This is a genomic window from Paenibacillus sp. R-74696, assembly GCF_055814915.1.
Window position 1 is genome coordinate 1 of record NZ_JBPULM010000034.1, and the last position, 115,343, is coordinate 115,343.

The following is a 115,343-nucleotide window of genomic DNA, read 5'->3' on the forward strand; positions in this document are numbered from 1 at the left end:
TACTTAATCCTTAATCCTTAATCCTTAATCTTTAGTCTTTAGTCATTAATATTTAATGTCTATTGCATGCCTCATCTCAGTTCTATAATGGAAGCCAACGAAGCTGACATTATATCCAACCTACGCGCTGGCAGTTATCGAAGCGGCAAAGCGGGGAGCTCTTTTTTAACAAGTAAGTCCTCCAAGCATACGAGGCATATTCGTTCTTTTTTTCAGATCGCCCTATTTTTCACACGTGTTCAACAATAGGGCTTCCCTGCACTTTCAAAATGGCTTGTATGCCAAGCAAACAGGCCATTTCCCTCTTTTCACCGCGTTACTTCCCGCTTTATTTCTCCCGTTACTTCTCACTTTACTGTGCATACTCCCCCGGCTTTTCTCCCTTAATGCACACCCGGAAAAATAGACAAGTTGGCGCGGCAAGCCAACGCTTGATATAATAGTAGAAAGTTGCTTGATTAGAATTTCGGAGATTTGGCGGAATTTACGGCTCTGATCATACGATAAACCTAGATTGCGAACGCCCGCGTTCGCTTACAAAAATAAAGGAGGGGCAACAGTGGCAAGCTATACCCCGATGATTATGCAATACCTAGCGATTAAAGAAGAAGCGAAGGATGCGTTTCTTTTTTTTCGTCTGGGCGATTTCTATGAAATGTTTTTTGAAGATGCGATTGCGGCCTCGCGAGAGCTTGAAATTACACTAACCGGAAGAGAAGGCGGCGGCACTGAAAAAATTCCAATGTGCGGCGTACCCTATCATTCTGCGCAAAACTATATCGCAAGACTCGTTGAAAAAGGGTACAAGGTTGCCATTTGCGAGCAGGTTGAGGATCCAGCTGCTGCCAAGGGCGTCGTACGACGTGAAATTGTTCAGGTCATTACACCGGGAACGGTCATGGAGTCGAAGGCACTCTCCGATAAAACGAATAATTTTATTTCAGCAGTTGCCCTATTAAATGGGAAAGTATCGATCTCCTCCTGCGACTTATCCACGGGAGAGCTGTACGTCACTTCGTTCCCGCTCCAGATGGAAGCGCTGATTGATGAAATTAACGTCTATCAGCCCGCTGAAATTGTTGGTGATGAGGAATTGCTCGGCAAGCTTCAAGCTTCAAATGCTTGGAATCGCCCAATATTGCTGACGAAGCGCGAGCTCGTGCCGGAGCAAAAGCTGCTCGACCAGTTCGGCAGGCAGGAGCTTGTACAGCTGAATGAAGCATGCTTGCGTGCCGTGAACCTGCTGATTGGCTATTTGGATGATACGCAAAAACGTTCACTCGGTCATGTTCGCGCAATCCGCAGCTATGAGCCGGGTCAATATATGATTCTAGATCATTATACCCGCCGAAACCTGGAGCTGACCGAGACCGTGCGCGACCGCTCGAAGAAAGGCTCGCTGCTCTGGCTGCTCGACCGCAGCCAAACCTCAATGGGTGCAAGGCTGATGCGCCGCTGGATCGACAAGCCTCTGCTTTCGCGCACCGCGATCGAAGCAAGGCTGGAGGCCGTTGATACTTTGTATCGGAATTTGATTTTGCGCGATGATATTCGCTCTGAGCTGCATGATATTTATGATCTGGAGCGTTTGGTCGGCAGAGTGGCGTTTGGCAGTGCCAATGGACGCGACATGAATGCCCTTAAAACGTCCATTCAGCGCGTTCCTCAGCTAGTCCAGCTATGTAGAGACTCGGGCTCGCAGCGGCTGGTGCAGCTGATTGACGGATTGGATGATTGCGCCGATTTGGCAGATATGATTGAGACGGTGGTCGTAGACGAGCCGCCAGTCTCGATTCGCGAAGGCGGACTTATTCGTGCTGGCTACGATGATTATTTGGACCAGCTTAAGGAAGCTAGCACTAATGGTAAAAAATGGCTCGCTGAGCTGGAGCGTGCGGAACGCGAAGCAACCGGCATTCGCTCGCTCAAAATCGGCTACAATAAAATATTCGGTTATTATCTTGAGGTTTCCAAAGCCAATCTCGCGATGCTGCCGGAAGGCCGCTATGAAAGAAAACAGACGCTTTCCAATGCTGAGCGATTCGTAACGCCTGAGCTGAAGGAGAAGGAACGTCTTATTCTTGAAGCTGAGGAGAAAATGGTCGATCTCGAATATGAACGTTTTCTGGAGCTGCGCGAGCATTTAGCAGGGCAGCTTCACCGTCTACAGCTCCTTGCCGAGGTCATAGCCGAGCTTGATGTGTATCAGGCATTTGCGACGGTCAGCGCAGAGCGCAGATTTACCCGCCCATCAATTACCGATTCGTTCGATATGGTTATTGAAGAAGGCAGGCACCCTGTTGTTGAGGCCGTTATGGAAAATGGGGCAGCGTTCATCGCTAATGCAACGCAGCTTCATAAAGAACATAACACGATGCTGCTTATTACGGGGCCGAATATGGCAGGCAAAAGCACCTACATGCGCCAAGTCGCATTGATTGGCATTATGGCGCAAATCGGCTGCTTTGTTCCGGCAAAATCGGCACAAATTCCACTGACTGACCGGATTTTCACGCGGATTGGCGCGGCGGACGACCTGATTGGCGGGCAAAGTACGTTCATGGTCGAGATGAAGGATATTCAAATTATGACCGAGAAGGCGACGGAGAACAGCCTTGTCATTATTGACGAGCTGGGACGCGGCACTTCTACGGGCGAAGGCATGGCCATTGCCCAAGCGGTTATTGAATATGTGCATCATCAAATTCGCTGTAAAGCGCTCGTATCGACCCATTTTCATGAGCTGTCGCATTTGGAGGATTCCTTGCCGCTGCTGACCAATGCTTGTATGGCGGTACAAGAAAGCGGCGATCATGTTACCTTTTTGCGTAAGCTGATACCTGGCGCAGCCGGAACGAGCTACGGCATTTATTGCGCGAAGCTGGCAGGCTTGCCAGAGTCCATTATTTCCCGCTCCTATGAGCTATTGGAAGTTTCGGAAGCAGTGGTTGAAACGAATGCGAGCAGCAAGGTGAGCACAGGTGCTGTTGCTAGTACAGAGAGTCCAACGGCTGAGCAGCAAGCTCCTTATGTTGAACCAGGCCAGGAACAATTGTATGAAGCTATACAGTCTGGTGCTGCTTTATCCAATGCAACTGAACATGCCTATAACAGCAATTCCTCCGAAACAGATCATTCGGCCACCCAAGCATCGAATGCTGGCGTACGTGAAACTGCTGCGGCCATCCAGCTGTCCATTTGGGATGAACCAGCTGCCGCGCAGGCTGATTCGGGCCGCCGTAAAGGAAATGCCAAATCCGAGCAGCTTGCTGATCAACTGCGCAAGCTTGACCTATATAATATGACGCCGATGCAGGCGATGCAGTGGCTGGGTGATATGAAACGCAAAATGAACGACTAGAAGCGGCAAGTCCGCGTGGGAAGGAGGAGCATACAAATGGGTAAAATTCTTGTGCTGGACGAGCAACTCGCGAATCAGATTGCCGCAGGCGAAGTGGTAGAAAGGCCTGCTTCTGTTATTAAGGAGCTGGTCGAAAATGCTGTCGATGCCGGCAGCTCCACAATCGACATCACAGTGGAAGAGGGCGGCTTGAACCTTATTCGTGTTATTGACAATGGCTCCGGCATTCCTGCCGAAGAAATTGAAACGGCATTCCAGCGCCATGCCACAAGCAAAATTGCCACGAGCAGCGACTTGTTCCGCATCGCAAGCCTAGGCTTTCGCGGCGAGGCGCTGCCAAGTATCGCGGCCGTTTCTCGGCTGGAATGTTTGTCTTCTACCGGACAGACCGGCTTAGGCCATAAGCTGTCCATCGAAGGCGGAACGATAACGGCCAGCATTCCGGCTGCTACGCCGCAAGGTACGGATATGACGGTGCGCGACTTGTTTTACAATACGCCTGCCCGGTTGAAATATATGAAGGCGGTGCAAACCGAGCTTGGACATATTTCAGATTATATTTACCGTATTGCGCTTGCGCATCCCGGCATCGCTTTTACACTTAAGCACAATGGCAATACGCTGCTGCGAACGCTTGGTACAGGCGACCGTCTGCAAGTAATCGCTGCTATTTACGGCTCGAATACGGCCAAGGCAATGATGGCGATACAAGGCGAAAGCCCGGATTATGAGCTGTTAGGCTATATTTCCAAGCCTGAGCTGACACGGTCGAATCGCAATGGCATAACCGTCATTGTGAATGGGCGGTATATTCGTAGCCATGCGGTTAATCAGGCGATGCTTCAGGCATATCATACGCTGCTGCCGATTAATCGTTTTCCGCTTGCGATTATTGAAATTGGCATGCATCCGAGCCTGCTTGATGTAAACGTACATCCTTCCAAAATGGAGGTTCGCTTCAGCAAGGAAGCAGAGCTGCGGACGCTCGTTGAGTCGGCTATACAGGCTGCACTTGGCAAGGAGCGTCACATTCCAGGCCCGGATTCTATACATAACCAGAAAAGGTCCGGTCCGGTATTCGTTCAGGGAGCCATGTCCTTTCATCGTCCGGAGTCCAAAGCACCGTCTTCACCAGCGGGAGGCAGCAAAGGGGACAAGACGATTGCGCAAGCCCCTTATTCCCCATTTGGACAAGGTGCTTCCAGAGAATTTGTGCCGAAGGATGCGGCGGAACGTTTGTACAAGCCTGCCCAGACTGGAAATGGTATGGCGCGCGAAGCAGGCGCAGCATGGGAGAACATTGTCTCTGAAGCAAAGCATCCCCATGGAGGTGTTACGGCGAATCGTTCGCCGTCGCAAAGCCAAGACGCTCCGCTTCCAGCCGAGCCTTCCTGGATTCGTCAAGACGCGGCTAGCATGGCTAGCTCGCAGACTGTCGCAGACGGAAACGAGCCCGGCAACGGATTGGAAGGCATAGGGGCAGCAACTGCCGATTTAAGCAGTGAAGCTGCTGCCTCTGTTCATACGGCCTCCTTGCCCGACATGAATCTTGGACAAGGCAGCCAAGCGCCAGCAGCTCCGGAGCAGCCTTCAGCAGCGAATGAAGCGGGTTTTCCCGAGCTGCATTGGATTGGCCAGCTGCATGGCACGTATATTGTGGCACAATCGGAGGAAGGACTGTATTTAATTGACCAGCATGCGGCGCATGAGCGAATCAATTATGAATATTATTATGCCAAGTTTGGCATGCCCGAGGCTGCAAGCCAGCAGCTGCTAGTGCCGCTTACGCTGGAGTTTACGCCGGGTGAGGCAGAGCAACTGCGCGGCATGCTGCCGTTATTTAATGAAGCGGGCGTCGAGCTTGAGCCATTTGGCTCCCAAACGTTTCTTGTTCGGGCCTATCCGCAGTGGCTGCCGGATGGCGAGGAGAAGGACATTATTGAAGAAATGGCGGATCTGCTGCTCTCCGAGCGCAAATCGATCAATATTGCCAAGCTGCGCGAGAAGGCTGCCATTATGTGTTCGTGCAAAGCATCGATTAAAGCCAATGACAGGCTTACGCGGGAAGAGGGCGAAGCGCTGCTCTCAAGGCTTGGAGCATGCCATCAACCGTATACCTGTCCGCATGGACGCCCGATAGTTGTGCATATGTCCACCTATCAGCTTGAAAAAATGTTTAAGCGGGTGATGTCATGATCGTAACGACCGCCGATCGTCCGTCTGAGGCGACGGTAGCCAAGGCGAGAAGAATTGCAGGTGAACTCTCTGTTCCTTATCGGGTGAGGGGGAGAATGACGCTGCGGCAAATCGGCGCCGAGATGGCCGAGATTCGCCTGTTTGTTGTGACGGATCGCGAAGTCAGGTATTATGAAGGACAGACGGATACGCCGTTATTTTTTCACCCTAGCATGGCTTTTGTAAGAGTCAAGCGGCTTCGAAGGGGAGAAACAGATCCGCTCATCATGCTCTCCCGCTGCGAGGAAGGCGATACAGTTGTAGATTGTACAGCTGGACTTGCCTCTGATTCTCTCGTATTCGCTTATGCGGCGGGCACATCCGGACAAGTTACCGCTATTGAAAGCGAGCAGGTGCTATGCGCCTTGGTGCGTGAAGGGCTTGCCGTCTATGAATCGGGGCTTGCTGATGTGGATGCGGCGATGCGCAGAATTCGCATGCTCAGCATGAACCATCTGGACTATTTGCGGCAGCTGCCGGATCAAAGCGTCGACGTTGTGTATTTTGACCCGATGTTCCGGCAGCCGATTCATGAGTCGAGCTCGATTCAGCCGCTGCGCCAATTGGTCAATGACAGCGCCTTGTCTTCCGAGGCAGTGGCCGAAGCGCTGCGAGTGGCGCGCAAAACCGTCGTGCTTAAGGAGCATCGCCATAGCGAGGAGTTTGCAAGACTCGGCTTTGAGCGGCGGCATTTACATTCTTCAAAAATTGCTTATGGAGTGATAGAGGTTGCCAGAACAAGAGAATAAGCGGGTAACCGCGCTGGGCAAAAAGCAGCCCTTGCTCGTATTAATTGGCCCTACGGCAGTAGGCAAAACCAATTTAAGCCTGGAGCTGGCCAAAGCTTGGCAGGCGGAAATCATCTCGGGCGATTCGATGCAGGTTTATCGCGGCATGGACATCGGAACAGCGAAGCTTCCTCTGGAAGAGCGCGAGGGCATCCCGCATCATTTAATTGATATTCGCGATCCGGATGACCCCTATTCGGTGGCAGACTTTCAGGCGGGCTGCGGAAGCAGCATTGAAGAGATTGCTGCTAAAGGGAAGCTGCCCTTCATCGTTGGCGGCACGGGCCTCTATGTGGAAGCCGTGTGCTATGGCTTTGAATTTTCAGAGAGCGGCTCTGATGAGGCCTTTCGCCAGGAGCAGGAGCAGTTCGCTTTAGCGCACGGCGCCGAGGCGCTGCATGCGAGGCTCGCGCTCATTGATCCAAAGTCCGCGGAGCGCCTGCATCCAAATGACCAAAGGCGCGTTATACGTGCGCTTGAAGTGTTTCATTTAACAGGCATCAAGCAATCTGAGCAGCTCGAGGGTCAGAAAAAAGAATCCCCGTACGAATTGTGTATCGTCGGGCTGACGATGGATCGGGCGGAGCTGTACCGCCGGATTGAGCTGAGAATTGACCAGATGCTGGAGCAGGGGCTGGTTGAGGAAGTGAAGGCGCTGCTTTCGCGCGGCGTTCCGCCTCATGCAGTAGCTATGCAGGGACTCGGCTATAAGGAAATAGCGTCATTTTTACGGGGAGAATGTACGCTTGAGGCTGCGGTAACTTTGCTTAAACGGGACACGAGACGCTTTGCCAAGCGCCAATTGTCATGGTTTCGTCACATGAAAGATATCGAATGGATCGATATGGGGGAAAATTTTCACAACAATTTACATCGGATTCATGGTATAATAGCAGGAAAGTTTCAAGTCCATCTTGAATATACTTCTATTCAATCATTAGTAGACGGAGGTAACGTCCAATGAACAAATCCATCAACATTCAAGATACGTTCTTGAACCAATTGCGTAAAGATAACATTCCTGTTACAGTTTTCCTGATGAACGGGTTCCAAATCCGGGGCGTTATTAAAGCGTTTGACAACTTCACCATTATTATTGACAGCGAAGGCCGTCAACAAATGGTGTACAAGCATGCCATTTCGACGTTTACTCCGCAGCGAAATGTATCTCTCATGCAGGACAACAGCAGCTCTGACTCGTAAGGCGCACGCCATTAGTGAAACTTTCTAATAGCGTTCTGCGTTTAACTAGATAGCGGAAGGAAAGGGCAGCCCGCTTTAACAGGGGTTGTCCTTTTCATTCCGGGGGTATAAATAAGAAGACAGACAGCTTCTAGGAAGAAGCGCAGGAGGGGAGTCACAATGGCTGATCGCAGGCAAAGAACACAACCTGAGAAGAAAACGAGACCTAAGAAGAAAAGAAGAATGTCGGGGAAAACGTGGTTTTTCCTGTTGTTTTTCACTGTAGTTATTGCTATCGTGTGCGGTATCATCGGGTATTCGCTTATTATTTTGAACGGTGAGCGAATGCTTAAGGAAAGAGCCGATATGATGGTTATGGGCGAAGCATCCATTGTTTACGATGCGAATGGAGATGAAATTTCGCGATTGTCCACAGCAGAAGAAAATCGTGAAATTGCCGAATATGATGAAATTCCGAAGGAAATGATGAATGCCCTTGTAGCGACGGAGGATCAGCGTTTTTACGAGCATGCTGGCATCGACTTTTTTGCGATTGGAAGGGCACTCGTCAAGGACATTATCGCTCGCAGCGCGGTTGAGGGCGGAAGTACGATTACTCAGCAGCTAGCTAAAAATATGTTTTTATCCTCGGATAAAACGTTGTTCCGGAAAGCGACGGAAGCATCCATTGCCGTAGCTTTGGAAAACAACAAGACGAAGGAAGAAATATTGACGCTTTATTTAAATCGGATTTACTTTGGCAAAGGGGTTTACGGTGTCAAGGGAGCTGCAAAATATTATTTCAACAGCGAGCTGAAGGACTTGAAGCTATGGCAAATGGCTACGCTTGCCGGAATGCCAAAAGCGCCAAGCCGCTACAATCCGGTAAATGATGCGGAAGGCTCCAAGGCGCGCCGCGGAGTTGTGCTTCAGTTGATGTATGATCAGGGCTACATTACGAAGGACGAAATGGATGAGGCGAAGGCCGTCGATTATGTGACTCCGCCTACAGTAGAACAAAGCAAGGACGAGCCTTATAAAGCGTTCGTTGACTACGCAGTAGAAGAAGCATTGAGAGTTATGCCGGATATGACCGAAACGGACCTGCGCATCGGCGGATACCGGATCTATACGACGCTCAATCCAACAGCGCAAACAGTCGTCGAAAAAGAATTTGCCGACGATTCCAACTTTGAGGAAAGCGTTGACGACAAGAAGGTTCAGGGAGCAATGGTCATTATCGACCATCGGGACGGGGCCATCCAGGCTATCGCAGGCGGCCGTGATTACGAACGCAAAGGCTTGAATCGCGTGGAATTGCCGCGGCAGCCGGGATCAGCGTTCAAGCCGATTACTTCTTACGGCCCGGCACTGGAAACCGGTCAATATTTTCCATGGACCGTTCTGAAAAATGATAAAACCTGCTTCGGCAACTATTGCCCTAAAGATTCAAGAGGCGCAACGCCGATTACGATGCAGGAGGCGGTTAAGCATTCCCGCAACTTGCCTGCCGTATGGACGCTGAATGAAATTGGCGTTAGCAACGGTGTGAAATTTGCGACAAAGCTTGGTTTTGAACTGAGCGACCAGGATCGCAATCTTGCGATTGCGCTCGGCGGATTGACGGAAGGTGTTACACCGCTGCAGATGGCGACGGCTTACAGTACTTTTGCCAACAGCGGCCAAACCGTTGATTCACATACGATTAGAGAAATTACGACGAGCAGCAATACGGCTGTCTATACTTACAAAGCTCCGTCAACTGAGCAAGTTATGAATGCTGATAGCGCTTGGTACATGACGGAAATGCTGCAGACGGTTGTCCAATCTGGCGGTACGGGAACTGGTGCGGCAATAGATCGCCCCGTCGCCGGCAAGACGGGTACGACACAGCATGGTATTCCAGGCTTTAACTCCAGCGCAAACCGTGACGCTTGGTTTGTAGGCTACACGCCGGAGTGGACTGCCGCCGTATGGATGGGGTACGATCGAACGGATGAGCAGCATGTGCTCAAGAAGAGCAGTGCCCAGTCGGCTGCCATGTTCTCCAAGGTAATGAAGCAGGCGATGGCAGACATGCCGAAGTCCAGCTTTAAGAAGCCGCAGGGCGTGAAAGAGCCAGTTAAAGATGTAGGTGCAGTAACGAATTTTAATGCTGTGTTTGTTCCAGAGCAAATGAAAGTTGCTTTGTCATGGCAAGGTGCAGCTAGCAGCAACATTTCGTATAAGGTTTATCGCAAAGCGATGGACCAAGCAGACTTCAGCTTGTTTGTTGATGCTGCTGGTACAACGGTTGATGATATGTCAGTAGCACCAGGCATGACGTATGACTATTATGTCGTAGCGATCGATGCGGAAAATAACCTGACTAGCAAGCAGTCCGAGACGATAACCGTACAAATTCCCGAAACGGTTATTGATGTTCCAGACGTCCCGATGGACTCCATTGATCCAGATGAAGGTGAAATTGAACTGCCATCCTTCAGTCCTGACAGCGGCATGACGCCAACCCCGACGCCGGGCACGGAGACGCCTCCGGTTGAAACCATTGACCCAGGGACAGTTAGTCCCGAGCCAACGGATAACCCTGCTAGCCCTCCGGTAGAGGAAGGCTGGCAAAATGGCGGCAATGCAGGTGGCGAGGACAATCCGGCGAACGCGACGCCGGATCCCGCCCAAGGGGATGGAACGACTAACGAAGCCGGGTAGCAAGCGGCAATACGTAAGGAGCTGGTTACAAGAATGAGCAGGAAACAGTGGACGGTATGCAGTGCTTTTCTAATGGCACTCCTCATAATGACATTGCTTGCCGGCTGTGGAGCGAAAGGGAGCTTGACCAGTCAAGGAACTACGGCGGAATCCGGCAATGCCGAGAAGGTGATGCGCTGGGAGCGCATGCCGGAGATGGAGCTGGATCTCAATAAATCGTATACCGCCGTATTTACAACGAATAAAGGGAATTTTACTGTGAAGCTGTACGCTAATGAAGCGCCTATAACGGTAAATAACTTTGTTTTTCTGGCGCGCCATGGCTTCTATGACGGTTTGACGTTTCATCGCATTATTGAATCATTTATGATTCAGGGCGGTGATCCGCAAGGCAATGGCGTTGGGACACCTGGCTATTCGATTCCGGACGAGCTGGACACGGAAATTAAATATGAGCCCGGTATAGTTGCAATGGCCAATGCTGGAAAGCCGAATACAGGCGGCAGCCAATTTTTCATTTGCACAGGCTCCGGCTCCGAGAATCTGAATCAGAACCCGAACTATTCGATTTTCGGAAAAGTCATAAGCGGCATGGATACGGTGGCTGATATAGCGAAGACGCCAGTTGACAATAATGAGCCGCTTGAAGATATCATTATTCAAAATATAGTCATCGAGGAAAAGTAGCTCTGCTATCGCCGTCCCGTCACCGGGGCGGCGATTTTGCAGTTTGGGAAAGGCGGAGCTTGGTTTATTTTTCAAGTCGGGTGGAGATGCGCGGCTGGTTATGGTAAGCTTTTTACAAAGCTATCCTTTACCATCGAAAGCCGTTGCTTCAGGGCTTATCTCAACGGAAAGGTACGTTCCGTATGAAACGAAAATTTTCTGACCGTGCGAACTGGCGTCGCATTTTGCGCAAGAGCTACTCTTGCATCACGCTGGACAATGATGAGTTCCGAGGCTTGGTAACCTTTTACCGCATTCACGAATTGCGTGAGCCGCTTTGGAAAGAGTACAACGGACGTCGGCTGTGTCTGGCCGATCGTGGCTATTTGTGGATGCAGCATTTTCCTCGTGGCGAGCATTTCGTCGTGACGACGATGTTTGATGACAAGGGCCGTGTTGTACAGTGGTACATTGACATTTGCAAGACTCAGGGACTGACGGATCAACAGGTTCCCTGGTTCGATGATCTGTTCCTTGATGTAGTTGTGCTGCCAAGCGGAGAAGTATTTCTGCTCGATGAGGATGAGCTTGAGGATGCGCTGCGTCAGGGCGATGTTACTGGCAAGGAGGCTGCTATGGCACGCAAGACAGCCGGCAGACTGCTTTCCAATATCCGCAATGGGCGTTTCCGTTATTTTACGCTAAGCTTGAAGCATCGCAAAAGCTTGGCGGAGAAGACAGGGGAGTTAAGCGAGTCATGAAGCAAATGCTAAGGACAGGGAGCAGCCGGCGCAAGCGGCGGACGAATAAGCGTCCGGGGCTGCTCCTGTTTCGTATGCTGGCATGGTGTACGGTTGCTGGGGTTTTCTGGTGTGGTTATGCGTTATGGGTCATTAACAGCTATGATGCTGCTAAAGAGAGCAAGAAAGCAGAGGTCGGTATTGTGCTCGGTGCCGCGCTTTGGGACAATGTGCCAAGTCCAGCACTTAAAGAGCGTCTAAACTTTGCGTATAAGCTATATGAGCAGGGCAAGGTGGACAAGCTCATTATGAGCGGCGGTCTTGATGCAGGAGGCGCAGTTGTCACAGAGGCGGCGGGAATGAAGACGTATTTGGTCGATAAAGGCATTCCAGAGGAGAAGGTGCTGCTGGAGGATCAATCGACAAGCACATATGAGAATCTGCTGTTTAGCAAAACCATTATGGAGCGCGAAGGTTTTGCGAGCGCTCTAATTATTACCCATCAATTTCATGCGCCTAGAGCATTTGAAATTGCGAAATTTTTGAACTACACATCGGTTGAGGCTGCTGGTACGCCTTCACAGGTGTTGAAGCCGTGGAATGCTGAGGGGCGTGAGGTTTTGGCATACACGAAATGGAAGCTTGATGCCCTGATGCTCTGGCTAGGCTGACCATATGACAGCTATAGTTATAAAATCTGTTAATAGGACCGTTTATGCCTGAATACACTTGTAAAGCGGAACAATGCCCAAGCAGCGAGGCTGCTGCTAGGGAGCGGTTTCTGCTTGAATGCAGCGCTATGTATTTGCGCTCATTCCTAACGACAAGTGCGAAGGATAGGTGATGCGTCAGATGAGCGGACATGTCAAATCGGGCACTAATAGCGGACCCAGGCCTTCAAGGCAAATTAACGTTATTCTCAGAAGCCATGAGACGTATGCAGTTGCAGCTTCTGCGCCCCTGATTGAAAGCGAGTCTCTATCAGCGGTGAAGCCTTTGCCTGCGAGCGACCATTTTGCTGAAATTCAGAAAGAGCTTGAGCCGATGGTCGGGATGGAAAATGTGAAAACGCTGATTTATGAAATTTATGCACTACTCTATATAAGCCGCATGAGGACGGAAGCAGGCCTTTTTGGCGGCTCGCATGTGTATCATATGATTTTCAAAGGCAATCCCGGCACTGGAAAAACGACGATCGCCCGCATCGTCGCCAAGCTGTTTCAGAAAATGGGCGTGCTGTCGAAGGGCCATCTGATTGAGGTGGAGCGTGCAGATCTTGTAGGCGAATACATTGGCCACACGGCGCAGAAAACGCGTGATTTGGTTCGCAAGGCCATGGGCGGCGTGCTGTTTGTCGATGAGGCTTACAGCCTTGCTAGAGGCGGGGAAAAGGATTTTGGCAAGGAAGCTATTGATACGCTTGTGAAGTGCATGGAGGATCGGCGCAATGACTTTGTGTTGATTCTAGCCGGCTATCCGGCCGAGATCGATCATTTCTTACTGACGAATCCCGGTTTGCCTTCGCGGTTCCCGATTCAGATTGATTTTCCTGACTATTCGGTGGACCAATTAATCCAGATTTCCGAGCTGATGTCCAAGGATCGTGATTATCATTTGGCTCAGCAGTCCATATTTAAGTTAAGGCAGCATTTAATGACGGAGAAGCAAAATGACATTTTTTCCTTCAGCAATGCAAGATACGTTAGAAACATATTGGAAAAGGCGATTCGCCATCAGGCGGTGCGGCTGCTAAATCATTATGCAAGCGGTGTACCGCCAAAGCAGGAGCTGATGACCATCAGGCCAGAGGACTTCAAATGGGAGCCGAAAGCTTGATAGGAGGCACAAAGAACGATTGAGAGGGTAAACATATGCGAGAAAAGACGCACGATACACAGACTGATATTCAGGATCGCGCTATATTGGTCACTTTGGTCACACAACAAATTAAACGCGGCTCCAGCGATCCGGAGCATTCACTTGAGGAACTGGTTAAGCTTGCCGAAACGGCAGGCGTTGAAGTGCTCACAACATTAACACAAAACCGTGAAAAGCCCGATACAAAATGGTTTATCGGCAAAGGCAAGGCAGAGGAGCTACGTCTGGTTGCCGACGAAATGGGTGCGACAACCGCTATTTTTGATCAAGAGCTTTCTGGGGCGCAGGTACGCAATCTCGAAGAGATGCTGGATGTGAAAATTGTAGACCGGACGCAGCTTATTTTGGATATTTTTGCCCAGCGTGCGGGAACGCGCGAGGGGAACATACAGGTTGAGCTGGCTCAGCTCAGTTACTTGCTGCCGCGCTTGTCGGGACACGGCAAAAACCTGTCGCGTCTTGGCGGCGGCATCGGTACACGCGGTCCCGGCGAGTCCAAGCTGGAGACAGATCGGCGCCATATTCGGGGGCGCATCACTGATCTTAAAGCTCAATTGGATGAAGTTGTTCGCCATCGGCATTTGTACCGCGAGCGCAGAAAGAAATCCGGCATCATTCAAGTTGCGCTGGTCGGCTATACGAATGCGGGTAAGTCGACGCTGCTCCGTCAGCTGACGGATGCCGACGTATACGTGGAGAATCAGCTGTTCGCCACGCTAGACCCAACTTCACGCACACTTGAGCTGCCTAACGGCCGAGAAGTAATTTTGACCGATACGGTTGGCTTTATTCAAAATCTTCCTCACGATCTCGTTGCCGCTTTCCGCGCGACGCTTGAGGAAGTGAACGAGGCGGACTTAGTGCTGCATGTCGTAGACAGCAGTTCGCCCATGCGTGATGAGCAAATGGCCGTTGTAGATCGCATTTTGAACGATCTCGGGGCAGCAGGCAAGCCTACGCTGACGATTTATAATAAAATCGATCTTTGCTCGCCTGAGGAAGCCTACACGCTTCGTTCTGGTGGAGATTCTCTGATCATCAACGCATACAAGGAAGCCGACTTGAAGCAGCTTTGCGATACGATTCAAGAAAAGCTTATGGGGGATACCGTTGTGTTTGCGCTGCCAGCCGCCAGAGGCGATTTAATTGCGCTTGCTTACCGCACGGGAGAAGTAATTGAGCAAGAAGTGGATGGCGAAGAGGGAGAACTGCTTCGTCTGACGATTCAGTTGAGCAAACAGGATTATGAAGTGAACGGGCACCGTCTGCATCCTTATATCGTCTAAGGATGCTTTGGAGCCGATCGACAAAAGGGAGAGACTACAGCAGCAATGAACGGAAATAGCGGAGTTGACAATGGACTGAATGGCAATGAAGAAGATTTGGTATGGAAACGGCTTGAGGAGCTTGCTGAGGAAGCAGAGGAGCTTGCAAGCGATCGGATGAAGGCGGTTGACCGCATTGCAGAACGAAATCAATGGAAGGTCATTCAGGCATTCCAGAAGCATCGAGTAAGCGATTATCATTTTAGCGGCTCAACTGGCTATGGCTATAATGACCGTGGGCGTGAAGTGCTTGATTTGGTATATGCCGATATTTTCGGTGCAGAGGCGGCGCTCGTTCGCCCTCATTTTGTGTCGGGAACACATACGATTAGCTGCGCCTTATTTGGGGTATTAAGACCAGGAGACGAACTTTTGTATGTGACGGGCACGCCATATGATACGCTGCATAAAGTCATCGGCAAGCCGGGCGATGGAAAGGGCTCCTTGCAGGATTTTGGCATCCAATACAATGAGGTGGCTCTGCTGGAAGACGGAGGACTTGACTGGACAGGAATTGAAGCAGCCATTACAGCGCAAACTAAAGTAATCGGCATTCAGCGCTCTCGCGGCTACAGCTGGCGTGCTTCTTTTACTGTGCAGCAAATTGGTGAAATAACGAGCCGCGTCAAGCAGATTAAGCCTGATGTGCTGGTGTTTGTGGACAATTGCTATGGTGAATTTACCGAGCTTTTGGAGCCGACCCAGGTTGGCGTTGATATAATGGCAGGTTCATTGATTAAAAATCCTGGAGGCGGTCTTGCCTCGACTGGCGGTTATATTGCCGGTACATATGCGGCAGTCGAGGCGGCGGCTTATCGCTTGACTGCTCCGGGCATTGGTGGCGAGGTAGGCGCCATGCTGGGGACGCTTCGTTCGATTTACCAAGGGCTGTTTCTAGCCCCTCACTTAGTGGGACAAGCAGTTAAAGGCAGCGTGCTCGCATCGGCTTTATTCACGCAGCTTGGATTTGATACGCAGCCTCACTGGGATACGCCGCGAACGGATTTAATTCAAGCTGTCAAATTTGGCAGCGCGGAGCATCTGATTGCTTTTGTACAGGGTATTCAACAGGCAGCGGCAGTTGACTCCCATGTTACACCAGAGCCATGGGACATGCCCGGATATGAACATCCTGTCATAATGGCGGCAGGAACGTTTATTCAAGGCGGAAGCCTTGAGTTATCTGCAGATGCGCCAATTCGCGAGCCTTATATCGCTTACATGCAGGGTGGGCTTACGTTTGCCCATGCGAAATACGGTATTTTGACGGCATTGAAGCGTCTTGTTGTTGAAGGATTAATTGTAATTAAACCTCACACAACTTGACACTTCCTTGGTAGGACGTTAAAATAGATGTAAATGAGCGACTGGAAGGTTGATGTGATATGGCTGACGAGATACGTAGAAATATGGCCTTATTTCCAATAGGCATTGTAATGAAGCTTACTGATTTAACAGCCCGCCAAATTCGTTATTACGAGCAGCATGATTTGATAGTACCGGCTAGGACGGCTGGGAACCAGCGATTGTTTTCTTTTAATGATGTAGAACGGCTGCTGGAAATTAAAGCTTTAATTGAAAAGGGCGTCAACATAGCTGGAATCAAGCAGGTTATGAATCCGGTTTCCAAAGAATCCGAAGATGCGACTATTGTTAGTGAGCAATCGGAGGTTACGCGTAAGGAACTGTCTGATGCCCAGCTTCACCGCATGCTCAAGCAGCAGCTATTGGAGAAACGGCCTGGTCAGGCCTCGCTTATACAGGGTCAGCTATCGCGTTTCTTGCACAAGCGCTAGGATGCAATCGTACCATTATAATCAAGCAAACAAGGGAGATGACTTTTAGTGAGCTATACTAAAGTGGATATCAAGAGAATTGCCGAGGAACAAAACGTAAGATTCATCCGCCTTCAATTTACAGATTTGCTGGGAACGATTAAAAACGTTGAAATTCCAATGAGCCAGTTGGATAAAGCGCTTGATAATAAAATGATGTTTGACGGCTCTTCCATCGAAGGTTATGTGCGTATTGAAGAATCTGACATGTACCTTTACCCTGATTTAGATACATGGGTTGTATTCCCATGGGTTGCACAAGATCGTGTAGCTCGTCTGATCTGTGATATTTATATGCCTGACGGCACACCGTTCGCAGGGGACCCGCGTGGTATTCTGAAACGTGCGCTGAAGGAAGCGGAAGAAATGGGTTATACGGCGATGAACGTAGGTCCTGAACCGGAATTTTTCCTGTTCAAAACCGATGAGCGCGGCGAGCCTACAATGGAACTGAATGACCAAGGCGGATATTTTGACCTTGCTCCTATGGATTTGGGCGAAAACTGTCGCCGTGAAATCGTATTGACGCTTGAGGAAATGGGCTTTGAAATCGAAGCATCTCACCACGAGGTTGCTCCAGGACAGCATGAAATTGATTTTAAATATGCAGATGCAATTAAAGCCGCTGACCAAATTCAAACGTTCAAGCTCGTTGTTAAAACGATTGCGAGAGAGCATGGCTTGCACGCTACATTTATGCCTAAGCCGCTGTTCGGCGTGAACGGATCGGGCATGCACTGTCACCAATCGCTGTTCCAAGGCAGCACCAACGTATTTTATGATGAGAGCGACAAGCTGGGCCTTAGCGCAACTGCTCGTTATTATATGGCAGGTATTTTGGAGCATGCTCGCGCAATGGCTGCTATTACGAATCCGACAATCAACTCGTACAAGCGTCTTGTACCCGGTTATGAAGCACCTTGCTATGTGGCATGGTCTGCAAGCAACCGTTCGCCAATGATCCGTATTCCGGCTTCAAGAGGACTGAGCACGCGCGTTGAAGTGCGTAACCCAGACCCTGCAGCTAATCCATATTTGGCACTAGCCGTTATGCTGAAAGCTGGCCTGGATGGCATCAAGAACAAAACGACTCTTCCAGCTCCAACAGACCGCAACATCTACATTATGACTGAGGAAGAGCGTATTGAATCCGGTGTGCCAAGCTTGCCGGTTGATCTTAAGGAAGCGTTGGACGAGCTGCTCCGCAGCGATGTTATCTGCAGTGCGCTCGGAGAGCACGCTTTGGCTCACTTCTACGAGCTGAAAGAAATTGAGTGGGACATGTACAAGACGCAAGTCCACCAGTGGGAAAGAGATCAATATTTGACATTGTTCTAGAAGGTGGAATCCCTTTGGACTCCCTGATTGTGAGACGGGGATCAAAACACCTTGAAAGATTAAGCAGCCAGTTGCCGGGAATCTTCCGGTGACTGGTTCTTTATTTCTATTCCATTGAGGCATTATCAGTGGGTATTTCCTGTAGGGAGATGCTTATGGTAATGCCTTTTCCCTTTACCGTAGATCGGCAGGTATGAGATATATTTATGCTAATATGATCACAACTATGGAGCTGTCTTTCGAGATGTATGAAATGATCGTGTACATTCGTAGAACATTAAAATTCTGTCTTGCCAACAGAGTTGGGTCATGCAATGATGAATGTATTAAAATTAAAAACCGAAATTCAAAATAAAATAAAAGATGGTGGCGCCATAAATGGAGACAGCGAGTTATCTGCTTTTTAGCATATTGGATGCAATTGCGATGGTTGTATTGATGATTAAATCGTACAGGCAGCCACTTGCAGCATATAAATGGAATATCCTTTTCATATGTGTTGGAGTCGCCTGTTGGTCATATGTCGTCCGGGTTGTTCTTGGCTTATCTCCCTACATAGATATATTTGGGCAATTTTTAATCTTTGCAGCGTTTTTTCGGTATTCTCTTAAAATCAGACTTGTTTATTCTGGTTTGATGGTAGCAGTAGGATATGCTGCCTATGTATGCATACAGTTTCCGATCTATTTTGCTGTGACTGCACTAGGTGTTAGCGATGTTGTTGCTCAAAATACGGGAGGCAACGGGGTTATTGCGATTCAATTTTTCACAGATGCCGCTTCGTTGATGGTCGGATGGCTACTATCATTGTTTAATTACGGATTTACTTTCATTGTCATTCCTCCGCATGACTTAAGCCGCAAGGAGAAGCTATTCACCGGAACGAATGGAATGCTTGCCGTATCCACATTGGCTGCAGTGGCAATAATCACGACATCCTTATATTTGACCGTTCATTACGATGCAGCCTTGTACGCGTACCCCTTGGTATTATTGATACTTGGCACCCTGTATTTCCTCTCTAGAAGGAGGGAATCAGAAGATGATAGAATTTATATCACAAAAAATGGCGCTATTTATAAAAAGGTTAGATCCTAAAGGCGACGTGTCTGTAGAAGTGATGGCATTTTCTTTGGGGAATCGGATTTGTTCTGCGACTATAATCGTAGTCACATTGATAATTGGAATTGCAACAGAATCTTTTATACCGTCATTAATCGGTCTAGTGGCTTTTTGGATACTTAGAAAGTTTACTGGTGGCTTTCATTTCAAGTCTCTTACAACGTGTGTGGTTGTCTCAACTTTTCTTTTATCTATTATTCCACATATTGTCTTAAGTGGCACGGTCATGATAATATTGATATTGTTGAGTTTAACGTTATTGATTTGCTGGAGTGGAGGCAGTGAAAGGAATTTACCTTTGTTGCTCATTTTGTCAAATATATTTTTTCAATCAGATGTTATTGCGTTAGCTTTCTTCGCTCAGATGGTATTGGTAATTATTCATCAAAGGGATGGAGGTGTTGAATATGATGCAAAAATTAGCGCGTAAAATTGCAGAGAAACTGCAAAAAGACGCTGAACGTTCCGTCGCAACTGGAAACCGGAAAGGGTTCATTGGGGCTCAACCAATCCCGAAAGAACTTCGTAAGTAGAGTGATTATCATATGGATCTAACGACTGAGATTTTAGGACAACGAATTTACGATGGGGAAATCGATGGAGAGCAATTTGATACATTCAAATTAGGTGAAGTTTTTTTTGTAGATATATTTCAGCCCAAAAAAAACTATCATATTCCGAGATTCCATACCACTAAGGGCCTTTTTACATTTATAACGACACTAGAAGCATGTAAACAAATATTTTTGCCACTGGGATTTGTTGCACTGGATGTTAACAACCTCGTGAACGTACAGCATATTATAGAGGTTACTAAAACATTTTACGCCATAACTGCGCATTTCGAAGGTGGTTACACAGCAAATGTAGCTAAGGGGAAATTGCCTTTAGTAGAACATTTACTAAAAAAGAGCTAAATCCAGAAATGGGTTAGCTCTTTTTTAATACACATTTTCATTATTATGTCAATAAAAATCGGCACTAGTATCGAACGTGTAAGTAATTCGACAAAAAACGACAAAAAATATAAGTATCCTGTGTTATATTAAAAATGTAAAACAGAGGGAAACGAATATCATTATAGAGACAGAGATATTAAGCAGCAATGATCGAGTTCCATGCAGCGGGGAGATAAAGCCGCATTATATCTCGTCTCACAGTTCAGCGAACGGGAACTAGTTTCACTTCGCTATACTGTTGAGTGCGGAATGCCGAGCTCTTCCTCGCTGGGTTCGATCAGATTCACAGCATCGAATGAATGTATGATGAAACAATAGCATAAGTAGTTCCCATAACCGAATGTAACTTCGGAGAAGGCTGACGCAAGCATTACTGATGTAGATATCAGTAGTACTCGCGTCAGCCTTTTTATATGTAGTTAGTTATTGATTCGACACTACTGATGGTGATGAAAAAAAGTTAAATGAAGTGAGTAGACTGAAGATTTTTATAGAATTTTTATAATTAGGTACAATTTCCTATTATGTTTGCCGATATAAGGTATATTATGTTGAGCGAAGGGGTTCTAAATATGGCAAAACGTAGAAGGAAGAAAGAGGAATTGGACCCGGTACAAGCATTTGTGCTGCTTCTTATGATGATATATGCAATTGTAGCAATATCCATCGCTCGCAAACGTAACGAACAGCTTAAACGCTCCGGTATCGCAGAAATAGATAAGATGGAGGGCCGACAGTTTGAGAAATATCTTGGACATCTTCTAGAGGCTCATGGCTACAGGGTAACAGTGACGCAGGCAGCAGGTGATTTCGGGGCAGATCTTGTTATAACAAAAGATGCACAAAGGGTGGTTGTTCAAGCTAAACGTTATAGTAAAAATGTTGGAATTAAGGCCGTTCAAGAAGCACAGGCTTCTATCGCACATTATTCGGCAAGTGAGGCATGGGTCATTTCCAATAGTGGATATACTGAAGCTGCAGTCACATTAGCCAAATCAAATGCGGTTCGGCTTATTGATCGAGCAGAGCTCATTGAAATGATTTTGAAGATCAAAGCCGATTCATCGATTCCAATACCACATGCCAACACAGAACAAAACAATACAGAGAAAATGATTATGAAGCAAATAAGAAAAGGTGTAGAATGTGCAAAATGTGGACAGCCATTAGTTCGTCGTAAAAGTGCACGTGGAGAGTTTTTGGGTTGTTCAAGTTTTCCTAAGTGTCGTCATACCGAAGCAGTCTGAGTAGGAAGATCGAGAGCTGGAAAAAATCCTCTGCCTAAATAAAAAAGCTGCATCCAGCCCGTTTCTTATACGGGCAAGGATGCAGCTTTCTTCATGTATGAAGAGTATGAAATATAAACGATTAATGGAAATCCCGGAACAAGCCAATGACTTTGCCTAAAATCGTAACATTCTTCAGGCGAATAGGTTCCATTGTTACGTTCTCAGGTTGGAGACGGATATGATCCTTCTCGCGGTAGAAGGTTTTGACCGTTGCTTCATCGTGCTCTGTCATAGCGACCACAATATCACCGTTAGTAGCGGTTTGCTGCTGGCGCACAATAACGTAGTCGCCGTTATGTATGCCTGCTTCAATCATGCTCTCTCCAATGACATTAAGAATGAATACATCATCATCACCTACATAATGGGAAGAGATTGGGAAATATTCTTCAATATTCTCGGTAGCGGTAATCGGCACACCTGCAGTAACTTTACCGACGATCGGTACATGGGTAACAGCAGGGCGTATAATTCCGTCGACATCTTCCTGGTCCAAAATCTCGATAGCACGTGGCTTAGTCGGATCGCGGCGGATAAGTCCTTTCTTCTCCAGACGGTCCAGATGACCATGTACGGTTGAGCTTGAAGCAAGTCCAACTGCTTCTCCAATTTCACGTACGGAAGGCGGATAACCCTTCTCGCGAACTTCGTTCTTTATAAATTCCAGAATCGACTGCTGGCGATTGGAAGCTTTGGACAACATGATCACTCCAGTTCACGCACTCCATGATGAGTGCGACAAGATTTTTGATTGAAACTTTGATTCAGGCACTGCATTCGAAGCGCAATATGAGTATTTATTTCTCAAATTATAACATGGAACCGCCGTTCGTACAAACATAAGTTCCTAAAAACAAAAGTTCGCATTGTATGTTGACCACAAACAAATGTTCGTGTTAATATCAAAACAGAACAAACGTTTGGGAGTGAGGGCAATGATCATTTATCCAGAATCCTATCAATCTATTTTTTCAGAGAAAGCGCCTGTTAAGGTGGCAAAGATGAAATCTCAAATCAACATGGCTGCAGTTAGCAACTACGCTTTGAAGTTGGCAGTGTGTTTGGCCCTGTTTATTGTATTGTTTTCTGGTTTTTTATTGGTGCGTACAGAAGCTTCAGTGAATCATGTTGCACCAGCGTCTGCTGGAGAGCAGACGGTAGTAGTCGCACAAGGCGATACATTATGGGAGATTGCACGTAAATATTCGGACAGTTCTGATGATATACGTTGGTCCGTCTTTCAAATACGGGAGCGCAACCAGCTGTCGTCACCAGATATATGGCCTGGGCAGAAGCTGGTCATTCCTTCGTCCTAGTGTCGTTAAGCAACATATCTCTATGGTATAGAATTGTATAGAACGGTGTCTGCTTGATAGAAATCATATAGCTGAACTTTGGAACTCAGAAAGTGCCAATACGCTATCTAAAATACAGAATAGATCGGAACAATGATAGCATTATCGTTGTACGATCTATTCTGTATTTAATTATACACCCATTTTCTTGAAATATAGGAAAGTATATGATTTTCTCATCCTTTCTCTATATTTCTCGGACTGAAACGCGCTGCGCCGCCAAAGGACGGCGACAGCCGTTTCACCTTGACAACAGCGTATTGGTAATGTCAAAGTAGAAAGAGTTTGGGAAAAGTACAGCAAGTGAGGTGAGCAACCAATGGAAGAGCTTATTGCAAGAATTAATGAATTATCCCGTAAAAATAAAACGATCGGTTTGACGCCCGAGGAACTGACGGAACGGGCTGAGCTGCGCAGTAAATATATGGAGCAGTTTAAAAGTAATTTTCGCCAGCAGCTTGATACGATTAAGTTCGTAGAAGATGAAGAGAATGAAGCGGAAGACGAGAAGCCACAGCATTAATCATCTTAATGGGAGAGGCGGGCTTTATTTATGAAATACCAATTGCTTGGACGTAGTGGACTGGCTGTTTCTGAACTTTGTCTTGGAACAATGACGTTTGGCAATACAACGAATGAACAGGATTCGCTTGAAATGATCAATCGTTTTGTGGAACGAGGCGGTAATTTTTTAGATACGGCTAACGTTTATGTAAGCGGACGCTCTGAAGAGATTGTTGGGAAAGCCATTAAAGGGCGTCGTTCGGAGATGGTCGTTGCGACGAAAGTTAGAATGACAACATCGCCTGATATTAATGGAGTAGGCTTGTCCCGCAAGCATATTATGGACGGCGTTGAAGCGAGCCTTAAGCGACTGCAAACCGACTACATTGACTTGTATCAGGTTCATGTATGGGATCATGCTACACCGATTGAAGAGACGCTGCGGACGCTCGATGACCTTGTCACATCAGGCAAGGTGCGTTATATCGGCTGCTCCAACTTTTTTGCGTGGCAGCTTATGAAATCCTTAGCTTGGAGCGATGCTAATCGTTATGTACGCTTTGTTTCGCTGCAGCCTCAATATAGCCTTGTCAGCCGTCAGATGGATCGCGAAATGATGTCGCTTTGTCTGGAAGAAAACGTGGGTGTTATACCATGGGCTCCGCTTGGTGGCGGTTTTCTGACGGGCAGGTATGATCGCACTGAGCCGACGGAGGGCAGATTGACTAGCAAAGTAGGCGAAAGCGCTTGGGCAAATCGGGCAAGTGAGCACAATTTTGCTGTTTTGGATGCTGTAGTAGCGGCTGCCAAGGAGCTTGATAAAACACCTGCTCAAGTTTCATTAAATTGGCTGCTGCAGAGGGAAGGCATTACGTCCCCAATCTTTGGAGCCAGTACGCTTGCACAATATGAGGATAATATGGGAGCTGTCGGCTGGTCGATGCCAGAAGAGGTATGGAATCGTCTGGACGATGTCAGTGCGCTTGCCGAAGACTATCCGAATCGTTTTATTGCAAAATTCAAACGCCCGTTTTAACAGAGTGCAGTGAAAGCTATAGATAAACAGTGTCAGTCTGCATCACTTGTCAAACTATATCGATAAAGCTTGATTTTGTGAGGCAGCAAATAAGGAGGAACGATTTTGTCACGTACATGGGAGCGCAAAGTGCGCCGAAATACGAATCAAATTAACAAAAATCGCAAAAAACAAGGCGGTCCGAGCTTTAAGCCTGCTGGACCCCAGTCAGATCGTTTTGTTGGCCGCAGCTATATTGCGCCGATTTTGCTCCTACTGTTTATTGCCATGTACGTTATTCTTGCACAAATGGACCCGCAATTTAAATTCGACACCTTGCTGGGTGTGACGATTGGCTGTTATGTATTTCTGGCAATTGTGTTTTTCCTGCGGCGCCCGTATATTACAATCGGTAAAAACTATGTTCAAACTCGCAAGCTGACCGGCGACAAGCGTCTAGGTGCAGAAGCGATCAAGACGATTCGCGTACAGCCTGGCTATGTGTCGATTGAACCGCAAAAAGGGTCGACGTGGGCTTTTTCACGAGCATTTCATCGGTATCCAACGGATGAAATCAGCGCGAAATTAGAGCAGTTTGCCAAAGAAAACGGCATAACATACGAACAAAAATAAATCGACCAGGAGAGTCTGTGAACAATGGCAAAGCTAGCGGTATTATTTGATTTGGATGACACGCTGCTATGGGATGACCGCAGTGTGCAAGAAGCATTTGATGCGACCTGTCAAGCAGGTGCGGAAGCAGCGGGCGTAGATGCGGTAGAGTTGGAGGAAGCTGTCCGCAAGGAGGCTCGCAGCCTATATGAATCGTATGAAACGTTCCCTTTTACGAAAATGATCGGAATTAATCCTTTCGAAGGCCTATGGGCCAACTTCCGTGAGGGAGAGCAGGAAGAGTTCAGAAAGCTGGAGCAGCTTGCACCAACTTATCGTCGTGAAGCATGGACGAAAGGACTTAAAGCACTTGGCGTTGACGATCAAGAGCTTGGTGCCAGACTGGCTGAGCAGTTTCCAGCAGAGCGTAGAGCGCGCCCGATCGTTTATGATGAAACGTTCCGACTGCTAGATGCGCTAAAGGGCAAATATAAGCTGCTGCTGCTGACGAACGGTTCTCCGGATTTGCAGCAGGAGAAGCTTACAGGCGTTCCACAGCTTGCTCCTTATTTTGATCACATCATTATTTCTGGCGCTTTCGGAGAAGGCAAGCCGGCAGCTTCGATTTTCCGCCATGCGCTGGAGAACCTGGGCATTGAACCGGAGCAGGGCGTTATGGTTGGGGACAAATTGACAACGGATATTCTGGGTGCTAATACGATTGGAATGGATTCGGTATGGATTAATCGCCATGGCGCTGTTCGCTCGGATGAAATTGTGCCTACATATGAAATCAAGCATTTAGAGGAATTGCTGCCGCTGCTGGGGTAATCGCATATACTCGCGCCATTGCTGCTGCATAAGCATAAAAAGAAGCCCCTTGGTCCATTGGAAATGGCTCAAGGGGCTTCTGCATATAATGACGAAAATCAATAATGATATAATCAAGCTTTTGAGAAAGCAGGGTCTTCGAACGGGTGGGCAATCCAGCCTTCTGTTTCAATAAACAGGCGAACAGCAACGATTTGGCGGTTGTCCATCAAAGTAAAGAAGTGAGGAATCGTTTCTGGAACCGAAATAACGTCTCCAGCTTCCAGCTCAACGTCGAAATAACCGACTTCTTCGCTGCCTTTAATAATAAAGATGCCGCGTCCGGCTGTAATTGCGCGTACTTCATCTTCCGTGTGCGTATGCACTTGCTCAAAACGTTTCAGAATATCATCAAGACCTGGTGTAGCGTCTGAAAGGGCAACGATATCCCATGTTTTGTAACCGCGACGCTGGGCAAGCTCACGAATTTCAACATCGTAAGTAGCGAGAATTTCCGCTTTCTCTTCATCGGATAATACAAATTTATCTTGCAGATGGCCTGGCAACTTGCTAGCATCCCAGTGTTCATAAAGGACTTCTTGGCTTTCCAAAAACGCGCGAACGTTCTGCTCGCCCGATATTCTTTCCTCAGTATTGCGAATTTTAATCTCAGCCATCACAATTCCCTCTTTTCCTATTGAAATTAAATGTTATATTAAATATATACTGATTATAATGCAAAATCAGTGGATTGTCGATTGCAATTGCTTTTCACATTGCGACGATTCTGTTAAACTGAACTTTAGTGATTTTCACAGGAAGGGTGCACAAAAATTGTCGAAACCAACCATACAAGAAATGATGCAAAAGCGGATATTGATTTTGGACGGCGCAATGGGAACGATGATTCAGCAGGCTGATCTTACCGAGGATGATTTTGGCGGCGAGGATATGGATGGCTGTAATGAAATACTCGTGTTGACGCGTCCTGATGTCATCCGTACTATACATGAACAATATTTAGAGGCAGGCACGGACATTTTGGAAACGAATACGTTCGGAGCTACAAGCGTCGTACTGGCTGAATACGATATACCTGAAAAGGCGCGCGAAATTAATCTTGCTGCGGCAAAAATTGCCCGTGAAGCGGCGGATAAATATTCGACACCTGAGCATCCGCGTTATGTGGCAGGGGCGCTTGGTCCGACGACGAAGACGCTTTCCGTAACAGGCGGGGTTACTTTTGAAGAGCTTGTAGACAGCTACTACGAGCAAGTTGTTGCGCTCATGGAGGCGGATGTAGATGCGCTGCTTCTGGAAACATCACAGGATACGCTTAATGTGAAAGCGGGCAGCATCGGCATTCGCAATGCATTTGAGACGATGGGACGCGAGCTTCCGATTATGATTTCGGGAACGATTGAGCCTATGGGAACGACGCTGGCCGGTCAAAGCATTGAATCCTTCTACATTTCGCTTGAGCATTTGAAGCCAATATCCATGGGGCTGAACTGTGCGACGGGCCCTGAGTTTATGCGTGACCATATTCGTACCTTAAGCGAAATTGCCAATTCGGCAGTCAGCTGTTATCCGAATGCAGGCCTGCCGGATGAGAACGGGAATTATCATGAGTCCCCGGAATCGCTGGCGAAAAAAATGTCTGCTTTTGCCGAGCAGGGCTGGCTGAACATTGCTGGCGGCTGCTGCGGTACGACGCCGGAACATATCCGCGCACTTGTCGAGACGATGGCGAAATATCCGCCGCGTACCAAATATGGTGAGCATCCTGCAGCGGTATCCGGCATTGATACCGTCTATATTGAGCCTGAAAACCGCCCGATTATGATTGGGGAGCGCACGAATATTTCCGGCTCGCGGAAGTTCAAGCGTCTCATTAAGGAAGAGAAGTTTGACGAAGCTTCGGAAATTGCCAGAGCGCAAGTAAAAGGCGGAGCCCATGTTATTGACATTAACTTGCAGGATACGGATATTGATGAAGCGTACGCCGTTCATAATTTTTTACCGCAAGTCGTCAAGAAGATTAAAGTGCCGCTCATGCTCGATTCAACCTACGATCATATTATCGAGCTGGGCCTCAAATATTCGCAAGGCAAAGCAATCATTAACTCCATTAACCTGGAGGATGGCGAAGCCAAGTTTGAAAAGATTCTTCCCCTTATCCATCAATATGGTGCAGCAGTCGTCATGATTTTAATTGATGAGCGCGGTCAGGCGGTTAGCCGAGAAGCGAAGCTCGAAGTAGCAGAGCGTTCTTATAATTTGCTAGTGGATAAATACGGAATGAATCCAGAGGATATTATTTTTGACCCGAATATGTTCCCGGTTGGCTCTGGCGACCCGCAATATATTGGCTCTGCAGTGGAGACGATTGAGGGTATTAAGCTAATCAAAGAAAAATATCCGCTAGCCAAAACTATTCTTGGTCTCAGCAACATTTCATTCGGTTTGCCGGATGCGGGCCGCGAGGTGCTTAACTCGGTTTATTTGTACCATTGCACAAAAGCGGGACTCGATTATGCGATTGTGAACACCGAGAAGCTGGAGCGATACGCTTCGATTCCTGAAGAGGAGCGCAGACTGGCGGAGGAATTGATTTTTAATACGACGGATGAGACGCTGGCTGCTTTCGTTGCTGCCTTCCGCGAGAAGAAAGTGGTCAAGAAGGAGAAGATCTCCAACCTGTCGCTCGAGGAAAGACTCGGTTCCTATGTCGTTGAAGGCACGAAGGAAGGGCTGCTTCCTGACCTGGATTTGGCGCTTGCCAAATATACGGCGCTGGAGGTCATTAATGGACCGCTCATGCGGGGGATGGAAGAGGTCGGCAGACTGTTTAATAATAATGAGCTGATTGTGGCAGAGGTACTGCAAAGCGCAGAGGTCATGAAAGCTTCGGTTGCTCATTTGGAGCAGTTTATGGAGAAGGATGAATCGTCCGTAAAAGGGAAAATTATATTGGCGACGGTAAAAGGCGATGTGCATGATATCGGCAAAAACCTCGTTGAGATTATTTTGTCCAACAACGGTTACAAAATTATAAATCTCGGCATTAAAGTACCGCCTGAGAAGCTTATAGAAGCTTACCGCAATGAGAAGGCAGATGCGATTGGCCTGTCGGGCTTGCTCGTTAAATCGGCGCAGCAGATGGTCATTACGGCTCAGGATATGCGCAGTGCAGGCATTGACGCGCCGATTCTTGTCGGTGGTGCGGCGTTGACCCGGAAATTTACGAAGACGCGGATTGGTCCGGAATATGACGGCTTGGTGCTGTACGCCAAGGATGCAATGGACGGGCTTGATATTGCCAATAAGCTGATGGATAAGAACCACCGTCAACGGATGGAAGATGAAATGGCCGAATACAAAGCATCGGGCGGCGAAGAAGAGGTTCAAAGTAAAGAGCTGCCAAAGCTTACCCGGATCGAGCGTTCGAAAATTTCTGTAGACGCTCCTGTGTACATTCCACCTGATTTGGATCGCCATATTTTGCGCGATGTTCCGCTGCCGCATATTATTCCTTATATCAATATGCAAATGCTGCTCGGTCATCATCTTGGTCTGAAGGGCAATGTGGAAAACCTGCTGAAGGAAAAGAACGAGAAGGCGGTTCATCTCAAAGAAACGGTTGACAACATTTTGCATGAAGGAACGACGAACGGGATTTTGAAGGCTAACGGCATGTACCGCTTCTTCCCGGCGCAGTCCTCAGGCAACGATATTATTATTTACGATGCTAAAGATCAGACGAAGGAAATCAAACGCTTCACCTTCCCGCGCCAGCAGGTAGAGCCATTCCTTTGTTTGGCTGATTTCCTGAAGCCGGTAGATAGCGGCATCATGGATTATGTTGGATTCCTCGTCGTAACGGCTGGCGAAGGTATTCGTGATTTGGCAGGGCAATGGAAGGATCAAGGCGACTACTTGCGTTCGCACGCGCTGCAATCGGTGGCGCTTGAGGTGGCTGAAGGGCTCGCTGAGCGCGTCCACCATATGATGCGGGATATTTGGGGCTACCCGGATCCGCATACGATGACGATGAAGCAGCGCCACGGCGCACGTTATCAAGGGATTCGCGTATCGTTTGGCTATCCGGCCTGTCCGGATCTGGAAGATCAAGGCCCATTGTTCGAGCTGATGAAGCCGGAGGATATTGGGGTTGAGTTGACAGAGGGCTTTATGATGGAGCCGGAAGCATCGGTATCTGCGATGGTATTTTCCCATCCGGAAGCGCAATATTTTAACGTTGAAAAGGTTGAGCGTTAGGAGCATAAATAGCAACATGAATAGCAGGGAGAGCCTCCGTAAAATCGTTTTTAACGATTGGCGGAGGCTTTATCCTATTTTTGAACAGGGGGCGGTAGGAGCATGGAAATTTGGTTTCTTGGAACAGGTGCGGGAAGGCCGTCGAAAGAACGAAATGTGACGTCGATCGCGCTGCGGCTACCAGAGCCAGATGGCGGGCTATGGATGTTTGATGCAGGCGAAGGAACTCAGCATCAAATGATGCGATCCCCGCTGAAAATGGGCAAGCTGAATGCTTTATTCATTACGCATCTGCATGGTGATCACACCTTTGGCATTCCGGGACTGCTTAGCACAAGGTCTTATTCCGGGGGCAAAGGTCCGCTCCATTTGTTTGGTCCTGTGGGCATTGAAGAGATGGTGCGAACCGCCCTGCGGCTGAGCGGAACCCATATTGATTACGAGCTGCTCATAACCGAGATCCAAGGGGATGGCGTTATTCATGAGGATGAGCGATTCGTTGTGGAAGCGTGGTCATTAGATCATCGCCTGCCCTGTTATGGCTACCGCCTGCTGGAGCGCGATTGTCCAGGCAAGCTTAATACAGAGCGTTTGAAAGCGCTTGGTGTTCCGTCAGGACCGCTATATGGCAAGCTCAAGCAGGGCGAGGATGTGGAGCTGCCAGATGGCACGAAGGTGCGTGCTGCTGATGTAGCTGGTGCACCATTGAAAGGCAGAATTATTGCGATTGCTGGCGATACCAGCCCATGCGCCAACATTGCCCGGCTTGCCGAAAATGCGGATTTGCTCGTTCACGAAGCGACGTTCGCGGCAGGACAGGAAGAGAAAGCGCATGAATATGGCCATTCGACGACGGTTGAAGCGGCGCAGGCTGCGAAGGATGCTGGGGTGCAGCAGCTTATTATGACGCATTTCAGCTCGCGTTTTATGCTTGAGGATATGCCGATGCTGAAGGAAGAGGCACAGCGTATTTTTCCGCAAGCGGAAGCGGCCTATGATCTGTTTCATGCTAAAATAGCGCGGCGCAGCGACTGCTAGTCATCAAGGGCTTTTGTTCAGCCTAATACACTACACCCAAGGTACCCCTTACGAAATCAACATATGCTGAAAATAATGCGTTGACATTAGCCCCGTATGATGGCTGTGAACAGCAGTTTACACATCGGGAGGCTGATTCGTGGTGGATACAGCAAGCCATTTATTGTTCGGCGCAACACTTGGGGGACTCGCGATGCTCGACCCTGCACTGGCTGCGCAGCCAGCCGCGATGCTTGCCGTATGTACAGCGACGCTGCTCGGCAGCCATGCACCGGATTTTGATACGGTGATGCGCTTAAAAGGCCAAGCGGCCTATGTTCGCTATCATCGCGGTATTACGCATTCGCTGCCTGCGCCCGCCATTTGGTCGTTGCTGGGCTTGCCAATTGCGTGGCTTTATGGCGTGCCGGAGCTCGCCTGGCAAGTTGTAGGCTGGATGTTCGTAGCGGTCTGTTTTCATGTTTTGCTGGATTTGTTCAATTCCTTTGGGGTGCAATGCGCTAGGCCTGTTTCGCAGAAATGGCTGCATTTAGATACGTTATGCCTATTTGATCCGTATTTGTTTGTACTGCATGCGTCAGGCTGTATTCTTTGGGCGTCAGGCATAGCCGTGCCAGGTCCGATGTTTGCCATTATTTACACCATAACGGTTTTCTACATCGGATGGAGGCTGCTAATAAGCCGAAAGATGAAGCGGCTGCTCAGGGAAAGCTTTGGCATCAGTACAGGCATAACGCTTGTACCATCGCTGCTTGGCTATAGCTGGCAGTTTACAGCAGACTGCGGCGACCATTATGCGGCGGGAACGGTTGCCGGGGGTTTGGTTACAATCGAGACGACAGTCAGCAAGTCGAATAGTACGGAGCTGGCTCCGGTCGTGCGTGCGGCGATGAATGAGGAAGGGGTAAAAGCTCTATTGTCTTTTTCCGAGCGGGTTCATGTGAATGTGCAGGAGAAGCAGGGTGGTTACGAAGTGACCTGGAGCGATGTGCGTTTTTGGAATAAGCAGCAAATGCCGTTTGGGGTAGCTGTGACGCTCGATGCAGATATGAAGGTGCTGAATCACCGACTAGGCTGGAATAAAAAAACGTGGGAGCCACCCCACGTTTAGTGAAATATTTTGAGAAAACGCACGGCAAGCGCTCTCCCAAGGGCGCTAATTTTTTTTGGCAACAAAGACCAGAGAGAAGACCGACAGGATGGATACGAGCACAACCACCGTCAGAAAGCTTATCAGCTGCAGCATGCCTGGCAGGAACACCGTCACAATAATGAGAAAGCCGCCCCAGAAAAATATTTTGGCCGAAAGCTGATGGGTTTTGCGCCACACTTGTTCGCTATTCAGAGTTAGCGGTGTTTTAATGCCGACAATGCGATTGGGCTTCATGCGCGGCAAGTAGTTCCCTATCGTAATGAACAAAATGCCGACAAACGGGATGACGACCATCTGAATATCAAGCTGGACGCCATAGCCATACGCGATGATGAAGCCTTGAATAGCGGCTAGGCCAAGCATCAGCACTTGGTTGATGGTATCGGTGCTTTTGATGGTGCTGGAGCTTGCAGCCAGCTTGGGGTCGATTTTCGGCAAATATTTAAATAACAGCATAAGCAGCACCATAATGGCCGGGATTAGAAATAGAGCAAACATTTTGCCGGCATACCGATCTGGTTCGCCAAATGCATTCCAATGTACGGGCAAGGTGTCAGGCAGAGAAGAGTAGGAGATTATCCCGGCAATAAAAGATAGTGCAACAATGAGCCAATTCCAAAGGTTCTTTTTCATCATTCATCGTTCCTTTCCAAGTCAGGTGGTTAATAAGTTAAGGTTTTATTGAAAAGAAGCAATCCATTTGAGCAAATCCTGAAAGACGGTCGTATTTAGCGAGTAGTAAATATGCTGGCCTTTACGCTCATCCGACACCAGCTCAGCTTGCTTAAGCAAGTTTAAGTGATGGGAAATGCTCGGCTTGGTCATTTGAAAATGGTCAGCAATTTCCCCCGCTGTCAAATCCCGCTCTTTCAATAAATCAAGTATTGTGCGTCTCGTCGGATCGGATAATGCTTTAAACGCCTGGTTAATCGACAATGAGGAGCTATCTCCTTTCGATATTTAGATAATTATCTAATAATCTAATATAATCACATTGTAATCGCCATGCCCCAAGCTGTCAATAAACGGATACCCAAAAAATAAAATTGCAGGCCGAACATGTATTCTTGTAAAATGTAAGAAACGAGTGGCCTTTATAAGTCAGGATACAAGGAGAGAAACAGTCATGAACCGCTGGACGGGAAAGACCTCGGGACTCGAGGAGTGGCTGGAGCTGCTGAAGCATGATCAGGACATAATGGATAATATCACCCATTGGCGGACCATTCCGCCGCGCGAGGCTAGTACTGCGGCATTGCCTGCGGATCTGCATCCGAAGCTTGCGGAAGCGCTGCGCACAAAGGGAATTGATGAACTATATACACATCAGGAGACGGCTTATCGGTTCGTACGAGAAGGCCATAGTATTGTAGCGGTTACCCCGACTGCCTCTGGCAAAACCTTATGCTATAACCTGCCGGTGCTCCAGTCATTATTAGAAGATGATGAAGGTCGAGCGCTGTATTTATTTCCGACGAAGGCGCTGGCGCAGGATCAGGTGGCCGAGCTTCAGATGCTTGCCGATCTGATGGACGTTGATCTCAAGACGAATACATACGATGGGGATACCCCTCCAACAGCGAGGCAAGTAATTCGCAATGCTGGACATATCGTCGTGACGAATCCGGACATGCTGCACTCGGCGATTTTGCCGCATCATACGAAATGGGTTAAGCTGTTTGAAAATATTAAATATATTGTGATCGATGAGCTACACGCATACAGAGGCGTGTTTGGAAGCCACGTTGCCAATGTGATCCGCAGGCTCAAAAGAATTTGCCGGTTTTATGGGTCGACCCCGCAATTTATTTGTGCATCAGCGACCATCGATAATCCCGCCGAGCATGCAGCAAAGCTAATAGGCGAGCCTGTGCGGCTCGTAGATAACAATGGTGCGCCGACGGGGGAGAAGCATTTTATATTTTACAATCCGCCTGTTGTGAACAGGCAGCTCGGCATTCGCCGCAGCAGTGTGCTGGAGACGAGGAAGCTGGCAGGCTTGCTGCTCCGCCAAGGCGTGCAGACGATAGTATTCGCCCGAAGCCGGGTGCGTGTGGAGCTGCTGCTGACCTATTTGCAGGACATCATTAAAGACAAGCTTGATGCGAAAACCATCCGCGGCTATCGCGGTGGATATTTGCCCAAGCTGCGTCGGGAAATTGAACGCGGTCTGCGCAGCGGTGAAATTCGCGGCGTCGTAAGCACAAATGCGCTGGAGCTCGGTATTGATATTGGGCAGCTGCAAGCTTGCGTGCTGAACGGTTATCCGGGCACAGTAGCAAGCACCTGGCAGCAATCGGGACGTGCGGGACGCCGCCAGGGCAGCGCGGTTACTTTTTTAGTGGCAAGCAGCAATCCTTTGGATCAATATATGATTCAAAATCCTGACTTTTTTTTCAATCGGCCGCCGGAGCGTGCGCTTATTCATCCCGATAATTTACTTGTGCTCATTGACCATGTGAAATGTGCGGCATATGAGCTTCCTTTTGAAGAAGGAGAGAAATTTGGGGAGGAATCGCTTGCGGACATGATGGAGTTTTTAACGGAGGAAAAGGTGCTGCACCGTGCGGGCAGCCGCTGGTATTGGATGGAGCAATCGTTTCCCGCCCATAACATTTCGCTGCGCTCCGCGGCGCAGGAAAACTTTGTCATCATTGACATGACCGAGGGCAGCCGCGTACTGGGCGAAGTCGATCGCTTCAGCGCACCAACGCTTATTCACGAAGAAGCGATCTACATTCACGAGGGCGTGCAGTATCAGGTCGAGAAGCTGGATTATGCAGAGAAGAAAGCTTATGTGCGCAAAGTCGATGTCGATTATTACACCGATGCGAATCTCGCAGTAGAGCTGAAGGTGCTATATGTAGACAAAGAGCGCGAATCGGGCGAGCTGACGCGGCAGTACGGCGAGCTGGCGCTGAATGCGAAGGCGACGATTTTCAAAAAAATTCGGCTGAGAAGCCATGAAAATATTGGCTCAGGTCCGATTCATTTGCCGGAGGAAGAGCTGCATACGAGCGGATACTGGTTCTCGTTCAGCGAAGAGGCTGCAGCGCGCAAAAGCAAAAATGAAATGCAATATGCACTGCTGGGCATTGCGAATGTATTGGTTCATATTGCACCGCTTTATCTCATGTGCGATCCCTATGATATTCGCGTCGTGCCGCAGGTGAAGGCTGTGCATACTCAGAAGCCGACGATTTATTTTTATGACAGGTATCCAGGCGGCATAGGACTGAGTGAAAGATTGTTTGAGGTGCATGATGAACTGATCCGGCAGGCAAAGTCACTCATTCGCGGCTGTACTTGCTTGAGTGGCTGCCCTGCTTGTGTCGGACCGATTGAAGAGGTTGGACTGCTGGGCAAGGAGCAGGCACTAAAGCTTCTGGAAGAAGCGGAGGGAAATACATGAGCAGTTTGCGAGAGCGAATGAATCGCCTGCGCAGCAGCGCAGCTGGAGCGGCAAGCAGCACAGGCGGAGCACCGGAAGGTGCAGGGGAGCAGCCCTCTCGAGAGCTTGATTTAGAAGCCTCTCTAGAAGGCTCCCTAGAAACCTCGATAGAAGGAAATAAAGAAACCAATGTACTAGCCAATAGCAAAATGCATGAACTTGACGCTTCCCATACTGCCAATATGGATGGCGCTATTTTGGAATCAGAAACAGAAGCAGGCGCCGAGCAGCTTCCCGAGAGCTGGCTTGCTATGGGCGTCAAGCTGCAAACCAATGAAGTCGGCACCTTCTTGCTGCGTGAAGTGAAATATGCTGCCGCTCATCAGCATGGCATTCACCGGCTCTCGGAGCTCAAGGAGGCGAGCAAAGGGCTATCTGCTTTTCACGGGGAGCAGATTGGCGCCGAGCACTTGCTCATTCTGGATTTGGAGACGACCGGCCTCGGAGTCGGGACAGGCAATGTGCCGTTTATGGTCGGTATCGCCTACTGGCAGGAACAGCAGTTCATAGTAGAGCAGGCGCTAATTCGCCATCCGGCAGAGGAACGGGCGATGCTGGCCTATTTGAAGGAAAAGCTGACGGCCTATGCGTATCTGGTAACGTACAATGGAAGAACGTTCGATTGGCCCGTTATGCTGAACCGATTTATCTTGAATGGCTTTGGCAGCAAAGTTTGGGCGCCGCTGCATCTGGATTTTCTTCATCCTGCACGAAGCGTTTGGCGCAATACGCTTGCTTCCTGCAGGCTTAGCCATGTGGAGGAAGAGCGGCTTGGCATCGAACGTGTGGATGATGTGCCGGGCTCGCTTGCCCCGCAGCTGTATTTTCAATATTTAGCCGATCAAAATCCGGAGCCGCTGGCAGGCGTATTCCGCCATAATGAAATCGACATGCTTTCTCTTGCAAGCTTGGCGATTCGTTTTGGGCATTTGCTTAATGGCGAAGCGGGCTGCGGCCCGCTTCCGATGCCGGAAGAGCCGGAGGAAATTGTGCGAACAGGGCTGTGGCTCGAGAAGATGGGACAGGCGGAGAAGGCAGAACGCCTATTCGCGGTGGCGGAGCAGCTTCCGGGCATGACGCTTAATGCTTTGCTGCTGCTCGCTGCACGTGACAAGAAGGCTGGAAATTGGCGGCGAGCTGTGTTATTGTGGCAGAAGGCTGTAATGTTGCCGCTCAAATTTGGGGCAAGCGACGACAGTGCCTTTATCGAGCTCGCTATGTATTACGAACATAAGCTGAAAGATTATGAATCGGCTTTATTATATGCGGACGAAGCGCTGCAGATGGCGCTTAGCCATCCGCTTCGGGGGCGTCAGACTGCCAAGCAGCGGGCGGAGCTTGCAGAGCTTCGCAAGCGGTCATTGCGCTTGCAGGGCAAGATAGGAAGGAAGCTGGGGAATCATGGGACATAATTTGCCTGAAATGAGAGGCTTGCTCATCGATCTCGATGGCACGCTTTATCATGGAACGAGAAGAATTGATGGTGCAGACGCCTTGCTGCGCAAGCTTAAAGAGCTGAATCTTCCTTACCGCTTCGTTACGAATAATTCCTCGGCCACGCCGGAAGATGTAGCGGAGCGGTTGAACAGGATGGATATTCCGGCGGAAGCGCAGGATGTGTGCACATCGGCGCAGGCTGCTGCTGAATATGTGGCTTCGGTAAAGCCGGGGGCTTCTGTTTTTGTTATTGGAGAGGCAGGTCTGCGCGCGGCTATTGTAGAAGCGGGCTTGCGGCTAACGGAAGAACAGCCGGATTTTGTTATTCAAGGTATTGACCGAGAGCTTAGCTATTCGAGGCTTTCACTTGCGGTTCGCTATATTCATGGCGGAGCTCCGTTTATTTTAACGAACCCGGATTTGCTGCTTCCTTCAGAGGGCGGTTTAATGCCGGGGGCTGGTTCAATTGGAGCGCTGCTGCAAGCAGCAGGGGGCAAGGAGCCGATTGTCATTGGCAAGCCTTCATCTATTTTGATGGATTATTCTTTAAAGCAATTGGGTCTTCCGGCTGCGGATACTTGGGTAATCGGTGACAATCTAGCTACGGATATTGCGGCTGGCCGCGCTTCGGGCTGTGGGTCGCTGCTCGTGTTGACAGGACTTACAACAGAGAAAAATTATAAGCACTATTCGGAACGCGCGGGCTGCGAACCGGATAAAATATGTAGAAATTTAGATGAGCTGATCTCTTATATTACGGAAACTGCAAACAGCTGACATAGGGATAGCGTATAGACAGGAAGGAAGCGAACAGCAATGCCGGAATTGCCGGAAATTGAAAATTATCGCGTTTTATTAACAGAACGGCTCGCAGGAGACCGAATTACAGGAGTGCAAGTGCTGCAAGAGAAGCTTCTAAATGTTTCTGCTGAGCAGTTTGAAGAGGCGCTTACGAATAGAACGATCTGGTTTGTCGAGCGTCGTGGCAAGCATCTGCTGCTGCATCTTGATAACGGCAAACGTTTGCTTGCGCAGCTCGATGCTGGAGCGTCGCTGTTTTATGGGCAAGGTGATGAACGCCCGCAGAGCGAGGCGCAAGTTGTCATTCAATTGGAAACGGGAAGCCTTTATGTTGTAGGAATGCGGCAGGGCTTCGTGCATCTTTTATCAGTAAAGGAGACTGGGCAGGTGCTGGCAGAATTGGGGCCAGATCCTTTGGATAAAAGGCTGACGCTTGAAAAGTTTATCCAGTTGTTCCGTAAAAAACGCGGAGCATTGAAGGCCGCGCTGGCTGATCAGCAGGTGATTAGTGGAATCGGTTCCTTTTATGCCGATGAGATTGCATACACTGCCGCTGTGCGGCCAGATATCAAAATTCCGCTTATTCAGGAAGAGGCATGGAAGCGTCTATATGAGGCGATGCACGCAGTATTGAAAGAAGCGGCGGGTAAGGGAGGCAGCGTGGAGCAGCCACTTACTATGGACGACAAGCTGACAGGCGGCTATTACACACAGCGCCGTGTTTATGAGCGTGCGGGGGAAGCATGCGGAACTTGCGGTACCCCAATTGAAGTAGTTGGCACTGCTGCGCGCAAGGCATTTGTATGTCCTTCCTGCCAGCCGGAGCAAGAAGAAAGCTAAAGTCGCGAACGGGGGAATCGTTCATGATTCATCTTTTTTTAGACGATTACAGGCATTGCCCAAAAGGGTTTGTACTGGCTTTGACAGCTCAGCAGTGCAAACAAATCATTGACACGGAAGACATTGATATTTTATCCCTTGATTATGATTTAGGCTGGAACCAGGATACGGGTGCGGAGGTTGTTCGCCATATGGTGAGCACGGGCCGTTATCCGAAGCAGGTTTTCCTGCACACCTCCAGCGCAGCAGGGCGGGTACAAATGTACCAGATGCTGTGCGCTAATGCACCGAAGGAAACGAAAGTGCATAATGGGCCGATGCCGTTCTCGCTGCTGGAGGAAATTGCTTCATTGTAAAGGTTTGTGTGATGTTAGGGAGGTGGCGTTATGAGCCGGTGGATTGGTACGGCTAATCAAGGATATGCTGCCTATGCGGTAGAAGAGCTGAGGCGTTTATTAGGCCAGCTGAAAGTGACACAGCTTGCGGCTGGTGAAGTGTTTTTATTTGAAAGCCCGCTTTCAAGGGAAGAAACCTTGGAAGCGGTTCAGCGGCAGCTGCCGATTTTTTTGCGGCATTTGCAGCCGGTTGATCGCGTCATTGAGACGAGCGGCAATGCGGATGATTTGGAAGAGCTGTCCAGAGTTGTGCGGAATGCGCAGCTTTCTTTTGTGGACAAGCAGGTATCGATTCATTTGCGTAAGGCGAAGATAACCGTCTACCCGTATTCTGCAGCGGATACGAAAGCGGTGCTGGATGCGGTACTCGAAGAAATCGGTGCCGAATCAGCGAGGCAAAAGCCAGATATGATTATTGCGATATACGCAGCAGCTAGTCAGCTTTATGTAGGCTGTGGCACACCAGGCGAGATGTTGTCTGATTGGCCGGGTGGCGCTGTGCGTTTTCAACGGGAGGAAGGACAAATTTCCCGTGCAAAGTTCAAGCTGCTTGAAGCGGAGCGGGAGTTCGGCCTGAATTATGAAACATTCCAGCAAGCGCTGGATATAGGTGCAGCACCGGGAGGCTGGACATCGCTGCTGCTGGAGCGTGGCCTTCGAGTAACGGCCGTCGATCCTGGCGAGCTGCATCCTTCGTTGAATGGACATTACGCTTTGACTTATCATAAGCGTAATGCGTCGGATGTGAAGCTGCCCGCAGAAGCCTATGATTTGCTCGTCTGCGATATGAGCTGGAGCCCCATGCAAATGAGCAGGCTCGTGCTTGACCTGCAGCAGTCATTGGCGCGTGAAGCTACAGCGATTATTACAATTAAGCTTATGCACCGCAAGCCGCTGCAAACGATTCGAGATGTGTCAGAGCGGCTCAGCTCCGCTTTTACGATTGAGAGGGCAAAGCAGTTGTTCCACAATCGCGACGAAATTACATTGTATTTAAAGTATCGCAAGGCCTAAAAATAGAAGCAATAGGTGATGAGCGCTCCAACCGGGGCGCTTATTGTCGATAAGGGGGCAGTTCCTTTGCGTAATATGAGAGCGCTTTATGCGAATTTGCGTATTAAACATAAGCTGTTCCTTCTCCTCTCCGCCGTCCTCCTAACCGTTGCGGTTCTTGGCGGCGTTCTTCAGCAGTATGCCTTCGACATCTACGATCAGAAAATCTATGAGCAATCTGCCAAAGCGTTAAGTCTCTCTGCAGTAACCATTGAGAATGAGCTTCGAAAAATCGAGCAGTTGTCCTATACGATTGCAACAGACACCAAAGTACAGGAATATTTGCGGACCATTAAGAGCGGTGGAACAGAATATGATAATTACGTGCTTCAAGTCAATATTCAGGACCGCGTCGTTAATTTAGGTGGTTTGGATAAATACATTCATTCCGTTCAGCTATATGATGTGCATGACAAGGCATATGCAACCGGCGTGCGAACGATAAATTTATCCAGTGCAAGACTGGAACGGCTTAAGCTGGAGACGAAGCGAAATGAAGGGGGCAATACGTGGGTGGCGCCTGGCGAAAGTGACAGTGCGTTGTCGGCAGCCCGTGAAATTCGCAGCTATAAAAATTTGGATATGGATTATTTAGGCACCATTGTTGTGCGCGTAGATGCGGTTAAGTTGTTTCATGACTTGTCAGCCGGACTTGACAGCAGTGGAGCCAATATGATGATTGCCAGAGGTGCGGAATTAATATATCCGGACAATGCTATTTTTTCCATTGAAGAGCTCTTAAGTTTGACAGCAGGCTCCAGTGGATACCGCATTATGGAGCGGGAAGGCAATTCCTTTTTTGTCACCTACGTCGCTTCCAATCGAATGAATTGGTATTATTATACAATCATCTCGTTTGATGATATTTTTCGCAATTTAGTATGGGTCAAAAATTTCGTTATTGCGGCTTTTGGCTTGCTGTTTATTATATCGGGCATATTTGCGCTGCGGGTTGCTAATGGCATCACCAAGCCGATTGAACGGCTTAACGCCAATATGAAGCGCATTCAATTGGGGTATTTCGATTATGTAGAGGCCCCGGCGGAGCGGGCGCTTGCGATGGATGAGGTAGGCCAAATGCAGCGAAACTTCCGTATTATGGTCGAGCGAATCAATGAGCTCATTCATGAAAACTATGTCAAGCAGCTCGCGATCAAGGATACGCAGTTCAAGGCGCTGCAGGCGAACATTAATCCGCATTTTTTGTACAATACGCTGGATTCGATTAACTGGAGCGCTAAAATGAGCAATCAGCTGCAAATTTCACAAATGGTGGAGGCGCTCGGCTCCTTGCTTCGCACGTCGATTAACTTGAAAGAGTCGATTATTCCACTGCGGACGGAGCTGGAAATCGTCAATCATTACATTACGATTCAAACGTTTCGTTTTGAGGAGCGCCTTGATTTCAAGCTTGATGTTCCGGCTGAACTGCTCACTTGTGGCTTGCCAAAGCTGGCGCTGCAGCCGCTGATTGAAAATGCCATTCATTATGGATTGGAAGAAATGATTGACAGCTGTACCATTAGCATTCAGGCTTATACAGAGGAAGAGTACCTGTATATCGTTGTACGGGATAACGGGCCTGGCATGGAGCAGGCGTATGCAGATAAGCTGTTAAGCGGCGAAGTGCAGACGAAAGGAACTGGGCTTGGACTGCGAAATATTGATGAGCGTATTAAGCTGTTGTATGGCGAGGAATATGGCCTTCATGTGAGCAGCCAGCCGAATGAAGGGGCGGCGGTCAGCCTGAAGCTGCCTTACGAAAGGAAGGATTAGCTTGTTCAAAGTGCTGTTGGTAGACGATGAACGTATTATTTTGGAAGGAATTTCACAAATTGTTCCGTGGACAAGCTCTGGGGCAGAGTTAATCGGCACAGCCAGGAATGGCCTGGAAGCGTTGACTTTCATGGAAGAACAACTGCCTGATATTATTATTTCAGATATCAAGATGCCAGGCATGGATGGTCTTCAGCTCGTAGAACGGGTGAAAGAGCTGTATCCCCAAATTGCATTCATTTTGCTTTCTGGGTTTAGTGAATTTGACTATGCACGTACTGCGATGACTTATGGGGTCAAGCATTATTTACTTAAGCCTTGTAATGAGACGAAGATTACGGAGGCGCTTACTGAGGTTATCGAAGAACTCCAGTCGCAGCTCACGCAGCATCAATTCGTTCAAACGATTCAAAGCGAGCTGACCAGAGTGCTTCCCCATGCGAAAGCGCAATTTCTTAAAGAGCTGGTTACGAATAAAACATATGGCAAGCGCGATTGGGATACGTACCGCCGGATGTTTCATATTACGCATGAGACTTTGCCAATCAGGCTCATATTGATGCAGGTGGAAGGAATGTTTGAATACGAGCATATTTTTGCGCTGACGAACATTGCCGAAGAAAAGCTTGGCGAGGAGATTGTTCTGCTTAGTACAACGATTGGTCGTCACGTCCTGCTGCTTATTCAGGAAACGGAGCAGCAGGAGCAGCTGTTCTCCCGGCTATCGGGCATGAAGTGCACCTTCACTGATTTTTATAAGCTTGAAACGACGATTGCCGTCAGCGGCGCCGGGGAAATTACCGATGCACGCAAAATGTACCGCGAGACGCTTGAATGCCTGAACTTCCGCTTTCATGTAGGGGAGGGGGCGATTATTACGCCACAGGATCTTTCAACCGCAGCAGCGGCGCGGCTTTCGAGCTTTGACTATGACGAGGAGCAGCTCGGCATGGAGCTTAAAGCAGGAAACTGGGAAGCCGCGAGCGAGGAGCTGGGCCGTTTTTTTCAATTGCTCGCCGATCAGCGCATGGATACGGTGCTGACGAAATCATATGTCATTCCGCTCTTCGTTTCGATTGCTCGGCAAAGTACACCGGAACGCTTAAACGATTATTTGCAAATGCTGGCACGGCTTGATGAGCTGGAGACGCTGAAGGCTATTGAAGCTTTCGTGAGTCAGGCGGCTAAAGATATCTGCGAGGCGAATTTTGATTCATTTTCCAGCAAGCAATCGACGGTTATTAAAAAGATGATAGAGGTTATCGCATCGAACATAGCTGATCCGGCATTGTCACTCAACTGGGTAGCCAATGAAATTTTATATATGAATGCTGATTATTTAGGCAAGCTGTTCAAAAAGGAAACGGGCGAGCGTTTTTCAGCCTACGTCATGAAGCTGCGTGTGGAGAAGGCGATGGAGGAAATTGTGCGGACGGAGGACGTTAAAGTATTCGAGCTGGCGGAGCGTTTCGGCTTCGGTGACAACCCGCAATATTTCAGCCAAGTTTTTAAAAAACATACCGGCTACACGCCATCCGACTACAAGAGATCACTATAACCGTATAGTGATCTCTGTTTTTTTAACAAAAAAAGCGGTTTTCTTTATTAAGAAAACGCATACAAAACGCTATAATTTGATTTGTAAGCAAGATAAATAATCACTAAGAAGAAATAAGGGGGAATACGAAATGAAGAAGCAAGCTAAAAAAGTTGTTCTCGCCCTCATGGCGTCCGCACTCATGCTGGCTACCGCTTGTGGCAGCAACGCAGGAACGAATTCGGAAACAGGCACAAATACAGGTACGAACAGCGGTGGCGGCGACAAGCCGATAACGCTTCGCATGTCATGGTGGGGCTCTGAAACACGTCACGAATACACGAAAAAAGTTATTGATCTTTATAAAACAAAAAATCCAAATGTAACGATTGAAGTGGAATATGCAAACTACGATGACTATTGGAAAAAAATCGCTCCGCAAGCGGCAGCTAATGAGCTTCCAGACATTATGCAAATTGATACTGGCTATTATGCACAGTATGCAGGTAAAGACCAGCTAGCAGACCTGACACCGTACTTCGGCAAAGAAATTGATGTAACAAACATTTCTGAAAATGCTTTGAACGGTGGTAAATTGGGCGAGGGCGTGTATGGGATGAACCTTGGCGTCAACTCTCTAGGTTTCCATTACGATCCGGCAACACTTGCTAAAGCTGGTGTAGACAGCATCCCGGAAAATTGGTCGTGGGATGATTATCTGTCCATGGCGGCGAAAGCGAAAGAGAACGGCATTTACATCGACGGTGGCATGCGGGCAGAAGTATTCTTCGGCTACTACCTCCGTACAGTTGGCAAGAAGCTTTATAATGAAGCAGGCAATGGACTAGGCTATGAAGATGACCAATTGTTCGTAGACTTCTTTGGCAAACTGGCGGATCTCGTGAAATCCGGCGCAGCGCCAACTCCAGATACACTCGCTCAAATTAAGGGTGTTGAGGATGATATGACGGTAAAAGGCACGCAAGTCGGCGTGTGGCAGTGGTCCAACCAGTTTGTTGCCCTTCAGCAAGCGGTGAACCGTCCGATGAAAATTGCTTCAATGCTGAACCCAGGCGCTAAAGAAGGCTTGTACCTGAAGCCAAGCATGTTCTTCTCGATTTCCAAAAACTCGAAAGCGAAGGAAGAGGCAGCTAAATTTATCAACTTCTTCGTTAACGATGCAGATGCAAACAAGCTGATTCTCGGCGAACGTGGCGTTCCAGTATCCAGTGTTATTAAAGAAGAGCTTAAACCGCTATTGTCCCCAGAGCAAGTTCAAGTATTTGATTATGTAGCTTGGTCGGAAGAAAACAGCTCCCCAATGGATCCAGTTGATCCTATCGGTGCTATCGAAGTATTTGCATCGCTGAAAAGCTTGACGGAGCAACTGAACTACGGACAAATTTCGGCAGAGGATGCTGCTAAGAAATTTAGAAGTGAAGCAGAAAACGTTTTGAAGAAAAATAAATAAAAGTTGGAAAAGCGGGCGATGGCGCTTATAAGACGGCCCATCGCCCTTCCCTTAAACCGACTTAATAGACTTCACTAGGAGCAGGAGCTGGTATGATGAAATCATTGTCCTTGCGTAATAATCTCGTTGGCTATACCTTTATATCTCCGTTTGTCATTGGCTTTCTCATTTTCACCCTTATACCTGCGGCTGCGTCCCTTTATTTCTCCTTTACGGATTATGATTTGCTGTCCGCGCCGAGCTGGATAGGGCTTGAAAATTATACTTCTATGTTTACCTCGGATGACCGCTATATGCAATCGCTTAAGGTGACGATGCTTTACGTGTTTCTGGGTGTTCCACTGCGGCTGATTTTCGCTTTATTCGTCGCTATGATCTTGAATACAACCTCGAAAGCTGTCGGGTTATATAGAACGGTGTATTATTTGCCTTCAATTATTGGAGGAAGCGTCGCAGTATCGATTATGTGGCGGAACTTGTTCGGTGATCAAGGGGTTATCAACGTGATGCTGAACTCGATAGGAATAGACAGCGTGCGCTGGTTCGGTGATCCCAATGCCGCATTGTTTATGCTCGTAACACTATCGGTATGGCAGTTTGGTTCTTCCATGTTGATTTTCCTAGCGGGGCTGAAAAATATCCCGACTGAATTGTATGAAGCATCCGGTGTTGATGGTGCAGGCTTCTTTACAAAGTTTTTCCGCATCACTTTGCCAATGCTGACTCCGATTATTTTGTTCAATCTGATTATGCAATTAATTAGTGCTTTCATGACCTTCGTTCCAGCCTACATTATTTCCAAAGGCGAGGGCGGTCCGCTAGATGGCACGCTGCTGTATTCCTTGTATCTGTTCCGTCAAGCCTTCGTATTCTTCGATATGGGTTATGCATCGGCTATGGCATGGGTTATGCTCATCATCGTTGGTGTTTTGACAGCGGCAGTATTCGCAACATCCAAGCTATGGGTTCACTATGAAACAGAAGGAGGCCGCTAAATATGATACTTAAAAAATTCAAGTGGCCGATTTATCACATTTTTGTTGGTCTGCTGGCGATCGTTATGGTGTATCCTGTTATTTGGCTGCTCATGAGCTCCTTTAAGCCTAGTAATCTTATTTTTACAACATCGAGCTCACTCATTCCTGATCCATGGATTTGGAGCAACTACGTTACGGGATGGATTGGATCCTCTGGACAATCTTTCATGAGCTTTATTACAAACTCGCTGGAAATCGTTATTCTCTCTACGATTGGAGCGGTATTGTCTTCCGCTTTTATCGCCTTTGGCTTCGCACGTCTGCAATTTAAGGGTAGAGCGATCTGGTTCGCTGTTATGATGGTTACGCTTATGCTGCCACATGACGTAGTACTTGTTCCGCAATACATTATGTTCTCCAAGCTAGGCTGGATTGGTACGATTTCGCCAATTGTTGTCCCTCAATACTTCGGTGTTCCATTTTTCATCTTCCTGATGGTTCAATTTATTCGGACCATTCCAAGAGAGATGGATGAAGCAGCTACGATTGACGGAGTTGGGAAGTTTGGATTGTTTTTACGGATTATTCTGCCGCTCATTATTCCGGCTCTGGCAACCGCTTCGATCTTTTCCTTCTACTGGCGTTGGGAAGATTTAATGGGTCCGTTGCTTTACCTGAATAAACCAAGCGCTTATACCGTATCACTCGGCTTGAAAATGTTCCTCGACAGCGAAAGTGTATCCAACTGGGGTGCCATGTTCGCGATGTCGATCGTAAGCTTGATTCCGGTGTTAGGTGTATTCTTCTTATTCCAGCGTTATATTGTAGAAGGAATAAGCACAAGCGGGTTGAAATAGCAATCATGCATAATGAGGAGACGAGTGAAATGCCAAAGCTGCAATTTGATGAACAGCATTTACGTGAAGTAATCGATAAAGTCGTAGACCGTACGTTTCGTATGGATTTTGGCTGGGATTGGCCCGGCGGCGTCGCATTTTTCGGTGTATGTGAAGCTTATGAGGCAACGGGGAATGAAAAATACTTAACGCTGCTAAAAGAATGGGTAGACGAGAAGCTTGAGGACGATCTTCCTAAGCTTTCGGTTAATGGCGTATCCATTGGCCACGCTCTCATTACGTTGTATAAGGCAACCGATGACCGTAAGTATTTAGATATTGCAATTAAAATGGCAGATTATTTGCAAAACGATGCGGTACGGTTTGCCGAAGGCATTTTTCAGCATACGGTTAATTCTGAAACCTACAATTTCCCTGAGCAGGCATGGGTCGATACGATGATGATGGCAGGCTACTTCCTCATTCGTATGGGCGAGCTTCTGGGACGGGAAGATTATTTGGAGGACGGACTGCTGCAATATCATGGACATGAGCGTGTATTGCAAGACCCTGTCAGCAACTTGTATTATCATGGCTGGGATAATATTGCACAAAACCATATGTCGAGCATTTTCTGGGCACGCGGCAATGGCTGGGCTGCGCTTACGATGGCCAAAGCACTTCCGCTCATTGCCGTACAGCACCCATCCTTTATGATTATTGAAGGGTCGCTGCGAGATCAGGCAGCTACGCTAGTGCGCCTGCAATCAGAGAAGGGACTCTGGCATACGATTGTGACCGACCCTACCTCCTATGAGGAAACATCCGGTTCGGCAGGCATCGGGGTAGGCTTGTTCACTTTCGGGTCGCTGTACAATAAATACATCCAGAAGTCGATTGACGGCATTTTGGAGCAAATTACTGAAGATGGCGCAGTACAAGGTGTATCGGCTGGTACGGCTGTTATGAATGATGCGGAAGGCTATAAAGGAGTATCCTGTAAACGGATTCAAGGCTGGGGCCAAGGGCTAACACTCGCTTTCCTAGCAACGGTGCTGCAATCTAAAAAACGTGAGTTTTCATAGCAGCAAAAAACGCTTCTCCACTTAAGGTGGGGAGGCGTTTTTTACGATCTGCTTATTTACTCAGTCAAAGCCTTCTCTGCCACAGGCTCAATTCCGCTCTGCAGCTTAAATAATGGAAGGAGAATGGCTACACCTACAAGGAAAAATAATCCTGCAATGATGTACATAGGCATGAGCGAAATGGCATTTTTCATTAAACCCGATAACATCATCGTAATGACCATTGAGCCCATGAACATCGGAGTTAAAATGCCATTTACACGGCCGATAAAGGATTCCTTCGTATTTTGTAAAATCAAAGTATTAATGCCAATTTGGATGCATGGCAGCGCAAATCCGCTTATAAACTGAAGACCAAGCGTGAACCAGTAATCCTTCGATAGTCCCATAGCGATCATTGCTAAGCTGTCGACCGTCATGCCAAGCGCCAAAAGCTTCTGCGGGGATAGTTTGCTGGAGAAGCTCATCGCAAGGACGCCGCCGATAATCATGGCTATGCCGTTCACTAATAGAAACCACTGCAAATAATCCTCCGGTTTCCCAAGCCGCTCCGTAATAAGGAAAATGCCCATTGGTTGAATTAAGCCGAGGCCAAGTCCAGCAGCAATGAAGCCGCCGCCGAGTGTACGCAGTATTTTACTTGACCATACGTAACGGAAGCCGGCCTTAATGTCCTCCAGCACCCGGGAATTTTGCTGCTCCCCAGCATCGTCTCGATCACGCGGCAGGAAAGCTAGCGAAGCAGCAGATAATAGAAAGGCTGCTCCCATTACACCAATGGCCGTCTCGATGCCGTAACTTTGGTAGATAAATGTCCCAACGACGGGGCCGAAAATCATAAATACGGCGAACAGCGTTTGATACAGTGACATTCCCGTCTGCACTAAATGCTCAGGCACATGCAGCTTGAACAGCTTCATGCCAGCAGGCTGAGAAAATTGAGACAAGATGGCTGAAACTAATGTGGCAAAAAAGACAGCATGCCAAGTCCCATTTTCCATGGCGAATAGCACGGCTAGAATGGATAGGGCGCTTAACAGGTCGCACCATACCATCGTTTTCTTGGGTCGCCAGCGGTCTGCGAACGTCCCGCCAATAAACGAAAATACGAAGATGGGCGCGAATTCCGCTACGGAGATGAGCGACACGGCAAATGCATCATCATTAGTCATTTTTTTCACATAAAGCAAAACCGCGATATTCCGTACCCAGATGCCGATTTGCAAAAATAAAGTGGACATCAATATCGCTTGCACAAATCGATTGCTTAACAGCGAAAATGCTGAAGCAGGTTGATTGGCTATCATCGTTTTCACCTTTCCTTTTTCACTTTTTTTAAAATATAAGAATTTATAAGTTTTCACGTATAAATTGTGCTTATATTTCTCGGACTGAAACGCGCTGTGCCGCCAGAGGACGGCGACAGCCGTTTCACCTTGAGCAGCGTTGTATTCAATGGGAATTTTACAGGACATTCCAAGGTGTAAAAAGGCTCGCTAGAATGAAAGATTACTCCGCCTTAAGACGGATAAATGGTATATCCATAAGTATATTATTTTGTAAATCTAGCAGGTAAATATAGTATTTTTGTCGAAATTCCATGGATGATGTTGAAATCTATCGAATAAAGACAAGGGGCTCGTTTACATGCATTTGTTTTTGAGAAAAAGAACGTTTTTATTGCTGCTTATTTTAGCGGTTGTACTGCCTACTTTAATAGCAGCGAGTGGAGGGGGCTCCAAGCAAGCAATTGTAAATCCAAAGCAGCTCTACAGCTATGAATTAATGACGAGTGATATCAAGAAGCTCGCCACTGCATATCCGGAGCTGATCCGTTATCGAAGCATCGGAAAAAGTGAATATGGGCGCGAGCTGTGGGTGATGGAGATTGGCAACGGCCCCGTCAATGTCTTGCTGAATGCATCCCATCATGCAAGGGAATGGATCACGACCATTACGGTGATGAATATGGCGGAGACGATGGCTGCAAGTGCAGCTAAGCGGGGAGTGTGGAAGCAGCTTAATACGGCTGATTTATTCGACCATATCACGTTTCAAATTGTGCCTATGGTTAATCCCGATGGCGTTACCCTCCAACAAAAGGGATTAGCTGCTTTTCCGCAGCAGGATCATGCCGAATTAATCAAAATGAACAAAAATAGCCGCGATTTCAAACGCTGGAAGGCCAATGGCAAAGGCATTGATTTGAACAGGCAGTATCCCGCCGATTGGGAAACGATTCGCCAAGCCGAATATGCGCCTTCCTATAAAAATTATAAAGGCAAAAAACCGCTGCAAGCGAAAGAAGCCCAGCTTATGTACAATTTCACAAAGCAGCTAAAACCGGAAATCGCGATATCCTATCATTCATCGGGTGAAATTATATTTTGGAATTTTAAGACGAAGGCATCCAATTTGCCAAGGGACCGGGCATTTGTTCAAGCTTATGCAGCGATGACCGGCTACCGGGCGGTAGCTCCGGAAGCGAATCCTTCGGGAGGAGGCTTTACCGATTGGTTTATTACCGAGTTCGGAAAGCCAGCGCTTACACCAGAAATCGCTCCTGCTGTAGGAGAGACGAATGTGCCGCTAAGCTACTGGGATCGGATCTGGAAGCAGCATAAGGATACGATGTGGCTTATTGGGACGACAGCTTACGAACAAGCGATGCTGAGCGAAAAAGCAAAGAAAGCATCTGCCACCATTGAACTGACCTCGCCTGCAGCAACTTATCGTTTTCCCGTTCTGAACCGGGAGACAGCTAACAGCGTTAAAGCAGGTGTCTACAAGGTGACGAGGGAAAAAGGAAGCTGGTATGAGATCCAGATAAGCGGGCAAGGGAGCAGATGGATAGCTAAAAGTATTGCAATGCCGTGGAGCAAGCCGGCGCCGACTCCAACCCCGACACCGATACCGACTGCAAGTCCAGAGATGACTCCTTCTTCACCGAGTCCGACAGCATCGATCGTGACGGAGCCATCAGTCGAGTCAACGCCAACGGCTGACCCAGCAACCGAAACCCCGAATGTGGAGGAAACACCAACGGGTGCGGAAGCTGCGGGAGCGAGCGCTGTTCCAACACCGATTCCAACACCAAGCTCAACTTGAAAGTGATACTATTCAAGGTGAAACGGCTGTCGCCGTCCTCTGGCGGCGAGGCGCGTTTCATTCCGAGAAATATAGAGAAAGGATGAAAAAATCATATCCTTTCCTATATTTCAAGGTGAAACGGCTGTCGCCGTCCTCTGGTGGGGCGGCGCGTTCATTCCGAGAAATATAGACCGAGGATAGAAAAATTATATACTTTCCTATATTTTTAAAAAGCATGCAGGGAGCAATCGAGCTACACCCTGCATGCTTTTTTGCTGCCCTTTTTTTGGCGGAAAAAGGGCTGGATTTAGGGCATAACCGCTATAATCCTCAACTCACATTTGGCTGTAACCCTTGCGCCACAAGGGATTGCGCCATAACATATGGCGTGGTGATTATAGGCAAACTGCCCCAGCGGGGTATACGATAAAAGGGTAACAAGAGCACCTAAATGAATTCCAAATTCGGGAGGTCAAAGCATGAGAAAGAAACAAATGGTATCAACATTTCGCGTCTTGTGTACAACGACATTAGCAGGCTGTATTTTGGCAGGTTGTGCATCAGGCTCAGGCGTGAACGAGGGAAGCGCTACATCAGGCACTAATCAAGGAGGCGCACCTACGAGCGAAGCACAAGCTCCTTTTAAACTGACAATAATGACAAACTTGCATACACCCGAAGTTCCTACAGATGCGATTGAGAAATTGCTAGAGGAAAAAACGAATACGGATTTGACGATTAACTGGGTACCAGATGGCAGCTATGAAGAAAAACTGAACTCGTCATTTGCAACGGGCTCCTTGCCTCAGGCTGTATACATGAAAAATCAGACCACCTACATTCTATTCCGCGACGCGATTCGCAATAACCAATTTTGGGAAATTGGTCCCTTCATTAAGGACTATCCAAACTTAAGCAAGCTCGATGAGCTGGTTGTGAAAAATACAGCAGTAGACGGCAAAACGTATGCTATCTATCAAGAGCGTCCGCTATCGCGTCAAGGCATTATTTTCCGCAAGGACTGGGCGGATAAGCTAGGTCTGGCAGCACCAAAAACGACGGATGAGCTGTACAATATGCTGAAGCAGTTTAAGGAAGGCGATCCGGATGGCAACGGCAAGGCGGATACGATGGGCCTGACCGACCGCAGCGATTTGGTGTATGGCGCATTCAAGACGGTTGCCTCGTATTTTGGCACACCAAACAACTGGGGCTTGGCAGACGGCAAGCTGCAGCCGGAATTTATGTTCTCGCAGTATAAAGAAACGATGGATTTCTTCAAGAAGCTGTATGACGAAGGCCTAATCAATAAAGACTTCCCGGTTACGAGCAAGGAAGATCAGCAGAATCTAGTCATTACAGGAAAAGCGGGCATGTACATTGGCTCGATGGCGGATGTGCAAAGCTTGCACCAGAAAACCGTGGAAATTAATCCAAACGCCCTTTACGATGTAGCGAATCACATTAGCGGACCGAACGGCGATGCGGGTATTTGGTCGATTCCAGGCTACGGAAACTTAGTATTGTTCCCGAAATCAGCGGTTAAATCGGAAGAAGAGCTGAAAAGCATTTTAGCTTTCTATGACAAGCTGATGGAGCCAGAGCTGGCCAATCTCGTGAAATGGGGAGTTCCAGACAAGCATTACACGCTCGTAGAAGGCGGCTTAGTGCAAAAGGTCGAAGATACGAAGATGACAGACCGCGAGCAAAAGCCTTACGAAATTTTGCAAGTGGGCGGCGAAAGCACGATTGATATGCTGCGTGCCTACAACAAGCTTCCAGCTAAAGCAAAAGCAGAGGAGCTCATTATCGAAAACAACAGCATGCTGATTAACGATCCAACAGCGGCGCTTGATTCCAAGACATTTGGCGAGAAGGGCGTAGAGCTTCAGCAAATTATTAATGATGCGACGTACCGCTATATTTTGGGCAATCTGGACGCGGCAGGATTTGATGGCGAAATCGAGCGTTGGAAAAAAGGCGGCGGCGAGAGCATTATCGCTGAATACAATGAATCTTTAGCTAAATCGCAATAGGAATAGAACTCCTGTAAAACAGGGAACCGAAAGGATGTTTCACATGAGCAGCAACTCAGCTTCAGCAGTAGCAGCCGTTAAGCCGGACATGAAGAAGCATGACCTTCGCCGGCGTATATTGAAAAATAAAGCAATCTACCTCATGATTTTGCCGGGACTGCTGTATTTCGTCTTATTCAAATACTTCCCCATGTGGGGGCTTGTGATCTCCTTCCAGGAATACCGTCCATACGACGGTATTCTCGGAAGTGATTGGGTAGGCTTCAAGCATTATCAGCGCCTGTTTACCGAACCGATGTTTTGGACTATTTTTCGCAATACGATCGTCTTGTTTCTGATGAACTTAATTTTCTTTTTCCCGGTCCCCATCATACTTGCGATCTTATTAAATGAAGTAAGACTGCAAGCCTTCAAGCGTTTTGTACAAACGATTGTGTACATTCCGCATTTTATGTCCTGGGTTATCATCGTATCGATTTCTTTCGTCATGGTTACGATGGATGGCGGTATGATTAATGAGGGGCTTGATGCGATGGGCATGCAGAAAATCAACTTTCTGCTAAGCGATGAATGGTTCCGGCCAATGTACATTTTGCAGGTCATCTGGCGTGAAGCCGGCTGGGGAACGATTGTGTACCTGGCGGCCATTGCGGCCATCGATCCGCAGCTGTACGAGGCATCGCGGATGGACGGTGCCAACCGTTTCCGCCAAATTTGGCATATTACATTGCCGTCAATCCGCAGCGTTATTGTAATCCTGCTCATTTTGAAAATTGGCGATGTCCTGGAGCTGGGATTTGAGCATGTGTATTTGCTGCTTAACGCGATGAACCGGAATGTGGCGGAAATCTTTGATACGTATGTGTATACAGCGGGGCTCAAACAAGGGCAGTTCAGCTACAGCACCGCGGTAGGCTTCTTCAAATCCTTCGTCGGTTTAGTACTGGTAATGTCCGCGAACTGGCTGGCCAAAAAATTCGGCGAAGAGGGCGTATATTAAGCTCTACGTTTGCCGCCGAAGCAACATCTTGAGGAGGAAAGGCTATTATGGTGCATGACAAAACGATTGGCGGCCGCTTATTTGATGGCGCTGTCTATGTAATATTATTTTTAGTTGCGTTAGTGACGATTCTTCCTTTCCTGCATATTATTGCTGGATCGCTAACGACAGTTGATGAGCTTGCGCAAAAGCGGTTCGTCCTGTTCCCAACGAAAATTAGCTGGGATGCGTATGCCTATATTTTCTCAACGAATACCATTTTTCGCAGTATGCTGGTTTCGATTGGGGTTACTAGCTTTGGTACGCTGTTCAGCATGATACTTACGTCACTGATGGCCTATGGCTTGTCTCGACGTGATTTGGTTGGTCGCAAGCAGATCATGTTTATGATTGTGTTTACGATGCTGTTCAGCGGCGGGATGATTCCGACCTTCATCGTCGTCAAGTCGCTAGGCATGATTGACAGCTATGCGGCGCTTATTGTGCCAACGGCTATTAATGCGTTTAACCTGATTATTTTGCGCAGCTTCTTTCAAAACTTGCCGGATGGTCTGGAGGAGTCGGCAAAAATCGATGGCTGCACGGATTGGGGCATTTTATTCCGTATTGTCATTCCGCTCTCCATGCCGGCGATTGCAACGATTTCCCTCTTTTATGCCGTAACGTATTGGAACACTTATTTGCCGGCGATTTTGTACATTGATAGTGCTGATAAGTGGCCGATTCAAGTATTACTGCGGCAAATTGTTATTTTGGCAAGCGGATTGACGGCGGATTCTTCGGGCTTCTCGGGTGATTTCGTTACGCCTCCAGATCAGACGATCAAAATGGCCGTCATCGTGGTAGCGACCGTTCCGGTATTGCTCGTATATCCATTTTTGCAAAAGTATTTTGATAAAGGCGCTTTACTGGGCTCGGTGAAGGGGTAGTCTGCCTGCAGACACTTCCCTTCGGGGGTTCCCCGGGTTGTCATCCTTGTATCCTATATGAAGAGAGGTTGAAGTCAAATGAGTCTATCCACTTTAGCTGAAACGATGCGTGTACGCGATGCGTTAGCGCTGGAATGGGGCGTTGCCGCCTGCGATTCCTTAATGGCGAGATTTCCCCAAGCGCATGACTTGCCTCCAGCAAACCGCTGGCATTACCATCAAGGCGTATTTTTGTATGGTATGCTCAAGGTATGGGAGCAAAATGGCGACGAGCGCTACTTGCTTTATATTAAAAGCTATGCGGATGCCTTAATCGATCCATATGGGAATCTGACCTTTGATCGCGGCGAGCTGGACGCCATAATGGCTGGGCTGATTCTGTTTACGCTGGATGAACAGTTTGATGATCCGAGGTATCGCCTAGCGGCAGACCGACTGCTCGGACTGTTCGGGACGCTCAATCAGACATCGGAGGGAGGCTTCTGGCATAAGGATAAATATCCGTATCAAATGTGGCTGGATGGCCTCTATATGGGCGGTGTATTCGCAATGATTTATGGTGCGAAATATGACAAGCCTGAGCTACTGGATACGGCGCTCAAGCAGGAGCGATTAATGAATCGGCATATGAAGGATACACGGACAGGATTGCTGTATCATGCGTGGGATGAGACGCGAAGCATGCCATGGGCAAACCTTGAGACGGGCTGCTCACCAGAGTTTTGGGGCCGATCACTCGGCTGGTATGGCATGGCGCTTGTCGATTTTCTCGATGTACTGCCGGCTACACATCCGGGCAGAGCTGCAATCGAGCTGGAGGTCGCGGCCCTTGTTGAAGCGCTCACCGAGTTTCAGGATGATCAAAGCGGATTGTGGTATCAGGTTGTCAATAAAGGCGAGCGGGAGGACAATTGGCTGGAAACCTCGTGCACATGCCTCTTTCTATATACGATAGCGAAAGCGATTAAGCATGGGTGCATTTCAAAAGCTTATTCGGAGATTGCGGTAAAAGGCTATGAAGGGCTGCTCCGCACGCTGCATTCCGATGAGACGGGACTAATTGTGACCGACATCTGCATCGGAACGTCAGCGGGGGATTATCGCAACTATGTGACGCGCCCAACAAGCGAAAACGATTTGCATGGTGTAGGAGCCTTCGTTCTGGCTTGTGTGGAGCTGGATGGCGTACTTAGTTTGCAGCCAGCTCAAGCACAACAGGAATAGGCAGATTAGCCGGGGAGCAGTAAGTGGCTACCCCAGCTGATGCAGCTCCCGGTATTTGCCGGGAGTTGTTCCTTCGAGCTTGCGGAAGGAACGAATGAAATTTTGCGGATTCGTATATTGCAGCCGCTCGGAAATTTCCTTGACCGATATATTGGTATCCTGAAGCAGGCCAAGCGCGATGCGGTGACGATGAGCAGCCAAATATTCGCTGAAGGAAGTTCCAGTTTCCTTGCGGAATACGCTGCTTACATAGTTCGCATTGTAATGCATGCTCGCCGCAATGGCTTCCAGCGTAATCTCCTGGTCATATTGCTGGTGAATCATATGAATGATCTCCTCAGAAATATTTTTATACTGAGAATTGGTTCGCTCCTCTACCGCTACAATAATCGGTTCCACGATGTTTTGCAGAAACCAGTTTCGAACTTCCTTCGGAGAGTGCGGCTTGAACAAATATTCAAATAAGGATGAATGGTCGCCAAGCTCCATCTCGTGAATGCCGAGCGACTGGGACAGATGAATCAAATCAATTAGCAGCCTTGCAGTCGTCAGCTCAAAATCATGGGCGCTCAGCTGCTGCTTAAACACCGCTTCGAATAGCTCCGCCAGCGCTTCGTCGCTTTTGGTGCGATCTCCAAGCTTGATAGCGTCATTTAGCTCCGTTTGCAGGCGTACCGGATAAGAAGTATTGAAGCTCAGCTTTTGTGGTAGATCCCGATAAAACATCGCCGAGGAGTCGCCAAACCGCTTTAGATGCTTATAAGCCTCCATACTTTCCTCAAGCGCAGTGCCCGCTGACTTGAGCTTGTCATGGTAGCCGCTAAAACCGAAGCTGACGGACAGATTCAGCACTTCTTTTACGGTTTGCGCAATTTGCTCTGCCAATGGAACCAATTGGGCAAAAAAAGCATCCTGGTTATGCTCACGGTTCAGCAGAAGTGTAATTTGCGACTGTTCGTAGACGATAGGTGCCAGCCTGTCGCTCGCATCAACCAATTCCTCCACAATATTATTCACGGCGAACAGCAGCAAATCGGTATCGCCCTTCGAATAGCTCGTTCCTTCAAAAAAATCAATGCGCAGCGTCATAATCGCATAGCCTTTAAACGCCGTAGGCAAGGAAAGCGTCTTGAGCCGCTCTTCAATCGTTCGACTGTTGCTTTTTCCTTGGTACAGCTCCATCATGAACAACGTGCGCAAGCTGTCAATCTGATTGTTCATCGTGCTTTCTAATTCGCTTTTCTCGCGAATGACATGCCGAATTTGATCGGCAATATAGACGAAGCCGTCGCGGCTTGGCTTATCATGCTTGGAGGGAAACAGCTGGAAGACGCTCACAAACAGCTGCTCAATCGGCTTATACAAGCGTTGAGAGCCGAACCAGGTCACAAGCAGCGTAATAGCAAGCAATGCTAGGCAAATAAACACAGTAAACCAGCCAATGGCACGGGATTGCTTCGACAACGCATGGAGAGATGTAATAGAAGCATACGTCCATCCGTTATAATCAGACTTGCGGTAGGATACCGTATAGTCTGTCCCTTCTAGCTGCGTATCAAATTGAGCAAGGAGGGAGTCAGATTTAGTAATATCCTGATAAAGGGCAGTGAATAAGCCCTCAGACGGCAGCAGCTCTTCATTTTGCCCAAACAGCAGCTCGCCTCTATCATTAAATACGAGCACAGCTTCGCTATTTTTATCAAAGGAAAGCAGCTCGTTCAAATAGCAGGAAGGGATCGTCGACACCGCGAGCCCATTTTTGGTTGAAGCCGTCAGCGGCAGCTTCTTTACGAGGCTGATGCCGTATGTACAACGACTTGAGGATTGGCCAAGCAGCACGGTATTGCTGACGGGCTCTGTAATCCATTGCGAATCGAAGGGCAGCTCCTTATATTGAAGCAGCTGGTCTTTTTTGTCTAATTCACTCAGTCGATATAGGCCAGAGTTGTCAATATACCAATTTTCCCGGGTACTTAATAAAATAATATTTTCAATTCCTGTATCAAATGTCTGTAAATGGTTGACTTCTTGCTTGATTTGGTTAAATAATTGAAATTGTTCCACATTAAGCGGTTCCAACATGGCGGACTTCAAAAAAGACGAATTGACGAAATACGTCATAGAATGGTCTACGGTACGCATGACCTGCTCCACATTCATTTGCATTTGCTCCAACTGCAACAGCTTGGATGCGTTTACATTTTGCTGAATTGTGTCGGAGGATTTCATGTAGGAGAATAGTCCAACAATAATGACGGGTAAGGAACTAATTAGAAAGCCGAACAGCAAAATGCGCAAAAAATACCGATTAGGTGGGGCTGCCATCATATCTCCTCCAAAACTATTGCGAGCCACACGCTGCACTGCTTCGCAACTATAATTACTAGGGTATTATACCAGAAAGTGGGTCAAGTTGCCTATGAATTTTGTGAAGAGACAGATTCATCGCTGTGCGAAATCGGTTTTAACGGCCTTAGTATGCGGAGCAGCTGTAGTGATGGTTTCCTGCCAACAGCTCGATGAGAGTGTGGCCGCCCAGAGCAAGGAAGCGCCGCTTGCTTTAACGTGGACAGCCGTTCAATACACGGAAAGCCCGCCATCTGATGTTGTGCTGGGGCATATTGAGGAAGCGACCAACACGAAGCTGTCCATTATTTGGGTCGCTGATGCAATGAAGGAGGATAAGCTGAACATCGCGCTTGCTTCGGATGCGCTTACCAAAATCGTCACGATTCAGGATATTCACAATTCTGCTTTTTTGAGTGCGGTGCGTGCCGGTGCTTTTTGGGAAATTGGTCCTTATTTATCGCAATTTTCGAATTTGAACGCAATGGACAAGACGATTTTGCAAAATACATCAATTGATAACAAAATATATGGCATTTATCGGGAGCGAGACTTATCCCGCCAGGGCATCATCTACCGCAAGGATTGGCTCGACCAGTTGAAGCTGGAAGCTCCGTCAGATCTGGAAAGCCTTTATAAAGTAATGGAGGCGTTCACGAAAAATGATCCTGATGGCAATGGTTTAAATGATACCTACGGCCTAACGGATCGCAACGATTTGAAGTTTGGCGCTTTCCAAACGCTGGCCTCTTATTTTGGCACACCTAATGATTGGGGCTGGAAGGGTGGAGAGCTGCAGCCTGCATTTATGTTCAGCGCTTATAAGGATACGATGAAATTTATGCGGGAGCTGTATGAAGGGAAATTAATGAATGAGCAGTTTGCGGTGACGAGCAAGCAGCAGCAATGGGAGGAATTTACGGAGGGGCGCGCGGGTGTTTATATAGGAAACATGGATGATGGCCGTAATTTATATAAGACGCTTATTCAAAGCAATCCAAAAGCCGAAATTGATTTGGTGAACCGGATCAACGGGCCTGACGGCAAGCCGCATGTATGGTCGCAGGCGGGGCATAACGGCATATTCGTATTTCCAAAATCGCAGGTAAAAAGCGAGGCTGAGCTGCTGCGCATTCTTGAATTTTTTAATCGGCTTGCTGACCCAGAGCTCATATATATGCTGAATTATGGCGTTGAAGGCATTCACTATAAGCTGGAAAATGGTGATATGGTAGAGCTGCTCTCCAATGAAAGCGAGCGATGGGAGCAGGAGGTACGACCGCTTATTTCGCTGATGGGGCTCAGAGCGCTTGCTATTCGTCCGCAGGGTGATCCGCTTAGGGAAAAAAGCGACCGCTTGACAGAGGATAATCGCAGCTTCCTCGTCGTCAACCCTGCCGCCTCGCTTGATTCTCCAACCGCCAATGAACGTGGAGGCGAGCTGAATATCATTATTCAAAACGCGACCAACTCTTTTATTCTTGGTTTGCTTGATGAGCAAGGGTTCGATAAGGAAGTAGAGCGGTGGAAGAAGCTTGGCGGCGACCAGATTATTCAGGAGTTTAACGCGGGATATGCGGGCAGATCGTAACATTCGCATAGTGAATAATACTTAAATTGTTATTTTGTTTTTGATGTCTGCATGATATAATCAGCGTTAAAATAAAGTTTAATGTTATTTTAAACGATGAGCGGGAAAGCATCCCGGCTGGAAGACGAACGAGATTCGTCTGTCCAGCCGGGATTTTTGCATTTCTAGGGAAGGGTGGTCAACATGGAAAGAAGCGAAGTTATCCGTGAAGGAGAGCATGAACTCCCACTTTGGGAGACGGGTTCAATAATAGCAGATCGCTATGCCGTTATCCGGGTGCTGGGCAAGGGAGGAATGGGCATCGTATATGCGGTGGAAGACCGAAAGCTGCAGGGCAAGCTGCGGGCAATTAAAATTACACCTCTATCGGTAGAGGAGGAAGTGGACGAAGCTCATTCCATTACCGCGGAGGCGGGCATGCTAGTGCGGCTAAATCATCCGAACCTACCTCATATCGTGGATGCTTTTCCGATACATAAACAATCTGTTTATGCGGTTGTGATGGATTTCATTCATGGAGAAACGCTTGCTGTACAATTTCAAAAACGACAGTGCCAAATGATGCTGCTTGAGGTGGTTCAGCTTGGGCTCCAGTTGTGTTCGGCACTTAACTACCTGCACCGTCAAAGGCCGCAAATCATTCATAGGGATTTAAAACCGTCCAATGTCATGGTGGAGGAAGGGGGCGGACATCTGCGTCTAATTGATTTTGGCATTGCAAGGCAGGTTAAAGCAATGGGAGGCCAAGATACGCAAAAGCTTGGTACACCGGGCTTTGCAGCTCCTGAACAGTATCAAGGCAGCAGCCAAAGTGATCTCCGAACGGATGTATATGGGCTTGGAGCACTGCTCTATTATTTGGCAAGCGGGGGTGAGCTGTATCAGCCCCTTCCCGTTGTTCCACGGCTAGAGCCTCACTTTCAATGGAAGGGTCGAATGAATGCAGAGGGCTCTCTTATGTTGGCTAATGTGCTTAGCAGGATGCTCGCCTATCGACTCGAGGACCGCACCGCAAATATGGAGCAAGTAGAGCGCGAACTGCTGGCAATCGTTCAACTTGCTGGTGGCGATCATGTCAGGCCGGCATTCGGCTGCCCCAATAGGCAAGGTCACGTTAGTGCGGCAGCAAATGGCGTCACGATTGCCCTATTGTCATTGTCACCCGGAGCGGGAGCAACTTTTGCCGCTATTACGCTAGCCAAGCTGCTTGGTCAAAGCGGAGTGAGCTGCATCGCAGCTGAATTTCCAAGCAATCAGTCGGAATGGCATGCGCTCCTGCCCTCTCAATATGCTAGCGGAAGGCTAGCATTCGGTAATTATTGGACCTGGCAGGAAGGCGCTATCCAGTGGCTTGCCCAAGAGCCTGCCCGTATAGAGCCAGAAGCATACGACTTGGAAAAATGGGAGCTTTTTTTGAATCAGCAGCATTACGGAGTGAAAATTGTCGATTTCTCGAGCTTCAATGAGCAAGCATCAGACGAGTGGCTGTCTCGGTGTCAACTGGTTTGTATAGTCGCCGATCCTTTTCCGGCAAAATGGCAGCAGCCACAGCTGCGTCGCCTTCAAATGCTTCAGCAGAAGCTGAATGCTCAGGAAGGGCGTTTCGTATGGTTGGCCAATAAGGATAACCGCTTCGTGGAGCGGGAGCAATGGCTGCAATTACTGCCAGAGCAGCCAATAGCAGTGCTGCCTATGCTGCCAGCAGCCGATTGGCTTAATGGGCTTTGGAGCGGCAAATGGGTGACGGAGGACAAACGGCTTGGCAAGCCTGTTAAGCAGGCATTTAATCCGCTGCTTGAGTTAATTGGCCAAATGGTGAAAAAGGGTAAAGGGAAATGAGGCTGCCGATGGAGCCGGTCGGCTTAACTTCCTTTGTCCACCTCACAGTAGCAGCGGCCTGAAGAGACAAAGCCCACATTGAAATTTTACACAACTGAGCAGCTCTTGTGGTACAATAGATCGGGCATAAACATATATAAGCTTAAAAACGACAAGTATTGCGCACCGACACAAGCGCCGAAAAGGCAAAGTGATGCGGGCGTTTTCATACGATGAGGTTTTGTTTGTCCTATTCCCAGCCTGGGAATGGAGCGAATCCTTGCCATAAACAAGTGCATGAATGGAGCTAAGAAGAAATGAGTTTATTAACAGTAGAGCAATTATCCCATACGTTTGGTGACCGCGTTTTGTTCAAAAACGTATCGTTCCGCCTGCTGGCTGGCGAGCATGTTGGTCTTGTAGGCGCCAATGGAACGGGAAAATCGACAATGATGAACATTTTGACCGGAAAGCTGCTTAAGGATGAAGGCAAAGTAGAATGGACACCACGCGTCCGCTACGGCTATCTGGATCAGCATACGAAATTAACGCCGGGCAAGTCGATTCGGGATGTGCTGAAGGATGCTTTTGCACCGATGCTGCTGCTCGAGCAGGAATTGAATGATATTGCGCTGCAAATGGGCGATGCCGATCCGGATACGCTGGAGCAGCTGCTGGAGCGGATGGGTGAAATTCAGGAAGAGCTGGAAATTGGCGATTTCTATTTAATCGATGTCAAGGTTGACGAGATGGCCAATGGTCTAGGGCTGAATGCGATTGGGCTTGAACGCGACGTAACGGCGCTCAGCGGTGGACAGCGGACGAAGGTGTTGCTTGCCAAGCTGCTTCTGGAGAAGCCGACGGTCTTATTGCTCGATGAGCCTACGAACTATTTGGATGAAGAGCATATTAATTGGCTCACGAACTATTTGAAGTCGTATCCTTATGCGTTCGTTCTGATTTCCCATGATACGGGCTTTATGAACCAAGTGGTTGATATTATTTACCATCTGGAGTTTTCCAAGCTGACCCGTTATTCCGCCAACTATGAGAAGTTCCTTGAGATGGCAGATATGAACAAAGCCCAGCATATTGACGCTTATGAGAAGCAGAAGGATTTTATCAAGAAGCAGGAAGATTTTATTTCGCGCAATAAAGCGCGTGCTTCGACTTCTGGACGGGCGAAGAGCCGTGAGAAGCAGCTTGATCGGATCGATCGCATCGACAAGCCGGAGGAAGCGGCTAAGCCGACCTTTGGTTTTAAGGATGCCCGTACGAGCGGTAAAACGGTATTCGAAGCGGAGGGGTTGTCCATCGGCTACAATAAGCCGCTGCTGCCTAATATGAACATGCTGATCGAGCGCGGTGACAAAATTGCGATCGTAGGCTGCAACGGTGTCGGCAAATCAACGCTGCTTAAAACGATTCTCGGCGTCGTTCCAGCGCTTGACGGTAAAGTTTATCGCGGCGATTATTTGCACCCGGCATATTTCGAGCAGGAAGCAAAGGCACCAACGATGACGCCCCTGGATGATGTATGGAATGAATTTTCGAATATGACGCAAAGTGAAGTTCGTGGAGCTCTTGCCCGTTGCGGCTTGAAAAATGAGCATATTACGCGGGCGCTCAACCAATTGAGCGGCGGCGAGCAGGCGAAGGTTCGTCTTTGCAAGCTGATGCTGCGCGAAAGCAACTGGATTTTGTTCGATGAGCCGACGAACCATTTGGATGTCATTGCAAAAGCCGAGTTGAAGCGCGCGCTTAGCGTATTCAAAGGCACCGTCGTTCTCGTGTCCCACGAACCTGATTTTTATGAGGATTGGGTTACGAAAACTTGGGATGTCGAAAGCTGGTCCATGCAAACCCAGAATTAAACGGGCTGCAGCTTGAAATATAGGAAAGTATATGATTTTGCCATACTTTCTCTATATTTCTCGGACTGAAACGTGCCGCGCCGCCAGAGGAAGAGGACGGCTTTCAGCCGTTTCACCTTGATCGTAATAACGCTTGAGGAAAACAAGCAAGCCGGACTGCAAGCGGCAGTAGTCCGGCTTGCTTGCATTTGAATCGAAGATTCCTTTATGATGAGTACAAAACGGGTCCATGTAGGAATATTTGCTAAGGTAGGTGAACGCTTAAGATGAAAGAACGTGTCCTGGTAGTAGAAGATGAAGCAGGCATTTCCCGCATTTTACAGCTTGAGCTTGAGCATGAAGGTTATACAGTAGGCACGGCTTTGGACGGACGGACAGGCTATGAAATGGCATCGTCAGGGGAGTGGGAGCTCGTGCTGCTGGATGTCATGCTGCCGGAGCTAAACGGTATTGAAGTGCTGCGCCGTCTGCGACAGGCGGGCAATACGGTGCCCGTTATTTTGCTTACAGCGAGAGATACCGTTCCCGATAAAGTTAGCGGCTTTGAGCATGGGGCTAACGATTATATTACGAAGCCGTTTGCAATGGAGGAGCTGCTCGCGCGCGTTCGTAATATTTTGCGTATATTCCAGCAAAATCCGCGTGAATCCGAAGGCTCGGATATGATTAAGGTTGGCGATTTGACGATTGAACTGCGCACGCGCAAAGTTTTCCGCAAAGACATTATTATCGAGCTTACGCCGCGAGAATTTGAATTGCTCGTTTATTTGGTTGAAAACAAAAATGAAGAGAAATCCCGTGAGGATATCCTCTCCGAGGTATGGGGGTATGATTTCATCGGCGAGACGAATCTGGTCGATGTGTACATCCGGTACTTGCGGCAAAAGCTGGACAAAGGCTACCGCCACAAGCTCATTCATACCGTTCGGGGTGTTGGTTATATGGTCAAGGAGCCTGACGCATGACGCTGCGTAAACGATTTACGCTTTTCACGATATTCTGGCTTATTTTCATATTGATTTTGTTTAACATTTTCGTTTATTTTTATGTCATAAAGATTACGACAGAAAGCGAAGAGCGCGTTATCGCAAACAAAGTCACTCTCATGCTGGAAAATCCGCAAATCCAAAGCGGCAAAGGGCTTAACAATTCGGATTTGCTAAGTGAATATTACAATGTGAATGAAATGATTCGCATTGTGCAGCTAGATAACAAGGTCGTTAATATTACAGGCTCGGACCCTGTGTTGCTGGGTCTCCCAGCAGCTTTTGAAAAGCAACATGATACCGGTATGATTTCGAAGGGCGGCGAACGTATTTTGTATACGCGCGTTCCCCTTTACGATGGGACAGAAATCGTCGGCATGCTGGAAATTAACAGAGTCTTGAATGAGCTGGATAATTATTTGCAAATTTTAGTGGCCGCGCTCACGGTAACGAGCGCGGGTGCGATTTTGTTCGCGATATTCGGTACGTATTGGTTCACGTCTAGACTGACGGCGCCTATTCAGCAAATGGTTACGACGATGCGGGAAATCGACCGCAGCGGGAAGCTGCGAGTTATTGAGACGACTAATCACGAGGAATCTGCAGAGCTGCAGCAGCTGATTCGGGCTTTCAATCAAATGATTGAGCGGCTGGATCGTACGTTTGAGAAGCAGAAGCAGTTTGTGGCAGACGCATCTCATGAGCTCAAAACGCCGCTAACGGTCATTTCCAGCTATGCCAATATGCTCAAGCGCTGGGGACGCGACGATGCCGCAGTGCGAGATGAAGCGATTGAAGCGATTGACCGGGAAGCGAAACGGATGCAGAACTTGACTAAGTCCATGCTAACGCTTGCCGAAGCTGAGCAAGAGGATTGGCTGAAGCAGGAGCAGTTCGATGTCGTTCAGGCTATCGATGAGCTGGCAGGCATGCTGCAGACAACGTTTCACCGTCCGATTCGGATTAAAACAAGCTCGAAAATGATCAGGATGTATGGCGATAAAGAAAAAATTAAACAACTGTTCGTCATTTTGCTCGATAATGCCATAAAGTATAGTAAGGATTCGATTGATGTTTCGGTTAGCCAAGTGAAAACAATCGTCAAGATTGAAGTCAAAGATAGAGGCGTAGGCATTCCAGAGAGTGATCTGCCGCATTTGTTTGAACGTTTTTATCGGGTCGACGGTGCTAGAAGCCGTGCGACTGGCGGAGCCGGACTCGGTCTTTCCATTGCAAAACGAATTGTTGATTTGCATGATGGCAAGGTAGATGTATTCAGTCAGCAGGATATTGGCACGACGATTACACTTCAATTTAAACAACGAAAGTAACGGTAGGAGGGTCGGTTTTGAAATATAGAGTAGCGGCCGTTCAATACAAATTGGCCGACATCAGCTCTTTTGAGCAATTCGCCGAGCAGGTCGCGCATTATGTGCGCAATGCCTCGGAATACGGCACACAGTTTCTTTTATTTCCTGAGTTTTTTACAACGCAGCTGTTGTCCATCAGTGACAGCAGCGGCAAAGCCTTGAAGTTCGACCAACTCCCTAGCTTTACAGCTGCCTATGAAGAGTTGTTCGTTAAGCTGGCGGCGGAATACAATATGCACATTGTGGCAGGAACCCATGTTGTAGAAGTGGAAGGCGGGAAGCTTCGCAATGTTGCACATCTGTTCCATCCGGATGGAAAGATCGACCGTCAGTCAAAAATCCATCTGACCCCGACGGAAGTGAGCGATTGGGCGATGTCACCAGGCGAAGGTCTGGAAGTGTTCCAAACCCCGTATGGCACAATCGCCATGCTGACCTGTTATGATATTGAATTTCCAGAAATCGTGCGTATGGCAAGAGCGAAAGGGGCGGACGTCATTTTCTGCCCATCCTGCACGGATGATCGCCACGGCTTTTATCGCGTTCGTTATAGCGCTCATGCACGCACGATAGAAAATCAAGTCTATGTGGTGACGACGGGTACAGTGGGCTCGCTGCGGAAGGTCGATTTTATGCGGGCCAACTTTGGGCAAGCGGCGATTTTGTCGCCTAATGATATCCCCTTTCCGCCGGGCGGCATTTTGGCAGAAGGAATCATTAATGATGATATGCTTGTTGTGGCTGATCTTGATCTGAAGCTGCTTGAAGATGTGCGCACCGCAGGCTCTGTTACAACGTGGCGGGACCGTCGCACTGATCTTTATACCGATTGGTATTAAAGCTTTCCCTGGCAGAAGGGATGTGGCATTATTCGTAAACAATTATATGTATATCATGAGGATGCTCCGGTAGAGGCTGTCATTCGGCGCTACTCCGAGCAGGACTTTGCAGGGCTGATCGACGTACAGCGCGAAAGCTTCCCGCCACCGTTTCCTTCGGATTTATGGTGGAGCAAGGAGCAGCTTGCCGAACATGTTTCCCGTTTTCCCGAAGGTGCGCTATGTGCTGAAATAGGTGGCAGGCTTATCGGATCGATGACAGGCCTTATTGTTAATATGGATGATTATGGACATTCACACAGCTGGGAAACGATTACGGATAATGGTTTTATTCGCAATCATGACGGCAGCGGCGACACGCTTTATGTTGTAGATATTTGTGTGATTCCAGAGTATCGAAAGTCGGGCATTGGAAAATGGCTGATGCAGACGATGTATGAGACAGTCGTGCATTTACAGCTAAAAAGGCTGCTTGGTGGAGGGCGTATGCCCGGCTACCATCGTTATGCAGACGAAATAACACCGGAAAATTACGTTAGTGGGGTCGTTGCTGGAACATACAGCGACCCTGTTCTGTCTTTTCTGCTGCGCTGCGGCCGTACTCCTACAGGGGTGGCGGCTAATTATTTGGAAGACGAGCAGTCCTGCGGCTATGCAGCTTTGATGGAATGGCGTAATCCATTTCTTGCTGCCGATTAAATCCAATACCTGTACCTAATGAAAGGGGATATTTTCATGCTGTATCATCGTATTACGTCGATTGACGACCCTTATTTTGCGGAGCTGCATAAGCTGCTTCAAACGATTTTTCCGCCGGAAGAAGTGCTGGCTTATGAGCTATGGAGAGAACCGCTCGAGGATGTGGGTATCCATGTTTATGTTGCGGTAGAAGACGGCAAAGTAATAGGCTCCACGGAATATCGTTATTATCCAGAGCTGCGCGTTGCGATGACCGACTTCACCATAATTGGACAAGCTGGCAAGGGCATCGGGCGCTTCCTGCTGCGTGCTAGGGAAAAGGATTTGGCGCGTCTTGCTGAGCAATCCGGCACAGAATCAATCGGCATGTTTGCGGAAATTTATAACCCATATGAAAGGGAAGAGCAGCATGCATTTGGTGGCGTAACGCCAATGAATCCATTTGTGCGCCGCGAAGTATTGTCGCATATCGGATATAACCGATTGGATTTCCCGTATGTACATCCGTCTTGGGACCATGAGGGTCAAGCCGTAACGGGCCTTCAGCTCAGCTTCCTGCCTGCTGATGAGAATTTAGCATTTTTGCCGGCTTCACTCATCGTGACTTTTCTTGAAGGCTACTATGAGGCGCTGCCTAATAAACCGCAAGCTTGGCTCGATATGATTAATCAGCTGCGACAACAGGAGCAGGTCGCACTGCTGCCGCTATAATGCGCATTACATTTCGCGGGACAGGTGATTCGATGGGTGTTCCGCGTGTTTATTGCAGCTGCGCGGTATGTGAAGAGGCGAGAAGCACGGGCATTAATCGCCGCTTGCGTTCTCTTGTGCAGCTTGATGGATGGGGAGCGGGACCTGCAGGTGTAGCTGATGAAACGGTATGGATTGACTGCGGCCCTGATTGGGGAAGGCAAATGGAAGCGGCAGGCCTCCGTTTCGTCAGACGGATTTTAATTACGCATGCCCATTTTGATCATATTGGCGGTCTAGTGGAATGGGCCGATGCTTGCCGCTGGCTGAACATGAAGGGCGAGGCTTTTGCAGCGGCTGAGGTGATTAGCGAAATTAACGCTCGTTTTCCTTGGCTGCAGCAGCAAATCGATTTTCATGCGATAGACGGCGGAAATTTGCGGATTGGCAGCTGGGATATAACAAGCTGGCGAATTAATCATGGCAAAAATGGCTATGCTTATGCTTTTCGCTTCGATCATGCGGTCGAATTGCGTTCATGGGCTTATTGCTCTGACGCCATTGGGCTGACCGATGAACAGCAGCAGCCGCTTTATGGTCTTGATCTGCTGGTGCTCGGCACTAGCTTTTATAAAGAACCGTTCGCCTATGAAACCCGTTCTGTTTATGATGTAACGGAAGCGCTGGAGCTGCTTCAACTTTGGCGGCCGAAACATACGATTTTTACGCATATGTCTCACGACATTGATTTGAATAACGATTATGGACTTCCAGCTGCTGTACAGTTTGCAAGGGCGGCTCTGGAAGTGACGGTATAGCAAGGTATAGACTGGCCCCGACAGAGCATGAGCATAAAGTTTCTGGCGAAAGCTAATGGGGTTGACAAGAGGCTTGTACTTGAAGTAAATTGGAATTATATTTTGTTGGCTGGATGGTTCAGGAAGGGGTTTATTTTATGTTGACAGGTGTTCTTAACTCATAAATTGGATAGATTAGATCGCGTTGAAGGCGAATGGGAGCTTGCTGGCTGCTTTGTGCAGTTATGGCAGGTTTCTATGAACGCATATTCATCAGCCGTCTGATACCAAGAGTTAAGAACATGTGGACTCCGCCTGAATGCTATTCGGCAGCGGTCTGACCACCGTGCTCTTGCAGCACGGTTTTTTTGCGTTATTTCCTAATATTAACCGTTTATATATGGCGGTTGCGTTAGGCTGAATAACGTTTGGTTAGGTATAGCAGCCGTTTAAAACAGGAATGGAACGCTCATGCGTTCTGTTCCTGTTTTTTTTGTAAATAGGCATCTATATCTGCACGAATTGGTCGTTTCACATAGGGCGACAACGTTGTGTAGGCTCGGTTTATTTCGAATTATTCACGCCAGCAAAATAGGAAATACATCCGATTTTAATGAGGAGCGATTGAAAATGATGCACGAAGCTACGCTAAAGCGTTTGGAATATGACAAATTGAAGGAACAATTGATCGACTATACCGTTTCGCCAGCGGGGCGATTACTGGCGGAACGCCATATGCCCAGCATAGAAATTAGACAAATTCAAGCATGGCTGTCAGAGACAGAGGAAGCCTCCGCCTTGCTTGCATCCGGGGCAAGTGTTCCTTTATCCGCGATGGAGGGGATTGATCCTTTTCTGGCGCTGCTGGGCAAAGGACGAATTTATGTCGAGCAGGAGCTGGAGCAATTACAGACATGGCTAGCTTCTGTTATGCAAATGAGGAGATATATGGCCAGTAAGCGGGGGATTGCACCGATCATTGCCAGCTATGCAGATTCCATGCATGATTGCCCGGAGCTGCGGGAGGAGCTGAGCCGCTGTATTCGTTACGGAAGCCTCACCGATCAAGCTAGCGCTGCGCTCGCAGAAATTCGCAGGCATCGCTACGCGGTAGAGGATAAAATCAGTCGTAAAATGGAAGCTTCGCTTTCCAAATATAAATCAGCCTTACAGGAGTCGATTATTAGTAAACGAAGCGGCAGGCTTGTTATCGCTGTGAAGCGCGAGCTGCGCAAACAGGTGCCGGGCACGGTGTGGGATGAATCGGCTAGCGGGCAAACCTTATTCGTAGAACCGGTTGATGTGGCCGATTTGCAAGTAGAGCTGCGGCAATGGGAGGCAGAGGAGGAGCGCGAGCGCACTGTTATTTTATCGGGCTTATCCGATTTGGCTGATGCGCATGAAGCCGAGCTTAGACTTAATTTAGAGGCGATGGCCACTTTCGATTTCATTATGGCGCGCGGCAAGCTTTCGCGTTCCTACGCTGGTCAATCGTTTCAATTGACCGATGAACCTCACATCTCTTTATCACAAGCCCGTCACCCGCTGCTTGGCCAGTCGGCGGTTCCGCTTGATGTGGAGCTCGGTCCGAATTGGAGCCAGCTCATTATTACAGGGCCCAATACGGGCGGGAAAACAGCGACGCTGAAAACAATCGGCCTGCTCGCGCTGCTCGCTCAGTCAGGGCTGCTGGTTCCGGCGGGGGAAGGGAGTCGCTTCGGCATTTTCCGGACGATTATTGCAGATTTAGGAGATGGACAAAGCTTGGAGCAATCGTTAAGCACCTTCTCCTCGCATATTCGTGTATTAGGCGAAATGCTGGAATCAGCTGGACCGCGTTCCTTGCTGCTGCTTGATGAACTGGCGGCAGGCACAGATCCAGGCGAAGGCATAGCGCTATCAATAGCCGTGTTGGAGGAGCTTCACAATCGAAGAGCTTTGACGGCGGCAACGACACATTTTAATGAGATTAAGCAATATGCTTCGCGCACGAAGGGCTGTATGAATGCACGAATGGCTTTTGATCCGGATACCTTGCTTCCGTTATACCAATTGATCATTGGTGAGGCAGGGGAAAGTCAAGCCTTCGCAATTGCCCGTCGATATGGTTTGCCAGAGCGGGTGATGCAGCGGGCCGAGCAGCTTGCAGCTAATCGTCAGCAGATCGTAACCCTAGGCCAAGATGAACTAAGCACAGATGTTAAAGCAGAACAAAACGAAGCTCAAACCGAAGCTCATACCGAGGCCCAAGTGAAAAATAGCAGCAAAAAAGAAGAGGACGCAGGCAAAACCGCCTTGCAGCCCTTACAAGCGGGCGACGCGGTATGGATTTATCCGCTGAAGCGACTGGGTATCGTTTTTCGTCCGGCTGACGCCCGAGGAGAGGTCATTGTTCAGGTGCAGGGCCGCAAGCTGGCCTTCAATCGAAAGCGGCTGAAGCTGTCAATTGGCAGGGAGGAGCTGTATCCTGGGGAAGATTATGATATGAGTATCGTCTTTGATTCCAAGGAAAACCGCAAGCTCCGCAAACAGCTCAGCCGCAAGCATGTGGAAGGGCTGGTCATCGAGATGAAGCCCGAGGCTTTTGAATGATGTTTGTGCAGTCAGCTCATTATTGCTTAATCACGGCTCTGGATAATGAGCAGCATTCCGTCATCAATTGTAATGCTTCCTTCCGTCTCCGCAAGTACATTGCTTATGCCCAGAGATTGGCCGATCTTCAAGCTGGCATTATGCAGAGGGTATTGAAAGCCGCTTAATGTAATGCCAGAAACAGCAGAAGTTAAGGGCAGCAGGGAAACATTCGAATATAGCCCTTTCTGTATTACTCGTTTAGAGGAAGTGACAGTAATACAGTTATGTTCGTCGATAATACAGGCGGGAATACCCCGCTGTTCGGCGAGCACAAGCAGCTGCACATTCGATAACGAATGATCAAAACGAGTGCCTAAGGCGCCCAGTAAAATAATTTCATCCGGATTTTGCTCCAGCGCATAGCGCAAAGCCATTTCTGTATCCGTATAATCTTTATAAACCGGATCACAGGTAATCAACTCCGTGCTGGCTGAGCGTATTAGCTCCAACTGCTCGTCCGTTACGGAATCAAAATCGCCTATTGCAAGCTGCGGTGCATATCCCTGCTCCACCAAAAATAGTGCGCCACGGTCGGCGCCAATGCGAAAGGCATCCTGCTTCAGATGCGGCAGCGCAAAGGCACCAAGCTCGCCGCCTGAGCAAATGACTATTCGTTGAGGCATATTCGCTTCCTTCTTTCTCTAACCTATTTGTTCAACTATAAGCAACTATAAGCAAGTATAAGTTAGACCCTTATAAGGGGCCTATATTTCACCCTCGAAACGGTAACTTTGCCGCAAAAGGACGGCGACAGCCGTTTCACCTTGTTGCTTGTCGCTTTTGCTAGTATATAGTTTCTTTGAGCAGAAACACCAGTAGCAGGTAGAATTTCGGCAGCAAATTGACGAAATATGTCGTTGCTTTACGAAAGCGCCGGGGCTAAAATGGGAAAGGATAGACCATTCGATAGATGACATTGGATGGGAGAACGGAAGCGGGGGCGTACACGTTGGATTTGGAGATTTTTGGCGTATTCAGCATTATCGGCACTATTGCCTTTGCCGTCAGCGGCGCGGTTGTGGCAATGGAGGAGGAATACGACATTCTTGGCGTTTTTGTGCTAGGTCTGGTTACGGCGTTTGGCGGAGGGGTCATAAGGAATTTGCTTATCGGCGTTCCGGTCACGTCGCTTTGGAGCCAGGGGAGCTTGCTGAAAATCGCGCTCATTGCAATGACGATTGCTTTTTTGCTGCCGGTTAAATGGATTTATACGTGGCGCAAAAGCGAAGCTTTTTTCGATGCGATCGGTTTATCAGCTTTTGCTATTCAGGGCGCGCTGTATGCGACGCAGATGAACCATCCCATTAGCGCCGTGATGGTAGCGGCTATGCTGACAGGTATCGGCGGAGGCATCATTCGCGATGTGCTGGCAGGGCGCAAGCCGCTTGTGCTGCGGGATGAAATTTATGCCGTTTGGGCGATGATTGGCGGTTTGGTTATTGGCAAAGGCTGGTTTCATTCGACGCTCGATTTGCTGTTCCTGTTCTTGCTCATTATTGTGTTCAGGATGCTGTCGGTGTATTACAAATGGAAGCTGCCGCGTCGCTCGCTGCGGGAGAAAATCGTTCAGGAGAAAGGAGAGGCCTAATTGAAGAAAAGAGTATTGTTTGTTTGTCTCGGCAATATTTGCCGTTCCCCGATGGCGGAAGCTGTTTTTCGCAGCAAGGTGGAGCAATCGGGGCTGTCAGATCAAATTATTGTAGACTCGGCAGGTACGGGAGATTGGCATATCGGCCATCCTCCGCATGAAGGCACACGCAAGGAGCTTGATTTAAACGGTATATCCTATACGGGTATGAAGGCGCGTCAGTTCACGCAGCAGGATGATGTGGATTTTGACTTTATCGTCTGCATGGATACGAAAAACGAGCGCGATGTGCGTGAAATTCTCGGAACGCGTGCGGGAAGCGCAGAAGTGCTTACCTTTATGAGCCTGCTGCCCGAGCGTGGGGTAACGGATGTGCCAGATCCTTATTATACGGGTCAATTCGATTATGTATTTGAACTGGTGGATGCGGGCTGCGAGCGGCTGCTAGACCATGTGAAGCTTAAGTAAACTGGCCTTGTGAGAATGCAGCAGGTGAATAGCTCAAGGTGAAACGGCTCTCGCCGTCCTTTGGCGGCGCGGCGCGTTTCAATCCGAGAAATATAGAGAAAGAATAGAAAAATCATGCTTTCCTATATTTTTAAATAAACAAACAAAAGCCTTGGCTTCCTCCTTGGGCGGGGGAAATCAAGGCTTTGTCTCATTTTGGAGGCAAGACTGCAGCGCTTATTGACGTTCAATAAAATACATTAATGCTTCCGGCAGCTCTTTCTGCCAAAAGCCCCATTGATGTTGGCCTTCTTTTTCCGCATAATAAAAAGGAGCTTGTCTTTCTTCAAGCAGCTTTTTGGCTTCACGGTTTAATTCGACAAAATTATGCACGCCTTTATCCGTTGTTTCATAAGCCGTTTCCTGCAGGCCGACAATCATGTAGAGCTCCAGCCAGGAAAGGTCATTCTGAGCAGCCATAATTTCAAGCGAGCGCTCGAAATAGGCGCCTGACAAGGAAAGCACGCGGCTAAACAGCTCCGGATAGGCTAGCGCAAGATGAAAGGAGATGGTGCCGCCAAGCGAATCGCCGGCAAGTACGCGATGCTCGGCCTCACGACGGACCGGATATTTTGCTTCTATATAGGGAAGCAGCTCCTCGCCGAAAAAGCGGACATAAGCCTCATGGCGGTCTCCGTCAGGAGCATATTCCGCTGTGCGGAATGTTTTATTCACATCGACGCCAACGATAATGAAGGGCTCCACGCCTTCATCCAAAATAATGCGGTTCGCCGTCGTCGCTATACGGCCGAAGTTGAAAAAATCTTCTCCGTCCTGGCAGTAGACGACGGGATAGCTCAGCAGCTCATTGTAGCCGGGCGGCAAATAGACGCGAAGCGAGCGCTGCCCATCTTGCAAATAGTTGCTTGCAACCGTTTCCCTGAGGACGGTGCGTTTCAAATAACGTTCATCTGTCATCATTTCTTCCTCCGTTGGTTGAATGGAATGGGAGCATGTGGGTAAACAATAGAGAGATGCCATAGTGATGCGGGTTCGGCAGCAGACAGAAAGGCTGTACAAGCTCCATAGTTTCAACATTGTATTATGCTGTTACATAACTTTTTAACAGCTGTTACATATACAATTTCTTAACAAAAAGGGCATAAGCGTTGAAAATACAACGTATTTTTTGCTTTTTGCTTTGACCATTTTTGTTAAACAGGTTTATAATAATTCTATAACAGAGTACAGTAATATTCAAATATTAATGATTGAGGTGAGCGTTCACAATGAGCAAAGTGCTTAGCAAACTGCCATATGAAGTTCAAACGGAGCCAGTTACACCATTGTCCGTCTTGTCGCTTGATGGTGAAGTTGTTAACCCGGATGAAATGCCGGAGCTTACGGACGACCAATTAAAAGAAATTATGTACCGTATGGTATTTACCCGTACATGGGATGATCGTGCCGTGAACTTGGGTCGTCAAGGCCGTCTGGGCTTCTACGCTCCAGTATCCGGTCAAGAGGCTGCTATGATTGGTAGCGAATACGCTTTGAATAAAGATGACTTCATCTGTCCGGGCTACCGCGATATTCCGCAGCTCGTATGGCATGGTCTTCCGCTGTACCAAGCGTTCCTGTATTCCAGAGGACATCAGCATGGCGGACAAATCCCTGAGGATGTGCACGTTCTAATGCCGCAAATCATCATTGGCGCGCAAATTTTGCACGCGACTGGTGTTGCCATGGCTTTCAAGAAAAAGAATGAAAAACGCGTTGCAATTACGTACACAGGCGATGGCGGTTCTTCCGAAGGCGATTTCTACGAAGGCATGAACTTCGCAGGCGCGTTCAAGCTTCCGGTTATTTATGTTGTACAAAACAATGGTTATGCGATTACAACTCCTTATGCTAAACAAACAGCTGCACTTTCTGTTGCGCACAAAGCGCTTGCTGCTGGTATCAAAGGCGTACAGGTTGATGGCATGGACGTACTTGCTGTTATTAAAGCAGTTAGAGATGCTGCTGAGCGCGGCCGCAACGGCGAAGGCGCTACGCTGATCGAACTTCTTACTTACCGTTATCGTGCGCATTCCATGGCAGATGATACGACAAAATATCGCACCAAAGATGAGGAAGCGGAGTGGGCTCCTAAAGATCCACTCATTCGTTTCGGCAAATATTTGGAAAGCAAAGGTCTCTGGTCGGAAGAGGATACAGCTCGCGTGAAGGAAGAAGCGAAAGCTACAGTTAACGAGCAAATCAAGAAAGCAGAAGCTGTTGAGAAAATGACGGTTGAAGGCTTGATCGACTCGATGTTCGAAACAACGCCGCAGCACCTCGAAGAGCAAAAAGCTGATTTCCAATAATAGCCTTTAACGAAGGAGGAACTATAGATCATGGCTCAAATGAACATGAAAGAAGCGATCCGTGACGCAATGCGCGTTGAACTTAAACGGGATCCCAATGTATTACTTTTTGGCGAGGATGTTGGTAAAGTCGGCGGCGTGTTCCGTGCGACCGAAGGCCTTCAAGCTGAATTTGGCGAAGACCGCGTATTTGATACGCCGCTTGCGGAGTCCGCTATCGGCGGTTTGGCAGTGGGTATGGGTATTCAAGGCTTCCGCCCAATTGCTGAAATCCAATTCGTAGGTTTCATCTATGAAGCGATGGACCAAATGTTTATTCAAGCGGCTCGTATGCGTTACCGTTCCGGCGGACGTTACAACTCGCCAATCGTATTCCGTACGCCTTTCGGCGGCGGCGTGAAAGCAGCTGAGCTGCACACAGATTCCCTGGAAGGTCTTGCAGTACAGACACCGGGTATCAAAGTTGTTATTCCATCCAATCCTTACGATGCAAAAGGTCTGCTTATCTCGGCTATTCGCGATAATGACCCTGTATTTTTCATGGAGCATTTGAACCTTTATCATGCTTTCCGTGCAGAAGTGCCAGAAGGCGAATATACGGTTGAAATCGGTAAAGCAAATGTCGTTCGTGAAGGCAGCGACGTTACCATTATTGCTTACGGCTTGATGGTTCACACGGCTGTTAAAGCGGCTGACGAGCTTGAGAAACAAGGAATCAAGGCTGAAGTTATCGACCTTCGTTCCCTTGTGCCTCTCGATATCGATACCATTGTCGCTTCTATCCAAAAAACGAACCGTGCAATTGTCGTTCAAGAAGCACAAAAAACTTCCGGCGTTGCCGCTGAAGTAATCGCTCAAATCAATGAAAAAGCAATTCTGCACTTGGAAGCTCCGGTGCTTCGGGTTGCAGGTCCGGATACCGTTTATCCGTTTGCGCAAGTTGAGGATGCATGGCTTCCATCGGTAGCCCGCATTTCTGCAGCTGTCCAAAAAGTACTGGATTTCTAAAGGAGGATACACGCGGTGGCTAAATTCGAATATCGTTTCCCTGAGCTTGGCGAAGGCTTGCATGAAGGCGAAATCATTAAAGTGCACATTAAAGCCGGCGACAAAGTAACAGATGATGACATTATTATGGAAGTGCAAAATGACAAGGCGATTGTTGAAGTGCCTTGTCCAGTTAACGGTACAGTGCTTGAAGTTTTGGTTAAAGACGGCCAAGTTTGCCATGTAGGCGAAGTAGTCGCTTTGATCGATGCTGAAGGCGAAGTGCCTGAGCAAGCTGCTCCTGCAGCTGAAGAGCCTAAGAAGGAAGAAGCAGCTCCGGCCCCTGCTCCAGAAGCGGCAAAAGCTTCTCCTGCAGTAGAAGCAGCTAAAGAAGCTCCTAAAGCTACAAATGCTTCTGTGCTTGCTACACCAAGCGTTCGCAAGTTCGCTCGCGAGCAAAATGTTGATTTGACACAAGTAAGCGGCACTGGCAAAAACGGCCGTATTACGCGTGAAGATGTTACAGGCTTTGACGGTTCTGCTCCTGCGGCGTCCGAGCAAGCATCGGCTCCTGCTGAGCAGCAAGACAACGCAGCTGTAGCTGCGAAAGGTGCTGGCGAAGCGAAAGCAGCTCCAGTTGCTGCTGGTACAGCTTACCGTCCGGAAGAGCGCTTGCCATTCAAAGGCATTCGCAAAATTATTGCGGGCGCCATGTCCAAATCCGTTTATACAGCTCCGCATGTAACGATCATGGATGAAGTGGACGTTACTGAGCTTGTTGCACTTCGTGCGAAATACAAGCCTTATGCAGAGAAGAAAGGCGCTAAGCTTACGTATTTGCCATTCATCGTGAAGGCGCTCGTAGCTGCTGCCCGTGAATTCCCAATTATGAATGCGACGCTTGACGAAGCTAATCAAGAAATCGTTTTGCGCAAATATTACAATATCGGTATCGCAACAGATACAGACAACGGCTTGATCGTTCCTGTTATTGAAGATGCGGATCGCAAAAACATTTGGAAAGTGGCTGACTCGATTCGTGATCTGGCTGTTCGTGGACGCGACGGCAAGCTTTCGGCTAACGAGCTGAGAGGCAGCACGATTACCATTTCCAATATCGGTTCGGCAGGCGGTATGTTCTTTACACCGGTTATCAACTTCCCTGAAGTTGCAATCCTCGGTACTGGACGTATTTCCGAAAAAGCAATCGTACGCAACGGGGAGATCGTGGCTGCTCCTGTAATGGCTCTGTCACTGAGCTTCGACCACCGTCTAATCGATGGCGCAACCGCTCAAAACTTTATGAACTACATTAAACAGTTGCTGGGCAACCCAGAACTGTTCATTATGGAGGTATAAACGATGGTTGTTGGAGATGCTTCATTAGATATCGATACTTTAGTCATTGGTGCAGGTCCTGGTGGTTACGTAGCGGCAATCCGCGCTGCGCAATTGGGACAAAGCGTGCTTTGTGTAGATAAGGAATATGTAGGCGGTGTGTGCTTGAACGTGGGCTGTATCCCGTCCAAAGCTTTGATTTCCGCTTCCCATCAGTATGAGTCCATCAGCCACGCAGACGCTTTCGGTATTACAGCTAGCGATGTGAAGGTTGACTGGAGTAAAGTACAGGAGTTCAAAAGCGGCATTGTCAAGAAATTGACTGGCGGCGTAGGCTCCTTGCTTAAAGCGAACAAAGTACAGTTTTTCAGTGGTGAAGTGATGTTCATCAATGAAAACGAAGCGCGTGTATTCAACGATCAAGAAGCTCCACGCTACCGTTTCAAAAACTGTATTATTGCTACAGGCTCCCGTCCAATTGAGCTGAAAGCATTCCCGTATGGCAAGCGTATTATCTCCTCTACAGGAGCTTTGTCGCTGCCTGAGCTGCCGAAAAGCGTTATCGTAATCGGTGGCGGCTATATCGGTATTGAGCTTGGTCAAATGTTCTCGAAATTCGGTACGAAAGTAACGGTTATCGAGGGCGGAGACAGCATACTGCCGGGCTTTGATAAAGACATGTCTTCTCTTGTCGTTAAGAAGCTTAAAGGTACGAAAGTGGATATCGTAACAGGAGCTCTTGCACAAAGTGCTGAGCAAACGGATAACGATGTAACACTGACATACAAAGTTGGCGACAAAGAAGAAAAAGTAACGGCGGACTACTTGCTGGTTACGGTTGGCCGTCGTCCTAACACAGATGGCGATCTTGGTCTTGAGCTGGCTAACATTACAGTTGGCGAGCGCGGTCTGATTGAAGTTGACGATCAATGCCGTACTAGCAACAAAAACGTTTATGCAATCGGCGATATTATTGCTGGTCCTGCACTTGCTCACAAAGCAATGTATGAAGGACGCGTTGCGGCAGAGGCGATTTCCGGCCTGCCTAGCGTGATTGATTATAAATGTGTTCCTGCTGTCTGCTTCTCCGATCCAGAATGCGCAAGCGTTGGCTACACGGAGAAGGATGCAAAAGACAAAGGGTATAATGTTAAAGTGGGCAAATTCCCATTTGCTATCAACGGACGCGCAATGTCGCTTAATGCGGCTGAAGGCTTCGTTAAGCTTGTTGCGGATGCAGACAGCGGTCTTGTGCTCGGCGCACATATCGTTGGTATGGAAGCTTCCAATATGATTGCTGAGCTTGGTCTTGCAATTGAAATGGGCGCTACGCTTGAGGATATCGCTCTTACTATCCATGCGCATCCAACGCTGGGTGAGATCGTGCTTGACGCTGCAGAAGTAGCGCTTGGTCACCCGATCCACACGGTTCTTAAGTAATTAATTGTTTTGCTTTAATAAAATAGCAGCTGCTGTATTTGCGGCGGCTAGAGAAGAGGTCCCGCGGCTGCTGAAGCCCGCGGGGCTTTTTTAATGAAAAGTTAATAATTATGTGCTTGGGTGAGAATTTATACAGAATTAGCATTGGCAACTATTTTAAATGATTGATTATAATGATATAATACAAATCTATATGTCCAAAATAGGAGTTGTAAGTGAATGAGTGTTCATACTAGTGAGAACGAATACTTGCAGCTGCTGCGCAGCGTTCTGGAACGCGGCACGGTCAAAGAAGATCGTACCGGAACGGGAACGATTTCCACGTTTGGTTACCAGATGCGCTTCAACTTAAACGAAGGCTTTCCGCTCATTACGACGAAGCGCGTGCCGTTTAAGCTGGTTGTCAGCGAGCTGTTGTGGTTTATAAAAGGCGATACGAATATTCGTTACCTGCTCCAGCACAATAATAATATATGGAATGAATGGGCTTTTAAGAAGTGGATTGAGAGCTCTGACTATACAGGCCCAGACATGACGGGCTTTGGCCTGCGCTCGCAAAGTGATGAAGCTTTTAATGTGCTTTATTTGGAACAAATGGAGCTGTTCAAGCAGCAAATTTTGCAGAATGATGCTTTTGCGGAAAAGTACGGCGAGCTGGGCAATGTATATGGCAAACAGTGGCGCGACTGGAAAACCTCGCAAGGCGAATCCATTGATCAACTGAAGGATGTTATTCATACGATTAAGACTAATCCCGATTCCCGCAGAATGATTGTTTCCGCATGGAACCCAGAGGATGTTCCTAGAAATATGGCTCTACCGCCTTGCCATACGATGTTTCAATTTTACGTATCAGAGGGCAAGCTTTCTTGCCAGCTGTATCAGCGCAGTGGAGATATATTTCTCGGAATTCCTTTTAATATTGCCAGCTATGCCTTGCTCACACTGCTTATTGCCCATGAATGCGGCTTGCAGCCAGGAGAATTTGTGCATACGCTTGGTGATGCGCATATTTATTCTAACCATATGGAGCAGATTAAGACGCAGCTTGCCCGCGAGCCTCACGAGCTTCCACAAGTACGGATTAATCCAGCCGTAAGCTCATTATTTGATGTGGAAGTGGATGATATTGTACTGGAAGACTACCAGCCTCATCCTTCAATCAAAGCGCCTGTAGCCGTATAGAAGGGATGGATACACGATGTCGATTACATTAATAGCAGCGATGGACCGCAACAGAACGATTGGAATCGGCAATAAGCTGCCATGGCGGCTTCCAGCGGAGATGGCGCTGTTCACGAAGCACACGCTTGGCAAAACCGTTGTAATGGGCCGTAAAACGTTTGAATCGCTGCCTAAGCCGCTGAAGGACCGCCATAACGTCGTCTTAACAAGGCAGTCTGATTTTGCCTCTGAAGGCTGTGAGACGGTTCATTCGATTGAGGAGGTTTTGTCGCGTTTCGGTGCGGAGGAGATTATGGTTATAGGCGGAACGGAAATTTATACGCAATTTCTACCGATTGCAGACAAGCTTCACCTGACAGCTGTGGATGTGGAAGTAGCGGGAGGCGACGCTTTTTTTCCTGCGTTCAATGAGGCGGACTGGGAATTGGTGGAATCCATCCCTCATCCCAAGGATGAACGCAATTTGCATGATTTTACATGGCAAACTTTTACACGTAAAAACCGTTAATCGGCTTTTTTCGCGAGGGCACAGAGGGCAAATATGACATCGGAAGCGCATTTATTTGAGTCGACTGGTAGAAACGTACGAACATTATGTTATAAAGTGCAAATGATTGTACGGATAATCCATTAACGATGGCAGGTAAGAGTGTTAGGATTTTGTAAAATGGCTCGCGAAAATTGAAAATGTTTGTTATTGAATAATTGCTGAATTCCCGATATAGTTTGTTAGAGAAGCCTTACAACGGTTGACGGGAATAACGGATGGAGGAAAAGCGTTCATGTCTACACCTACTGGTTTTATGGAATATCAACGAGAGCTCCCAGCCGATCGCGATCCGATTGAGCGGATTAAAGATTGGGAAGAATTTCATAAGCATTTGTCCGATGAACAGCTTCGTACCCAAGGTTCGCGCTGTATGGACTGTGGAACGCCTTACTGTCATTCGGGAATGGAGCTAGCTGGCTCAACGTCGGGTTGTCCGATTAACAACCTCATTCCCGAGTGGAACAATTTGATTTATCGCGGTTTATGGCGTGAAGCGCTGGATCGTTTGCACAAAACGAACAATTTTCCTGAATTTACGGGACGGATTTGCCCGGCTCCATGTGAAGGCTCCTGTACGGTTGGCCTGATTGGTGATGCGGTTACGATTAAGACGATTGAGCAAGCGATTATTGACCGCGGCTTTGACGAAGGCTGGGTTGTTCCACAGCCTCCGAAAGTGCGTACAGGCAAACGTGTAGCGGTTGTCGGTTCGGGCCCAGCGGGTCTTGCGTGCGCAGCGCAGCTTAACAAAGCGGGACATCTTGTAACGGTGTACGAGCGTGCGGACCGCATTGGCGGACTTCTCACTTACGGTATTCCTACAGTCAAGCTTGACAAGAAGGTTGTTCAGCGTCGTGTAGACTTGATGGCGGAGGAAGGCATAAACTTCGTTGTAAACACAGAGATCGGTAAAGATGTATCGGCTGATGAGCTGCAAGGTCAGTTTGATGCAATCGTATTGTGCGGCGGCGCTACGAAAGCGCGCCCGGTAGATATTGAAGGCCATGAGCTTGAAGGCGTTCATATGGCGATGGATTATTTGAACGGTACAATTAAGAGCTACCTGGATTCCAATCTGGAAGATGGCAACTACATTTCAGCGAAAGACAAAAATGTCATTGTTATCGGCGGCGGCGATACTGGAACAGACTGCGTGGCAACCGCGCTTCGTCATGGCTGTAAATCAGTTACGCAATTCGGTACGCACGCTAAGGCTCCACTGGTACGCGATAGTATCAACAATCCTTGGCCGCAGTTCCCGAACGTCTATACGCTTGATTATGCACACGAAGAGGCAAAAGCGCTGTTCGGCGAAGACCCGCGTGCTTTCTCCGTACTGACGAAGAAATTTGTTGGCGAAAATGGCAAGCTGACTGAGCTTCATACGGTACAGATTGAACGTACGGTTGATCCGGAAACGGGACGCAGAATTTATACAGAAATCGAAGGCTCCGAGCAAGTATGGCCAGCTGATCTTGTATTTATCGCAGTCGGCTTTGAAGGCCCTGAAAATACGTTGATTGATGCTTTTGGCCTAGAGCAGGACCGTCGTACGAATGTGAAGGCGCCTTATGGCAAATATACGACGAATGCAGAGAAAATATTCGCAGCTGGCGATATGCGTCGTGGTCAAAGCTTGGTTGTATGGGCGATTAATGAAGGTCGCGAAGCGGCTCGTGAAGTGGATAAGTTCCTGATGGGAGCTTCCTTGCTTCCCTAAATTAATGGTATGATAAATGGAATACAAGCTTATGAGGAGCGCCTTCGGGCGCTTTTCTTGTCGATAGGAGGAAATTTAAGCGTTATGATTAAATATGGTCTGGATACGGTAACGGAGCTAAAGTTTGAGAAAATCGTGGCGAGCATGGAGCGGCGCAATGATCAATGGGTGGATATTGAGCTGTTGTTTGAGCTTTCGGAGGAAACCCCTGCGCCCGACGATCTCATTGACTTCAGCGGACTGGTCATATGTACGCCGGAGGGCAGTATTGCTCAAATGGTGCCGCTGGACGAAGATTGTGACTGTGAATATCAATTTACTGCATTTGAGAAGGAACAAATTACAGCCTTTATTTTGCAGGAGCAAAATCAGCTGAGAATTAGGCAGCTCCCCTCCCCAATATAAGGAAAGTTGTGGTAAAATCAGTGTGAGATGACGTGAAGGAGCGATTCGTCATGCATGCTGAAGAAGCTTATGTGTTATCCCCGGCAGATGTCAGCAATATTCGAAAATATGTCCAGCACAAATATGGAGCGCTACCACAGGAAAAGAAAACCGAAATGATTGCCGATGCGGTGAATCGCATTATACATAAGCAGCTTCCGTCTTTTGACGAGTCGATTAAGCGCCAGGTGACGGCGCAGCTTATTCGAACGGCAGTACTGGAGCAGAAGCGCCCCGTACGTGCAGATGATATTTTTGCAGCTTGTTTATTATTGCTTGATGACCGAGAGCAGGATATGGAGCAGCCGATGCATCAATGGGTGGAGAAGCAGCTGCAAAGCGTCGTCGAGATCGAGCGCTATCGGCAGGCGATGGACAAGCTGCGTAGTTCTATAGAGCAAGCGGACATGAGCGCGCTCCCTTTGCCAAGTGCAAGTCTAACGGTGAACGAGAGCTGGCTTCAGTTGAAAAATGATTTGCAGCCGGCTGACGATGAGCCACTGGCTGAAGATCTGCTTAGAGCGGGAGCGGCCGGCTCCCCCGGCTTGGCTGACGTCATACCACTGCCATTGCCGCTTGCAGCACCTCAGAACGCGCCAGTCCCTCATAAACGGCGCAATCACGTTATTGTGTACGGATTGCTCAGTATACTGCTTGTGAGCGTTACGCTGCTGTATGGAGAGTCTCTGACGCGTACGTTAAGAGGGGCGCAGCCGGAACCTTTAATCCTTGCTCCCAATGAACCTGTGGAGATTGTAGAGCTGGATGGTTTGCCGCAAGAGCTGCGTTATGTAGAAATTGATAAGAAGAGGCTGACGGAGTATTTGAAAGGAAAGTCGTCTATACTTGCCAGAAAGCCTTATTTAGATGCAATTATTGCCCAGGCGAAATTATTTGATATACATCCGCTGCTGCTTTTTGCTATAACTGGACAGGAGCAGGCTTTTGTACCTACTACGAACAAACAGGCGAAGGAAATTGCGAATAATCCATTCAATGTGTTTCACAGCTGGAAGGAATATAATACGACGATTAGCGATTCCGCTGAAATTGCGTCGCGAACGATTGTGAATTTAAGCAAGGGACGGCCAGAAGGAATGGATCCCTTCACATGGATTAACCGAAAATATGCGGAAGACCCTAACTGGTCGAACGGCGTTCGGTCGATATTTGCTTCCATGAAGCAATATGTGGAGACAACAAGCAAGAAGTAAAGAGGCGATTTGTTGAAGACATTAATTATTGCGGAGAAACCGGATATGGGCAGGACGATTGCTGCCGTGCTTGAGCCAAAGGCAGCGAATCGCCGAACGTATTTGGAAGGCGACCGTTATATTATTACATGGGCTATTGGGCATCTGGTTTCACTCGCTGAGCCTGACCAATACGACGCGCGCTACAAACGGTGGAATGATCAGGACTTGCCGATTATTCCACAGGTGTTCAAGCTGTGGCCGAATCCGCGAACGAAGGATCAGCTTAAGACGATTGGCGAGCTAGCCAAGCGATGCGGCAGACTTGTTAACGCATGCGATGCCGGGCGCGAAGGCCAGCTTATTTTTCACCTAATCAGACAATATTTGAAGCTGGCGCAGCCCACGGATCGGTTATGGATATCGGATTTGACAGCGGAGACCATTCGCCGCGGTTTTGACTCGCTGCGCAGTGATGACGAATATGAGCCGCTTACAAAAGCAGCACGTGCCCGCAGCGAAGCCGATTGGCTGATCGGCATGAATGCTTCTCGCGCTTTTACGATTCGTCATAAAGCCTTGCTTTCTGTGGGCCGTGTACAAACGCCGGTTCTGGCGCTGCTGTATGATCGCCATAAGGAAATTACGGCGTTTCAATCGGAAACTTATTTTGTCGTTAAGGCGGCGTTTGATCAGTCCGGATTTGGCTATTCTGGTATTTGGCAGGGGGAGCGTCTGACTGATAAAGCGAAGGCGGAGGCGCTGGCTGCAAAGACAGCAAATAAGCCTGCGAAAGTGGAAGATTACCAGGTGGCGGAAAGCAAGGAGTATCCGTTCAGGCTTTATGACCTGACGCTGCTGCAGCGGGAAGCCAATGGCAAGCATGGCTATTCGGCCAAGAAGACGCTCGATATTGCTCAAGCGCTCTACGAGAAGCATAAGGTGATTACGTACCCGCGGACCAACTCCAACTATGTAACCGAGGAGAACATTCCGGTCATGGGCAATGTATTAACGATGCTTCAGGGCACTAGCGGCTATGGCGAGCTTGCGAAGGGAGCGGACCGTTCTCGTGTTCACAAAGGGAACAAAGCGGTGTGTAATCCATCCAAAGTCGAAGATCACCATGCCATTATGCCTACACCGAAGCGTGCTTCTGGCCTCAGCCAGGAGGAGCAAAACGTCTACGACATGATTGTCAGACGTTTTCTATCGCATTATTATCCGCCTGCTGTATACAAAAACCACACGGTCCTAACGGTCGTCGAAGGCGAAACCTTCCGCACAAAGGCGAAAGAACAGCTGGAGCCCGGCTGGAAAGTGGTGCTGCCACAGCAGGATTCAACTGCGGCTAAACCAGCTAAGCGAGGCAAAGCCAAGGATGATAAGGAAGCCGATGATGAGGAAATGATGACCGATAAGCCATTTAAGCTGGACCCGCATGGAGCGGTTCATTGCAGCAGCGTTGAGGCGATGGAAAAAATGACTCAGCCGCCCAAGTCCTTTACAGAGGGCACGCTGCTCAAAGCTATGGAAGGCGCAGGAAAGTCCATGGAGGATGATGAGCTGCGGGAAGCGATGAAGGACACCGGGCTTGGCACGCCTGCGACACGGGCAGCGACAATCGAGCGGCTGAAGCATGTTGGCTATATCCAGCTGGCAGGAAAGAAGCTGGATATTACGTCCAAAGGGCTCGCTGCGATTGAGCTTATCCGGAATGCAGGAGTTGAGCTGCTCGCTTCGCCAGAAATGACGGGACGCTGGGAGCAGCGGCTGCACCAAATTTCCAAAGGCGAAGCTTCGGATGATCGTTTTATTGCACAGGTGAAGCAATTCGCAGCAGTCATCGTCGATAAGGTTCGTCAGCAGCGTCCTGCCGCGCCTGGGACGTTCGAGGATACCTCTGCGAAAGGGAAGAAGGCAGCAGGCTCGACGAAAGGCGGAGGCCGTACAAGCAACTCACGCTCGTCAGAAGCGAAAGCAGGCACGAAGTCGCCTGCCGGATTTAGCAAGAGCAGGAACTCCACACGGTCAGTCGGTAGCGAAGCGGCGAAGCCGCCCAAGCAAGCAGCGGCTTCTGCGGCTTCAAGAGGGCCGCTAGCTGCCTGCCCGAGGCAGGGCTGCAATGGCAGTATTATTGAAGGCAAGCGTGGTTATGGCTGCAGCAGCTTTCGCGAGGGCTGTTCTTTTGTTATTTGGAAGGAGCAGCAGGGGAAGAAGATTACGCTACCGATGCTGCAATCCCTGCTGGAGAAAGGGGCAACCAGCCAGCTCACCTTTAAGCAGTCTGATGGAAACAGCTTGAAGGGCAGGCTTGTATTGACCGACCGTGACAAAGGGACGCTCACGATTCGGCCGGCTGACTAGTTACCTGACTTTCGTACCCTAGTTGATTGAGCATTTTTCGATTTGATCAAGCGTTACCGAACATCGCAGCAAAATAAGCCGCCGAACCAACAAATCTGCTGGTCGGGCGGCTTATTTCATCTCGAAACGGTATCTTTGCCGCTAGAGGACGGCGACAGCCGTGTACACTTGAGATTAATCTTGTATTTCTTTAACTAGCGATTAATATATCCATAGATGGCTTCCGGCACTTCGACTAAATCATTCAAAGTGAAAAAGGCCCCTTTAGGCTCAACTTCAATATTGACGACATTATATTGCCATTCGGTATCCTTGCGCATATGAATGGCGTGGATGCCGGCAGTCAAGGCAGGCACAACATCCGTACGAATGGAGTTGCCAATCATCCAAGTGCGAGCGCGATCCAGCGCGGTTTCCGCTAAAATATGCTCTAATGCCTCATTGGTTTTATGTTGACGGATATAGATGCGGTTATTAAAATATTTGCTCAGATTGAGCTGATCGATTTTGCGGGTTTGAATCAACTGCTCGCCACCTGTATAGAGATGAAGCTCATGCCCCTGATTCGCTAAGGAGTAAAGAGTCTCCTCCATATTTGGATAGGGCTCAGTATCATGCTCGTATACGCTAAGCCCAAGCTTCCATAGAAAGTCCTGCTCAACAGTAGAGCGCTTCCGACCTGTAACGTCGGAGAAATAGGCGTAGCTGTCAACGAAGGATTGGGGAAAATGCTCGCTCTTGAAACCAAGCACAGCAATTCCGGCGATATCAATTTCTGTTTGTTTATCCCTTACAGCATTTGCAGTAACGTCTTCATATCCAGCAAACCAGGTCGTCATCGCATCAACAAATTGACTAATGACCAAATAGAAATATTTATTACAATGGATTAATGTATCGTCGAGGTCAAACATAATATGTTGCTTCATAAAAAGCACGGCTCCTTTAGCGCAAAATAGACGGTGTATGAAATCAATCTACAGTATCGGGAGCCTTACGTCAACGCAGCAAACCCGTTTTCACAACAGTAAATTAGGAAAATTAAGGATAAACAATAGGACAGCCGGACATTTTCATGAAAAATCAAGCATATTTAAGCTGCGACACCAGCAGCGTTGTCTTAATAAAAGCGATGCGGCGGCGGATATAGAAATCCAAGCTGTCGCCCCGCAAGTCATTCGGAGAGATCACCTCCTCAGAGCTGTTATCAATAATCGTCAACTCTCCGTTTGCATAAAACTTAAAAGTTAAATCCCGACGTGGCCAATTTTTCTCAACGTAACGAAAATTTTCGCAAGTGCTCTTCATGGTGATCCTGCCTCCCTTATTAGATGTTTAAAAAATAGTCAATAGGAACTTTTGTTCTTGTTTTTATTATAGCAAACATTTGTTCGTGTGGAAACTGTTTTTTGTTTCCCGTAAACTAGATTTATATAAATGAGCATTTTGCATAAATCCCCTGAGCGACTTTCAATGTACAATATTTAGAGCGAAGCGGTTCTATCGGTCTAAAGATTGCACCTCGGAGCGACCCGAATCGAATTATACAAAATGCTGAAAATATGATGCGTGAAACAAAGGGGCGCGGAAAATGATAAGAATTTCGAATTTGACGAAGGTAATTCCCGGAGGGCCGAAAGTGCTCGACGATATACATTTGGATGTGGAAGATGGAGAATTTATCGCCATTAAGGGAGCGAGCGGAAGCGGCAAGTCGATGCTGCTTAAATGCTTGGCGCTGCAGGAAAAATGGACGCGGGGAACTTACAAGCTGGATGGAACGGACGTACTAAAGCAAGGTCTTACCGGTAGATTTAAAGTTCGCCGTGAGGTGGCTTATTTGGAGGAGAAGCCTGCTTTGTATCCGAGCAAGACGGGACTGAAAAATGTGGTTATCGGATCGGTGACCCAGACGCCGGCTTGGCGGCGATGGACCGGCATGGTGCGCGGCGACGATTATATGGGCGCTATGGATACGATAGAGAAGCTTGGCCTACTCGATAAAGCACATCTGAAGGCGGAGAAGATGAGCGGGGGAGAACGCCAGCGCATCGCCGTTGCCCGTGCGCTCGTGCACGGAGCGAAAATCATTTTGGCGGACGAGCCGGTATCCGGACTTGACCCGCACACGGCTGACCAGGTGCTCGCGGATTTAAAACGGCTTTGCACAGAGCAGCGCGTTACGGTTATTGCCGTGCTGCATCAAGGGGATTATGCGGAACGTTTCGCGGACCGCATTATTGGGCTCAATAATGGCAAGCTTGTCATCGACATTAGAGGCAGGCGCTTGACCGAACGGGAGAAAATGCTGCTATGAGCGAAGTAAAGCTGAGATTGATTCAGCAGCATGAGCTTTTACAGGCGCTGGAGCTTGAGCAGCGCTGTTACTCACCTGAGGCCGCGGCGACTGGAGCGGGATTTCAGTACCGTTTTCAGGAGTATCCTTCGTATTTCTGGTCCGCCTGGTCAGAGGATGGAGAACTGCTTGGCATAGCCAATGGGATTCGAACGGAGCAGGAAAGCTGCGGTGATGAGATGAAGGGAAGTCACCAAGGCGAATACGCAGGAGACAACTTTTGCATACTGACTATTGCTGTAGCTCCGGCGTTCAGGCGCAGGGGAATTGCTGCAAAACTGCTGGACAAGCTGATCCAGGCATGCGAAAATGAAAGGCTGAAAGCGATTATACTAATGTGCGAGCCGCCTCTTATTTCTTTTTATGAACAGGCGAAATTTACATACGTAGGCAAGGCTTCTTCCACACATGGAGGAATTGAGTGGCATGAGATGAGGCGTAATCTGCATACAATGGAACATTCTAGCGAATAGGCAGGTGTAGCCCGATATGGCGTTCCAATCTCCTGTAATCGTTCAGTCTGTCCGCAGTACGTCTCCAAAGGTCGAACTGTGGCTGCCTCATATTAGCGGGGGATCCAATGAGGCAGCGGATAGTCAAATCAATGGGATCATTCACTCAGCAGCGCAGCATCTCATAGCCGAGCAAGGTACGCTTGAAGACCCGCATGCGGAGATGCAAGGATATTTTGAGCTCAAAAACAACCAGAAGGATGTGCTCAGCCTGTCTTTGTTCAACTATGCTTATACGGGCGGAGCGCATGGACTGACGCTGCAGCAGTCGCTTACCTTCAAGCTGACAACGGGACGTTCTTATGCGCTTGCTGAGCTGTTTAAGCCCGGCAGCAATTATATCGTCAAGCTGTCTGCGCTGGTCACCGCTCAAATCAGGTCACGAGATATTAGCACGCTGTCGCCGTTCAAAGCCATAAGGCCGGATCAGGACTTTTATATTGCGGACCGGACGCTGGTGCTTTATTTTGCCCTCTATGAGCTGACGCCTTACGCTTTTGGTTTTCCGTATTTCCCTATCTCCGTCTATGACATTGAGGATATGATTAATGAAAATGGCCCGCTCGGACCAATGGTCGTCAATTATTGATATGTGCAACTTTGCAGCAGGAGAGAAGACAGCATGATGTATATTATTTTATTATGCGCTGTATTTGTCACGACGATCGCTTTCGTTGTTTATTTGCAGTATGTGAAAAAGGACAAGGGGCCGAGCCTTTCCGCGCCCCCCGTTCGGCGACAGTCTTCAAGCTTGCAGCTGGGTCCAGTAAAGAAAAGCTTTCCTGGCAAGCAAGGCATCGGGCGCAGCCAGCAGGAGCTCAAAGCTTTGGCTGGCAGCGCGGATGCAGCAAAGATAGCGGAAGGCAAAAAGCTGCTTATAGTTGACGACCAGCCGCTTATTCGGCTCATGCTGGCAGAGCTGTTTCAGAAGGCGGGATTTACCGTGTACGAAGCTGCGGATGGGATGAGCGCGCTTGAGAAATTCGAGCGTCATGGTGCAGACTGCATTTTGCTTGATTTTATGCTGCCTGATATGGACGGATTGGACGTGCTGTGCGCGATTCGCAAAAGCGATGCGAGCGTTAAAGTATTGCTTATTACCGCCTACGGAGAGCCTGAAAAAATGGAGGCTGCGGCTGAGCTGGGTATTACCGAGTGGATAGAAAAACCGTTTGACACCGACCAATTGTTGAATCGGGTGCTCGCGCTAGTATAGGGTGCCTGCTTTTGCCTAATAGTTAATGTCATAAATAATTAATGCCATGATTTATTTTGCTTGATTGCTGGCATAAGCCCTTCCGCCCTTACATATAATGCTTAACGATGGGGGTGGTGGGATGATTGCGCTCGTAATCGGGCTAGCTTTATTTTTCGCTGTATGTGCGGCTGCATTAGCTGGGGCTGTGAAGGCGCAGCAAAGTATCAAATCTTCAAGCCATCAGAGCATGACGGCTTATGCCACCTATATTCAAATGCAGCAGGATAAGCATGATTTGAATCTGTTTGGGCTTGCCCAGCAGCTTAGACGCAAATTTGGAGCGGCTGCTTCATTCGGACTATCCTTCAACACGATGGGGCTGTGTGCAGCAGCTTTGTTGTTTCTCGCGCCTGCCCTGCAGCAGGGAGGGCCCATTGTCGTCGGCATCGGCATTCCGCTTGCTGCGTTGTTTGCCTTAATGGTAAGTGCATCGCTTGCTGAGTTGTCATCTGCTATTCCGACCGCCGGTGGCGTCTATCACTGGTCCTCCGCATTAGGAGGACGTGTATGGGGCTGGCATGCGGGCTGGTTTCATATGGCTGGTTACATGGGTCTCCTGCTGCTGACCAATCTGCTATGCGCCTCCTTGCTGGATGGCCTGCTTGCGGGCTGGCTAGGTTATATGCCTTCCATATGGACGAAAGCCATTATTGCCTTGGCAATGGTGATCACGCAGGCCGCTTTACACAGCCGGGGCGTCCGCCTGTTGGCTGTTCTGCTGCGCAGCGGACTGTGGCTGCAGCTTATCGCTGCAATCGCTGCAATCGGCATTCTAATGGCGCTGTATTGGCCGGGTGCTTTTTCGCCAGAGCTGTTATTTACGCTTCCTGCCTATAACGGAGAGGGGAAGGGGCAGTCCACCATTGGCATGCTTGCGGGCTTTCTGCTTCTGCAAAAGCTGTTTCTCGGCATGGACAGCGCTGCCCAAGGTGCCGAGGAGACATCCGATCCCCGCATTCGCGTGCCATGGGCGATCTATTTATCGACGGCTTACACGTTTATTATTGGCTTTGTGCTGCTGGCTGTGCTGACTCTTGTATGGCCTGGCTTCTCAAATGGAGGCATACCGACTGGCGGGAGCGTGTGGTTTGCGGGCAGTTTGCTGGATGCTATAAGCCGATCCCCGCTCGTGTCACTGCTCCTAGTCGTACTGCTCTATTCGAGCAGCAGCAGCGTCCTGATCGCTTGCTCGCGATTGCTGTACAGCCTGACGCGCGATAAGGCGCTGCCTTTCAGCAAGCAGCTGTCAGGCGTTCACTCTGCAACTCAATCACCCAGGAAATGCGTCTGGCTCGCTGCCGTTTTGTTTTTCTTTATCCTCGTGACATCCTGTTTGCTTATTCCAGAGCAGCTGCTGACGGCTGTCGTCCCCAGCTTCACACTGATTTGCCTATACACGGCGTATGCAATACCGATAGCGTTAGCGCTGCACGCAGGCAAGAAGCACAAGCTGCTCATAGATGCGCCTTGGCATCTCGGAAGGTGGAGCCCTGCTGTGAATATAACGGCACTGGTCTGGCTGCTGCTTAGCGTTGTGCTGGCGGCGATCGTGCTTGGCAAGGAGGGCATCATGGGAGCGGGTGCGGTGCTGCTTGTGTCGGCAGTGCTAGATATACGGTACCGAAGACGTCATCTAGAGACGCTGCAAAGCCGCCTGAATAAAACTCACGGAGAAATTATTAGAATTGAGCGAAAATTCGAACTAACGGAATAAGGAGCCAGTATGGGAAATAGAGAGGTGGAAATGAGCCGTCTATTTCCCGGGGAAGCGCACAATCCAACATGTTTAAAATGATTTCGACAGCAGGCTAACGATTGCCTAATAAAGCTTAAAACCCGAGATAGCGTGTCTGCCCACAACAGATGGAGGGGGCAAAATCAGTGGAAACTAGATATGGCAAAATGAAGGCGCTCAGAAGCGATAAAGCAGTATCTAGCTGTTACAAAATGTGTCGAAGCTTGCCTGTAAAAGGGCACTTCAATTAAGGGGAAATAGCGAATCTCATCGGCTGATTTCCGATTTTTTGCCAACTTCTGCTCCCAGCAAGTATAATAAAGGCAGTAACTGGTAGCTTAGGGGAGGACAAAACCATTGAGTCAGCATGATTTTTCAACATTTTTGGACCAATATGAGCTTGGCGCACGATGGGAAATAGCTGCCGGAGATAGCGGCATGAACAATACAACACGGATCGTGCAGGCGGGAAATAACCGCTATGTGCTGCGAGTTTACAACAATCATCAGAATAAGTCGACCGTTTTGCTGGAGCACGAGGTGTTATTTGGGCTGTTGGGGCAAAAAAATCGCCATTTTGACGTTCCGATGCCTGTAGCGAACCGCGCAGGGCAGACCGTAACGGAGGCGCAAGGCGGAAAGCTGGCGACATTATGCCATTTCATTGAAGGAAAGCGGCCTTCCGTCGAAAATATTTCCCACATTAGAGGACTCGGAACCGCTGCGGCTGCCTTATGCAAAGGATTAAGCGTCATTAAGCCACAGGGGGAGCCTATTTATGATCCCTATTACAAGCTGGAGCAATCTTATGAGGCCATAAGCATCCCAGCTATGCGTGATATTGCTGGCGAAGCTGGGCTGCTGCCGGAATTTGAGGAGCAAATCACTTGCTTGCAGCAGGAACGAGAAAGCTTGCGTAGCTACCTGAAAAGCATAGCCGAGCTTCCCCATCAATGGATTCATGGCGATTTGAATTTCAGCAATTCCGTTGCAAGTGGGGATGCTGTAGTCGGCTTGCTGGATTTTGAATTTTGTACCGTCGATGTAAGGGCAATGGAGCTCGCAGTCGTGATTGTGGATTTAATTGACTGGGCAGATGAAGGGCAGCTTGCGCGTATCACCTTGTTTTGTGAAGGCTTTGGGGCGGAATTGCGGCTGACAGAGGAGGAGGCCAACGCCATTCCGCTGCTGCTGAAGCTGCGGATGCTTGATGTGACGCTGCATTTTATGACACGCTGGCGAGAGCAGCTTGACGAAGCGGCGGTATTGCAGAAAATTGTAATCCAAGCGGCAAATATTGTGAAATGGACAGGCAGCAATGAACTGCGTTTGAAAGCGCTATTTCAGGAGCTGCTTGCTGGTGTTGGTCGACCACAATAATTTGGAGGAGTGGGGCTCATGAGTGTTGCAGCCGCATTAGGATACAGCAGCGATGAAAGACTGCTCATTGTTAATGCTGATGATTATGGCTTATGTGGTTCAGTCAATAAAGCGGTGGAGCAGCTGTTGGAAGAGCGCGCAGTAAGCTCGGCAACGATTATGATGCCGTGCCCCGCAGCACGGGAAGCGGCGAGGTGGAGCGCACTACATCAGGAGCACGATGTTGGCGTTCATTTCACGTTTACAAGCGAGTGGGATAATTATCGCTGGGGGCCCGTAAGCAAGCCCGAGAATGTTCCTTCTTTGCTCGTAGAGGGCGGATATTTCCCGAAAGATAGCCGCACGTTCGAGCTGCAGGCCGACTCCGAGCAGGTTGAGCGAGAGCTGGTTGCCCAGATAGAGCTTGCCCTGCAATTAGGGATCAAGCCGAGCCATGCCGACAATCATATGGGCAGCTTGTATGGTCTTGCGACAGGCAAGCATTTTTTACCTATTGTATTCGACGTGTGCGCCAAATATGGCTTGCCTTTTCGCCTTCCGCGTCATTTGCTTGGTGATCGTGCACAAACAGCCTCTCCAGAGCTTGCTGAGCAGGCGAAGCAGCTCGGAATGCTGGCGGATTCCAAAGGCGTCATCATACTGGACTACTTAGTCGCCTTGCCATTTCAACTGCAGGCAGGGGAGACGTATGTGTCGTTCAAAGAGGCGATGAAACAGCAGCTGCGCAGCCTTAAGCCGGGTTTGACAGAGCTTATTATTCATCCGTCGCTCGTAACCGATGAGCTGTTTTCCTTCCATGGCCAGCCTGAGAAACGCGGGCTTGAGTTCCAGTTGTTCCGTGATCGAGAGATTGTGCAGGTACTGCATGGCGAGGGCATTCGGCTCGTTCGCTGGTCGGATCTGCAGCGGGTGCAGCGCGAGCGCTGTGGCTGGGGCCAATAGAACATCTTAATTTTATAGTTAAAAAAAGGAGCTGCTAATATGTCTTACCAATCCATTGCTGCATTATCTGAACAACTGAGAAGCAATATTGGCCGCGTTATCGTAGGGAAAGAGCATATAGCCGATTTATTGTTTATCGCATTAATTACCGGCGGCCATGTGCTGCTGGAGGATGTGCCCGGAACGGGCAAAACGCTGCTGGCCAAATCGCTGGCGAAGTCGCTCAGCCTGACCTTTCGGCGTGTGCAGTTTACGCCGGATTTAATGCCGTCAGATTTGACGGGCATTCATTTTTACAATCAGAAGCAGGGCGACTTTGAGTTCCGGCCCGGCCCTTTATTTACGAATATGCTGCTGGCTGATGAGATTAACCGCGCCACTCCGCGCACGCAGTCCAGCCTGCTCGAATGTATGGAGGAGCGGCAAATTAGTCTCGAGGGCGAGACGATGCCGCTTGCGCGGCCGTTCATGGTTATGGCGACGCAAAATCCCGTCGAGCATCAAGGAACGTTTCCGCTGCCGGAAGCGCAGCTGGACCGTTTTTTATTCAAGATTAAAATGGGCTATCCCACAACGGATGAGGCGCTGCAAATTTTGAAGCGCTTTAAAGAACAGGACCCCCTGGAGCAGCTTGCACCTATTGCAGGGGCAGACGAAATTGCTGAAGCTCAGCAGCTGTATTCCTCCGTACGCGTATCGGATGATGTGCTGCTTTATATGTTGAAGCTTGTAGAGCAGACACGGAGCAGAGAAGAAGTGCAGACGGGCGTAAGCCCTCGCGGCAGCCAGGCGCTGCTGAGAGCCTCGCAGGTGCAGGCGATTTTGCGGGGAAGAGATTTTGTAACGCCGGATGATGTTAAAGCGATGGCGCAGCCCGTGCTGGCCCATCGTCTCGCGCTTCGTGGACTGCAGCGTACACAAGGCAGCGCAGATAAAATTATCGAAGATATTATTAGGCGAACCGAGGTTCCTGCCGAGGCAGGGCTTCTCGCTAAATAGGCTAGTTAATAGACGATGCTTGTCTTTTCTTTTATTATCGCTGCAATCATTATTGTTGTGCTTCAGGCTAAAATTTTTCGCAGATTTGCTCTGCGGAGCATTAGCTACTCTAGGCGGTTTAGTCAATCAACCTGTTTTAGTGGTGATCGTATGGAATTGGTGGAGCAATTGTCAAATGGCAAGTGGCTGCCAGTTCCTTGGCTTCGCGTCGAATCTCAATTATCCTCTCAGCTCATCTTTCGCTCGCAGGACAATCTTGCGGTGAGCAGCGGCGAGCATTACCAGAATCATAAAAGCTTTTTCAGCCTTATGCCTTATACAAAAATTACTCGCACGCATTCGTTCGTCAGCGCCAGGCGCGGGGTGTACAAGCTTCGCTCGGTTGCCCTGACCGGCGGCGATTTGCTGGGCATTCAGCATGATATGAAGCAAATGATGATTGAAGGCGAGCTGCTTGTATATCCGCTCCCTGCAAAGGTACCGTTGGATGAGCTGCCCTCCCATAGCTGGCAGGGCGAGACGTCGGTGCGGCGATGGATTGTGGAAGATCCATTCGTTGTCGTAGGCGCAAGAGATTATCGTCCAAGCGACTCCTTCAAGGCGGTCAACTGGAAAGCGACTGCTCGGGCAGGCAAGCTGCAGGTTCATCAATATGATTATACAGCTGACCGGAAGCTGATGATTTATTTAAATGTAGAGGATCATGAGGGCATGTGGCGTACGATTACGGATGAAGCATTAATCGAACGGGGCATTGAATGGGCAGCAGGAGCAGCGGAGGCTATTACGGCGAGCGGCATGGAAGTCGGCTTTGCTGCCAATATGCCGCTGCAAGGCGAGCTTGAAAGTGCCATGCTGCTGCCCCGCAGCGGACATGACCAGTGGCTGGCGATACTGGAGCTGCTCGCGAAGCTGTCGCTGATCCGGACGGAGCTGTTCAGCGATCTGCTGCAAAGGGAGAGCGAGCGCGGTGTAAGTGGCTGCGATGTGCTCATTATTTCAGCATATTGGAATGAAACGCTGGAGCTTGCTGCCCAGGAGCTGCGTTTTGGCGGCAACTCCGTCTCGATTTGGCTATTAGCAGGGCAGGCTAGCGAACAGCTGGAGGCAGGTGGCGTATCATGAACAAAACGCTTAGCGGAAAAATCGCAGGAATAGCTGTAGGGAAAGGCTTGCTGGAGCTGTTGTTTTTTCTGCCTTTCGTTTTGCCGTTCGGTGCTTATGCGCTCTCAGGCGGCCTTCTTATCGTATGGCTGATCAGCTTGCCATTATGCTATGGCGCTGGCTCGCTGCTGCTTGCCATTTCAGAGAAGCTGATTAACAGCAATCGCGCAATAAGACTATGCCTTGCCTTGCTGATTGGCATTTTGCTTTCTGATGGTTTGCTTGCCGTATGTGGGGCAATTGCAACGGTACCAGGAGCAAGCTGGCAAGCTTGGTGGCCAGCGCTTGCTATTTTCGGCAGCATCGCTGCTTATCGGGGAATGAATGAACGGCTGCACAGCTGGCCGATTATGTTTACCGGCAGCACGATGATGATAGGCATTTTCGGCTATTTAGCGCTGCAACTGGCTCAATTTTGGCTCATTCCGCTTCAGCAATACTCGATTTGGATGACAGCGGGCGGGATCACAGCGTTGCTTGTTTATTTTTTCATGGTGAATGAGCGGCTGATGCAGCGCGAGACGGATCAGACGGGGCAGCATCGCCCAATCTCAGCCTCTATAGAAGCCTTCAAACGTCAAAATAGATGGATGCTTGCTCTGCTGCTGCTTCCTATCATTGCAATCGGCTTCATCAGGCAAATTACGCAGGGAATAGAATGGGCAGTGCGTTCTCTCGTTCAGCTGCTTCTGTCATTAATGACGGGACGCGAGGCGGAGACGCCTGCTTCACAGCAGCCGGAAGCATCGCCGCCCGCTTTTCCGCCTGTGGAGCAAAAAGATCCTGCCCCTTGGCTCGTTTGGATAGAAAACGTATTGAAAGTCGTTATTATAATCATCGTTATTGCTGCGATAGGACTAGCTGTTTATTGGCTGCTGCGAGTCGTGTATCGCCTCTCCAAAGCCTTTCTCGCCAAGATGGCAGAGCGCTCTGCTGAAAGGCTGGGAGGCGAGCAAGGCTACACGGATGAGGTTGAAAGTTTAATGACCTTAAATAAATGGCAGGATGGCTGGCGGCTGCGCAGAAAAAGCAAAAGGGGAGAGCAGGCTGTGAAGTGGGAGGAGCTCACGGGAACGAGGGAGCGAATCCGCTATTTATACAGCCGCTGGGTGAAGCGCAGCATAATCAAGGGGTATGTGTTTCAGGCTCATTTGACACCTAGGGAAACGGTCGAAGAGCTCGTCAAATGGCAGGAGACTGCGAAGGGCACAGAAATGGACAGCTACAGCGAAATAGAAAGACAGCAGCTCATTAAGCTGTATGAGGAGGCGCGCTATAAGGAGGAGGATTCGCAGGAAGAAGCGGTAAACGCCTTGTATGCGCGCCAGAAGAAACGCGGTAAATAGTTCAAAATAGCCTGGTCGGAGAATGGTCCGGTCAGGCTGTTTTGAATGGGTGTTCAAGAAAAACAAATGACTAGACTGTGAACGGCATTAAGATGGTAGTTTAGTTGAAGATGCGATTGGGTGAAGCGTATCACAAGTAGGGAGAAATGAATCACACCTTGCACAATTGTATGCAATAACACTTATAACGAAATTAAGTTATTGATATATCGCCCCAAGGACATATTATGAAACAGTGCTTTAATAAAGGAGTTGTGGTGTCAAATGGATAGGAATAAAAGTACAGGAATGAAATACTCTTCAAAAGCAGAAAACATTCTACCACAGATCAATAGTAAAACTAAGCTAGGCGACTTACGAAAAATCGCGAAGGACATTAAAAAAGATCACGAACTAGCTATGGAACTTTGGTCAACCGAAGAGTTTTTACCCAGACTATTAGCAATCTTAATTATGGATAAAAAACTGCTTTCAAAAGAAGTGCTAAATAAGCTTGATAAGGATATGCAGACTCACACCTTTGATGAGCGAAATAACTTAATGGATTGGTTAATGGCTAATCAGCTCTCCAAAGACAAGAAGACAATTGCATTGATGGAGTCATGGGAAAATAGCCCTTCTGCTCTTCAAAGGCGAGCTTTCTGGTATTATCAAGCGCGATTGAGATGGGTTGGACAAACACCGCCTGATAACACCGTAGACTTACTTTCTACATTAGAAGCTAATATTACGCAGGAAGAACCGGAAGTTCAATGGGCAATGAATTTCACCGCAGGCTGGATAGGCGTTTATGATCAAAAGTATCGAGCACGTTGTATTAAACTTGGTGAGAAAACGAGTCTTTATAAAGATGAAATGGTATCAAAGGGCTGTACTCCCAATTATTTGCCGGAGTTCATTGCAATTGAAGTTAACAAACGAAATAAAAATTAGTTACCCCTGAAAAACTTCATTAGTGTTTGATGTAAAAATAAAGGAATTGAAATCCTTAATATGGACAAAGGTTCTGAAGGTAAGCTTCCAGATCCTTTTTGCTTAAAGAATTTCGCCTCTAGAATGATACGGTTAACCGTAACCACAAGTACCGGCAAGTTTTTTTGCTAGTAACAATAGATAAGGCAGGATTTCATCCTTAGCATATGGGCAATCAATAAGTATTTTGATAATCCTGATAATGAGGATAAATATCAAGCATGGGTTGATTCTTTATTTGCAAAACGTGATGCTAAAACAAGACGAGAACTAGGCATTATTACAACTGAAGAGACTAATACTGTTATTCAATATTTTAATAAATACCGATCATTTAAATTCTGCCCTACATACTTGTCGCTCTCACCGCTGCAGAAGCAGACCATGCTAAAAAGTATGCATTCATATGATTCTTGGAGCGTCAAAGTAACACGCCGAGACTCAGACTCAGACTCAGACCTTATATTTAAGCCTAGATAAAGGATAGTATCCGATAATTGACTAAATCATTATATTAACAGACACATTAATCCACTCGTATTTACATTTTCGTTCAAAGAAAGACCATTCTTAGTTGATGGTCTTTCTTCATAACTTGCCGTTACAGAAAGCGCACTGAACCGTATCATAAATAAAGGCAGGTTTTTGTGAAGGACTCCATGCGGGGCATGGATTTGTATATATGTGTGTAGGATTCGGGCTATGGTTTATGAAAATGATATATGTAAGAGAAATTACTTTTTTTAATTTTATGCTAAGGAACTCTGTAGCTTGAAATCAAATTAATTCCATTTTTTGTGGATATGGCATAGAATAAAGGTAGGCATTCAAGGACAGCAACGGTCTGCCCATATACATAGCAGTTTCGGCTTGAAATTGTAGGTGTTGGACCAGGCGGAGCTGTTTTATGTAAAGGTTTACAAAAAATAGCTTGAATGATTGCAACAAGAAGTCCGGGGAGGGTAGGACTTCTTCGATGTCAAATCTTAGTAGTCTAGCCGGTCTGTGATATACCCGGATACATGCCATGTATTCGTGCTGTTATAAAATTTAAAATAATTTCCTACCGGTTGGCTTAAACCGTATACACTGCCGGGAATCGCCGCAGCGACCTTCACATTATTTTTGTAAATATCGAATTTGCCATTGATCTGATCGACGGTAGTGGATCCAAGACTGACTAGACGGAATTCAAAACGGTCGGTTCCGACTATCGAGATTGCATTGAAAAATGCCTGATTTCCTGAAGCCAGCGGGGCTTCTGTCCAACTCGCTATCGCATTGCCGCTTGTCGAGGTCAGCCAATTGCCTGTCGTTCCATCCAATACATACAACGGTTTTTGTGAAAAAATACCGTGGACATATGTGGATGGTGCTGCTGAACTGCTTAAACTAAAACCCATTACAAAGATGGAAAACAATAGAACAATAGAAGTGACTAGCCTTTTTTTCATCATTCCACTCCTTTAACTTGATAATTGCCTCCCCACAAATGGAGCATATGATAATAAAACTAATATATACATAAATATGAAAATAAGGGTAATTTACCGCCGTTTTGTTCTCGATTAAATCGATCTCTATTAGATTTCTAATGGCAGCGTATCCGCCTACCCGGGAGGCGCTCGGGATCTCTGGGAGATGAAGTTGTTTGGAGGCGCTTATCAGTTGGAAGGCATCACCAACAGTGAAAGGCCAAAATACGGCGCGTTAGATTTAATGTTGCATTCTGATGGTCCGTCTCCGAGGTTTGGTTCGTGTTATTTCCTTCTTGCTTCACAGGCATCCTATCGTTGCACATATACTTACGGTGGTTCTCAGGATGATCCTCTAGAAAAAGGAACCTATGAAGAATTCGATGACATTTTAGCCGCCGTTCTTAAAGATGCATTCTTCAGAGAATATGCTCTTGGAGAAAAGGATCTGTCGCCCCGAAAAGTGGTCGATTGGCTTTTGTTCTGCTTAAATCTCCCTATCACTGAACGTATAAAACAGATGCCTAGTCGAAATCTTAATCACTTCATTGAGGCTCAAATTCACGGTGATATTTTTCTGCAAGATGACGTGGAAATACTGGTGGCCGATCCTTCATTTCAAGGAACAGACATAGAGGGAACTTTTGAGAAGCTATGCTTAAAATATTCAATAGAACTTCATTGGCATAAGGGATTTGCTATCCAGGCCGATAAAGTACCACCGGATTTTAGGGGGTCAACCATGCCATTACTCGCCAAAAGTATAGCCATCGACAATCTAATTGACGTTAGAGCAGTCGGAACTGCGGTCAATGATTTGATATGCAATCCGGATCTTTGGAGTGATAGAGGAAATTTAGATGGGGTGCTTCAGGAATTAAAATACATGTGGCACGTGCTGGTGCGATTCGGAGAACCGTACCATAAGTAGCGGCAATTTTTTTTGTTGAAACGTAAAGAAGATGATTTAAACTACTTAGGAAAGATGGCAGCTTGGATACAGATTATGGTGAGAGCGAGTGATTATTGATGATAATTAAATTGTACAGGGAAAGGGTGAGTGAATAACAATAGAGGAGGTAAGCCTTTGTACAACCATTTAGAACTAATGAGCATTCAAGCAGAAGTTCTCTATATTCATGATCATGCTGGACGTATCACAACGATTAATGAGCCCACGAACCAGCCTGCTCCTCGATTTTTTTTGGGACAGACCGTTGGTGGTCGCATTGTAAGATTCCGTCGCGACGTACCAAATCGCCTAGTCCATGACATTCTGCAATTCATGGATCAGGGTGATTCAACCGAGCAACTTGCTAATGTTATTCGCACGTTGGAGAAGGACAGAGAAATTAGAGGCTTATGGATGGGCCCGGCTTTTACATTTCATGAAACTGTAAAGGATTACACAGGTGCCACCTTGGTTACTGAAGACAATAAATACTACTTGGAACCAGGGTTTCCTACTCTGTTATCGGAACTGAAGTTTCGAGGACCTTGTTTTATGGTGACGGAAAACCACACGGCTGTATCTGTCTGTTTTAGCGCAAGAAGTAGCAATAAGGCTGCAGAGGCCGGAGTCGAGACATTGAAAGATTATCGAGGAAAAAGATATGCGATGCGCGTAACATCCTCATGGGCCCAAGCGATAAGATGGTCTCAGAGGATCCCTTTATATAGTACATCATGGGATAATTATTCTTCGCTGTCCATTGCAAAACGCCTCCGTCTTCACTTTTATGGAACGGATATTTCAATACATTAAGATTTACATCTAAAAGAAAGGCCATTCCGAAAAGGATGGCCTTAAAACTTGCCGTTTCAAACAGCGCGGTGAGCAGAATACTTTCAAGGTTTCTTCAAAAAGTAAGGCTCTCTTTAACTTTCGATATTACGTCAATATTCATACGAAAGACTTATTTGCTTTCCAAAATCGGACTTCTTTAAAGATAAGCTGTCGATATAAAATAAAACTTGAATTAAAGACTCGATTTGTCTATAATTAAATTTGTAGCGCGATAACGGATATCAAGTATCTTTAATAGATGATTCGAAAGAGGTATTCTAAACAAAACAGTATATACTTTTCCAATCTCTAAATAATCGTAGCGCAATAGAAAACGTTGAGCATTAGAAAGCGTTTTGTGATTCAATTAAAGACATTAAAACTCTGGGAAGGTGGTTAATATGAAACAACTGATGGATGTTGCGATTATTGGTGGAGGGCCGGCAGGGCTTAGTGCCGCGCTAGTATTAGGCAGAGCGAGGAAGAGTGTTATCGTCATTGATGAAGAGCGTCCGCGCAATCGGGTGACACAGGAGTCGCATGGCTTTTTAACGAGAGACGGCATTAAGCCTGGCGAGTTTCGTCAAATCGCGCGCGAGCAGATCAGTGTTTACCCATCCGTTCATTTTGAAAATGATTCAGCCGTAGCGATAACGGGAGTCGATGGGGCATTTATGATTACGACCGCAAAAGGTTCAGCCTTCGGGGCCAAAAAGCTGCTTTTTGCCGTAGGGATGAAGGATCTTCCACTTGATATTGAAGGATTAACTGACGTTTATGGAAAAAGCGCATTTGTGTGCCCGTATTGTGATGGCTGGGAAATGAGGGATAGGAAGCTGGTTATAATATCCAAGGGGGATCATGCGCTGCACTTTGCCAAAATAATAGCAGGATGGACAAGCCAATATACCATCTGCACCAATGGTCCAGACGAAATGACCGCTGAGCAGCGCGAGGAATTGCAGCAGCATGATGTACCCATATTTGACTCGAAAATTCAGCGAATTGAAGCAGCTAACGGCAGCGTTCAGCAAGTTGTGCTGGAGGATGGATCGATCCTATCATGCGAAGGTATCTTCTTTGTGCCGAAGCTGGCAATTGGATCGGATCTTCCGCAGACTATGGGCTGTGCAATGACAGAAGCAGGGGCTGTTATAGTCGATGAGTTTGGCAAGACGAATGTGCCGGGCATCTATAGTGCCGGAGATGCTGCTTCCCAAAAGTATCAGGTCGTTGCGGCGGCTTCAATGGGATCAATGGCGGCTGTAAGCATCAATAGTGAATTATTGGGAAAAGCATGGAGCGAGCGTGGCTAAACGTTTCATGACAGATTTATAAAAGAGGCTGCCCATACTCAGGTGCACAGCGCATTATATTGCGCTCTCTGGGCATGGACAGCCTCTACTCGTTATGGTTCTTGCATTTTATTTGTCGACTGCGGTGCTTTGAGCGATATGCGAGGCAATTTTTCTGCCGTGGAAACGTCCGGTTTCGATGAAAATTTCATTCGCTTCATGGCGTGAAGCAACAACACCGGCCAAAAACAAGTTTGGCACATTCGTCTCCATCGTCGCTTCGTTGAAAAACGGATAACCTTCCTCCGCCATCACGACGCCTGTGTCCGTCAGGAAATCCCGATCTGGATGAAAGCCTGTCAGCGCAAGCACAAAATCATTTGCAATCGTATGTTTGCCCTCGAGGTCTTCAATCGTGACGCTGCGGTCGTCGATGCTCGTGACGCGAGAGCGGAAGCGCATCGCAATTTGCCCCTTGGCTACCTTGCTTTCAAAGCCTGGTTTCACCCATGGCTTAATGCTTGATGAATAGTGCTCACCGCGATAAATGACGGTCACCTTCGCCCCGATCCGTTCAAGCTCAAGCGCTGCATCTATAGCAGAATTGCTGCCCCCAATAATCGCGACCTCCATTCCGGTATACGGATGGGCCTCACGGAAAAAATGCGTTACCTTCTCCAGCTCTTCCCCAGGAATGCCCAAATAATTTGGATGGTCAAAATAACCGGTGGCAATAATAACATAACGGCTGGAATAGGTTAGCGGTTCGCCAAAACGATTGGTGCTGGAGAGCGTGAAGCGGCCATTATCACCAACGACTCTCGTTACCGTCTCGTAAGGATTAATCCGAAGCTCATGGCGCAGCGCAGCTGTGCGATAGTAATTCATTGCTTCAAGTCGCGAGGGCTTGTCATTGGGCGTCGTGAAGGGAATGTCGCCAATCTCAAGCAGCTCGGGCGTACTGAAAAAATGCATGTAGGTCGGATACTGCGAGATCGAATGGACCAGATGGCTTTTTTCTATGATAAGGGGCTGGATTCCGATGCGCTGCAGCTCAATTGCGGCAGCAAGGCCGCATGGACCAGCGCCAATAATGATAGCTTCTTCTCTAATCATGTATGTACCTCCGATAATGATTTCCCCACCATTGTACTGCGGCGCGTGGAATTAATGCAAATTTGGCGAATGGCTATCTTGTACACCAGTTGGATTATTGTATAATAATGTGGAAACGTTGTTTTATAGAAGGAGGTCAAACATGCCGCGACGGTTTGTTATAGAGGCAGTGATGGTGGCAACTTATGGTCACCTTCTCGTTCCAAGCAGTGCCATTGATTATGTTGTTCCTTATTCATCCATTTTAGAGCTTTATGATATGAGAGACGGATCGGATCCCGTTATGGAAGATCCAGATGATGATGCTCATGTCAAAAATAAAATTGGCGAGCTGATTGCTTTTTTTGAAGATCCGCTCAACCGTAAAAAAATCGAACGTACGATGCAGGTGCCTTGGCGGGAAAGCTCGCCGCTGCTGCTAAACGAGCGGATACAGTTTACAATTGTACATGCTGTAGACAGCGCACAATACGGCGAGGCATTTGATCCGATCGAAACCGAGCTGCTGCTGACCGCATTGAAATTTAATTTGCCGCTGCTTTCCGACCAGTTTGAGTTTCAAGATAAGCTGATTCAAGCAGAAATCCCTGTACAAATTTACGACATTGAAGATTTTGAGTTTGCGGTGGAAGAGGGCATTTCCGCTACAGATATGGAGCTGTCCAAAGATTTTTGAGCATATTATATAGCACAAAACGAAAAGCCTTCTTGCATAAGCTGAACGCCAGCTGCAGCCGAGAAGGCTATTTGATTTTAGTTGGCTGGACTAGCCTGGGCCAGTTAACTTCGCCAATTATCCAGAATTATTCCCGATCAATTGCTTCCGCCATCGTCTTATCGGTCAAATGGGCGTAAATTTGCGTCGTCTCTGGCGATGCATGCCCAAGCTGCTCCTGCGTTTTGTACAAGTCATTGCGCAAATAATAATCAGTTGCGAACGAATGGCGCAGCTTATGTACAGATAAGTAAGGCTTGCCGAAACGCTTCGCGTATTTCATAACCATGGCCTGCACCGCCCGTTTCGTCATCCGCGAGCCTTCTTTTTTGCCGTTAGCAATGGCAAGGAACAGCGCTTTTTCACGCTTCGGAGCTTTATAATGACTATCGCGCATTTGGAGGTACACCTGAAGGTCATCTACCGCCTCCTGGCGAAAATAGACCGGGGTTTTAAACGAATCGTCGTTTTTACCTTTGCGGTAAACATGCGCGAGCTTTTTTTTCATATCAATGTCGTCGACGTTGAGATTGATCAGCTCAGAAACACGCAGGCCGGAATGCAAAATAAAGCTGATGATGCACGTATCCCGTATTTTGTTCAACTCATAGGAATACAGCGCCTGCTTGTTGCTGGCAAGATCGGTTTCGTAGCCGCTGGCAATATAAGCAAGAAACTCCCCAATTTCCTCCTCCTGCAGCAGCTTGCCTTCCAGCTTTGCCGCCGTATCCTTAGGCTTGCTTGTGCGCTTAATAGCAACCTTCGCCATGACATTGCGCTTCAATAGCGGATAGAACTGCTCATCCTCCGCGATCTGGCTCAAATAATGAAAGAGCGAGCGCAGCGAGGACAGCTTGCGAGTTATCGTCGTTTTACGATTATTATGGCTCGGATGGGTGGCGAGAAACATGCGGAAGCTGTCAATGCTGTCCATATGAAGCTGCTCCAGCTCTGTTAACTGAACGTCCTTGATTACCGCAGCCTCAGAGAGTCCTTCTGTAATAAGCCAATTTAGAAAGAGCTCATAATCCCTTACATACTCAAGCAGCGACGAAGGAGAGAGGTCTGGCAGCTTATAATTAATAAATTTCTCAATATACCAAGGCATGGATGGAACCCGTTTGTCGAGCTCCTGCCGATCCTTCACTTTAATAATGTTCATCCTTTATCACCTCTGCCGATCATCTAACCCTCATTATAGCAGTTCCCTGGAGAAAACTCCCGTACAGCGTATAAGAGAGCCGAGTACAGCTGTTCTAACATTAGTAAATTCATGTAATTAAGCAAATACGGTTACTTTCATATTAATACTATGCTAAACTCATACGAGTGCTGAAATTAATAAAAAATATATTTTAAAAATAAGTTTTTAACTTGTTTTGCAAAGGAGGAATATTAGAATTATGAAAAATAAACGAATATTTCGCAATTGCTTAGCATATATATTTGCAATTGTTATGGTCGTCAGCTTGCCGCTTCAAATCGTTGGAGCCGCGGCGCCAGCTACACTGAGCTATGGCAGCAAAGGGGTAGATGTTCCCGACGTTCAGTATCGCTTAAAGATTTTAGGGTATTTTATGAATGACGAGGTAACGGACTTCTACGGTAAAATGACGGAGGATGCCGTGAGACGGTTTCAAAAAGATTATGGCCTTCAATCCGACGGCATTGCTGGCAAACAAACCTGGAAGACGCTGAAAAAAGTATCCGTCAGCGAGCATGAGCTTAATCTGCTGGCTCGTATTATTTTTGCCGAATCGCGTGGCGAGCCGTTTAAGGGGCAAGTCGCTGTAGGCGCTGTTGTTATGAATCGGTTAGCTTCCTCGCAGTTCCCTGATACGCTTAAAGGCATTATCGAGCAGCCAGGTGCGTTTACAGCAGTTGATGATGGACAATACCAGCTTAAGCCGGATTCTACAGCTTACAAAGCGGCAGTCGAAGCCGTTGCCGGGAACGATCCGACGCATGGCGCACTGTATTATTTTAACCCAAAGACAGCAACATCATCCTGGATTTGGACGAGGGAACAAATCGTACAAATTGGCAATCATATTTTTGCTATTTAAAAGCATCATATCCAGCACGCAGCAGCAAAAACTCGCTCGCTTCCTGAACAAGGAAAGCTTGGCGAGTTTTTTTAAAATATAAGCATTTATAAGTTTCCCCCATATTCTCCGCTTCTATTTCACCGCAAAATGTTAGCTTTACCGCCAGAGGACGGCGAAAGCCGTTTACGCTTGTAGGCATTAACTTATCTAATTGGTATAATATTCATTAATAAGGGGGAGGAGCAGGCAAATGAAGCGTAATAAGAAATGGCGAAATATAATTATTGGCGGGCTGGCATTGCTAGTGCTGCTTGGCGTTTTAGAATATAAGGGAGTCATTTGGCATAATTCCATATTTGCGAATGCCTATGAGGTGAAAGGGCTGGATGTATCGCATTATCAAGGCGAAATAAACTGGCAGCAAATAAAGGCGACGGGGAAATATGAATTCATGTTTGTGAAAGCGACGGAGGGCAAGGATTATACCGATAAGTGGTTCGAAGCAAATTGGCAGGGAGCGAGGGAGCAGCGCTTTTTGACGGGAGCGTATCATTTTTTCACAACGATGAGTACGGGGGAGGAGCAGGCGGCCCATTTTATAAAAACAGTTCCTTATGAGCCGGATAGTCTACCACCAGTCATCGATTTGGAAATCAGCCTGGACCATGACCAAGCTAAAATACATAAGGAACTGCAGGCGCTAGCGGATGGCATGGAGGCGGGTTATGGCAAAAAGCCTATATTGTATGTGACGTACGATACTTATCATACTTATATAGAAAATGTATCTGCGTTTGCCGCCTATGAAATCTGGATTCGCGACATTGTAAAACATCCGAAGCTTGAAGAGCGCGGCTGGCAGTTCTGGCAATATCATAACCGTGGACATGTGGCAGGTATTGACATGTACGTCGATATCAATGTGTTTAAAGGAAGCCGTGAGGCTTTTATGAAGCAGTTTGCGGTTTCTAATTTCACTAATAAAGAACAAAAAGGGTGAAAAGCTTAAACAAATTCGTAACAGTATAACAATTTTGTGTAAGGTATGACACTCTTAATGAGACCTCTGTTGCCAACACCTCGCAGTTCGGGACGCTCCTTGCATTCTGACGCTCTTTCCATGCTTTTGGAGGACTGAGGTTCCGCTATTCTGGCTTTTTATGCGATCTCAGGCTGTACGCGGACAGGAAATCCGCTATTGCCTTCATTATGCCGTCTAAATGACGATTGACCGCACCTTAGCGGCTCCTGAGTCCGCCACCTTGCTATAACCCATGATTTTGTTAAAATAGCGGCTGCTGTGTCCCAGCAAGTCTATCTTTGTGCAGAAAGTCAGCGCTGAAACGAAGCGCATGAAGCCGCCATTCGGTACGTAAATTCATCATGATCTGGTTGGCTATGTTAATTTTGTTAGACTGCCCAGGCTGTAGCCGCATAAAAAACGGCTGACAGCAGCAGGCAAAGCGGCGTAAACAAATACAAGTCAAATCTGGCAAAGCGGGTATTGCGGACTTTTCGGAACACGCCAACATAGTTGAAATCACCAATCGTCCGCAGCATAAAGGCAGCTGCACATGCCCAACAGCTCCACTTGATGAAAGCAGCATCTAAGAAAGCGGGGAGCAGCCTTCCTTGCATGAGCAAGAGCATCGCCGCACAAAACAGCAGGCAGGCTACGATCATCGTACCTGCTGCTCCCGGTACAAATAGTGTTTGCTGCGATCCTGCTTTCGTAGGCAATGCGGCGCTTGCGCCCCATTTTCCGCCAAAAGCCCAATAAACATGAATGGCGCTAAGCAGCAGCAAAATAAATCCGCTTATTGCAATCCACAGCATCATGCGAATTCACCTCTTATTTTTAAGCCATCCCAGATAACTTCAAAACGGCGTTCAAAGCTGGCCTGCATATGTGACATATCCTTATGGGAGGCTGCCCAATCAAGCAAAGCATGAAAGTACATCCCCGACAGCACGGCAGCTATATCTGCGGAAGCTAATTGGGACGGCAATTTATTGAGCTTCTCGGCCTCATCCAAAAGGGTGCAGAGCAGCTCTTCAAATTTATTAATGACGTTAAATTCTTCTTGCAGCAGCAGAGGAGAGCGCAGCATTTCCAAAATGGTGAGCTTCGCAAGCTCAGCATTGACGGCATATTTTTGAAACAAGTCGCGAAACAGGGTCAGGAATTTTTCTTTAACGTCATTAATTAAGTGGTATCGTTCAAGGTTTGCTTGAGTGACTTCCATCTGTGTCTGGCCCAAATCCAGCAGGATCGCTTCCTTTCGAGGAAAGTAATTATAAAAGGTTCCTTTTGCAAGTTTTTGGCAAGCGCTATAAAAAGTCCACCATTATAAATAAATTCGAATTTTAAAATGTAACCGCATTCAATATGATAGAGCTGTACAAAGAGATTGGCATAACAAAGGGAGGCTTTATATGATCGCACGATTCAAAGGAAGGTCAGCATTCACAGCATTGCTATTATCGCTAACACTCGTTGTGGCAGGATGCAGCGGCACAGGCAGCGGGGGAAACACGCCAGCAAGTGAAGGAGCTAGCAGCCAGCAGCCTGCGGAATCGCCGAAGGGCGAGGCGACATCGACGCCTGAGGAGAAAGAGCCTGTAACGCTCAAGTTTACATTTTGGGGAAGCCCGCAGGAGAAGGCGGCGATGGAGCAGGCGACCAAAACCTTTACGGAAAAATACCCGTGGATTAAAGTAAACGCCATTCATATCCCGGAAGCTGACTATGATGCGAAAATTACGGCGATGGTTGCAGGCAACGACTCACCGGATCTCGGCTATATGCATGGGGAGCTTGCAGACCCTTGGCAGAAGGAAGGCAAATTCGTCAATCTGTTTGAGCTGCTCGATAATGACGGCGAGCTGAAGCGCGAGGATTTCCTCGACTATATTTGGTTCAAATCTTCCGAGGATTTTGCTTACGGCATTAGCACAGCGGGCGAGACGTTCGGTTTATTTTACAACAAGGATTTGTTCGATCAGGCGAATGCAGCGTACCCGCCCTCGAAGGCGGAGGATGCTTGGACTTGGGATGAGTTCGTCGATGTTGCCAAGAAATTGACGATTGACAAAAATGGCAAAAACGCCTCTGAAGCGGATTTTGATCCGAAAAACATCCGTCAATACGGTGTATCCTTTGAAACCTGGCATGGCCCTGTGCATGCGACGGTGATTAACAATGAAGGCGAATGGATTACGAAGGATGGGAAATTCGGCTTTAGCCAGCCGGAAGCGACCGAAGCGATCCAGCGTTTAGCGGACTTAATTAATGTGCATCATGTTGCTCCGTCTCCGGTACAAATGAAGTCGATTCCTTCACAGGCTGTGGCGCTGCAATCGAAGCTGGTTGCCATGTCGATGCATGGGCAGTGGATTAATCTCGATCTCGGGGCGGCTGGAGTCAACTACGATATCGGCGTCCTGCCGAAAATGAAGCGCAGCGTGCCAATGGGCATTAGCGGGGCGTCGGTCATTTACCAATCGACGAAGCATTTGGAGGAAGCGTGGCTGCTTACGAAATTCCTGGAAAATCCGGAAGGCTCGATCGACCTCTACAAAGGCGGCCTTTGGATGCCAACGATGACGAAATGGTACACCGATCCAGAGCTTGTAGCGAAGTGGGCAGAAAATAACCCTGCGCATCCGGCGGGCTTCAAGGATGCGATGATGAATAATCTTTTGCATAACGGCGTTCCGAATGGCTCTTATTATATTAAAAATTTCTCGAAGGTGAATGCCATTACCTTCTCCGGCATGGATGAAGTATGGCTCGGCCGCAAAACAGCGGCAGAAGCGATGAAGGAGCTCGAAGCGAAGGTACAGCCTGAAATTCAAGGCCGCTATGATGTGAGCGAATAAACGATAAAACGAGTTTGGAGAGAGCTGTTATGAAACCACTGGCAAGCGTTCATGAGCGTGAATTAAAGGCGGAGCGCGGAGTCAGGCAAAAACGGAAATTCGGAGAGCTGGGCTTTGGCCTGCTCTTCGCTTCTCCAGTGCTGCTTGGCTACGTCATTTTCGTCATCGTGCCGATTGCGGCAACCTTCTATTTGGGCTTCACTTCCTACAGCGTCGGCACTGTGCCGAAATGGATCGGCTTTGACAATTATGCCAGCTTGTTCAGCGGGGCAGATCCCTTTTTCTACCCGGCAGTGAAAGCAACGGTTTATTATGTTGGACTGAGCGTGCCGCTGGGCATTATTTTATCGTTCTTTTTAGCCATACTGCTGAATCAGCAGGTTGTGGGCAAAAGCTTTTTTCGCGGCGTCTTTTACCTGCCCGTTATTATCCCGCTTGCAGCATCCTCGATGGTGTGGATGTGGCTGCTGCAGCCAGACTTTGGCATCGTCAACTATGCGCTGGATGCGCTGCATTTGCCAACCTCCAGATGGCTCGGCGATACGACCTCCGTGGTGCCAACGCTCCTTTTATTCAGCTTCTGGACGCTGGGCAATACGATCGTTATTTTTCTAGCAGGCTTGCAGGGCATTCCGGGTCATTTATACGAGGCGATCGAGCTGGATGGAGGCAACCGGCTGCATAAGCTGATTTATATTACCATTCCGATGAGCTCGTCGATTATTTTTTTCAATACGGTCATTGCGTTCATTAATGGGTTTCAGACATTTGTGCAGCCAGCGGTTATGACACAGGGCGGACCTAACAATGCGAGCTTGCTCTATGTGCTGTATTTGTTCAACGAAGGCTTCAAGTCTTCGCGAATGGGCAGCGCCAGCGCGATTTCCGTGTTGCTGTTTCTCGTCATTATGCTGTTCACCGCAGCGATTTTCTACTTCTCCAAGTCATTGGTCTATTATGAGGGCAAGGAGGAGCGCAGATGAAAAAGCAATCATTGGGCAATCGAATCATTATTTACACGCTGCTTATAGCAGGCAGCCTGTTTTTCCTGTTTCCGATTTTTTGGATGCTGCGCACCTCGCTCATTAATATGGGCGATTTGTATCAAATGCCGCCGAAGCTGCTGCCAGACGATTTAAGCTGGGATAATTTCGAGCAGGCGCTGGGCGCATATCCATTCGGGCGATTTTTTCTCAATAGCACCGTCATTACGGCATCTGCGATGCTTGGCGTGTTATTTTCCAGCTCCGTCTGTGCCTACAGCTTCTCACGCATTCACTGGAAGGGCCGCGACAAGGTGTTTGGATTTATATTAACGGGGTTAATGATTCCGTTTTTCGTCGTTATGATTCCGCAATATGTGTTCTGGAATGCGCTGCATTTGACCGATACGTTCGTACCGCTCATTGCGCCCGCGTGGTTTGGGGGAGGCGTGTTCAACATTTTTCTGCTGCGGCAGTTTTTCCTCAGCATCCCGGCAGAGCTGGATGAAGCCGCCAAGGTGGACGGAGCTGGGCATTTCCGCATCTACTTGCAAATTATTTTACCGATTGGCAAGCAGGCGATGATTGTGGTTGGACTACTCACGTTTCTCGCCAATTGGAACGATTATTTAGGACCGCTGGCATTCATTACCTCAGAAAGCAATTACACGCTCATGCAGGGGCTGACCCTGTTCCAAGGCTCCTATTCGGCGCAGTGGCATCTGATGATGGCGGCAACCTCCGTTATTGTTATTCCTTCGTTGATTGTCTTTCTCGTTGCGCAGCGGCATTTTATTGAAGGCATCGCCATGACGGGCATAAAGGGTTAGCAGGGGAAGATAAACGTGGGAAAACGAACATATCCATGAAAAATAAAAAGGGAAAGCGCCTGCTTGTTCGAGCAGGCGCTTTCCCTTTGCTGCAAATATAAGGGTAGTATAAGTTTCCCCCATATACTCCGCTTATATTTCTCGGACTGAAACGCGCCGCACCGCCAAAGGACGGCGACAGCCGTTTCACCTTGAAATATAAGAATTTATAAGTTTTACACGTATAAATGGGCTTATATTTCTCCGACAAAGCTCTTCGGTCGTCCCAGAAGGACGACGAAGTCGTTTTTGCTTGGTGCATTTAGCCGCTGGCCAGCTTGCCCAGCAGCACGGACTCCACCTTGGAAATATGCGCCTCCATAAGCAGGGATGCTTCCGTTGGCTGCTGTGCAGCAATGGCAGCATAGATTGCCTGATGCTCGCCTTGCAATCGCTCCGCAGTTGAGCGTTCGGCATAAAACCATAGAGCCCGCGTATCCTTCATGCTTTCATGCAGCTTGGTGGACAAGGATTCCATCATCTCCAGCAGCACGGGGTTATGCGTCGCTTTCGCAAGCTCCTGATGGAAGCGGATATCTGCCTGCTCGCTGAAGGCTTCATCGCCAAGGCGTTCATGCATGCTCTTCAAAATGGAGGCCAGCGCTTCAAGATCGGCTTCGGTCCGATTGCGGGCAGCAAGCGCAGCGCAGCCAGTTTCCAGCACCTTGCGCACCTCCAAAATATGGCGCAGCGTCTCCGCACGGTCCATCCACGCTTTGTCATAGAGAAAGCTTGGAGCCGATAGGGTAGCAGGCTCTGGAGGAGCTGTAACAAACGTCCCGCTGCCTTGGCGAATGTTCAGCCTGCCCATGGCCCGCAGCGCGCTCAATGCCTCGCGGATCGTTGATTGCCCAACGCCATAGGAGGCGGCAAGGTCGGCAACAGAAGAGAGCTTATCGCCTGGGGCGAGCGAGCCCCCGTCCATTTTTTGCTTAATATCGTTCATGACCCACTCGTAGCTTTTGAGCGGCCGGTTTGGGTTAATCTCCATATTAACTCCCTTCGAACAACAAATTAGCATGCTCCAAAATAACGCTTTCGCTTTTATCTATTTTATTGTATACTTTTTTCAATTCAAAGTCATCAGATGACCTGATTAATTAAT

General features: G+C 48.2%; 101 protein-coding genes and 1 pseudogene. 86 read left to right on the forward strand and 16 right to left on the reverse strand.

Annotated features, from left to right (window positions below; translation table 11 throughout):
• Nucleotides 1-559: 559 nt before the first annotated feature.
• The 19 genes from mutS to ACSR9A_RS16950 all read left to right on the forward strand — a co-directional run bounded on the left by mutS (nt 560) and on the right by ACSR9A_RS16950 (nt 21,385).
• Nucleotides 560-3,361, forward strand: a complete 2,802-nt coding sequence (gene mutS / locus ACSR9A_RS16860; protein ID WP_473758444.1) for a DNA mismatch repair protein MutS — start codon at nt 560-562, stop codon at nt 3,359-3,361.
• Nucleotides 3,362-3,397: 36 nt separating this feature from the next.
• Nucleotides 3,398-5,557: a DNA mismatch repair endonuclease MutL gene (mutL, locus tag ACSR9A_RS16865; RefSeq protein WP_473758446.1), complete on the forward strand. Its 2,160-nt coding sequence runs from the start codon at nt 3,398-3,400 to the stop codon at nt 5,555-5,557.
• Entirely contained in the window at nt 5,554-6,345 is a 792-nt protein-coding gene (locus tag ACSR9A_RS16870; RefSeq protein ID WP_473758447.1) for a class I SAM-dependent methyltransferase, read from the forward strand. Before mutL ends, ACSR9A_RS16870 begins: the two co-directional genes overlap by 4 nt.
• Nucleotides 6,326-7,348 (forward strand): tRNA (adenosine(37)-N6)-dimethylallyltransferase MiaA, encoded by a 1,023-nt coding sequence (gene miaA, locus ACSR9A_RS16875; RefSeq protein WP_473758449.1) that lies wholly within the window; start codon nt 6,326-6,328, stop codon nt 7,346-7,348. Before ACSR9A_RS16870 ends, miaA begins: the two co-directional genes overlap by 20 nt.
• Nucleotides 7,345-7,587 (forward strand): RNA chaperone Hfq, encoded by a 243-nt coding sequence (hfq, locus tag ACSR9A_RS16880; protein WP_056028072.1) that lies wholly within the window; start codon nt 7,345-7,347, stop codon nt 7,585-7,587. Before miaA ends, hfq begins: the two co-directional genes overlap by 4 nt.
• A gap of 159 nt (nt 7,588-7,746) precedes the next feature.
• Nucleotides 7,747-10,275: a transglycosylase domain-containing protein gene (locus ACSR9A_RS16885; RefSeq protein ID WP_473758450.1), complete on the forward strand. Its 2,529-nt coding sequence runs from the start codon at nt 7,747-7,749 to the stop codon at nt 10,273-10,275.
• Nucleotides 10,276-10,308: 33 nt separating this feature from the next.
• Nucleotides 10,309-10,962 carry a peptidylprolyl isomerase gene (locus tag ACSR9A_RS16890; RefSeq protein WP_473758452.1) on the forward strand — a complete coding sequence of 218 codons (654 nt, stop codon included), beginning with the start codon at nt 10,309-10,311 and terminating at the stop codon, nt 10,960-10,962.
• Nucleotides 10,963-11,144: 182 nt separating this feature from the next.
• On the forward strand, nt 11,145-11,702 hold the full coding sequence (locus ACSR9A_RS16895; RefSeq protein WP_056028063.1) for a ribonuclease FAU-1 family protein: 558 nt from the start codon (nt 11,145-11,147) through the stop codon (nt 11,700-11,702).
• Nucleotides 11,699-12,352 (forward strand): YdcF family protein, encoded by a 654-nt coding sequence (locus tag ACSR9A_RS16900; RefSeq protein ID WP_473758454.1) that lies wholly within the window; start codon nt 11,699-11,701, stop codon nt 12,350-12,352. The genes ACSR9A_RS16895 and ACSR9A_RS16900 overlap by 4 nt, the downstream gene beginning before the upstream one ends.
• Nucleotides 12,353-12,533: 181 nt before the next feature.
• The gene (locus ACSR9A_RS16905; RefSeq protein ID WP_473758455.1) at nt 12,534-13,517 is read left to right on the forward strand and encodes an AAA family ATPase; all 984 of its coding nucleotides are present in this window, start codon (nt 12,534-12,536) and stop codon (nt 13,515-13,517) included.
• A 35-nt stretch (nt 13,518-13,552) separates the two neighbouring features.
• Nucleotides 13,553-14,845 carry a GTPase HflX gene (gene hflX, locus ACSR9A_RS16910; RefSeq protein ID WP_473758457.1) on the forward strand — a complete coding sequence of 431 codons (1,293 nt, stop codon included), beginning with the start codon at nt 13,553-13,555 and terminating at the stop codon, nt 14,843-14,845.
• A 45-nt stretch (nt 14,846-14,890) separates the two neighbouring features.
• Nucleotides 14,891-16,210, forward strand: a complete 1,320-nt coding sequence (locus ACSR9A_RS16915; RefSeq protein ID WP_473758459.1) for a methionine gamma-lyase family protein — start codon at nt 14,891-14,893, stop codon at nt 16,208-16,210.
• A 59-nt stretch (nt 16,211-16,269) separates the two neighbouring features.
• Nucleotides 16,270-16,680, forward strand: a complete 411-nt coding sequence (locus tag ACSR9A_RS16920) for a MerR family transcriptional regulator (protein WP_473758460.1) — start codon at nt 16,270-16,272, stop codon at nt 16,678-16,680.
• Nucleotides 16,681-16,728: 48 nt separating this feature from the next.
• Nucleotides 16,729-18,057 carry a type I glutamate--ammonia ligase gene (gene glnA / locus ACSR9A_RS16925; RefSeq protein WP_473758462.1) on the forward strand — a complete coding sequence of 443 codons (1,329 nt, stop codon included), beginning with the start codon at nt 16,729-16,731 and terminating at the stop codon, nt 18,055-18,057.
• 378 nt (nt 18,058-18,435) lie between these two features.
• A complete protein-coding gene (locus ACSR9A_RS16930) occupies nt 18,436-19,155 on the forward strand; it encodes a hypothetical protein (RefSeq protein ID WP_473758463.1) in 720 nt (239 codons plus the stop codon).
• Nucleotides 19,100-19,609: an accessory gene regulator B family protein gene (locus ACSR9A_RS16935; protein WP_473758464.1), complete on the forward strand. Its 510-nt coding sequence runs from the start codon at nt 19,100-19,102 to the stop codon at nt 19,607-19,609. The genes ACSR9A_RS16930 and ACSR9A_RS16935 overlap by 56 nt, the downstream gene beginning before the upstream one ends.
• Nucleotides 19,587-19,712, forward strand: coding sequence for a hypothetical protein (locus tag ACSR9A_RS16940; protein WP_341277886.1), 126 nt, complete (start codon nt 19,587-19,589; stop codon nt 19,710-19,712). Before ACSR9A_RS16935 ends, ACSR9A_RS16940 begins: the two co-directional genes overlap by 23 nt.
• A gap of 12 nt (nt 19,713-19,724) precedes the next feature.
• A complete protein-coding gene (locus ACSR9A_RS16945; protein ID WP_341277885.1) occupies nt 19,725-20,096 on the forward strand; it encodes a dipeptidyl aminopeptidase in 372 nt (123 codons plus the stop codon).
• A gap of 614 nt (nt 20,097-20,710) precedes the next feature.
• Nucleotides 20,711-21,385 (forward strand): restriction endonuclease, encoded by a 675-nt coding sequence (locus ACSR9A_RS16950; protein ID WP_473758466.1) that lies wholly within the window; start codon nt 20,711-20,713, stop codon nt 21,383-21,385.
• Nucleotides 21,386-21,506: 121 nt separating this feature from the next.
• Here the strand turns inward: ACSR9A_RS16950 and lexA are convergent, their stop codons facing one another.
• Nucleotides 21,507-22,127, reverse strand: a complete 621-nt coding sequence (gene lexA / locus ACSR9A_RS16955; RefSeq protein WP_046232543.1) for a transcriptional repressor LexA — start codon at nt 22,125-22,127, stop codon at nt 21,507-21,509.
• Nucleotides 22,128-22,362: 235 nt separating this feature from the next.
• On the opposite strand from lexA, the gene ACSR9A_RS16960 reads away from it, so the two are divergent.
• From ACSR9A_RS16960 to ACSR9A_RS16980, 5 genes are all read left to right on the forward strand, one after another.
• On the forward strand, nt 22,363-22,743 hold the full coding sequence (locus ACSR9A_RS16960) for a LysM peptidoglycan-binding domain-containing protein (protein WP_473758468.1): 381 nt from the start codon (nt 22,363-22,365) through the stop codon (nt 22,741-22,743).
• A gap of 358 nt (nt 22,744-23,101) precedes the next feature.
• Nucleotides 23,102-23,305, forward strand: coding sequence for a DUF896 domain-containing protein (locus ACSR9A_RS16965; RefSeq protein WP_341277883.1), 204 nt, complete (start codon nt 23,102-23,104; stop codon nt 23,303-23,305).
• Between the two features lie 30 nt (nt 23,306-23,335).
• Nucleotides 23,336-24,322 (forward strand): aldo/keto reductase, encoded by a 987-nt coding sequence (locus ACSR9A_RS16970; RefSeq protein ID WP_473758469.1) that lies wholly within the window; start codon nt 23,336-23,338, stop codon nt 24,320-24,322.
• Between the two features lie 105 nt (nt 24,323-24,427).
• Nucleotides 24,428-24,934: a hypothetical protein gene (locus tag ACSR9A_RS16975; protein WP_341277881.1), complete on the forward strand. Its 507-nt coding sequence runs from the start codon at nt 24,428-24,430 to the stop codon at nt 24,932-24,934.
• A gap of 24 nt (nt 24,935-24,958) precedes the next feature.
• Nucleotides 24,959-25,744: an HAD family hydrolase gene (locus ACSR9A_RS16980; RefSeq protein WP_473758471.1), complete on the forward strand. Its 786-nt coding sequence runs from the start codon at nt 24,959-24,961 to the stop codon at nt 25,742-25,744.
• A 113-nt stretch (nt 25,745-25,857) separates the two neighbouring features.
• Here ACSR9A_RS16980 and ACSR9A_RS16985 read toward each other — a convergent pair whose 3' ends face one another.
• Entirely contained in the window at nt 25,858-26,400 is a 543-nt protein-coding gene (locus tag ACSR9A_RS16985) for a 1,2-dihydroxy-3-keto-5-methylthiopentene dioxygenase (RefSeq protein WP_473758473.1), read from the reverse strand.
• Nucleotides 26,401-26,581: 181 nt separating this feature from the next.
• Between ACSR9A_RS16985 and metH the strand changes: the two genes are divergently transcribed.
• The 3 genes from metH (at nt 26,582) to ACSR9A_RS17000 (ending at nt 32,153) form a co-directional block, all read left to right on the forward strand.
• Nucleotides 26,582-30,004: a methionine synthase gene (gene metH / locus ACSR9A_RS16990; RefSeq protein WP_473758591.1), complete on the forward strand. Its 3,423-nt coding sequence runs from the start codon at nt 26,582-26,584 to the stop codon at nt 30,002-30,004.
• A gap of 102 nt (nt 30,005-30,106) precedes the next feature.
• Entirely contained in the window at nt 30,107-31,042 is a 936-nt protein-coding gene (gene rnz, locus ACSR9A_RS16995; protein WP_473758475.1) for a ribonuclease Z, read from the forward strand.
• A gap of 139 nt (nt 31,043-31,181) precedes the next feature.
• Nucleotides 31,182-32,153, forward strand: coding sequence for a metal-dependent hydrolase (locus tag ACSR9A_RS17000; protein WP_473758476.1), 972 nt, complete (start codon nt 31,182-31,184; stop codon nt 32,151-32,153).
• Nucleotides 32,154-32,198: 45 nt separating this feature from the next.
• Here ACSR9A_RS17000 and ACSR9A_RS17005 read toward each other — a convergent pair whose 3' ends face one another.
• Both ACSR9A_RS17005 and ACSR9A_RS17010 read right to left on the reverse strand, forming a co-directional pair.
• Nucleotides 32,199-32,831, reverse strand: coding sequence for an SdpI family protein (locus tag ACSR9A_RS17005; protein ID WP_473758478.1), 633 nt, complete (start codon nt 32,829-32,831; stop codon nt 32,199-32,201).
• A gap of 42 nt (nt 32,832-32,873) precedes the next feature.
• Nucleotides 32,874-33,125, reverse strand: a complete 252-nt coding sequence (locus ACSR9A_RS17010) for an autorepressor SdpR family transcription factor (protein ID WP_341282991.1) — start codon at nt 33,123-33,125, stop codon at nt 32,874-32,876.
• Between the two features lie 196 nt (nt 33,126-33,321).
• On the opposite strand from ACSR9A_RS17010, the gene ACSR9A_RS17015 reads away from it, so the two are divergent.
• The 12 genes from ACSR9A_RS17015 (at nt 33,322) to ACSR9A_RS17070 (ending at nt 47,854) form a co-directional block, all read left to right on the forward strand.
• Nucleotides 33,322-35,607, forward strand: coding sequence for a DEAD/DEAH box helicase (locus ACSR9A_RS17015; RefSeq protein WP_473758479.1), 2,286 nt, complete (start codon nt 33,322-33,324; stop codon nt 35,605-35,607).
• Entirely contained in the window at nt 35,604-37,058 is a 1,455-nt protein-coding gene (locus tag ACSR9A_RS17020; protein ID WP_473758481.1) for a ribonuclease H-like domain-containing protein, read from the forward strand. Before ACSR9A_RS17015 ends, ACSR9A_RS17020 begins: the two co-directional genes overlap by 4 nt.
• The gene (locus ACSR9A_RS17025; RefSeq protein ID WP_473758482.1) at nt 37,048-37,860 is read left to right on the forward strand and encodes a TIGR01457 family HAD-type hydrolase; all 813 of its coding nucleotides are present in this window, start codon (nt 37,048-37,050) and stop codon (nt 37,858-37,860) included. Before ACSR9A_RS17020 ends, ACSR9A_RS17025 begins: the two co-directional genes overlap by 11 nt.
• Nucleotides 37,861-37,899: 39 nt before the next feature.
• Nucleotides 37,900-38,724 carry an Fpg/Nei family DNA glycosylase gene (locus ACSR9A_RS17030; RefSeq protein WP_473758484.1) on the forward strand — a complete coding sequence of 275 codons (825 nt, stop codon included), beginning with the start codon at nt 37,900-37,902 and terminating at the stop codon, nt 38,722-38,724.
• Between the two features lie 23 nt (nt 38,725-38,747).
• Nucleotides 38,748-39,080, forward strand: coding sequence for a cyclic-phosphate processing receiver domain-containing protein (locus ACSR9A_RS17035; RefSeq protein ID WP_473758486.1), 333 nt, complete (start codon nt 38,748-38,750; stop codon nt 39,078-39,080).
• Nucleotides 39,081-39,110: 30 nt separating this feature from the next.
• Nucleotides 39,111-40,133 (forward strand): SAM-dependent methyltransferase, encoded by a 1,023-nt coding sequence (locus ACSR9A_RS17040; RefSeq protein WP_473758487.1) that lies wholly within the window; start codon nt 39,111-39,113, stop codon nt 40,131-40,133.
• Nucleotides 40,134-40,208: 75 nt separating this feature from the next.
• Nucleotides 40,209-41,948: a cache domain-containing sensor histidine kinase gene (locus ACSR9A_RS17045; RefSeq protein WP_473758592.1), complete on the forward strand. Its 1,740-nt coding sequence runs from the start codon at nt 40,209-40,211 to the stop codon at nt 41,946-41,948.
• A gap of 10 nt (nt 41,949-41,958) precedes the next feature.
• Nucleotides 41,959-43,506, forward strand: a complete 1,548-nt coding sequence (locus tag ACSR9A_RS17050) for a response regulator transcription factor (RefSeq protein ID WP_473758593.1) — start codon at nt 41,959-41,961, stop codon at nt 43,504-43,506.
• A 130-nt stretch (nt 43,507-43,636) separates the two neighbouring features.
• Entirely contained in the window at nt 43,637-44,956 is a 1,320-nt protein-coding gene (locus ACSR9A_RS17055; protein WP_473758488.1) for an ABC transporter substrate-binding protein, read from the forward strand.
• A gap of 92 nt (nt 44,957-45,048) precedes the next feature.
• A complete protein-coding gene (locus ACSR9A_RS17060; protein WP_445933737.1) occupies nt 45,049-45,951 on the forward strand; it encodes a carbohydrate ABC transporter permease in 903 nt (300 codons plus the stop codon).
• A gap of 2 nt (nt 45,952-45,953) precedes the next feature.
• Nucleotides 45,954-46,790, forward strand: coding sequence for a carbohydrate ABC transporter permease (locus tag ACSR9A_RS17065; RefSeq protein WP_473758489.1), 837 nt, complete (start codon nt 45,954-45,956; stop codon nt 46,788-46,790).
• 29 nt (nt 46,791-46,819) lie between these two features.
• Nucleotides 46,820-47,854: a glycoside hydrolase family 88/105 protein gene (locus ACSR9A_RS17070; protein WP_473758491.1), complete on the forward strand. Its 1,035-nt coding sequence runs from the start codon at nt 46,820-46,822 to the stop codon at nt 47,852-47,854.
• Between the two features lie 56 nt (nt 47,855-47,910).
• On the opposite strand, the gene ACSR9A_RS17075 is transcribed toward ACSR9A_RS17070, so the two are convergent.
• The gene (locus tag ACSR9A_RS17075) at nt 47,911-49,161 is read right to left on the reverse strand and encodes an MFS transporter (RefSeq protein WP_473758493.1); all 1,251 of its coding nucleotides are present in this window, start codon (nt 49,159-49,161) and stop codon (nt 47,911-47,913) included.
• A 340-nt stretch (nt 49,162-49,501) separates the two neighbouring features.
• Between ACSR9A_RS17075 and ACSR9A_RS17080 the strand changes: the two genes are divergently transcribed.
• The 5 genes from ACSR9A_RS17080 to ACSR9A_RS17100 all read left to right on the forward strand — a co-directional run bounded on the left by ACSR9A_RS17080 (nt 49,502) and on the right by ACSR9A_RS17100 (nt 56,133).
• Nucleotides 49,502-50,962 (forward strand): M14 family metallopeptidase, encoded by a 1,461-nt coding sequence (locus ACSR9A_RS17080; protein ID WP_473758495.1) that lies wholly within the window; start codon nt 49,502-49,504, stop codon nt 50,960-50,962.
• A 461-nt stretch (nt 50,963-51,423) separates the two neighbouring features.
• Entirely contained in the window at nt 51,424-52,980 is a 1,557-nt protein-coding gene (locus ACSR9A_RS17085; protein WP_473758497.1) for an extracellular solute-binding protein, read from the forward strand.
• A gap of 88 nt (nt 52,981-53,068) precedes the next feature.
• Nucleotides 53,069-53,980 carry an ABC transporter permease gene (locus ACSR9A_RS17090; protein ID WP_338556793.1) on the forward strand — a complete coding sequence of 304 codons (912 nt, stop codon included), beginning with the start codon at nt 53,069-53,071 and terminating at the stop codon, nt 53,978-53,980.
• 47 nt (nt 53,981-54,027) lie between these two features.
• On the forward strand, nt 54,028-54,909 hold the full coding sequence (locus ACSR9A_RS17095) for a carbohydrate ABC transporter permease (RefSeq protein ID WP_473758499.1): 882 nt from the start codon (nt 54,028-54,030) through the stop codon (nt 54,907-54,909).
• Nucleotides 54,910-54,987: 78 nt separating this feature from the next.
• Entirely contained in the window at nt 54,988-56,133 is a 1,146-nt protein-coding gene (locus ACSR9A_RS17100; protein WP_473758500.1) for a glycoside hydrolase family 88/105 protein, read from the forward strand.
• Nucleotides 56,134-56,160: 27 nt separating this feature from the next.
• Here the strand turns inward: ACSR9A_RS17100 and ACSR9A_RS17105 are convergent, their stop codons facing one another.
• The gene (locus tag ACSR9A_RS17105) at nt 56,161-58,458 is read right to left on the reverse strand and encodes a helix-turn-helix domain-containing protein (protein ID WP_473758501.1); all 2,298 of its coding nucleotides are present in this window, start codon (nt 58,456-58,458) and stop codon (nt 56,161-56,163) included.
• Between the two features lie 94 nt (nt 58,459-58,552).
• Here ACSR9A_RS17105 and ACSR9A_RS17110 point away from each other — a divergent pair, with 94 nt between their 5' ends.
• From ACSR9A_RS17110 to ACSR9A_RS17155, 10 genes are all read left to right on the forward strand, one after another.
• Nucleotides 58,553-60,070: an extracellular solute-binding protein gene (locus ACSR9A_RS17110; protein WP_473758502.1), complete on the forward strand. Its 1,518-nt coding sequence runs from the start codon at nt 58,553-58,555 to the stop codon at nt 60,068-60,070.
• Between the two features lie 183 nt (nt 60,071-60,253).
• The gene (locus ACSR9A_RS17115) at nt 60,254-61,909 is read left to right on the forward strand and encodes a serine/threonine protein kinase (protein WP_473758503.1); all 1,656 of its coding nucleotides are present in this window, start codon (nt 60,254-60,256) and stop codon (nt 61,907-61,909) included.
• A 296-nt stretch (nt 61,910-62,205) separates the two neighbouring features.
• Nucleotides 62,206-63,762, forward strand: a complete 1,557-nt coding sequence (locus tag ACSR9A_RS17120; protein ID WP_473758504.1) for an ABC-F family ATP-binding cassette domain-containing protein — start codon at nt 62,206-62,208, stop codon at nt 63,760-63,762.
• Between the two features lie 266 nt (nt 63,763-64,028).
• Nucleotides 64,029-64,727, forward strand: coding sequence for a response regulator transcription factor (locus ACSR9A_RS17125; RefSeq protein WP_338551486.1), 699 nt, complete (start codon nt 64,029-64,031; stop codon nt 64,725-64,727).
• The gene (locus ACSR9A_RS17130; RefSeq protein ID WP_473758505.1) at nt 64,724-66,079 is read left to right on the forward strand and encodes a HAMP domain-containing sensor histidine kinase; all 1,356 of its coding nucleotides are present in this window, start codon (nt 64,724-64,726) and stop codon (nt 66,077-66,079) included. Before ACSR9A_RS17125 ends, ACSR9A_RS17130 begins: the two co-directional genes overlap by 4 nt.
• A 17-nt stretch (nt 66,080-66,096) precedes the next feature.
• A complete protein-coding gene (locus ACSR9A_RS17135) occupies nt 66,097-66,957 on the forward strand; it encodes a carbon-nitrogen hydrolase family protein (protein ID WP_473758506.1) in 861 nt (286 codons plus the stop codon).
• A gap of 27 nt (nt 66,958-66,984) precedes the next feature.
• Entirely contained in the window at nt 66,985-67,656 is a 672-nt protein-coding gene (locus ACSR9A_RS17140; RefSeq protein ID WP_473758594.1) for a GNAT family N-acetyltransferase, read from the forward strand.
• Between the two features lie 36 nt (nt 67,657-67,692).
• Nucleotides 67,693-68,367 carry a GNAT family N-acetyltransferase gene (locus ACSR9A_RS17145; protein WP_473758507.1) on the forward strand — a complete coding sequence of 225 codons (675 nt, stop codon included), beginning with the start codon at nt 67,693-67,695 and terminating at the stop codon, nt 68,365-68,367.
• Complete coding sequence (locus tag ACSR9A_RS17150) at nt 68,364-69,164, forward strand: MBL fold metallo-hydrolase (RefSeq protein WP_473758595.1); 801 nt, start codon at nt 68,364-68,366, stop codon at nt 69,162-69,164. Before ACSR9A_RS17145 ends, ACSR9A_RS17150 begins: the two co-directional genes overlap by 4 nt.
• A 612-nt stretch (nt 69,165-69,776) precedes the next feature.
• A complete protein-coding gene (locus tag ACSR9A_RS17155) occupies nt 69,777-71,735 on the forward strand; it encodes an endonuclease MutS2 (protein ID WP_473758596.1) in 1,959 nt (652 codons plus the stop codon).
• A gap of 26 nt (nt 71,736-71,761) precedes the next feature.
• Here the strand turns inward: ACSR9A_RS17155 and ACSR9A_RS17160 are convergent, their stop codons facing one another.
• The gene (locus tag ACSR9A_RS17160; protein WP_473758509.1) at nt 71,762-72,400 is read right to left on the reverse strand and encodes a thiamine diphosphokinase; all 639 of its coding nucleotides are present in this window, start codon (nt 72,398-72,400) and stop codon (nt 71,762-71,764) included.
• 287 nt (nt 72,401-72,687) lie between these two features.
• Between ACSR9A_RS17160 and ACSR9A_RS17165 the strand changes: the two genes are divergently transcribed.
• Both ACSR9A_RS17165 and ACSR9A_RS17170 read left to right on the forward strand, forming a co-directional pair.
• The gene (locus ACSR9A_RS17165) at nt 72,688-73,365 is read left to right on the forward strand and encodes a trimeric intracellular cation channel family protein (RefSeq protein ID WP_473758510.1); all 678 of its coding nucleotides are present in this window, start codon (nt 72,688-72,690) and stop codon (nt 73,363-73,365) included.
• On the forward strand, nt 73,366-73,833 hold the full coding sequence (locus ACSR9A_RS17170) for a low molecular weight protein-tyrosine-phosphatase (RefSeq protein WP_473758511.1): 468 nt from the start codon (nt 73,366-73,368) through the stop codon (nt 73,831-73,833).
• Nucleotides 73,834-74,049: 216 nt separating this feature from the next.
• Here the strand turns inward: ACSR9A_RS17170 and ACSR9A_RS17175 are convergent, their stop codons facing one another.
• A complete protein-coding gene (locus ACSR9A_RS17175) occupies nt 74,050-74,790 on the reverse strand; it encodes an alpha/beta hydrolase (protein ID WP_473758597.1) in 741 nt (246 codons plus the stop codon).
• Between the two features lie 311 nt (nt 74,791-75,101).
• On the opposite strand from ACSR9A_RS17175, the gene pdhA reads away from it, so the two are divergent.
• The 10 genes from pdhA (at nt 75,102) to ACSR9A_RS17225 (ending at nt 87,405) form a co-directional block, all read left to right on the forward strand.
• A complete protein-coding gene (pdhA, locus tag ACSR9A_RS17180; protein ID WP_341277851.1) occupies nt 75,102-76,181 on the forward strand; it encodes a pyruvate dehydrogenase (acetyl-transferring) E1 component subunit alpha in 1,080 nt (359 codons plus the stop codon).
• Between the two features lie 30 nt (nt 76,182-76,211).
• Complete coding sequence (locus ACSR9A_RS17185; protein WP_473758512.1) at nt 76,212-77,189, forward strand: alpha-ketoacid dehydrogenase subunit beta; 978 nt, start codon at nt 76,212-76,214, stop codon at nt 77,187-77,189.
• A gap of 15 nt (nt 77,190-77,204) precedes the next feature.
• Nucleotides 77,205-78,527: a dihydrolipoamide acetyltransferase family protein gene (locus ACSR9A_RS17190; RefSeq protein ID WP_473758513.1), complete on the forward strand. Its 1,323-nt coding sequence runs from the start codon at nt 77,205-77,207 to the stop codon at nt 78,525-78,527.
• A 3-nt stretch (nt 78,528-78,530) separates the two neighbouring features.
• Nucleotides 78,531-79,946 carry a dihydrolipoyl dehydrogenase gene (gene lpdA / locus ACSR9A_RS17195; RefSeq protein WP_473758515.1) on the forward strand — a complete coding sequence of 472 codons (1,416 nt, stop codon included), beginning with the start codon at nt 78,531-78,533 and terminating at the stop codon, nt 79,944-79,946.
• A gap of 219 nt (nt 79,947-80,165) precedes the next feature.
• Nucleotides 80,166-81,131, forward strand: coding sequence for a thymidylate synthase (locus ACSR9A_RS17200; RefSeq protein WP_473758516.1), 966 nt, complete (start codon nt 80,166-80,168; stop codon nt 81,129-81,131).
• 16 nt (nt 81,132-81,147) lie between these two features.
• The gene (locus ACSR9A_RS17205; protein ID WP_473758517.1) at nt 81,148-81,639 is read left to right on the forward strand and encodes a dihydrofolate reductase; all 492 of its coding nucleotides are present in this window, start codon (nt 81,148-81,150) and stop codon (nt 81,637-81,639) included.
• 274 nt (nt 81,640-81,913) lie between these two features.
• Nucleotides 81,914-83,401, forward strand: coding sequence for a glutamate synthase subunit beta (locus ACSR9A_RS17210; RefSeq protein ID WP_341277845.1), 1,488 nt, complete (start codon nt 81,914-81,916; stop codon nt 83,399-83,401).
• An 84-nt stretch (nt 83,402-83,485) separates the two neighbouring features.
• Nucleotides 83,486-83,806, forward strand: coding sequence for a hypothetical protein (locus ACSR9A_RS17215; RefSeq protein ID WP_473758518.1), 321 nt, complete (start codon nt 83,486-83,488; stop codon nt 83,804-83,806).
• A 50-nt stretch (nt 83,807-83,856) separates the two neighbouring features.
• Nucleotides 83,857-85,059 (forward strand): hypothetical protein, encoded by a 1,203-nt coding sequence (locus tag ACSR9A_RS17220; RefSeq protein ID WP_473758519.1) that lies wholly within the window; start codon nt 83,857-83,859, stop codon nt 85,057-85,059.
• Nucleotides 85,060-85,071: 12 nt separating this feature from the next.
• Nucleotides 85,072-87,405 (forward strand): type IA DNA topoisomerase, encoded by a 2,334-nt coding sequence (locus tag ACSR9A_RS17225; RefSeq protein WP_473758521.1) that lies wholly within the window; start codon nt 85,072-85,074, stop codon nt 87,403-87,405.
• Between the two features lie 194 nt (nt 87,406-87,599).
• Here the strand turns inward: ACSR9A_RS17225 and ACSR9A_RS17230 are convergent, their stop codons facing one another.
• Nucleotides 87,600-88,334: an HAD family hydrolase gene (locus tag ACSR9A_RS17230; RefSeq protein WP_341277841.1), complete on the reverse strand. Its 735-nt coding sequence runs from the start codon at nt 88,332-88,334 to the stop codon at nt 87,600-87,602.
• Between the two features lie 154 nt (nt 88,335-88,488).
• Nucleotides 88,489-88,713, reverse strand: coding sequence for a hypothetical protein (locus ACSR9A_RS17235; protein WP_046232593.1), 225 nt, complete (start codon nt 88,711-88,713; stop codon nt 88,489-88,491).
• A gap of 283 nt (nt 88,714-88,996) precedes the next feature.
• Here ACSR9A_RS17235 and ACSR9A_RS17240 point away from each other — a divergent pair, with 283 nt between their 5' ends.
• The 11 genes from ACSR9A_RS17240 to ACSR9A_RS17290 all read left to right on the forward strand — a co-directional run bounded on the left by ACSR9A_RS17240 (nt 88,997) and on the right by ACSR9A_RS17290 (nt 100,030).
• Nucleotides 88,997-89,722: a phosphonate ABC transporter ATP-binding protein gene (locus ACSR9A_RS17240; protein WP_473758523.1), complete on the forward strand. Its 726-nt coding sequence runs from the start codon at nt 88,997-88,999 to the stop codon at nt 89,720-89,722.
• Nucleotides 89,719-90,234: a GNAT family N-acetyltransferase gene (locus tag ACSR9A_RS17245; protein WP_473758524.1), complete on the forward strand. Its 516-nt coding sequence runs from the start codon at nt 89,719-89,721 to the stop codon at nt 90,232-90,234. Before ACSR9A_RS17240 ends, ACSR9A_RS17245 begins: the two co-directional genes overlap by 4 nt.
• A 16-nt stretch (nt 90,235-90,250) precedes the next feature.
• Entirely contained in the window at nt 90,251-90,862 is a 612-nt protein-coding gene (locus ACSR9A_RS17250; protein ID WP_473758526.1) for a DUF3298 and DUF4163 domain-containing protein, read from the forward strand.
• 33 nt (nt 90,863-90,895) lie between these two features.
• Nucleotides 90,896-91,489, forward strand: a complete 594-nt coding sequence (locus ACSR9A_RS17255; protein ID WP_473758527.1) for a response regulator — start codon at nt 90,896-90,898, stop codon at nt 91,487-91,489.
• Between the two features lie 121 nt (nt 91,490-91,610).
• Entirely contained in the window at nt 91,611-93,245 is a 1,635-nt protein-coding gene (locus ACSR9A_RS17260; protein ID WP_473758529.1) for an amino acid permease, read from the forward strand.
• Between the two features lie 378 nt (nt 93,246-93,623).
• Nucleotides 93,624-94,646 carry a phosphotransferase gene (locus tag ACSR9A_RS17265; RefSeq protein WP_473758531.1) on the forward strand — a complete coding sequence of 341 codons (1,023 nt, stop codon included), beginning with the start codon at nt 93,624-93,626 and terminating at the stop codon, nt 94,644-94,646.
• An 18-nt stretch (nt 94,647-94,664) separates the two neighbouring features.
• Nucleotides 94,665-95,588: a polysaccharide deacetylase family protein gene (locus ACSR9A_RS17270; RefSeq protein ID WP_473758533.1), complete on the forward strand. Its 924-nt coding sequence runs from the start codon at nt 94,665-94,667 to the stop codon at nt 95,586-95,588.
• 39 nt (nt 95,589-95,627) lie between these two features.
• The gene (locus ACSR9A_RS17275; RefSeq protein ID WP_473758534.1) at nt 95,628-96,587 is read left to right on the forward strand and encodes an AAA family ATPase; all 960 of its coding nucleotides are present in this window, start codon (nt 95,628-95,630) and stop codon (nt 96,585-96,587) included.
• A gap of 150 nt (nt 96,588-96,737) precedes the next feature.
• A complete protein-coding gene (locus ACSR9A_RS17280) occupies nt 96,738-97,712 on the forward strand; it encodes a DUF58 domain-containing protein (protein WP_473758536.1) in 975 nt (324 codons plus the stop codon).
• A complete protein-coding gene (locus ACSR9A_RS17285; protein ID WP_473758538.1) occupies nt 97,709-99,097 on the forward strand; it encodes a hypothetical protein in 1,389 nt (462 codons plus the stop codon). The genes ACSR9A_RS17280 and ACSR9A_RS17285 overlap by 4 nt, the downstream gene beginning before the upstream one ends.
• A gap of 264 nt (nt 99,098-99,361) precedes the next feature.
• Nucleotides 99,362-100,030, forward strand: coding sequence for a DNA alkylation repair protein (locus ACSR9A_RS17290; RefSeq protein ID WP_473758540.1), 669 nt, complete (start codon nt 99,362-99,364; stop codon nt 100,028-100,030).
• Nucleotides 100,031-101,055: 1,025 nt separating this feature from the next.
• On the opposite strand, the gene ACSR9A_RS17295 is transcribed toward ACSR9A_RS17290, so the two are convergent.
• Nucleotides 101,056-101,523 carry a hypothetical protein gene (locus ACSR9A_RS17295; RefSeq protein ID WP_473758541.1) on the reverse strand — a complete coding sequence of 156 codons (468 nt, stop codon included), beginning with the start codon at nt 101,521-101,523 and terminating at the stop codon, nt 101,056-101,058.
• Between the two features lie 133 nt (nt 101,524-101,656).
• Here ACSR9A_RS17295 and ACSR9A_RS17300 point away from each other — a divergent pair.
• The 3 genes and pseudogenes from ACSR9A_RS17300 to ACSR9A_RS17310 all read left to right on the forward strand — a co-directional run.
• Nucleotides 101,657-102,475 (forward strand): annotated as a pseudogene (locus ACSR9A_RS17300) (DUF3626 domain-containing protein); the annotation flags it as partial.
• A 156-nt stretch (nt 102,476-102,631) separates the two neighbouring features.
• Nucleotides 102,632-103,309: a GNAT family N-acetyltransferase gene (locus ACSR9A_RS17305; RefSeq protein ID WP_473758543.1), complete on the forward strand. Its 678-nt coding sequence runs from the start codon at nt 102,632-102,634 to the stop codon at nt 103,307-103,309.
• Nucleotides 103,310-103,731: 422 nt separating this feature from the next.
• Entirely contained in the window at nt 103,732-104,646 is a 915-nt protein-coding gene (locus ACSR9A_RS17310) for an NAD(P)/FAD-dependent oxidoreductase (protein WP_473758545.1), read from the forward strand.
• Between the two features lie 108 nt (nt 104,647-104,754).
• Here ACSR9A_RS17310 and ACSR9A_RS17315 read toward each other — a convergent pair whose 3' ends face one another.
• Nucleotides 104,755-105,741: a YpdA family putative bacillithiol disulfide reductase gene (locus ACSR9A_RS17315; protein ID WP_473758547.1), complete on the reverse strand. Its 987-nt coding sequence runs from the start codon at nt 105,739-105,741 to the stop codon at nt 104,755-104,757.
• Between the two features lie 142 nt (nt 105,742-105,883).
• Between ACSR9A_RS17315 and ACSR9A_RS17320 the strand changes: the two genes are divergently transcribed.
• On the forward strand, nt 105,884-106,417 hold the full coding sequence (locus tag ACSR9A_RS17320; RefSeq protein WP_099520235.1) for an ADP-heptose synthase: 534 nt from the start codon (nt 105,884-105,886) through the stop codon (nt 106,415-106,417).
• Nucleotides 106,418-106,544: 127 nt separating this feature from the next.
• Here the strand turns inward: ACSR9A_RS17320 and xerS are convergent, their stop codons facing one another.
• Nucleotides 106,545-107,618: a tyrosine recombinase XerS gene (gene xerS, locus ACSR9A_RS17325; protein WP_473758549.1), complete on the reverse strand. Its 1,074-nt coding sequence runs from the start codon at nt 107,616-107,618 to the stop codon at nt 106,545-106,547.
• A 241-nt stretch (nt 107,619-107,859) separates the two neighbouring features.
• Here xerS and ACSR9A_RS17330 point away from each other — a divergent pair, with 241 nt between their 5' ends.
• Both ACSR9A_RS17330 and ACSR9A_RS17335 read left to right on the forward strand, forming a co-directional pair.
• Nucleotides 107,860-108,522, forward strand: coding sequence for a cell wall hydrolase (locus ACSR9A_RS17330; protein ID WP_473758550.1), 663 nt, complete (start codon nt 107,860-107,862; stop codon nt 108,520-108,522).
• A 232-nt stretch (nt 108,523-108,754) separates the two neighbouring features.
• Nucleotides 108,755-109,504, forward strand: a complete 750-nt coding sequence (locus ACSR9A_RS17335; protein ID WP_473758551.1) for a GH25 family lysozyme — start codon at nt 108,755-108,757, stop codon at nt 109,502-109,504.
• A 410-nt stretch (nt 109,505-109,914) separates the two neighbouring features.
• Here the strand turns inward: ACSR9A_RS17335 and ACSR9A_RS17340 are convergent, their stop codons facing one another.
• Both ACSR9A_RS17340 and ACSR9A_RS17345 read right to left on the reverse strand, forming a co-directional pair.
• A complete protein-coding gene (locus ACSR9A_RS17340; protein ID WP_473758552.1) occupies nt 109,915-110,343 on the reverse strand; it encodes a DUF3995 domain-containing protein in 429 nt (142 codons plus the stop codon).
• Nucleotides 110,340-110,765 (reverse strand): hypothetical protein, encoded by a 426-nt coding sequence (locus tag ACSR9A_RS17345; RefSeq protein WP_473758553.1) that lies wholly within the window; start codon nt 110,763-110,765, stop codon nt 110,340-110,342. Before ACSR9A_RS17345 ends, ACSR9A_RS17340 begins: the two co-directional genes overlap by 4 nt.
• Nucleotides 110,766-110,940: 175 nt before the next feature.
• On the opposite strand from ACSR9A_RS17345, the gene ACSR9A_RS17350 reads away from it, so the two are divergent.
• From ACSR9A_RS17350 to ACSR9A_RS17360, 3 genes are read left to right on the forward strand one after another with little or no spacing between them, the layout of a single operon-like run.
• Complete coding sequence (locus tag ACSR9A_RS17350; protein WP_473758554.1) at nt 110,941-112,386, forward strand: ABC transporter substrate-binding protein; 1,446 nt, start codon at nt 110,941-110,943, stop codon at nt 112,384-112,386.
• Between the two features lie 29 nt (nt 112,387-112,415).
• Nucleotides 112,416-113,369, forward strand: coding sequence for a carbohydrate ABC transporter permease (locus tag ACSR9A_RS17355; protein ID WP_473758555.1), 954 nt, complete (start codon nt 112,416-112,418; stop codon nt 113,367-113,369).
• A complete protein-coding gene (locus ACSR9A_RS17360; protein WP_473758556.1) occupies nt 113,366-114,199 on the forward strand; it encodes a carbohydrate ABC transporter permease in 834 nt (277 codons plus the stop codon). Before ACSR9A_RS17355 ends, ACSR9A_RS17360 begins: the two co-directional genes overlap by 4 nt.
• Before the next feature lie 301 nt (nt 114,200-114,500).
• On the opposite strand, the gene ACSR9A_RS17365 is transcribed toward ACSR9A_RS17360, so the two are convergent.
• The gene (locus ACSR9A_RS17365; RefSeq protein WP_473758557.1) at nt 114,501-115,229 is read right to left on the reverse strand and encodes a FadR/GntR family transcriptional regulator; all 729 of its coding nucleotides are present in this window, start codon (nt 115,227-115,229) and stop codon (nt 114,501-114,503) included.
• Nucleotides 115,230-115,343 lie beyond the last annotated feature (114 nt).

Coding starts and splice junctions, on each gene's coding strand:
- mutL (WP_473758446.1), top strand. CDS start 3,398: ATGGGTAAAATTCTTGTGCTGGACGAGCAACTCGCGAATCAGATTGCC.
- ACSR9A_RS16870 (WP_473758447.1), top strand. CDS start 5,554: ATGATCGTAACGACCGCCGATCGTCCGTCTGAGGCGACGGTAGCCAAG.
- hfq (WP_056028072.1), top strand. CDS start 7,345: ATGAACAAATCCATCAACATTCAAGATACGTTCTTGAACCAATTGCGT.
- ACSR9A_RS16885 (WP_473758450.1), top strand. CDS start 7,747: ATGGCTGATCGCAGGCAAAGAACACAACCTGAGAAGAAAACGAGACCT.
- ACSR9A_RS16890 (WP_473758452.1), top strand. CDS start 10,309: ATGAGCAGGAAACAGTGGACGGTATGCAGTGCTTTTCTAATGGCACTC.
- ACSR9A_RS16895 (WP_056028063.1), top strand. CDS start 11,145: ATGAAACGAAAATTTTCTGACCGTGCGAACTGGCGTCGCATTTTGCGC.
- ACSR9A_RS16900 (WP_473758454.1), top strand. CDS start 11,699: ATGAAGCAAATGCTAAGGACAGGGAGCAGCCGGCGCAAGCGGCGGACG.
- ACSR9A_RS16905 (WP_473758455.1), top strand. CDS start 12,534: ATGAGCGGACATGTCAAATCGGGCACTAATAGCGGACCCAGGCCTTCA.
- hflX (WP_473758457.1), top strand. CDS start 13,553: ATGCGAGAAAAGACGCACGATACACAGACTGATATTCAGGATCGCGCT.
- ACSR9A_RS16915 (WP_473758459.1), top strand. CDS start 14,891: ATGAACGGAAATAGCGGAGTTGACAATGGACTGAATGGCAATGAAGAA.
- ACSR9A_RS16920 (WP_473758460.1), top strand. CDS start 16,270: ATGGCTGACGAGATACGTAGAAATATGGCCTTATTTCCAATAGGCATT.
- ACSR9A_RS16930 (WP_473758463.1), top strand. CDS start 18,436: ATGGAGACAGCGAGTTATCTGCTTTTTAGCATATTGGATGCAATTGCG.
- ACSR9A_RS16935 (WP_473758464.1), top strand. CDS start 19,100: ATGATAGAATTTATATCACAAAAAATGGCGCTATTTATAAAAAGGTTA.
- ACSR9A_RS16940 (WP_341277886.1), top strand. CDS start 19,587: ATGATGCAAAAATTAGCGCGTAAAATTGCAGAGAAACTGCAAAAAGAC.
- ACSR9A_RS16945 (WP_341277885.1), top strand. CDS start 19,725: ATGGATCTAACGACTGAGATTTTAGGACAACGAATTTACGATGGGGAA.
- ACSR9A_RS16950 (WP_473758466.1), top strand. CDS start 20,711: ATGGCAAAACGTAGAAGGAAGAAAGAGGAATTGGACCCGGTACAAGCA.
- ACSR9A_RS16960 (WP_473758468.1), top strand. CDS start 22,363: ATGATCATTTATCCAGAATCCTATCAATCTATTTTTTCAGAGAAAGCG.
- ACSR9A_RS16965 (WP_341277883.1), top strand. CDS start 23,102: ATGGAAGAGCTTATTGCAAGAATTAATGAATTATCCCGTAAAAATAAA.
- ACSR9A_RS16970 (WP_473758469.1), top strand. CDS start 23,336: ATGAAATACCAATTGCTTGGACGTAGTGGACTGGCTGTTTCTGAACTT.
- ACSR9A_RS16980 (WP_473758471.1), top strand. CDS start 24,959: ATGGCAAAGCTAGCGGTATTATTTGATTTGGATGACACGCTGCTATGG.
- ACSR9A_RS16985 (WP_473758473.1), bottom strand. CDS start 26,400: ATGGCTGAGATTAAAATTCGCAATACTGAGGAAAGAATATCGGGCGAG.
- metH (WP_473758591.1), top strand. CDS start 26,582: ATGATGCAAAAGCGGATATTGATTTTGGACGGCGCAATGGGAACGATG.
- rnz (WP_473758475.1), top strand. CDS start 30,107: ATGGAAATTTGGTTTCTTGGAACAGGTGCGGGAAGGCCGTCGAAAGAA.
- ACSR9A_RS17005 (WP_473758478.1), bottom strand. CDS start 32,831: ATGATGAAAAAGAACCTTTGGAATTGGCTCATTGTTGCACTATCTTTT.
- ACSR9A_RS17015 (WP_473758479.1), top strand. CDS start 33,322: ATGAACCGCTGGACGGGAAAGACCTCGGGACTCGAGGAGTGGCTGGAG.
- ACSR9A_RS17020 (WP_473758481.1), top strand. CDS start 35,604: ATGAGCAGTTTGCGAGAGCGAATGAATCGCCTGCGCAGCAGCGCAGCT.
- ACSR9A_RS17025 (WP_473758482.1), top strand. CDS start 37,048: ATGGGACATAATTTGCCTGAAATGAGAGGCTTGCTCATCGATCTCGAT.
- ACSR9A_RS17030 (WP_473758484.1), top strand. CDS start 37,900: ATGCCGGAATTGCCGGAAATTGAAAATTATCGCGTTTTATTAACAGAA.
- ACSR9A_RS17035 (WP_473758486.1), top strand. CDS start 38,748: ATGATTCATCTTTTTTTAGACGATTACAGGCATTGCCCAAAAGGGTTT.
- ACSR9A_RS17040 (WP_473758487.1), top strand. CDS start 39,111: ATGAGCCGGTGGATTGGTACGGCTAATCAAGGATATGCTGCCTATGCG.
- ACSR9A_RS17045 (WP_473758592.1), top strand. CDS start 40,209: ATGAGAGCGCTTTATGCGAATTTGCGTATTAAACATAAGCTGTTCCTT.
- ACSR9A_RS17055 (WP_473758488.1), top strand. CDS start 43,637: ATGAAGAAGCAAGCTAAAAAAGTTGTTCTCGCCCTCATGGCGTCCGCA.
- ACSR9A_RS17060 (WP_445933737.1), top strand. CDS start 45,049: ATGATGAAATCATTGTCCTTGCGTAATAATCTCGTTGGCTATACCTTT.
- ACSR9A_RS17065 (WP_473758489.1), top strand. CDS start 45,954: ATGATACTTAAAAAATTCAAGTGGCCGATTTATCACATTTTTGTTGGT.
- ACSR9A_RS17070 (WP_473758491.1), top strand. CDS start 46,820: ATGCCAAAGCTGCAATTTGATGAACAGCATTTACGTGAAGTAATCGAT.
- ACSR9A_RS17075 (WP_473758493.1), bottom strand. CDS start 49,161: ATGATAGCCAATCAACCTGCTTCAGCATTTTCGCTGTTAAGCAATCGA.
- ACSR9A_RS17080 (WP_473758495.1), top strand. CDS start 49,502: ATGCATTTGTTTTTGAGAAAAAGAACGTTTTTATTGCTGCTTATTTTA.
- ACSR9A_RS17085 (WP_473758497.1), top strand. CDS start 51,424: ATGAGAAAGAAACAAATGGTATCAACATTTCGCGTCTTGTGTACAACG.
- ACSR9A_RS17090 (WP_338556793.1), top strand. CDS start 53,069: ATGAAGAAGCATGACCTTCGCCGGCGTATATTGAAAAATAAAGCAATC.
- ACSR9A_RS17095 (WP_473758499.1), top strand. CDS start 54,028: ATGGTGCATGACAAAACGATTGGCGGCCGCTTATTTGATGGCGCTGTC.
- ACSR9A_RS17100 (WP_473758500.1), top strand. CDS start 54,988: ATGAGTCTATCCACTTTAGCTGAAACGATGCGTGTACGCGATGCGTTA.
- ACSR9A_RS17105 (WP_473758501.1), bottom strand. CDS start 58,458: ATGGCAGCCCCACCTAATCGGTATTTTTTGCGCATTTTGCTGTTCGGC.
- ACSR9A_RS17110 (WP_473758502.1), top strand. CDS start 58,553: ATGAATTTTGTGAAGAGACAGATTCATCGCTGTGCGAAATCGGTTTTA.
- ACSR9A_RS17115 (WP_473758503.1), top strand. CDS start 60,254: ATGGAAAGAAGCGAAGTTATCCGTGAAGGAGAGCATGAACTCCCACTT.
- ACSR9A_RS17120 (WP_473758504.1), top strand. CDS start 62,206: ATGAGTTTATTAACAGTAGAGCAATTATCCCATACGTTTGGTGACCGC.
- ACSR9A_RS17125 (WP_338551486.1), top strand. CDS start 64,029: ATGAAAGAACGTGTCCTGGTAGTAGAAGATGAAGCAGGCATTTCCCGC.
- ACSR9A_RS17130 (WP_473758505.1), top strand. CDS start 64,724: ATGACGCTGCGTAAACGATTTACGCTTTTCACGATATTCTGGCTTATT.
- ACSR9A_RS17145 (WP_473758507.1), top strand. CDS start 67,693: ATGCTGTATCATCGTATTACGTCGATTGACGACCCTTATTTTGCGGAG.
- ACSR9A_RS17155 (WP_473758596.1), top strand. CDS start 69,777: ATGCACGAAGCTACGCTAAAGCGTTTGGAATATGACAAATTGAAGGAA.
- ACSR9A_RS17160 (WP_473758509.1), bottom strand. CDS start 72,400: ATGCCTCAACGAATAGTCATTTGCTCAGGCGGCGAGCTTGGTGCCTTT.
- ACSR9A_RS17165 (WP_473758510.1), top strand. CDS start 72,688: ATGACATTGGATGGGAGAACGGAAGCGGGGGCGTACACGTTGGATTTG.
- ACSR9A_RS17175 (WP_473758597.1), bottom strand. CDS start 74,790: ATGACAGATGAACGTTATTTGAAACGCACCGTCCTCAGGGAAACGGTT.
- pdhA (WP_341277851.1), top strand. CDS start 75,102: ATGAGCAAAGTGCTTAGCAAACTGCCATATGAAGTTCAAACGGAGCCA.
- ACSR9A_RS17185 (WP_473758512.1), top strand. CDS start 76,212: ATGGCTCAAATGAACATGAAAGAAGCGATCCGTGACGCAATGCGCGTT.
- lpdA (WP_473758515.1), top strand. CDS start 78,531: ATGGTTGTTGGAGATGCTTCATTAGATATCGATACTTTAGTCATTGGT.
- ACSR9A_RS17200 (WP_473758516.1), top strand. CDS start 80,166: ATGAGTGTTCATACTAGTGAGAACGAATACTTGCAGCTGCTGCGCAGC.
- ACSR9A_RS17205 (WP_473758517.1), top strand. CDS start 81,148: ATGTCGATTACATTAATAGCAGCGATGGACCGCAACAGAACGATTGGA.
- ACSR9A_RS17210 (WP_341277845.1), top strand. CDS start 81,914: ATGTCTACACCTACTGGTTTTATGGAATATCAACGAGAGCTCCCAGCC.
- ACSR9A_RS17215 (WP_473758518.1), top strand. CDS start 83,486: ATGATTAAATATGGTCTGGATACGGTAACGGAGCTAAAGTTTGAGAAA.
- ACSR9A_RS17220 (WP_473758519.1), top strand. CDS start 83,857: ATGCATGCTGAAGAAGCTTATGTGTTATCCCCGGCAGATGTCAGCAAT.
- ACSR9A_RS17230 (WP_341277841.1), bottom strand. CDS start 88,334: ATGAAGCAACATATTATGTTTGACCTCGACGATACATTAATCCATTGT.
- ACSR9A_RS17235 (WP_046232593.1), bottom strand. CDS start 88,713: ATGAAGAGCACTTGCGAAAATTTTCGTTACGTTGAGAAAAATTGGCCA.
- ACSR9A_RS17240 (WP_473758523.1), top strand. CDS start 88,997: ATGATAAGAATTTCGAATTTGACGAAGGTAATTCCCGGAGGGCCGAAA.
- ACSR9A_RS17245 (WP_473758524.1), top strand. CDS start 89,719: ATGAGCGAAGTAAAGCTGAGATTGATTCAGCAGCATGAGCTTTTACAG.
- ACSR9A_RS17250 (WP_473758526.1), top strand. CDS start 90,251: ATGGCGTTCCAATCTCCTGTAATCGTTCAGTCTGTCCGCAGTACGTCT.
- ACSR9A_RS17255 (WP_473758527.1), top strand. CDS start 90,896: ATGATGTATATTATTTTATTATGCGCTGTATTTGTCACGACGATCGCT.
- ACSR9A_RS17260 (WP_473758529.1), top strand. CDS start 91,611: ATGATTGCGCTCGTAATCGGGCTAGCTTTATTTTTCGCTGTATGTGCG.
- ACSR9A_RS17270 (WP_473758533.1), top strand. CDS start 94,665: ATGAGTGTTGCAGCCGCATTAGGATACAGCAGCGATGAAAGACTGCTC.
- ACSR9A_RS17275 (WP_473758534.1), top strand. CDS start 95,628: ATGTCTTACCAATCCATTGCTGCATTATCTGAACAACTGAGAAGCAAT.
- ACSR9A_RS17280 (WP_473758536.1), top strand. CDS start 96,738: ATGGAATTGGTGGAGCAATTGTCAAATGGCAAGTGGCTGCCAGTTCCT.
- ACSR9A_RS17285 (WP_473758538.1), top strand. CDS start 97,709: ATGAACAAAACGCTTAGCGGAAAAATCGCAGGAATAGCTGTAGGGAAA.
- ACSR9A_RS17290 (WP_473758540.1), top strand. CDS start 99,362: ATGGATAGGAATAAAAGTACAGGAATGAAATACTCTTCAAAAGCAGAA.
- ACSR9A_RS17295 (WP_473758541.1), bottom strand. CDS start 101,523: ATGAAAAAAAGGCTAGTCACTTCTATTGTTCTATTGTTTTCCATCTTT.
- ACSR9A_RS17310 (WP_473758545.1), top strand. CDS start 103,732: ATGAAACAACTGATGGATGTTGCGATTATTGGTGGAGGGCCGGCAGGG.
- ACSR9A_RS17315 (WP_473758547.1), bottom strand. CDS start 105,741: ATGATTAGAGAAGAAGCTATCATTATTGGCGCTGGTCCATGCGGCCTT.
- ACSR9A_RS17320 (WP_099520235.1), top strand. CDS start 105,884: ATGCCGCGACGGTTTGTTATAGAGGCAGTGATGGTGGCAACTTATGGT.
- xerS (WP_473758549.1), bottom strand. CDS start 107,618: ATGAACATTATTAAAGTGAAGGATCGGCAGGAGCTCGACAAACGGGTT.
- ACSR9A_RS17330 (WP_473758550.1), top strand. CDS start 107,860: ATGAAAAATAAACGAATATTTCGCAATTGCTTAGCATATATATTTGCA.
- ACSR9A_RS17335 (WP_473758551.1), top strand. CDS start 108,755: ATGAAGCGTAATAAGAAATGGCGAAATATAATTATTGGCGGGCTGGCA.
- ACSR9A_RS17340 (WP_473758552.1), bottom strand. CDS start 110,343: ATGATGCTGTGGATTGCAATAAGCGGATTTATTTTGCTGCTGCTTAGC.
- ACSR9A_RS17350 (WP_473758554.1), top strand. CDS start 110,941: ATGATCGCACGATTCAAAGGAAGGTCAGCATTCACAGCATTGCTATTA.
- ACSR9A_RS17355 (WP_473758555.1), top strand. CDS start 112,416: ATGAAACCACTGGCAAGCGTTCATGAGCGTGAATTAAAGGCGGAGCGC.
- ACSR9A_RS17360 (WP_473758556.1), top strand. CDS start 113,366: ATGAAAAAGCAATCATTGGGCAATCGAATCATTATTTACACGCTGCTT.
- ACSR9A_RS17365 (WP_473758557.1), bottom strand. CDS start 115,229: ATGGAGATTAACCCAAACCGGCCGCTCAAAAGCTACGAGTGGGTCATG.